Consider the following 113,244-nt stretch of genomic DNA (forward strand, 5'->3'; position numbering starts at 1 on the left):
CTACCCGCCGGCGCGCTACACCGCCGACCAGCCGGAGGTGAGCGCCTGGCTCAAGCGTGGTGACGAGCCGCCCGACTACGACTTCTTCGGCGTCGTGCAGTACCACTACCTGGCCGGCCAGGACGCGACCGGCGGGGACTACGGCCTCTACCGCGTGCAGATCGCCCCGCGCGGCGGCGGACCGGGCCCGCACTTCCACCGCGGCATGTCCGAGGCGTTCTACATCCTCTCGGGCACGGTGTCGCTGTACAACGGCACCGAGTGGACCGACGGCGGGGCGGGGGACTTCCTGTACGTGCCGCCGGGCGGGATCCACGGCTTCCGCAACGAGGCCGACGCGGCCGCGACGATGCTGATGCTCTTCGCTCCCGGCGCGCCGCGCGAGCACTACTTCGAGGGCATGGCCAAGCTCGGTGACATGACCGACGAGGAACGTCGGGAATGGTTCATCAAGAACGACAATTTCTTCATCGAGTGACACACCCGCGACACGCGCAGCAAGATGCGCCCGCGTAATCCCTTGCGTTAGGCTGCAGTCCGATCAGTGAGGAGCTTTGGGTGCGGGCTTATGCAGCGCCCGACACCCAGGCTTTGCGGGGCTGGCAGCGTCGGGCATTGGTGCGGTATCTTGGCGCCAAACCGCGGGATTTCCTAACAGTCGCCACTCCCGGTTCGGGCAAGACGGCGTTTGCCCTGCGTATCGCTGGCGAGCTGTTGGGCGACGGCGTCGTCGAGCGGATCACCGTCGTCGTGCCGACCGAACATCTCAAGATTCAGTGGGCACAGGCCGCAGCGCGCGTCGGGATCGCGCTCGATCCGAAATTCTCGAACTCGTCCGCGCAGACGTCATCGGAGTACCACGGTGTCGTCGTCACCTACGCACAGGTGGCAAGCCACCCGATGCGGCACCGGGTGCGCACCGAGAACTACCGCACGCTCGTCGTGTTCGACGAGATCCACCACGGCGGTGACGCGAAGAGTTGGGGCGAGGCCATCCGCGAGGCGTTCGGCGACGCGACGCGCCGGCTCGCGTTGACGGGCACGCCGTTTCGCAGTGACGACAGCCCCATCCCGTTCGTCACCTACGAGCCCGACGGTGAAGGCATGCTGCGGTCGGTGGCCGACCATGTCTACGGCTACGCCGATGCGCTGGCCGACGGCGTCGTACGCCCGGTGGTCTTTCTGGCCTACTCGGGCGAGGCGCGGTGGCGTGACAGCGCGGGCGAGGAGCATGCGGCACGCCTCGGCGAGCCGCTCAATGCCGAACAGACCGCGAGGGCGTGGCGCACAGCGTTGAATCCGGCAGGCGAGTGGATGCCCGCGGTCATCGCCGCCGCCGACACGCGGCTACGGCAGAAGCGCCAGCATGTGCCCGATGCCGGGGGCATGGTGATCGCATCGGATCAAACCGCGGCTCGCGCGTATGCCGAACTGCTCACCAAGATCACCGGCGAGGCACCGACGGTGGTGCTCTCCGACGATCCGGGTTCGTCGGATCGCATCAGCCAGTTCTCGGCCGGTGACAACCGCTGGCTGGTCGCGGTGCGGATGGTGTCCGAGGGTGTCGACGTGCCCCGGCTGGCGGTCGGGGTGTATGCCACGAGCGCGTCGACGCCGTTGTTCTTCGCCCAGGCGATCGGCCGGTTCGTGCGGTCGCGGCGGCCTGGCGAGACGGCGAGCATCTTCTTGCCGTCGGTGCCTAATCTCCTGCTACTGGCCAGCGAGATGGAGGCGCAGCGCAACCACGTTTTGGGCAAACCGCACAGAGAGTCCCAAGGCGACGACGAATACGTCGAGCGGCGCAAGTCCGAGCCGAGTGAATTGGACAACGGCTTCGAATCGCTGGGGGCCGATGCCGAGCTGGACCAGGTGATCTTCGACGGCTCGTCGTTCGGCACCGCGACACCAGCGGGCAGCGAGGAGGAGGCCGACTACCTCGGCATCCCGGGCCTGCTCGACGCAGCGCAGATGCGAGACCTGTTGCGGCGCAGGCAAGAAGAACAGATGACGAAGCGGACCGCCAACGGCGAGGTGCCGCGGCCGACGACGCACGGCCAGCTGCGCGAATTGCGCCGGGAGCTCAACGCGCTGGTGACGATCGCCCACCACCGCACAGGCAAGCCGCACGGGTGGATCCACAACGAACTGCGGCGGGTGTGCGGTGGGCCGCCAGTGGCGGCGGCGACGACGGATCAACTCAAGGCCCGCATCGAAGCGGTGCGCACGCTACAGGCTTAGGCTTGCGCCTCTGCGAGCTGCGCCAGATTCCTCAACGAGTTGTCCAGATGTGACACGTCGAAGGGCGGGAACCCGATGTGCTCACGGGTTTGCGCAGGCACTCTCGACCAGTCGTAAGTCAGCGTGACCTGGGTGTCGGCGGGGTCGACCGGCTTGAGGTCGTATCGCCAAAACCATCCGCCGAACTCGAGATTGGCGTCGTCGGAACCTTGTCCGGGTTGCCAGGAGATCGCACTCGGGGGGTCGAATACCTCGACACGGTTGGCCATTTCGTAGTCCTTGTTGGGGTGGTTCTCGTGGTACATCGCCACACGGAAAACCTGGCCGACTTCAGTCAGGCGCTTACCGTCCAGTGATTCCCTGACCCAGCCCGTACCGTCGATCGCCGCATGGGTCGACGGGTCGGCGAGCACGTCGAACACTGCTTGGACAGGCGCATTGATCGTCGTCACGACGCTCATGGTTTCTTCAGTCACGCCAATACAGACTGTCATCGGCCGGAAAAGTAATCGCGATAATCCACAATCCCGCCTAATTTGGCCGCATGCCCGCCGACTCCCCAACCATCCTGGCGACCAGCGGAGGCATTCGAGAGGGCCGCCGCACGCGCTGGGAATTCAGCGCGTTGACCGCCTACGCGATCGAACTCTCCGGGGTGACCGGCCGCGAACCGCGTGTGTGCTTTGTGGCGACCGCGCTGGGCGACGACCCCGCGGCGCTGCACCACCTGTACGAAGCGGCACACGTCCGGGGCGTAAAAGCATCGCATCTCGCGCTTTTCCCGATGCCAAACGTCGACGACATCACGGCCCACCTGCTCGCACATGATGTCGTGTGGGTGTTCGGCGGAAGCGTCGCAGGTTTGTTGGCGATGTGGCGGCTGCACGGGGTTGACGCCGCGATGCGCACGGCATGGCAGGCCGGTGTTGTGCTGACCGGTATCTCTGCGGGGTCGATCTGCTGGCATGTCGGCGGTACCACCGACTCGTTCGGGCCAGAGTTGCGTCCGGTGACCAATGGTCTTGCCCTGGTGCCGTTCTCGAACGGTGTGCACTACGACTCGGAGGGGCAGCGTCGCCCGCTGTTTCGACACCTGATTACCGACGGCGTCTTGCCCGCCGGGTACGCGACGGACGACGGCGCCGGTGTCTTCTATCGCGGCACTGAGTTCGTCGAAGCCGTTAGCGAACGCGACGGCGCGGCAGCGTATTTCGTCGAACCCGTCGACGGTGAGGCCGTCGAGGCGCGCTTGGACACCCGTCGGCTATAGCCCGAGCAGCTCGGGCAAGTCCGCCACCGAATCGATGACGTGGTTGGGCTGCATCGCGAATTCGTCGGCGGCCCAACGGTCCAGCGTGTCCTGACGGAACTTACCCGTACGCACCAGCACGCCGACCATTCCGACCACCTGCGCGGCCAGCACGTCGTTGTTGAGGTCGTCGCCGACCATGTACATCTCGTCCGGGTCGACACCGAGACGGCTCGCGGCGGCGAGGAAACCCTCCGGCGCCGGCTTGCCGACGGCGGTCGCCTTGCGCCCCGACGTCTCTTCCATGCCGATCAGGTACATGCCCGTGTCGATGCGCAGCCCGTCGGTGGTCGTCCAGGCGGTACTCCGGTGCATCGCGACCACCGGCACGCCCTGCGCCATCCAGTCGTACACCCAAGACAGCGTCAGGTGGCTGTACTCGGGCCCCGCCCCACCGAGCAGCACCACATCCGGTGCTTCCGGCGTCTCGGGTCCGGTGAACTCGCTGGAGTAGACGATGTCGATGCCCGGCATGTCCTCGGCGATCTGACCGCTGTTGACCAGGAAACACCGCGCGTCCGGGTAACGGCTGCGGACGTACTCCGCAGTCAGCACCGCGGCCGTGATCACCTCGTCGGCGCGCACTTCCATCCCCGCCTCATTGAGCAACTCGGCGATCTGCACGCGTGTGCGTGTCGTGGTGTTCGTCAGATACGAGCACGCGATCTGATGATCCGAGAGCGTTCGCAAGGTCTTTGAGGCACCAGGGATCGGCTTCCATGACGTCACCAAGACGCCATCGATGTCGAAGAGCACCCCGCCGATAGCCATGCTGCCGACAGTAAACGGCATACGTCGCTACGCAACTCGTGGGTCCCTTGGCCGTTGCACAGTAAATTACCGTCGGATCCAACGGAGGTGGCGATGGCCGGGGTAACCGCTCCCGACGGCAGTGCATGGACTGTGCGCCGGCGCTGGTATCCGTGGCGACGCGCGCTTTCCCTCAAGGCGCTCTGGAACAGCACGCCAAGCGACGACAAGGCAGCCGACACCAGCGCCGCGCCAGACGAGTCCCCACAAAACGCCGTCGTGCATGCGATTTTCGTGGTCCTCGCCGCGATCGTTTGGCTTGTCATCCAAGCCGGCAAGGCCGTGCTGATCCTGCTTGCGGTCATCGTCGCGGTGACACTGTCGACGGTCGATCTCGTCCTTCAACTCCTCGTCATGCCGTTCGTACTGCTCGCCCGGGCAGTGAATGTGATGCGCTGGCCCGTGCAGATCGACCATGAAAAGCAGCACTTCCGGACCGAACACGCACGCGGGTTCAGCGCCGCCGCCTCGCTGCGCGACGAACTCGTCGCACAGATTCAACGCGGAACGCTCTAGGCCCGAGCCCACTCGGTCTCGGCCAACCACGGCGATGCCGCCGTGGCGATCGACCACGCCAGCTCTGCGGGAACGTCGAGCACTTGATAGCGCTTCACCCCCGCTGCGGTCGCCGCGACCAGCGTCGCCACCCCGGCCCGCCGTTGTAGCAGCGTCTGGCGCACCGTCCAGCCGATGATGCCTGCGGCGGCGATGCAGTCTCGTCGCCGGTCCAGACTGCCTGCCCGGGCCACCAACCACCCCGAGTCCACTCGATGCCCCAGCGCCCGCGACCGGTCGAAAGCCAGCAGCGCGCAGCACACCGTCAAAACCCCCCACGCCGGCCACACCCAGACCGGCGTCCAGGCGTACAGCGCGCCCAGCACCACCGCCAAGACCGCGGGCAGGGTCATGGCCCGAGTCCACCGCCTCCGGGTCGCGGCGGCGCCGTGTGCGCGCAACATGCCCGTCACGTCGTCGGGCCGGGCGATCAACTCGCTCAACACCGCCTCGGCCGTCGCTCGCGGGCATGGCGGCAGCAGCAGCGACGCCTCCCCCTCGCCGCCGACGCCGGTCATCACCGCGTCCACCCGCGCGCCGCCGAAGAGCCGGACCAGCAGCGGTTCGCGCAGCGTCCCTCCGCGCAAGCGGCGCATGTCGTAGGTGTGCTGTCGCACCCGCAGCAACCCGTGCTCTAGATGCAACACGTCGGCGTCGCGACGCAGCACCAGATTTCCGTACGTCACCAGCGACCGCAGTACCGACAGCAACACCGAGGCGACGAGCACCACCACCGCTGCCACCACCGCACTCGCCAAGACACCGAATCTCTCGGCCGCGTCCAGCCCTGACCGTGCAACACGCGAATTCTCCAGTGCCGCACCGGCTCCAGCTTGATAGGCCAGCCCGACCGCTCCCAGAATCATCGCCAGGCCGGTGAAGCTCAGCGGGCTATAGCGCAGCCATGACGGCTGCCAGCGGGCCAGCACCTGACCCGACGGAGCCGCCTCCTCCGAAACGGCCAGCGAATCCGCCAGCAGTATCGCTCGCAGCCGCGGCACCTGGTCGGCCTCCACCGCGTCGAGTGCGAATGCCGCGTCGCCCCGTGCCTGCTGGCCGGTGCTGACTCGCAGTACAGTCAGGCCGAGCAGCCGGTGCAGCAGCCGCGCATCGGTGGATACCGACCGAATTCTGTTGCGCGGCACCGACAGAACCTTCCGCTGCAGCACGCCGGACCGCAGCTGCACCTCGTCGGGCTCGATGCGATAGGCCGTGGTGAACCACCGCGCGATACCGAATCCGACCGTCAATGCCAGCGCAACGATGGCCCACGCCGGATTCCCCGTCGCCGAACCCAGTACCAGCGAGCCGATCAGGACCGGAATCTGGCGCAGCACCTCGTGCACCGGATGCACAAGCAGCATGCGTGGGCTGAGGCGGCGCCAACCGTCAGCGGTCACGTCGCGTCCTCGGCGCCGATCGCGGCGATGTCGGTGAGCTGCGCGACGACCCGGTCGGCGACGTCGGAGTCCAGCGCGACGATTCGTACCGCGCCTGCCGACGACGCCGTGGTCACCGTGACGTTGGCCAGGCCGAACAGACGGTCCAACGGCCCGCGGTAGGTGTCGACGGTCTGTACCCGGGAGATCGGCGCGATCCGCCTCTCCTGCACCAGCCAGCCGGTCCGCGTGAAGACCGCCTGCGCGCCGATGTCCCAGCGGTGCACGCGATAGCGCCACAGCGGCACGACCACCACAAACACCGCGATGCCCAAAACCGTGACCCCGGCCGCCAACCAGTGCACCCACATCAGTCGGGGGTCGATCGCAAACCAGACCACCTGGCCGATTACCAGAAAGAACCACGGGATCGCGGCTCCGACCGCCCACACCAGCGGCGCCTTTCGGCTGGGCGGATGAGCCGGATCAACGAGATTCATCATTCGAGCATGGCGCATAACACGCTGAGTATGTTGAACCCCATGAGTGCCAAATGGACCGCGGCCGATGTGCCGGATCAATCCGACAAGGTCGCCATCGTCACCGGCGCCAATTCCGGCCTGGGATTCGACACCGCGGCCGTCCTCGCCGACAAGGGCGCACACGTCGTGCTGGCAGTGCGCAATCTCGACAAGGGCGACGAGGCCGCCAACCGCATCAAGGCGAAGAGCCCCAACGCCGTTGTCTCGTTGCAGGAGCTCGACCTGACGTCGTTGGACAGCATCCGCAAGGCCGGAGACGAATTGCGGGCCGCCTACCCACGCATCGACTTGCTGATCAACAACGCGGGCGTGATGTACGTACCGACGCGGGAAACGACCAAAGACGGTTTCGAGATGCAGTTCGGCACCAACCACCTCGGGCACTTCGCGTTGACCGGTCAACTGCTCGACAACCTGCTGCCCGTCGAAGGGTCGCGCGTGGTCACGATCAGCAGCGTGGGCCACCGGCTCATGGCCCGGATCCATTTCGAGGACCTGCAATTGGAACGCAAGTACAACCGGGTCGAGGCCTACGGGCAGTCCAAGCTGGCCAATCTGTTGTTCACCTACGAACTGCAGCGACGGCTCAACGCTAAGGGTTCGCCCACGGTCGCGCTCGCCGCACACCCCGGGTTTTCGGACACCGAGCTCATGCGACACCTGCCCGATTTCATCCCCGATTTCGTCTGGCGGCCATTCACACAGTCCGCCGATATGGGTGCGCTGCCCACCCTTCGCGCGGCCACCGACCCCAGCGCACAAGGCGGCCAGTACTACGGACCCGACGGCATCGGGGAATCGCGGGGCCATCCGAAAGTCGTTGCGTCCAGTGCACAATCGCACAACGAGGACTTACAGCGCCGGCTGTGGTCGGTGTCCGAAGAGCTCACCGGCGTGACGTATCCCGTCTGATGCGTTCCGTCGAGGAGCACCGGCGAGTGGTCGCCGGTCTGATCACCCGCCGCCCGCCGGTCACGTCGCCACTTTCCGACGCGCTAGGGCTGGTGCTGGCCGACGACGTCGTCGCGCCGCTGTCGCTGCCCGGCTTCGACAACTCGGCGATGGACGGGTACGCCGTCGTCGCCGATGACATCGCCGGTGCGACACCCGAGAACCCCGTCCTGTTGCCGGTCGCCGAGGACATCCCGGCGGGGCGTACCGATTCGCTGACGCTGAAACCCGGTACTGCACACCGGATTATGACGGGTGCGCCGGTGCCCGCCGGCGCCACCGCCGTCATTCCGGTGGAAGCCACTGACGCGGCGACCGACACGGTGTCGATCCGCGCAAGCGCCAAAGCCGGCCAGCACATCCGCCGCGCCGGCGAGGACGTGACGGCAGGCACCACGGTGTTGCGCGCCGGGCAGCTCGTCACGCCCGCGGCGCTCGGATTGGTCGCAGCCCTTGGACTCGGCGAGCTGACCGTGGTGCCTCGCCAACGGGTGCTGGTGATGTCGACGGGCTCGGAGTTGGTCGCCCCTGGCACACCACTGCAGCCCGGCCAGATCTACGAATCCAACGCGGTGATGCTGGCCGCCGCGATTCGCGATGCCGGCGCACACGTGGTGGCTTCACAGATGACCAGCGACGACGTCGCGACGTTCCGCGACGCGCTTGCCCGATACGCCGGTGAGGCGGATCTGATCATCACCACCGGCGGCGTCAGCGCAGGCGCCTATGAGGTCGTCAAGGACGCGCTCGGAGCCGGAGGGCCGGCGACATCGGGGGGAAGCGGCGAGGTCGACTTCGTCAAGGTGGCGATGCAGCCCGGCATGCCGCAGGGCACGGGCAGGGTCGATGGCACGCCGATCATCACCCTGCCCGGGAACCCGGTGAGCGCGCTGGTGTCATTCGAGGTGTTCATCCGGGCGCCGCTGCGCAGTGCGATGGGCGTGCCTCAACCCGAACGGGCCCGGCGGACGGCCGTCCTGACCGACGACCTCACCTCCCCGCGCGGCAAGCGGCAGTTCCGTCGTGGCGTGCTCGAGGGCACCACGGTCACCAGTTACGGACCGCCCGCATCGCATCATCTGCGCTGGCTGGCGTCGGCCAACTGCCTGCTGGAGATCGACGAGGACGTCACCGAGCTGACCGCGGGGTCGCCGGTGCAGGTGTGGGACCTGTCTGCGGACTAGCCGCCCGTAGAATCGCTGCACGATGGCCAGACGCCCCGACCTCAAAACAGGCCCCGCGCGACTCGTGGCGCTGGTCCGCTCCGCTGTACCGCCGATGCACCCCGCAGGCCTGCCGTTCGTCGGAGCCAGCCTTACCGTCGCCGCCGTGGGTCGGCGCAACAAGTGGCTTCGGCGCGCGGGGCTGGCGTCGGCCGCGGCCAACGCCGCGTTCTTCCGGCATCCACCGCGCGTTCCACCCACTCGGCCCGGGGTCGTCGTCGCGCCCGCCGACGGGCTCGTCTGTCTGGTGGAAGAGGTAGCGCCGCCGGCCGAACTCGGCCTGCCCGCAACGCCTTTGCCGCGCATCAGCATCTTCTTGTCCGTGCTGGACGCTCATGTGCAGAGGGCACCGATCGGCGGCGAGGTCGTCACCGTTGTGCACCGGCCGGGGTTGTTCGGTTCGGCCGACCTCGAGGCGGCAAGCTCCGACAACGAACGCAATAGCGTCGTGATCCGCACACCCGACGGCGTCGAGGTCATCGCCGTGCAGATCGCGGGTCTGGTGGCGCGGCGAATCGTGTGCAACGTCAAGGTCGGCGACAAACTCACCATCGGAGACACCTACGGCCTGATCCGGTACGGCTCGCGGCTGGACACGTACCTGCCCGCGGGCTCCAACGTGTTGGTGAGCACCGGGCAGCGAGCGCTGGCGGGCGAGACCGTATTGGCCGAGCTGCCATGAAACCGCGCATCAAGGCGCCGGTCGTCAGCCTGCGCATCCTGCCGAGCGCGATGACGGTCGCGGCCATCTGCCTCGGTCTCTCGTCGGTGAAGATGGCGCTCGACAACCGCCCGACCGAGGCGATGGCGTTTCTGGCCGTCGCCGCGATCCTCGACGCGCTGGACGGCCGCATCGCCCGGATTCTGAAGGCGACCTCCCGCATGGGCGAGGAGATCGACTCGCTGGCCGATGCCGTGAATTTCGGTGTGGCACCGGCTTTCATCGTCTACGCGACGCTGCTGTCACACTCGCGCATCGGCTGGATCGTCGTGCTGTTGTACGCGGTCTGCATAGTGCTGCGGCTGGCCCGCTTCAACGCCCTGCTGGACGTGGACCAACCCGCTTACGAGAAGGAGTATTTCGTCGGCATGCCCGCCCCGGCGGGCGCGATCGGTGCCATCGGACCGCTGGCGGCCAAAATGCAGTTCGGCGACGGCTGGTGGACCTCGGAGCCGGCTGTCGTCATCTGGATGGTCGGCGTCTCACTGTTGGTGGTCAGCACCCTCCCGATGCGCAAGATCCACACCTTCTCGGTGTCACCGAACATGGTCGCCCCACTGCTCGCCCTGCTGGCGATAGGCGTCGCGGCGTCAATTCTCTACGGCTACATCGTGATCCTGCTGATCATCGTGGCCTACGCCATCCACATCCCGTTCGCCATTCGCACCCGGCGCTTCCTGGCGGCGCATCCCGAGGTGTGGGACGACAAACCACGACAGCAGCGCGCAGCGCGTCGGGCGATCCGTCGGGCACACCCCCACCGCCGGTCCATGATGAGGCTCGGCTTGCGCAGACCGGGCGCCTGACGTGACGCAGACCGACGTCGAAGAAGATCCACCGCTGAGCCATCTTCGGCTGACCGCGAGGCTGAACACCTCCGCACTGGACTCCCGCCGCGGCGTCGTGCGGCTGCATCCGGAAGCCATTGCGGCTCTTGGTATCCGAGAATGGGATGCGGTGTCGCTGACCGGCTCGCGAACCACGGCCGCCGTGGCAGGGGTGGCGCCCACGGGCACACCGGCGGGTACCGCGCTGCTCGACGACGTGACGTTGTCCAACGCCGGTTTGCGTGAAGACACGACGGTGATCGTCGCACCGGTGACCGTGTACGGCGCACGGTCGGTGACGGTGTCGGGATCCGCTCTCGCTACCCAGTCCATCTCGTCGGCCACGCTGCGCCAGGCCCTGCTGGGCAAGGTGATGACGGTGGGCGACACCGTCTCACTACTTCCGCGCGAGCTGGGTCCCGATATTCCGACATCGGCCGCCACCGCCGCGCTGGCGTCGTCGGTCGGCATCACGTGGACCTCCGAATTGTTGACGGTGACGGGTGTTGACCCGGCAGGACCCGTGAGCGTGCAACCGAATTCGGTTGTCACCTGGGGCGAGGGTGTGGCCGTGACCGCACAGACCGCTGTCGGGCAGCACACCGTCACTACGCCCGCCAAGCCCACGACGACGGTCAACATCGACGACCTCAAGGGCTCGCACGCCCAGGCTGCGCGCCTCACTGAGTGGCTCAAGCTTTCCCTCGACCAACCCGAATTGCTGGAAAAGCTGGGCGCCACACCAAATCTCGGCATCCTCGTCTCAGGTCCGGCGGGTGTCGGGAAGGTCGCGCTGGTGCGCGCGGTTTGCGCTAACAGGCGACTTGTCGAACTGGACGGTCCCGAGGTGGGTGCGTTGCACGCAGAGGATCGGCTGAAGAGCGTGTCGTCCGCAGTGGCCGACGTGCGCGACGGTGGCGGCGTGCTACTGATAACCGACATCGATGCACTGCTGCCATCGACGGCCGACCCAGTGGCGACGCTGATCCTCACCGAACTACGCAACGCGGTCGCAACGCCAGGCGTGGCCTTCATCGCGACGTCGGCGGTTCCCGATGGAGTGGACCCGCGCCTGCGTGCGCCCGACCTGTGCGATCGGGAACTGGGCCTGAGTCTGCCCGACGGCGGCGTCCGCAAGCAGCTGTTGGAAGTGCTGCTGCGCGACGTCCCCACGGAAGGACTCAGCCTCGACGAAGTCGCCGAGCGCACACCGGGTTTCGTCGTCGCTGATCTGGCGGCCCTGGTGCGCGAGGCGGCACTCCGAGCGGCGGCACGCGCCAGCTCCGACGGCAAGCCGCCGGTGTTGACACAAGACGATCTGATCGGGGCGACGACCGTCATTCGCCCGCTGTCGAGGTCGGCGACCGAAGAAGTGTCGGTCGGTTCGGTGACGCTCGACGACGTCGGTGACATGATCGCTACCAAACAAGCGCTCACCGAAGCGGTGCTGTGGCCGCTGCAGCATCCAGACACGTTCCAACGACTCGGCGTCGCACCGCCGCGCGGTGTCCTGCTGTACGGTCCACCGGGCTGCGGCAAGACGTACGTGGTGCGGGCACTTGCGAGCTCGGGCCGGCTATCGGTGCATGCGGTCAAGGGCGCCGAGCTGATGGACAAATGGGTGGGCGCTTCGGAAAAGGCTGTGCGTGAACTGTTTCGACGCGCACGCGACTCGGCTCCGTCGCTGGTGTTTCTCGATGAGATCGATGCGCTGGCGCCCCGGCGTGGGCAGAGCTTCGACTCCGGAGTCACCGACCGCGTCGTCGCGGCGCTGCTCACCGAACTCGACGGCATCGAGCCGCTGCGCGACGTGGTGGTGCTCGGGGCAACGAACCGGCCCGATCTGATCGATCCCGCGCTGCTGCGCCCCGGTCGGCTGGAGAAGCTGGTGTTCGTCGAACCTCCCGACACACAAGCCCGACGCGAAATCCTGCGCACTGCAGGTAAATCCGTCCCCCTCAGCGACGACGTCGACCTCGATGCGCTGGCCGCCGATCTCGAGGGCTACAGCGCGGCCGACTGCGTAGCACTGCTGCGCGAGGCGGCGCTGACCGCGATGCGGCGTTCAATAGACGCGGCCGACGTCACCGCCGCAGACGTCGCAAACGCCCGCGCAACAGTGCGGCCGTCGCTGGACCCGGCCCAGGTGGAGTCGCTAAAGGCGTTCTCGGCCGGCCACTAATCAGCCGCGCTCGGCCAGATCCGCGAGCCTGTCGATCGACGCCTGCAGCTTGTCCGCGGTGGTCGCACGCGCACGCACTAGCCGTTTCTCGTCGGTCAGCTGCGTCCAGTCATAGGTGTGCGTGACGAGGGTGCGCGACTCGTCGACGGGTCGGCGATCAGCTCGAAGATGCGGTCTGGCGGCGCCGCGATCTCGCGGCTCGCGCTCACGACTTTGGAAGTCATGATCTGATTCAACAGCATCTTGACAGTGACAAGTTAATGGCGCATAGTCGAGGTAGAACTAGCCACTGTCAAGATTCCGCACGGGAGGCCACGATGACCACCGCAACCGAACCAGCCATCCGCGCCGGCGACCACGACCGGGAAAAATCCGCGAACCAACTCGGCCAGGCGCTGTCGCAGGGCTATCTCGCGATGGACGAGTACGAGAGCCGGCTGCAGGCCGTATTCGCCGCACACACCACCGCCGAGCTGCGTCAGCTCGTCGGCGACCTGCCGCTCGCCCAACTCCGCCGCGACGACCCACAGCGCCTGGCGGCTCGCCGAAAGGCAGCGCGTCGTGGCGTTCAGATCCACCTCGGCGGTTATCTGGCGATGGTCGTCATCGTGCTCACGGTGTGGCTCGCGGTCGGCCTGACCGCCGGTGCCTGGTACTTCTGGCCGATGTGGCCGATCCTCGGTGCAGGCATCGGCGTGATCGGCCACGCGCTGCCGATCCGGTTCGCGATGCCGCCGCTATGCCACCGGACTCCAGTGGTTGATCGCCGCTGAAATCTGGTTCGCGTCCGGCATCCGCTCGCTCGCCCACGCGACATAGGCGTCGGGACGTACCAGCACCGCGTCGGGCAGCTCGGGATGCGCGTCGACGGCATGCACGATGTCCGGCCGATCCAGCTGCACCGGTGCGGCGGTCACCAGCACAAACTTCCCTGCGCGCAGCAGCTCGTACACGCGCTTCCCGTCGCAGACGATATCCGGCATCCGGCGGCCCACCATCCAATCCTCGTCACGCGAATGGGGATAGGCGATCCCGATACCGCTGAGCCGTTCGGCCACCATCCGCCGCGTGCGCGGAATCCGCAGGACCGTTCCGAGCGCGAAGCTGCGCACCGCCCGTCGCAACGCCGAGCGGTCGAGCACGATCTGGTTGAACGCGTCCGTCATCCTCAGCACGCCGGCGCCAACGGGATGGCGCTCCCTTTCGTAGGTATCCAACAGCCAGTTCGGCGCAGAGCCGCGCACGGCGGCGGCAAGCTTCCAGCCCAGGTTCATCGCGTCGCCGAGGCCGGTGTTCATTCCCTGGCCGCCGAGCGGTGAATGCACGTGCGCAGCGTCGCCGGCCAAAAAAACGCGGCCGCGACGATAGTGGCGGGCTTGCCGTCGTTCACTGAGAAACCGTGAGCTCCAGCTCATTTCGGTCATACCGAAGTCGTCACCCGCTATGCGGCCGAACGCACTGCGAATCTCCTCCAGCGTCACCGGCTCGCTGAGCGGCGCTTGTTCGCGCAGCCGGTCCCACGCGATGGCGCGGAACAAGCCGTCGCCGAAGGGCACGAACAACACGACGCCCTCGGGACTGGCCTTCGCAAACAGACCGTCTTGAGGCGGTGACGCCAGGTGGACGTCCGCCAGCAGGATGTGGGTCTCGTACTGCTTGCCGACGAAGTCGATGCCGAGCAGGGACCGCACGGCGCTGTGCGCGCCGTCGCAGCCCACGACGTAGTCCGCGCGCACCGAGTCACCGCCTGCGCACTCCACCGTCACGGCTTCGTCGTCCTGCGTCAGGCCGACCACCTCGGCCCCACGGACGATCTCGACGCCGAGCTCGTCGGCACGCGTCTGCAGCAGGAGCTCGGTCCCGCTTTGCGGAACCATCAGCACCATCCCGAATCGGCTGTGCAGTTCGGTCAGGTCGAGAGTGGTGCCGCCCGGCGGCGCGACCTGGGGCACGACGAGACCGCGCGGTATCAACTCGTCGGCGAGGCCACGCGCGTCGAGCAGTTCGAGTGTGCGCGCATGGACGGCGAATGCCCTGGTGATGTTGGGCATGTCGGTGCGCTCCTCGAGCAGCCTCACCTTCGTGCCCCCGAGCGCGAGTTCACACGCCAGCATCAGACCGGTCGGACCCGCGCCGACCACCGCAACCTGGGAAGTGCCCACGACGCCGGATGGTAGCTGCATCCGCCCACGTAGACTGGCGTTAAACCAAAGCCATTGACACCGGCTGACACCCCGCTATCTGCTCTTCGCCTGACGGCTCATCGCCGACCCGCACTAGATCCGGAGTGCCATGCTCGCCATCTTGTTCGCGCATGCCGTAGCGACGGCCGTCGCTCCGCTGCTCGTCTACCGGTGGGGCCGGATGGCGTTCTATCCCCTGGCGCTGGTTCCGTTGGGGTCGCTCGTCTGGGTTGTGCTGAACTGGCCGCGGCCGGGCCACACCCCGACCGCCAACGTGACATGGCTACCCGCCTTGTCGATGGACATCTCGCTGCGCTTCGACGCGCTCTCGGCGATCATGAGCGTTCTGGTGCTGGCGATCGGCGCGCTGGTCCTCTTCTATTGCGCCGACTACTTCCACCACCGTGACGGGCACACCGAAAATCGTCTGCCGAGTTTCGCCGCCGAATTGGTCGCCTTCTCCGGTGCAATGTTCGGCCTTGTCGTCAGCGACAACATGCTGGTGCTCTACGTGTTCTGGGAGCTCACCACGGTGCTGTCGTTTCTTCTGGTGGGCCATTACGCCGAACGTGCCACCAGCCGCCGCGCCGCGACACAGGCGCTGATTGTGACCACGTTCGGCGGGCTGGCGATGCTGGTCGGCATCGTGATGCTGGGCAACAAGAGCGGCACGTATCTGCTGTCGGAGTTGATCGCGGCGCCCCCGACCGGCCCGATGGTGTCGATCGCCGTGACGCTGATTCTGGTTGGCGCGCTGGCGAAGTCGGCCATCGTGCCGATGCACTTCTGGCTGCCCGGCGCGATGGCGGCCCCGACACCCGTCAGCGCCTACCTGCACGCCGCGGCGATGGTCAAGGCCGGCGCCTACCTCATCGCGCGGATGACACCCGGCTTTGCCGACGTCCCGCCGTGGCGGCCGACAGTCGTCATCCTCGGCGTGCTGACCACGCTGCTGGCCGGTTGGCGCGCGGTCCGCGAATACGACCTGAAGTTGATCCTGGCGTTCGGCACCGTCAGCCAGCTGGGGCTGATCACCGTGATGGTTGGCACCGGCGGCGGCGACCTGATGCTGGCCGGGCTGGCGATGCTCTGCGCCCACGCGATGTTCAAGGCCTCGCTGTTCATGGTCGTCGGTGTCATCGACCACGCCACTGGCACCCGCGACATCCGCAGGCTGGCCTGGCTGGGTCAGCGCAGCCGACCATTGTTGGTCATCGCCGTCGGCGCGACGGCAAGCATGGCGGCGCTGCCGCCGTTCCTCGGCTTCGTCGCGAAGGAGGCCGACTTCGAAACCGTCGCGCACAGCCCGGCGCTCGGCGCGGCCGCGCCGTACGTGCTCGCAGGCATCGTGTTCGGCTCGGTGTTCACCACGATCTACAGCCTTCGGTTCATCGTTGGAGCGTTCGGCCGCAAGGGATTACCGAAACCCAGCACCCGGGTGGCCGAGATGCACCGTCCGCGTGCAAGCTTCCTGGCCGCCCCGGCGATCCTGGCTGCGGCCGGGCTGCTGTTCGGGCTGTGGCCGAGGCGGCTCGACGACGTGCTCGACAGTTATGCCGACACCGTGCCGGGCGGCGAGGAATACCACCTGGCGCTGTGGCACGGCCTCGGCGCGCCGCTACTTCTGTCGATTCTCGTGCTCGGCCTCGGCGCGGCGGCGTATTTCGTTCGGACTCGGCTGCGGCGGCTGCGCACGGTCCGAGCGCCGCTGGGCAATGCCGACCGCATCTACGACGCCGTGCTACATGGCGCCGACCTGCTGGCGGTGCGGCTCACGGCCTTCACCCAGCGTGGCTCGATCCCGGCGACGCAGTCGGTGATCCTCGCGACCCTGGTGCTGGTGCCCACGCTGGTCTTGGCCTTCGGCGCCCGCGGCCGCCCCGACTTCGCGCTATGGGGCTCGCCGCTGCAAGCCGTCGTCGGGTTGCTGATTCTTGCCGCGGCCCTCGGCGCCACCGTGATGCGCAACCGGCTCGCCGGACTGTTGTTGGTTGGCGTGACCGGCTACGGCTGCGGCACGATCTTCGCGTTCCACGGCGCACCGGATCTCGCACTGACGCAGTTTCTCGTGGAGACACTGACATTGGTGATCTTCGTGCTCGTGCTGCGCACCCTTCCCGCCGAGACAACAAGCAGCGACGTAAAGAGTCACCGCTTTCCGCGTGCGGTGCTCGCGTTGGGCGTCGGCGCAACCGTGACGACGATTGCCGTGTTCGCGATGGCCGTCCGTGCCGGCACGCCCATCGCCGAATTGCTGCCCGACGCGGCGTATTTCCGCGGCCACGGCGCCAACACCGTCAATGTGATCCTGGTTGACATCCGCGCCTGGGACACCTTGGGCGAGATCTCCGTGCTTCTCGTTGCGGCCACAGGCGTAGCGTCAATGGTGTTCCGGCACAGGCGCTTTGGCACCGCTCCGCGGGTCGCCGACGCGGGTCGGCCGGATACCAGCGGGGCCGATGCCAGGAGCCCAGCGGTTGGTGAGATCACTTGGCTTCGCGGAAGCGAATTGCGCGACCCGCGGCACCGGTCGCTCGTGCTCGAGGTGACGACGCGGATCATCTTTCCGCTGATGATGGTGTTGTCGGCATATTTCTTCTTCGCCGGCCACAACACGCCGGGCGGCGGATTCGCAGGTGGTCTGACCGCGGGACTGGCGCTGGTCCTGCGCTACCTCGCAGGCGGGCGATACGAACTCGGCGAGACTCTTCCGCTGGACGCCGGGAAGATCCTGGGCGCAGGCCTCGCACTGTCGGCGGGCACCGCGGTCGCCTCGCTGTTTCTGGGCGCACCGGCATTGTCCTCTGCGCTGATCGAGGTGGACGTGCCGGTGCTGGGCACAGTCAAGTTCGTCACCGCGTTGTTCTTCGACCTCGGCGTGTATCTGATCGTCGTCGGGCTGGTGCTCGACGTCCTGCGCAGCCTGGGCGCCCGGGTGGATGTCGAGATGTCCGAGCAACAGACCGCCGGCCGGGCGGCGGAGGAGGCCAAGCGATGACCGTCCACATCATTCCCCTGGTCATCATCGGCGGCCTCACGAGCGCCGGCGTATACCTGCTGCTGGAACGCAGCATGACCCGAATGTTGTTGGGGCTGTTGTTAATCAGCAACGCGGTCAATCTTCTGATCCTTCTCGCCGGCGGGCCGTCGGGCAACCCGCCGGTTCGGGGCCGCACCAGCAACGGCGAAACCGTCACGGCTGATCCGCTGGCCCAAGCCATGATCCTGACGGCCATCGTCATCACGATGGGTGTCGCGGCGTTCGTGCTCGCACTGATCTATCGCTCCTACCGGTTGACCACTGCGGATGAAATCGATATCGACGCCGAGGACGCCCGGGTGGCACAGCTGGCCGCCGAGGAAACCACCGCCCTCGACGAGGATCGGCCGCAGCCCCAGCCGAGCAGAGACACCGACGCGCCCGATGAGCTCGACGCGCTTCCTGGTTACGAGGGCTCGCGATGACGCCGGCCTTGGCACTGACACCGCTGCCCGTCCTGATACCGCTGGTGGCCGCAGCGCTCACCCTGTTCGCCGGTCGCAGGCCGCGACTGCAACGCGCCATCACGCTGCTGGCGTTGGCAACCGTCGTGGTGGTGTGCGCACTGTTGGTTCACCTGGCCGATCGACACGGAACGCTGGTCATGTATGTCGGCGGCTGGGGCGTGAGCCAAACCGGTGTGGGTCCGCTCGGCATAACGCTTGTAGTGGACCGGCTTTCGGCGATGATGTTGCTCGTCTCGTCGATCGTGTTGGTGGCCGTCGTCTGGTACGCGATCGGGCAGGGCATCCGCGACGGCGACGAACGTCAGCCGGTGTCGATCTTCCTGCCCACCTACCTGGTGCTGGCCGCAGGTGTGTGCATCACGTTCCTGGCCGGAGACCTTTTCAATCTGTTCGTCGGATTCGAGGTGCTGTTGGCAGCGAGCTTCGTGCTGCTGACCATCGGTGCCAGCCGGGAGCGTGTGCGCGCGGGCACTTCGTACGTGATGGTGTCGATGGTGGCGTCGATGATCTTCTTGACCGGCATCGCGCTGGTCTATGCGGCGACGGGCACGCTGAACATGGCGGAGTTGGCGGTGCGGCTCGACGGTGTGCCGTCAGGAATCCGCGGTGCGCTGTTCGCGTTCTTGATCGTCGCATTCGGCATCAAGGCCGCGGTCTTCCCGCTGTCGACATGGTTGCCGGACTCGTACCCCACGGCCCCTGCCCCGGTCACCGCCGTGTTCGCCGGCCTGCTGACGAAAGTCGGTGTGTACGCGATCATCCGGACGCATTCTCTGCTGTTCCCCGGCGGCGGTCTGGATCATGTGCTGTTGGTGGCGGCTCTGTTGACGATGATCGTCGGTATCTTCGGCGCGATCGCGCAGAGCGACATCAAACGCCTGCTGTCATTCACGTTGGTCAGCCACATCGGCTACATGGTGTTCGGCATCGCGTTGTCCAGCCGGCTGGGGATGTCGGGTGCGATTTTCTATGTGGCCCACCACATTCTGGTGCAGACCACGTTGTTCCTGGTGGTCGGGCTGATCGAACGCCAGGCCGGAGCATCGACGCTGCAGCGGCTTGGCGGGTTGGCCGCCGCCAGTCCACTGCTGGCCTTTGCGTTCGTCGTACCCGCGCTGAATCTCGGTGGCATTCCGCCGTTTTCAGGGTTCATCGGCAAGGTGGCGCTGCTCGAGGCCGGTGCGCAGAACGGTTCGATGCTCGCGTGGCTGCTCGTGGGCGGCAGTGTGGTCACGAGTCTGTTGACGCTGTATGTCGTGGCGCGGGTATGGACCAAGGCGTTCTGGCGTGCCCGCGAGGATGCGCCGGAGGGTCATCTCGCCGCCGCCGCCCCGGGGGCGCTGCTCGAGGATCTGGAGGACATCGAGCTCGTCCACCGCGATGACGTCGGCAAGATGCCGGTCGGCATGGTGGCGCCGACGGGAGCGCTTATTGCCGTCGGCCTGACACTGACGGTGCTGGCGGGTCCGATCTTCGCTTACAGCGAGCGTGCGGCCGACCAGATACTTGACCGTGGTGAATACATTTCGGCCGTCGTGGGGCAGCGATGAGCGCTTGCGCGAAGAGCAGAGGGCAGCGATGAGAGGGGTCGCGCTCCGTGTATGGGTGCTGTGCTGGTTGATTCTGGTCTGGATGTTGTTGTGGGGGACGGTATCTGTGGCCAATATCGTCAGCGGCTTGGCGATCGCGTTGATGATCACGCTGCTGCTGCCCCTGCCTGCGGTACCCGTCGAGGGACGCGTGCACCCGCTGTCGCTGCTGCTGCTGATCGTGGTTGTCGCCTACGAACTGGTGGCGTCCTCGCTGCAGGTGGTGTGGCTGGCGATCCGCCCGGGTTCACCGCCACGCAGCGCGGTGCTGCGGGCGCATCTGGACATCAAGTCGGACTTGGTGCTCGCGCTGGCCGTCAACATCCTGACCCTGACGCCCGGTTCGATCGTGCTCGAGATCGACCAGGTACGCCGAATGATCTATGTGCACGTGATCGACGTCGGCTCGGAGAAGGCGGTCAGCCGGTTCTACCGGCAAGTGTCGCGGATCGAACGGCTGTTGGTGAGGACGTTCGAGCGCGCAGGCGAATGGCGGCCTTCTACGGACCAGGAGACAACATGACCACCGTATGGATCATCGCGGCGGCGATGATTTCGGCGGCAGCGACCATCACCATGGTTCGGTTGTTGGCCGGGCCCACCACGCTGGACCGGCTCGTCGCCTTGGACACACTCGTCGCGGTGACGATGTGCGCGATCGGCACGTGGGCGGCATTCAGCTTGGACACCACGGTGACCTACGGGTTGACAGCGCTCGCGCTGATCAGCTTCGTCGGCTCGGTCAGCGTCGCGCGATTCAGGGTTCCCGACACCGACAAACCCCGCCGCACAAAGGATTTACGATGAACGCTCTCGACATCGCCACGGCGGTCTTGGTGCTCAGTGGGTCGACGCTCGCGCTCACCGCGGCGATCGGCGTGGTCAGGTTCCCCGACGCCCTCACGCGGATGCACGCCGCGACCAAGCCGCAAGTCCTCGGGCTGCTGCTGGTACTGGCCGGTGCGGCGATCCGGCTGCGCGGCAACATCGACGTCGGCATGGTGATCCTGACCGGATTGTTCACGTTGATCACGGCGCCGGTGGTGGCCAACCGCGTCGGCCAGTTGGCCTACCGGGAGCAGAACATTCGTGACGACCTGCTGGCCAAGGACGAAATGCTTGAGTTCGCAGAGAACGGGGAATCCGGCGACAATGGCCCGAACTGACGACGACAGCTGGGATATCACCGAAGGCGTAGGCCAGACCGCGCTCGGTGTGGCGTGGTCGCGATCGCAGGAGATGACCGCGGAGTGCCCGCTGTTCACCGATCGGTACGCGCAGCAGTTCATCGATGCGGCCGTGAAGCGGGGATGGCAGCTGCCGCCCGCCTACATGATCGAGCGGATCCGGTCCATCTCCGGCTACGCCGCCTCGCGCACGAAATGGTTCGACGAGTTCTTCATCGCAGCGGGCGCCAACGGAATAGAGCAGTCGGTCATCCTGGCCGCCGGTCTCGATGCCCGGGCCTGGCGGCTTCCGTGGATAGACGGCAGCGTGGTGTACGAGATCGACCAGCCCAAGGTGCTGACGTTCAAAACGGCGACATTGCGCGACGATGAGCCGGCGACTCGCCATGTTGCGGCGCCGGTCGACCTGAGACAGGATTGGCCGAAAGCGTTGCGGGATGCGGGATTCGATCCCACCCAGCCCACCGCGTGGTCTGCCGAGGGGCTGCTGCCGTACCTGCCCGCCGAAGGCCAGGATCTGCTGTTCGAGCGCATCCACGAACACAGTGCGAAATGCAGCCGCATAGCGGTGGAATCCTTCAGCGCCGGCTTCTTCGATCGCGAATATCTGGCCAGCCGCCGCGAACAGATGCGCCGGCTGCGCGAGGAGGCAGGCACGGATGCCGAGGGGCCCGACACTCAGGATCTGTGGTATATCGAGGACCGCGCGGACGTCGGCGATTGGCTGGGCGAGCGCGGTTGGGGAGGTGACGTCCGTCGAGGCCGCCGAGCTGATGACACGGTACGGCCGCTGCAAGCCAGGAGAGGTCATGGAGACCACGCCCCGCACAGTGTTCGTAGAGGGGCACTTGATGGGCTAGTCGCCCGACAACTGGAACTCCACCATCGCCGTAACGGTCTCGACCGCGTCCCGAAGCGCCACCACCCGGGCGGCGACGGTCGGCGCGGCGAGCACGGCGTACCGGTCAGCCTGTCCCATCGGAACCCGGGAAGCCAACGCGTACAACCACATTGCGGCGTCGCCGGATGCATCCGCGCCCAGGACGATGTCACGCGGGTCCACCTGCGCATCGCGCGCCGCGGCGATCCGCTCGAACAGTGCCATCATGCGGTCTTCGACGTCGCGGATCGCCTCGATGCCGACAGCCTCACCGGGCTCGTCGGGCCACAGTTCGATCGCAGCTTGGGGATACGGGTCATCGGGATGCCACTCGAGCACCCGGATCCGCTGTCCCATCACACACTTGAGCCGGTAGCGGCCATCGCCGAAGTCGGCGCACTCGGTGATGTGGGCGAGCGCCCCGACGTCGCTTCGGGTGTCCCCACCGCCCACTTCCCGGCCCGCGGCGATCAGCACCACACCGAACGCCGGGTCCTCGGCAGCCAGACAATGCTGCACCAGTGCGGAATAGCGCGGCTCGAAGATCCGCAGCGGCAATTCCTCGCCGGGCAGCATCGCCACCTCCAGCGGGAACATCGGCACTACCGGCACGGCTAGATGACCAATTCGGCGACCAGCGCGTCGACCACCGCCCGCAGATCGCCATCGTGCTCCTCGGCGACCCTGCGCTGGCGCTGGTATGACGCGCCCGAATGGTAGATGTCGGCCACCCCTGCCAGCTCGTCGGCGCAGTGCAGCGATTTCGCCACTGGCTCTAGCCGGTTCAGCAGCTCGTCGAGATCATCGGTGACCAGACGCTCGTTGCTGTGCTCGTCGAGAATGATCACCGCGTCCAGACCGTATCGAGCCGCGCGCCACTTGTTTTCCTGCACATGCCACGGCGGCATCGTCGGTAGGTGCTCGCCGGCGTCGAGGCGGCGGTCCAGGTCGACGATCAGGCAATGAGTCAGCGCGACCAGCGCGGACAGTTCACGGATGTTGGAGACTCCGTCGAAGATCCGGACCTCGATCGTGCCGAGGTGGGGTGAAGGCCGCACGTCCCAACGGATTTCGTTCATGTGGTCGATGATGCCGGTCTTCTTCTGGTCGTGGACGAAGCCTTCCCACTCCGCCCACGTCTGGAAATGAAACGGCAGCCCGGCGGTCGGCAACTGCTGGAACATCATCGCGCGGTTACTGGCATAGCCCGTGTCCTCGCCATCCCAGAACGGTGAGGAGGCCGACAGCGCCAACAGATGCGGAAAATGGTTGAGCAGCGACGTGACGATCGCCATCACCTTGTGCGCCGACGAAATACCGACGTGCACATGGACACCCCAGATCAGCATCTGGCGGCCCCACCATTGCGTGCGCTTGATCAGCTCTGCGTAGCGTGGTGCGTCGGTCAGCTTCTGGGCTGACCATTTCGCGAACGGGTGCGTTCCGGCGCAGAACAACTCCATGCCGCGATCGCGCACGATCTTGCGCGTGGTCATCAACGTCGAGCGCAGATCGTCCATCGCCTGCGGCGTGGAATCACATACGCCGGTCACGATTTCGACGGTGTTGCGCAGCAACTCCTTGTGCACACGCGGGTTGTTCTCACCGAGTTCCAGGATGACCGCGGCGGCCTCGTTGGACAGGTCACGGGTCTCGGCGTCGACGAGCGCGAACTCCCATTCGACACCAATGGTCGGCCGGGGCGACCCGGCGAAGTCGATGTGGCTGCTAGCCGGTGCCGATAACACCGCACGCCACGCGCTTTCCGGCGTCGCCGGTGGCCAGGGTGGTTTCGTCCGGTGGCGGAGCGCCGTTGACCTGCTGGTAGCGCTCCGGCGGAATGTTGGCGAAGTTGTCCGCCTTTTCATGGATGATGATCGCGGTCTTCGCGCCGCCGAGCAGATCGGCCGCGGTGAAGGCGTCGGTCGTCGTCACCAGCTTCGCGGTGCCGTCTCCACGGACCTGCAACGAGGCCAGGTCGCCGCTTGCGGGATGGCCGGTGTGACCCGCGACCTGGAAATGTCCACCCGCGGAATTGAAGTCGCCCGGCGCACCGCCGGTCGGCGCAACGGAGTTGGCCTCGCACTTGCCGACGGAATGGATGTGCAGGCCGTGAAAGCCCGGTGTCAGCTCGCCCGGCGCAGTGGTCTGCACGGTGACGGTTGCGTAGCCGCCGCTGAACTCGATGTCGGCGGTAGCCACCGTGGTGCCATCGGCGGCCTTCAGCTGAGCGGTGAGCTTGTCACCCTTTGCCTCGTTCTGGCCGGTCGGGCCATGGCCCTCTGTGGGCGATGCCGACGGCGACGGCGCGCCGGTCCAGACCGACGGCGTGGTGCCGGGCTGAGTGGCTACGGGTTCGTTAGGGCTGCATGCGCTCAACGCGACGACGGGAACGGCGAACACGGCGGCAGCGGCGACGGACTTGAGCATGTGCAAGAGCCTAGCCGGTTACTGCTACGACCACGCCCGGCGGTTGCTCGGTCAATTCAGGGAGCCGCGGCTGCACCGGTGCCGACAGCAGCTTGCCCACTTCGTCGGCGGCTTCACGCTCGCCAGGGGCGTCGCTGAAGAACACTGTCGTGGCCGACACTTCCGGCAGACTCAGATTGCCGGTCTCGGTGACATTCCAGCCCGCTTCCCGCAGTCGCTTGGCGGTCCCTTCGGCGGCGCCTTCGGTCGACGAGATGTTGTAGACCCGCACATCGGCCTTGGCCGGTGCCGGCGTCGAAGACGTCGGTGTCGGTGTCGAGGTGATCGTCGACGTGGCAATCGACCCGCCGCTATCGGAATCGCCGCCCGAACCCATGGCCTGGAATCCGACCAACAGGAACACCACGCCCAAAAACAGCAGCACCATCACCATGGCGCGCAGGGGTAGCCCGGAAGAATCTCGCTGGTTCATTACCGCCCACTGTATCGAGCGGGCCGTCTAGGCCCGAATGCTCAAGTGACGTCGAAGCCGAGCCGGCGCGCCGCCCGCGCCTTTTGCCGGCTGGCCCGCATCCGCCGCAACCTCTTGACCAGCATCGGGTCGGCTGCCAGCGCTTCAGGCCGGTCGACCAGCGCGTTCAGCACCTGGTAATAGCGAGTGGCCGACATCGAGAACAGTTCCCTGATCGCGTCTTCTTTGGAGCCCGCGTATTTCCACCACTGGCGCTCGAACGCCAGGATGTCGTGTTCACGGCGGGTCAGCCCATCACTGAGATCAGAGTCGTCCCCGGATTGCTCAGTCCGCGCGATGGCGCCGTCCATATCGCTCCTGGAACCTTCCGACACTCGAAATAACATCCTTGTGCTTTGGCGAACATTCAATCATGGGATTGGAGGCTGAGGCGTGAGTTAACCCCGCGAGTCGGGTGATGAGGATTGCCCACTTAAGCTTCCCCCCGTGGCCGTCGTACCCATCCGCATCGTAGGAGATCCCGTCTTGCACACCGCGACCGAGCCCGTACCGGTCGCGGAGGACGGTTCGCTGCCCGCCGATGTCACTGACTTGATCAAGGACCTCTACGACACCATGGATGCTGCCAACGGAGTTGGGTTGGCCGCAAACCAGATCGGCGTGTCGAAGCGCGTGTTCGTCTACGACTGCGCCGACGAGCGCGGCCACACGATGCGCCGTCGCGGTGTCGTCGTCAACCCGGTACTGGAGACCTCCGAGGTGCCCGAGACCATGCCCGACCCGGATGACGACGACGAGGGCTGCCTGTCAGTGCCCGGGGAGTCGTTCCCGACCGGCCGCGCAACGTGGGCTCGGGTGAAGGGCCTGGACGCCGACGGCACGCCGATCACGCTCGAGGGCACCGACCTGTTCGCTCGAATGCTGCAGCATGAGACCGGCCACTTGGACGGCTTCCTGTATCTGGACCGGCTCATCGGGCGCCATGCGCGCAGCGCGAAGCGGGCGGTGAAGTCACACGGCTGGGGAGCGCCGGGGCTGTCGTGGATGCCCGGCGAGGATCCCGATCCGTTCGGCCACTAGTCGTGGTTGGAGTCGGCAGTCGCGTCGTTGTGCGGTACCGGCTGCCGGCCGGATCGGTGCCTCCGCTGACCGACGTGATCGGTCACGTGGTGGACGTCGGGCCGACGTTGCGGGTGCGCACCAAACGCGGTGACGTCGTGGACATCGCTATGTCGGATGTGGTGACGATCAAGGCCTTGGCCGCCGCGACGGTCCGCACTGCCTCTATCCGCCATCTCGAGCACGCCGCCGCTCTTGCGTGGCCCGGTGTCGAGCAGGAGCGGATCGGGGGCTGGTTGCTGCGCTTCGGTCATGGCAGTACTCGGCGCGCGAATTCAGCCGTACCGCTGGATGTTTCAGGGAGCGCAGATGTGAGCGCGATCGTCGACTGGTATCTGGGGCGCGACGTGGTGCCGCTGGTGGCTGCGCCAGACCGGTTGTTACGCCTGCCGTCCGGCGTTCCGACGGATGCCGAGAACCTCGTCATGACAATCGATCTCCCTTCCGGCGAGTCCGGTGGTGCGGTGACGTTTGGGCCCCGGCCCGACGCGGAGTGGCTGCGGCTGTACCGGCGTGAGGTGCCGATCGACGTGTTGACGGCGGTTATCGACGGCGAAGTGACTTTCGCGAAGATCGCGGACGCTGGGGTCGGACGGGGCGCGGTCACCACGGCTCCCGACGGCACCCGCTGGGTCGGGCTTTCGGCAGTGCATGTCGTCGAGGAAGCACGGGGTCGCGGCGTGGCCCGGACGCTGTGCGCTGCGCTGCTCGCATGGGGTTTCGACCGGGGTGCGACCCGCGCCTACACACAGGTGCTCGCCGACAACACCGCAGCGATCGCGCTGCACGAGTCGATGGGCTTTTCTGTCCACCACCGCTCGCGATACGTCGACGCCCGTAGCCTGTAGCGCATGCGTTTGGCGACGTGGAATGTGAACTCGATCCGCGCTCGGGTCGACCGCGTCACGGACTGGCTGGAACGCGCAGACATCGATGTGCTGGCCATGCAAGAAACCAAGTGCAGCGAGGATCAGTTCCCGACGATGCCGTTTCTCGCGGCCGGCTACGACGTCGTGCACTGCGGCTTCAACCAGTGGAACGGGGTGGCGATCGCATCACGCGTCGGCCTGGACGATGTGCAGGTCGGCTTCGACGGCCAGCCCACGTGGAGCGACAAGCCCGACGTCGAAGCCGCCGCGGAGGCCCGCGCACTGGGCGCGACCTGCGACGGAGTGCGAGTATGGAGCCTGTATGTGCCCAACGGCCGGTTCGTGGGCTCGCCGCATTACTACTACAAGCTGGAATGGCTTGCGGCGCTGAAAGATACGGCGCACAAATGGGTGACGGACGACCCCGCTGCTCAGATAGCACTCGCCGGCGACTGGAACATCGCCCCCACCGACGAGGACGTCTGGAGCCCGGAGTTCTACGCGAACAGCACGCATGTCACACCGCCGGAGCGGGCGGCGTTCAACGCTATCGTCGAAGCCCAATTCTCCGACCTGGTGCGGCCTTTCGCGCCCGGGCCCGCGGTGTACACGTATTGGGACTACACGCAGCTGCGGTTCCCGAAGAACCGGGGCATGCGGATCGACTTCATTCTCGGCTCGCCGGCGCTCGCCGCACGCGCCACCCACGCCGAGATCGTGCGCGAGGAACGCAAGGGCAAGGCGCCGAGCGACCACGCGCCGGTAATGGTGGAGCTGGCTTGAGTGTTCACTCTGCGGCCAGGGTGCGAAAGTGCGAGTGACCTACGCCCTGGACGCAGAGTGAAGTGAAATCGGACCGCGCGCCGTCGTCACGCCGCGTTGTCGGCGCCCGGTTCAGTCCCGTATCGGCCAGGGTTGAACAACGACGCGATCGCGCCGATCAGCATCATCACCGCGGCAGCGATGAACACCACGACCAGCCCGCTGTGGAACGGCTCGGTGATCAAATGCGGGAAGAACGTCTGGCCCGTCAGTACATCGGCGTTGACGCCTGGCTGCTGCAACGCGCCCGACGGCCCCAGCAGCTCACCGATCGGGTTGTAGCCCAGGAATGCCGCGAACAGGCTGCCGACCGGCGGCAGGTTCGCCACCTCATGTGCCACCGACGCGGGCACGCCCTGCTCTTGAAGACCCGAGCTCATCGCGCCGGGAAGCGTGTTGGCCAGGCCGACGATCATCAGCGAGAAGAAGATGCCGATCGACAGCGACGAGCCCGCATTGAAGAACGTCGCCCGCACGCCTGATGCGGCGCCACGCTGAGCGGCAGGCACACTCGACATGATCGCCGCGGTGTTGGGCGCGGTGAAGATGCCGCCGCCAAGTCCGTTGAGGAAGACCAGGACCGCGAACACCCAGTAGTTGAAGTTGACCGGGATCATCACAAGCGCGACGAACGCCCCGGCCATCAGCAACATCCCGCCGACCGTGAATGGCCGCGCGCCGAAACGGTCCGCAAGCGAGCCGGCGATCGGAGCCGCGGCCAAGAAACCGAATGTCGCCGGCAGTAGATAGATGCCCGCCCATAACGGCGTCGATTCAAAGCTGTAGCCGTGCAACGGAAGCCAGATGCCCTGCAACCAGATGATCAGCATGAACTGCAGGCCGCCACGTCCCACCGACGACATCAGCCCGGCGAGGTTGCCCATGCCGAACGACGCCGAACGGAACAACCGGATGTCGACCATCGGCTGCGCAACACGCAGCTCGATCAAGCAGAAGGCGACGAGCAACAGCACACCGACGACGATCGAGCCGAGCACCCAGCGACTCGTCCACCCCGTCGTCGAATCACCGTAGGGCTGAATGCCATAGGTGATCCCGGTCAGCAGCACCGTCAGGCCGATGCCGAAGGTGAGCGTGCCTGCCCAGTCAAGCCGGCCAGGCGTCCGCACGCCCAACTCCTTCAATGACCGGTAGCTCCATATCGTGCCGAGCACACCTATCGGCACACCGACCCAGAAGATCGCCTGCCAGTGGATCTCCGACAGCACGCCACCGATCAGCAGGCCGAGGAACGATCCGGCCACGGCCGCCACCATGTTCACGCCGAGCGCCATTCCCCGTTGATTCGACGGGAACGCGTCGGTGAGGATCGCGGCCGACGACGCCATCAGCATCGCCCCGCCGACACCCTGGATCACGCGCCAGCCGATCAGCCACAGCGCTCCCCCACCGAGCTGGAACGGATCGAAGGACAACGCGATCGCCGCCACGGTGAAAACGGCGAACCCGAGGTTGTAGATGCGGACCCTGCCGAACATGTCGCCCAGCCGTCCGAAGAACACCACCAGCACCGCTGTCACCACGAGGTAACCCATCAGCATCCACAGCAGGTAGCTGACGTTGGCGGGCGCCAGCGGGTTCAGGCCGATGCCGCGGAAGATCGCAGGCAGCGAGATCAGGACGATCGAGGCGTTGATCGAGGCCAACAGCATGCCCAGCGTGGTGTTGGACAGCACGATCCACTTGTAGAACGGGTGGTCGTGGTCCATTCGCTGGCGACGGCGCGCCGTCTCTACCTGGGCGTCGTCTGTGTCGGCTACCAGCGAGGTCTTCGTTCTCTCAATCTCAGTCGTCATCTACTTCTACTTCACTTACGTATCGAGGGCGCAGCAACGGCGCAAAACACATATGTTAGCTATACAAAGCATCCGGGGGCAATTCCTATTCCCGTTGACGCGACCCCTGCGCTACCGTGGCAAGCGTCCGAACGCGGGAGCGCACACCCAGTGCGCTGAGAGGACAGCAGAGTCGAAATCGTCGACTCGACCTGGGGCCAATTGCTTGGCTCCGCCAAGGGGTGCTGTCGACCGTAAGAACCTGACCGGGTAATGCCGGCGTAGGGAGAAAAATGACTGATGTTGTTGTCGATCCTTCTGTGACCACTGGCCCGATCACGGGCAGCACCAAGATCTACGTCGACGGGGTGCCGTTGCGGCGGGTGAACCTGTCCAACGGTGACCACCTCGACGTGTACGACACGTCCGGGCCCTACACGGACCCTGAGGCCGTCATCGACCTGCACAAGGGCCTGCACCCGCGGCCCGGCGTCGTGCGCGACAGAGGTACGCAACTGCTGCGTGCACGCAACGGCGAGATCACCGCAGAGATGGCGTTCATCGCCAAGCGTGAAGGTGTACGGCCAGAACTTGTTCGTGAGGAGACCGCGGCTGGACGTGCTGTTATCCCAGCCAATCACAACCATCCCGAGAGCGAACCGATGATCATCGGCAAAGCGTTCGCGGTGAAAATCAATGCCAACATTGGCAATTCGGCCGTCACCAGCTCGATCGCCGAAGAGGTCGACAAGATGGTGTGGGCCACCCGCTGGGGGGCCGACACCATCATGGACCTGTCCACCGGCCGCAACATCCATGAGACGCGCGAGTGGATTCTGCGCAATTCGCCGGTGCCGGTCGGCACCGTGCCGATCTATCAAGCCCTCGAGAAGGTCAACGGCGATCCCACCCAGCTCAGCTGGGAGGTCTACCGCGACACCGTGATTGAGCAGTGCGAGCAGGGCGTGGACTACATGACCGTGCACGCCGGCGTGCTGCTGCGCTATATCCCGCTCACCATCAAGCGCGTCACCGGCATCGTCAGCCGGGGCGGTTCGATCATGGCGGCCTGGATGCTCGCTCATCACACGGAGTCGTTCCTCTACACGAACTTCGCAGAGCTTTGCGAGATCCTCGCACGCTACGACGTGACGTTCTCGCTCGGCGACGGGCTACGTCCCGGGTCCATCGCCGACGCCAACGACGAGGCCCAGTTCGCCGAGCTGCGTACGCTCGGCGAACTGACCAAGATCGCGAAATCCCATGGCGTGCAGGTGATGATCGAAGGTCCCGGCCACGTTCCGATGCACAAGATCGTCGAGAACGTGCGTTTGGAAGAAGAGCTGTGCGAGGAGGCGCCGTTCTATACACTCGGCCCGCTGGCCACCGACATCGCCCCGGGCTACGACCACATCACCAGTGCGATCGGCGCGGCCATCATCGCCCAGGCCGGCACCGCGATGCTGTGCTACGTCACACCCAAAGAACATCTGGGCCTGCCGGACCGCAAGGATGTCAAGGACGGTGTGATCGCCTACAAGATCGCCGCGCACGCAGCCGATCTCGCGAAGGGGCATCCGCACGCTCAGCAGCGTGACAACGCACTGTCACAGGCCCGGTTTGAATTCCGGTGGCACGACCAGTTCGCGCTATCGCTCGATCCCGACACCGCACGCGAATTCCACGACGAAACCCTTCCGGCCGAACCCGCCAAGACCGCACACTTCTGCTCGATGTGCGGGCCGAAGTTCTGCTCCATGCGCATCACCCAGGACATTCGCGACGCGATGGCCGACAAGTCACGGGAATTCGCCGAGCACGGCAACCAGGTCTACCTACCCTTGGCGCAATGAGCTTTTTGCCACTGACCCCACCAGGCGAGACGCCCCTGCGGGTGCTGACGATCGCCGGCTCCGACTCAGGCGGCGGTGCGGGCATCCAGGCGGATCTGCGTACCTTCGCCATGCTAGGCGTGCATGGCCTGGTCGCCGTTACTGCCGTGACTGTGCAGAACTCGGTCGGCGTCAAGGGCTTTCACGAGATTCCCCCCGACGTGATCGCGGGTCAGATCGAGGCGGTGGCCTCCGATATCGGTGTACAGGCCGCCAAGACCGGCATGCTGGCGTCGTCGGCGATCATCGACACCATCGCCGACACCTGGCGTGCACAGGGCCTGGCCGGCGCCGTGCCATTGGTCGTCGATCCCGTGTGCGCGTCGATGCACGGCGATCCGCTGCTGCACCCAAGCGCTCTGGATTCGCTTAAGGGACAACTCTTTCCGTTGGCCATATTGGTGACACCCAACCTCGACGAGGTCCGTCTGCTCGTCGACATTGACGTCGTCGACGACGAATCCCAGCGTGAGGCCGCCCGCGCCCTGCACGCACTCGGCCCCAAGTGGGCGCTGGTCAAGGGCGGGCACCTGCGGTCGTCGTCGCATAGCCCCGACCTGCTGTTCGACGGCACGGACTTCTACGAGTTCGACGCGACGCGCATCGACACCGGCAACGACCACGGCGCCGGCGACACCCTGGCGGCCGCCGTCGCCAGCGCGCTCGCCCACGGCTACTCGGTGCCCGATGCGGTGGCATTCGCCAAACGTTGGATCACCGAATGTCTGCGCGCCGCATACCCGTTGGGACACGGCCACGGCCCCGTCTCGGCACTGTTCAGTCTGGGGTCATGAACCTCGACCAGATCGCGGGCGTCGCGCACGAACCGGACGACCAGCGCGAAGGCGCCCCAAAAGGTGTAGTCGTACTGACACACGGCGCCGGCGGCAGCCGCGAATCGCCGCTGCTGATCAAGATCTGCGACGAGTGGGCGAGCCGCGGCTGGCTCGCCGTCCGGTACAACCTGCCGTATCGGCGGCGACGGCCCAAGGGTCCGCCATCGGGATCGGCCGCCAAGGATCAGGACGGAATCGTCGAGGCCATCGCAGTTGCCCACACGCTGGCCGACGGACCGGTGATCGCAGGCGGTCACTCCTACGGCGGTCGGATGACGTCGATGGTGATCGCCGACGAGGCAGCCAATGTCGATGTGCTGACGCTCTTCTCGTATCCGCTGCATCCGCCGGGCAAGCCAGAGCGTGCGCGCACCGAGCACCTGCCCCGCATCGCGGTGCCAACGGTGTTTACTCACGGCACGGCGGATCCGTTCGGAACCCTCGACGAATTGCGCCCCGCTGCCGCACTAATCGGCGCCGCGACCGAGATCGTCGAGGTCACCGGCGCGCGCCACGACCTCGGCTCCAAAACCCTCGACGTTCCCGTCCTCGCGGTCGATGCGGCGCTTCGGCTGCTGCCGTGACGCCCCCGCGATACATTTGCTGCCGTGACCATGCCGCCGGGCAATCCCCCGCCATATCCTCCGCCACCGCCGGCGGGCCCGCAGGGCCCTTATTCGCCCGTGCCGCCGCCTCCTCCGATGCCCTATCAGGCGCCACCGCCGGGCTATTACGCGCCGCCACAGAAACAAACGAACTGGTGGGCGATCATCTCGCTGATCTTCGGCGTCATCGGCGGCGTGCTGATCAGCGTGATCTGCGGCATCGTCGGGCTGAACAAGGCCAAACACGGCCAGGGCGGGCGCGGCATGGCGATCGCCGGGCTGGTCCTTTCCGGGCTGTGGGTGCTGGTGGGCGTCGCCGCCGTCATCATCTACTTCACGATCGGCCAGGGCACGGTCACCGCGACGGACGTCAAGGTAGGCGACTGCCTCAAGGAGATACCGAGCAGCACACGCGTATTGACCGTCGACACCGTCGGCTGCGACCAACCGCACGCCGGTGAGGTATTCGCTGTGCTGCAGATGCCCGCCGGAGATTTCCCCGGGCAGTCCGTGATCGAGAACTACCAGAACAAATGCGAACCGGAGCTGTCCTCGTACTCGCCCGACGCGATCACCGACGACTCGGTTCAGCTCTATGTGTTGTATCCGACCGCGGAGACCTGGGCTCAGGGCGATCGTGCGGTGACCTGCATCGCGACCCTGGATCCGCCGCGGACTGGGACCCTCAAGCGTTGAGTCGATCACGGCGATTGCCGGTACCTGAGGTACCGTCTGGGACATGACTTCGGAGCTTTTCGACGCGGTCATCGTGGGGGCCGGGTTCGGTGGAATCGGCGCGGCGATCCAGCTCAAACGGATGGGCTACGAGAATTTCGTGATCCTCGATCGAGAGGATGACCTGGGCGGGACGTGGCACGTCAACCACTACCCCGGCCTGGCCGTCGACGTCCCCACCACGACCTATTCCTACTTCTTCGAGCCGAACCCGAACTGGTCGCGGTTGTTCTCCGCCGGCGCGGAGATCAAGCAATACGCCGACGATGTCGCCGACAAGTACGACGTGCGCCGCCATATGCGGTTCAACACGACAGTCGAAGGCGCGCGCTGGGATGAAGACGCCAATGTTTGGCGGGTCGCGGTGGCCGGCGGCGAGACGCTGAGCACCCGCTACCTCATCACCGCTACCGGCTTCCTGTCTCAGCCGAAGACACCCGACATCCCGGGTGTCACAAACTTCGAGGGCAAGGTCATTCACACCGCGGACTGGGACGACGACTACGACCCGACCGGCCGACGAGTGGCAATCATCGGCACCGGTGCCACCGCGGTACAGCTGATCCCCGAGCTGGCCAAGAAGGCCGACGAGCTCACCGTGTACCAGCGCACCCCGATCTGGGTCGTCCCGAAGCTCGACGTTCGCTTCGGTGAACGATCCCAGAGGCTTTTCGCGCGGATCCCGTTGACGCAGCGCGCAATTCGGTGGCTGACCGATTCGATCTACGAGTTCATGATCAATACCGCGATCATTCATCACCGGTACTTCCGCCGGCTCAACATCGCCGCGGCGGACCTGTCGAAGATCCACCGGTTCGCGTCGATCCGCGACAAAAAGCTGCGCCGCAGACTCACCCCGGACTACGACTTCGGCTGCAAGCGGCCGACATTCTCCAACGGCTACTACCGCGCATTCACCAAACCGAACGTGCGCCTGCAGACCGACGGCATCGCACGCGTCGAGGCCGACGGCATCGTCAACACCGACGGCTCCCAGACCGAGATCGACACCTTGGTACTGGCGACCGGATTCGACCTGTGGGAGGCCAACTTCCCCGCCATCGAGATCATCGGGCGCGAGGGACGCAACCTCGGAAAGTGGTGGCGCGAAACCCGTTTCCAGGCCTACCAAGGTCTGACGATGCCGTACTTCCCCAACTACCTCAGCCTTGCCAGTCCGTTCGCGTTCCTCGGGTTGAACTTCTTCAACACCATGGAATACCAGATGCGGCACATGGATCGGTTGTTCGGTGAACTCAAGCGTCGCAATGCCACCACTTTCGAGGTGACGGAAGAAGCCAACACGAAGTACCGCGATCGGATGACGGAATTGCTCGGCGATTCGTTGTGGACGATCGGCAATTGTGCGACTTCGCGGTCCTATTACTTCAACCCGCAGGGCGAACCGACGTTGCTGCGGCCGATGTCCACTGCCCGGGCAATCAAAGAGGCGGCGGAATATCCGTTGAGCGACTACCAGATCGCGTGATCAGGAAGGGTCAAGCAGTGTGCCGAAAAGGAATTCGCGTGCCGCGAAGTTCGCCGGGCTGGCAGTGGCCGGCTTCGGGCTGGCCCACTTCACCAGCCCGCAATTGTTCGATGACCTCACCAAGCAGGCGTTTCCGCACAATAGCCGTCAGCATCTCTACATCAACGGCGGCATAGAAGCGGGGCTCGGTGTCGGCCTCAGTGTCCGGCAGACTCGGCCACTGGCCGTCGTCGGCACCATCGGCTACCTGGTCTATTTGGCCGGCAACGTCGCGCGCAGTCGGTAGCGGCCCAGCAGCGTCAGATCCACCATCCGCCCGACGGTCACACGCGTCTGTGCCGAATTCACGTAGCGCATCAGCCGGCCGAGGTCGACCACCAGTGACATCGCGGCGTGCACGGCGAACCGGGCCTGGCCCGGCGTCCAGTCCCTCCGGACGGCCACCAACAGATCCACCCACGCCTCCACGTTGGAGCGCTGCAGGCTACGCAGGATCTTCTGGTCTGCCACCGTCATGTTGAGCCGCTCGGCGTAGTAGACGTAGTCCAATTCCGGCTCTTCAAACGACCTGACCACGTACGCATCGATGATTGTGATCAGCGCCTCCTCGGGATCGGCGACGGTCGTCACGATCGCCGACAATTCAGCCGACAGCCAGTCCGCGGCCCGGCGGAACCCGGCGGCAAGGACGTCGGCCTTGCCCGAGAAGTACTTGTAGATGCCCGACGCCGGCATACCCACCGCCGAAGCGATGTCCTCCATGCTGGTGTCGCGGTAACCCTTGAGGTTGAACAGGCGCATCGATTCGTTAAGCAGCGCTTCGGATTTCGGCGTATCAGCCACCGTCGGTCCTGGCGAACGCGCATCCGGGGTCAGGTCGCCAAGGTCGGGCACCTCGGCGGACAGCACCGCGTCGGCCAATTCGGACAGCAACGCCCGCACTTGGATGGCGGGCAGCTTCGCGCGGTGATCGACGATGCTGCCCGTCACCGACAGCACCGCGGTCGACAGTGTCCACCGCTGACGTGATGTCAGCTCCGGCCGAATCACGGTGAGCGGCTTATGAATCCGATGGTGCACACTGCGCAACTGTGCGATCAGGGTGGCCTGGTCATCACCGCGCAGGTAGCGGCCTTCCCAGCGATAGAGGCCGCCGGACTCGCGGTTGACCATCGCGGTGTCGATCAGCGCGGTGATCAGCCGACGCAGCGTGTCCTGCGGGTCGTCGCCTGCGGCATCGTCGGCGAATGCGGTGCAGTCGACCAACTGCTGGCCGAGGGTGAGCACGGCGGCGCGGAACAGTTCATATTTGCTCGAGTAGTGCCGGTACAGCGCGGCCGCGGAAATGCCGACGCGCGACGCGATCGCCTCCATGCTGACGCCGTAGTAACCGAGCGCACTGAACGCCTCGGCCGAAGCGCGGGCGATCTGCAGCTTGCGGTCCTTCGGCCGACGCCGGACGACGTCACCGCTGATCGGACCCGTGCGCGCCATGGCCAACACCATAACGGAACTTATGCACACAGAGCGGTCCACTTCAGTTGGAAAATCAAGGGAAAGCTCCCGCTCAGGCGAGAATGATCATTAACATAATTGCGTGTAGCGCCATCATCGACTGGCCTACACCGGAATCGTCAGCGCCGCGGTGCTGGCGATCAGACACGGGCTACGCCTCCGAGCTGACCCAAGCGACCGCGTCGGCGATCACGTCGGGCCGCGAATCGCTCGTCGGGAATCGCGACACGGCGTGACATAAGATCTGCCGCGTGAGCCAGCCCGACGGCCCTGCACTGCAACGGCGGCTCGGAACTTTCGACGCGGTGACGATCGGGCTCGGCTCGATGATCGGCGCGGGCATCTTCGCAGCGCTGGGCCCGGCGGCCGCAGCGGCTGGTTCGGGACTGCTGATTGGACTGGCCGTGGCGGCCGTCGTCGCCTACTGCAACGCGACGTCCTCTGCCCGGCTGGCCGCGCTGTACCCGCAGTCCGGCGGCACCTATGTGTACGGCCGCGAACGCCTCGGCGACTTCTGGGGTTACACCGCGGGCTGGAGTTTCGTGGTCGGCAAGACCGCATCGTGTGCGGCGATGGCGCTGACGGTCGGGTACTACGTGTGGCCTGCGTGGGCTCATGCGGTCGCGGTCGCCGCCGTGGTGGCGTTGACCGCGGTGAACTATGCAGGCATTCAGAAGTCGGCGCTGCTGACGCGGGTGATCGTCGCGCTGGTGCTGGCGGTTCTGACGGCGGTGGTGGTTGTCGTCCTCGGCTGGGGCGACCTCGACGGGGCGCGGCTCGCGTTCGGCGACGACATCACTGTCCGAGGCGTGCTGCAGGCCGCCGGATTGATGTTCTTCGCGTTCGCGGGTTACGCCCGCATCGCCACTCTCGGTGAGGAGGTGCGCGATCCCGCCCGCACCATTCCGCGCGCGATACCCATCGCGCTCGGTATCGCGCTGGTCGTGTACGCCGTCGTCGCGGTCGCCGTGCTGACCGAATTAGGCAGCGACGCATTGGCTTCAGCGAGTGCACCGCTGGCGGCGGCCGTGCGCGCTGCAGGTTTGCCGGGCTTCGAACCAGTGGTCCGGGTGGGCGCCGCGATCGCGGCGCTCGGTTCGCTTCTGGCGCTGATCCTCGGTGTCTCGCGGACCACGCTCGCGATGGCACGTGACCGGCATCTGCCGCACGCACTGGCCGCCGTGCATCCGCGGTTCGGCAGCCCTCACCGAGCCGAGGTGGTCGTCGGCATCATCGTCGCCGTTTTCGCTGCCGTTGTCGATGTGCGTGGCGCCATTGGCTTTTCGTCGTTCGCGGTGCTCCTGTACTACGCGATTGCCAACGCGGCGGCATGGACGCTGGGCAGCAGGATCATTCCCGGCGTCGGGCTGGCCGGATGCCTGCTGCTCGCGTTCCTGCTGCCCGACGTGTCGGTCGCCGTGGGCGCGGCGGTGGTGGCGGTGGGCGCCGCCGCGTACTGGGTTCGCCGCGCTAGACGGTGACAGCTTCGGCCGCAAGGGAGTCCCCGCCCACCAAAGTCAGGATGAGCCGGAACAGCCAGTCTGGCTCAGATGGTCGACGCAGCGTCCTGCCCGCGATTGTCGCGCATCCTCCCCGGCTGCGCGCCGTGTTTCTGGACTAGCCAGTGCGCTTCCGATACGCCTCGACGGCGGTCGGCAGCGTCGGGAAGATGCGATCTTCGCCGATCTTCTCCACAAGGCCCGCAGCATCGAGCAAGACACGCAGATCCTGTTTGACCCTGGCCATCGCGAAGACGATTCCACGGCTTGCCAATTCGCTGCGCAGTTGGTCGAGGACGTCGAGGGCGGTCAGATCGACTTCGACGTTGGCTTCTGCATTGAGCACGAACCACTTGACGGGATCCGGATTGTCGTCGACGGCGGCCAGTGCCCTTTCGCGAAAGTTCTCCGCGTTGGCGAAGAACAGAGGTGCGTCGTAGCGGTACACCACTAGCCCGGGCACGCGATCAGCTTCCGGATAGTCGTCGACGTCGTGCATGCCTGCCACGCCGGGGACGAAGCCCTGGATGGCGTCGTGCGGACGCGCCACCCGTCGCAGCAGATCGAGAATCGAGAGCGCGATCGCGACGAGCACGCCGTAGAGCACGCCGAGCAGCAGCACCGACGCTGTAGTGGCGACCGCCAAGATCAGCTCGCTGCGCCGAAATCGGGCCAGCCGCTTGAACTCCGGAACGTCGACAAGACGCAAGGCCGCATACACGACCAACGCTCCGAGCGCTGCCAACGGGAAAAGCGCGAGTACGCCACGGCCAACCACCATCACCGCGAGCACCACGAACAGGCTCACGATCGAATAGAACTGCGTGCGGCCGCCCAGCGCGTCTCCCAACGCGGTGCGACTGCCGCTCGAGCTCACCGGAAAACCGTGCAGCATGCCGGTGCCGACATTGCACACGCCAAGCGCCCGCAGTTCAGCGTTGGCGTCGACGCGCTGATCGTGGCGGGCAGCGAAAGTCCGGGCGGTAAGCACATTGTCGGAGAACGCGACAATCGAAATACCTGCGGCCGGAATGAGCAGCGCCACCAGATCGGCCGCCGAAATGGTCGGCACACCCGGCGCCGGGAACCCGCTGGGGATGTCGCCGACGACCTTGACTCCATAGCTGTCCAACGAGAACACCGCGACTGCCGCCGTTGCGATCAGTATCGCGATAAGCGGTCCCGGAAGGCGAGGCACGAACCAGCTGAGCACGAGCAGCAGGATTAGCACAGCGGCTGCCAATACGATTGTCGGCCAGTGCACCGCATCCAGCCCGGCAACGAATGATCTTATCTGGTCGATGAATTCGTCGCCTTCCACCGAGACACCGGTGACCTTGCCCAGCTGGCTGCCGATCATGATCACCGCAACCCCGGTCATGTAACCGACAAGGACCGGCCGCGACAGCAGATCTGCAAGCACACCCAGCCGAACCACACCGCCGACAAAACAGATCACTCCGACCAGCAGTGCCAGCACGGCGGCCAGCGCCGCGTAGCGAGCGGGGTCGCCCACGGCCAGCGGACCGAGCGTGGTCGCAGTCATCAATGCCGTCGTGGATTCCGGACCCACCGAGAGTTGGCGCGAGGAACCCAGCACGGCGTACACCGCCAACGGCGCGAGTGCGGCCCACAGACCGACGACGGGCGGCAGCCCCGCCACCGTCGCATACGCCATCACCTGCGGGACCAGGTAGGCGGCGACGGTGACACCGGCCACGACGTCCCCACGCAACCAGTCCCGCTGATATCCGCGAAATTGCGCAAGCCCCGGCAAGATACTCATGTGATCCCGCTGAAATGGAAACACGTCGAGGCACGCCACGACGCCGACTTCGTCGTCGCACCCGACGAGCGCCTCGGCTGGGGCCGCACCATCGGGCTCGGCGCGCAGCATGTGGTGGCGATGTTCGGCGCCACCTTCTTGGTACCGGTGCTGACCGGCTTCCCGCCGGCCACCACGCTGCTGTTCTCCGGGGTCGGCACGGTGCTGTTCCTGCTGATCACCGGCAACCGGCTGCCCAGCTATCTGGGGTCGAGCTTCTCGGTGATCGCGCCGGTCACCGCCGCGGTCGCCTCGCACGGGAGCGGCAGCGCGTTGGGCGGGCTGATCGCCGTCGGCATCGTGTTGATCCTCATCGGTGTCACCGTGCACTTCGCCGGAACCGGCTGGATCGACCTCGTCCTGCCGCCGGTGGTCACCGGCGCGATCGTCGCGCTGATCGGCTTCAACCTGGCGCCGGCCGCCAAGTCGAACTTCGAAAAGGGCCCGCTCGTCGGCATCGTCACATTGGTGCTGCTGGTCGCGACGCTCGCGTTCTTCCGCGGCATCATCGGCCGGCTGGCGATCTTCCTGGCAGTCGTCGCGGGATACGTTTTGGCGCTGATCCTCGGGGACGTGGACACATCGAAGATCGCGGCGGCGCCGTGGCTTGGGCTCCCCCAATTCCAGACGCCGACCTTCACGTGGTCGGTGCTGCCGATGTTCCTACCCGCGGTCATCGCGCTGGTCGCCGAGAACATCGGGCACGTGAAGTCGGTCGGGCAGATGACGGGCAGGGACTTCGACCCGATGATCGGCCGCGCGCTCGCGGCTGACGGGGTGGCGACGACGCTGGCCGGGTTCGGTGGCGGTTCGGCGACCACAACGTACGCCGAGAACATCGGCGTCATGGCCGCGACGCGTGTGTATTCGACGGCTGCGTACTGGATCGCCGCCGCGGTGGCGATCGCCTTGTCGCTGTGCCCAAAGGTGGGAGCGGCGATTTCAGCGATTCCACCGGGTGTGCTCGGCGGTGCGACGATCGTGTTGTACGGCTTGGTCGGTGTGCTCGGCGTTCGCATCTGGTTGACCAACCACGTCGACTTCTCCAAACCGCTGAACCAGATGACCGCGGCGATTCCGCTGATCATCGGCATTGCCGATTTCACTTGGCAGGCAGGTGATTTGACGTTCACCGGTATCGCATTGGGATCGATCGCCGCGCTGCTGGTGTACCACGGCATGCGGGTGCTCGGCCTCAGGCCGGATCGAGCAACGCAACACGTAGCGCCCCGCCCCTGACCTACAGTTCGAACCGTGCGTCGCACTTGGACCTGGACTTTCGACCTGCCGCCGGATCGGCTCTGGCCGGTGCTGGCGGATACCAACCGGTTCAACGAGGCGATGGGCCTGCCGGCCTACACGCTCGAGCAAACGCCGCAACCAAACGGGACGGTCGTTCGCCGCGGGCGGGGCAAGGCCGCGGGCTTCGCGCTCGAATGGGAGGAGAAGCCGTACGAGTGGATCGCGGGTCGGCACTTCCGCCAGTCGCGCGTGTTCACGAAGGGTCCGTTTCGCCGTTTCGGCCCGGTGTTCGACATCGAGCCGGACGGCAAGGGCGGCTCGCACGTCACCTACGCACTCGAATGGGAGCCGCTGAGCTTGGTCGGCCGCGCATTCGGCGCGCGGCTCGCCGCCCAGGCGGGTGAGGCGGTTGGGAAACGCACCCTCGAGGCCGTCGCCTTTGCGCGTGGCGAGCGGGTGGGCGAGCGCCTCACGCCGTTCGAGTTGCCGCCGCCGCAACTTCCACCCGGCGCGCGGGAGCGGGCAGCGACGCTGGCCCGCGAAATCGACCGCAGCCCTTACGGCAACGGCCTCGGCCCCCGGCTCGCCGACATTGTGCTTGGCAGCATGGCCACCGACGTTGCCCATCTCAAACCGAAGGTGCTTGCTGTCGATCTCGGCGTTCCGCTGCGGGCGACGATCGAGGCTTGCCTCGCAGGCGTGAAGGCGGGTCTGCTCACCATGAAGTGGGGTCTGCTCTGCCCCAACTGCCGCGGCGCAAAGCTCAGCGTCAGCACACTCTCCGACTTGCCGCGCGGCGCGCATTGTTCCTCGTGCAACATCGATTACGACCGCGACTTCGAGAAGAATGTGGAGCTCTACTTCGCCCCGGCGCCTGCCATCCGGCGGGTTGCCGACGGCGGGTTCTGTCTTTCCGGCCCGATGGGAACGCCCCATGTCGCCGTGCAGGTGCTCCTGGATCCGGGCGAACGGCGCAACGTCAGCGTCGATCTGCCGCCCGGCTCGTATCGACTCCGCACCATGCATCCCGGCGTCTTCGTCGACTTCGACCACGACTCAGGGCCGTTCCCCGGCTTACACATCACGGCGTCAGGCGTTGAGGTGCGCAGCGCCACGGATCATCCAGGCGAGGCGGGAAGCGTGGAGTTCGTGAACGATGCGGGCTTCGAACTCGCGGCCCTGATCGAGGACCGCACTTGGGTGCGCGATGCCCTGACCGCACCCGAAGTGATCTCGCTGCAGGCGTTCCGCGATCTGTTCGCCGAGGCGACCCTGAGGCCCGGCGACGATGCGGGCGTCAGCCAGGTCGCACTGCTCTTCACTGACCTACAGGGCTCGACGGCGCTCTATGAACGGGTGGGCGATGCCGCCGCGTACAACCTCGTCCGCAAGCATTTCGCGCTGTTGGCCGCGATCGTGCGCGACCATGACGGCGCGGTGGTCAAGACCATCGGCGATGCGGTGATGGCCGCGTTCAGCGATCCGGCGCAGGCGGTGCGCGCGGCGCTCGCCATGCAGGAGAAGATCGGCTCGTCTGAACACGGAGTCTCCGACCTCGTCCTCAAAGTGGGCGTCCACGCCGGCCCCAGCGTCGTGGTGACCCTGAACGACCGCCTCGACTACTTCGGATCGACCGTCAACATGGCCGCCCGCCTGCAGGGCCAGAGCATTGGCGGCGACATCGTGTTGTCGACCTCCGTCGCCGACGATCCCGAAGTGCGCGAAATGCTAGCCACCGTGCCTGCGCGACGAGAGACAGTCGCGCTCAAGGGTTTTGCCGATCCCGTTGGTTTCATACGCCTACTCACAGGGGCTCAGGCGGGGTCGTCACTTCGTCACCTGGATCGCTAAGGCGTACTCCGGTGCCGCTGATCGCGCGGTGGAACGCCGTTGACACCCTCGACCGACTGCGCGTAGGTGCCGACCGCGAATGCAACGGCCGGCGCCATGACCGACAGCGCGTGGCGGTCGATGTGGTCGACAATGTCGTGTGAAGTCAGGTAGTTCGGGTCGAAGGGAACGCCCGCCTGCCCGCCCCAAAGCCGCGCCTGCACTTCGGTTTTCCGTTGTGACGCGCCGGTCGTCGCACCGCCGATCGGAATTCCGGCAGCGAGGAACGCGCTGTAGCCGACGGTTCTGGAAAGCGGCATGTCAGCGGGGCGCACTCCGGCCAGGTTGAGGTAGCCCGCCAGCGTCCGTTCGATACCGGCCGAGCCACCCGGCACGGTGCTGGCCGGGATGTCCGGATTGGGTTGCCCAGACTGGTCACCGTCGTAGGTGAAGTAGCCGGCGTTCGGCGAGCCGAGCATGTCGAAGTCGAGGTAGAGCGCGATGTCGTCGAGTTGGTCGGTGTTCGATCCAGCCAGATACTTCGTTGGTCCCTCCCCCTCGGACGCCCAGAAGGTGAACCGCACGGCATTGGTGAGCTTCGGTTGCGATCCCAAGGCCGATGCGGTTTCCAGAAGCGCGGCCACCCCGGAGCCGTTGTCGTTGACGCCGGGACTGTGCGGCGAGCTGTCTAGGTGAGCGCCCGCGACGACGACGTTTTTCGTATCGCCGGTCTTGGTCTGTGCGACCACGTTCCGGGCTTTCTTCATCACGGGCTTACCGTCCAGCACCAGCTTCACCGGCGCGCTGGTGCGGCGCACGGCCGCGTCGGCATCGTTGTCGATGACCCCGACCGGGATGGTCAGCCGCTGGTAGTAGCCCGGCGTGAACAGGCCCGGGGGACTGCCGGCGGGTCCAGGCCTGCTGACGACCAGCAGGCCGACGGCGCCCTTGGCCACGGCAGTGTTCTGCTTGTCGACGACCGAACAGCCGGTGTCATCGACGACGGCGATGGCCCCTTTCACCGACACGGTGCCGTAGTCGGCGGGCCCACAGCCACGAGCCGCCGGCGGCCGCAGCGTGATTGCGTTGAGCCCGCCGAGCGCCGTCGTGACGAGCAGTGAGGCCTGGTCGACGTGGTAAGCGCGGCCGCCGACCGTCAGTGTCGGGTTTCCGGTCTGCGTGCTCGCGAGACGGTCGAATTCTGGCGTCTGGACGTCAAATCCCTTGTCCTTCAACGTCTGCACCACGTAGTCAAGGCTGGCGTCATAGCCAGGTGTGCCCTCGGCGCGGCTGCTCTGATTGGCGTCGGCGATCTCCTGCAGCTTGCGAAGTTGGGTATAGATGCCATCGACGGTGACCTTGCCCGCGAGTTCACGGGCCAGATCAGGCGTCGCTGATTTGTCCGACGACGAACACGATGTCAGCGCGGCAACCGCGAGGACTGCGACAGCTGTCGCGCACATCCTCCTCATGACGCGAGCACGTGACGGGTGCGGTCGTCGCGCACCGGGACGCCGTTGCGGCCGCCTTGATCCTGCGCGTAAAGACCAACGGCGTAGGCGATCCCGCCGGCGTTGATCTCCAACGCCGTGCGATCGACGTGGTCAAGCGTGTCGGTCGCCTTGTGGTAGTTGGGATCGAACGGCTCACCCGCTTGGCCGCCCCATTTCTTGGCCTGCTCGTCGGACATCTTTTCTTCGGCCCCGGAGAAGATGCCGCCTGAGGGCACCCCGGACTGCGTGAAGCCGTCGTAGTCCGACCGGCCGTCAAATGAGGTGTCCTCCGGAGGTTTACCGGCACGGTTGAGGAACGCGGCCAGTGTCCGTTCAAGGCCGGCGGAACCTTCGGGCACCCGCGGCACGCCGTCGTCCGGTTTACGTGGGGCGGACTGGTCGCCGTCGTAGGTGAAGTACCCGGGGTTTGGCGAGCCGAGCATGTCGGCGTTCAGATAGAGCGCGATGTCCTTCAGTCCGTCGAGGTCGAGAGACTCGACGTAATTGTTCGACCCCAGCAAGCCGACCTCCTCGGCACCCCAGAACCCGAACCGCACGGCGTTGCGCACCTGTGGTGAATTGCCCAGCTGCAGCGCAGTTTCCAGCAGCGCTGCCACGCCGGAGCCGTTGTCGTTGATGCCGGGTCCGGCAGGCACGCTGTCCAGGTGTGCGCCGACCATCACGACGTCGGCCGTCGAACCGGTCTTCGTCTGCGCGATGACGTTGCGGGTGCGGTCGGTCTTTACGCCGGCGTCGAGCTTGATGGTGGTGTTGCCCGGCTGGGCCCGCAGCCGCTCGCCCGAGGCCTTGGTCACGCTGATGACCGGGATTTTCACGTCGGCCTGTTCACCGAGAGTGCCACCCATTTCGTCGCCGTCCTCGTTGTTGGCGACGATCAGCGCCAGTGCGCCGCGCTGGGCAGCCACCGCTTGCTTCACCGCGAACTGGCACTTGCCGCGATCCACCAGCACGATGGCGCCGGCGACCGGCAGGCCGTCGTAATCCGAGGCCGTACACCCTGGCGAGTCTTCAACGCGTGCTGGCAGCAGCGGCCCCGATACGCCGTCGGGCGGCGTGCCGATCGTGAACTCCAGTGCCTTGGCGGCGACCTTGTTACCCGCCACGGTCAGTGACGGCTCCTTGGCGAACGGCAGACGCACTTCGAACTCCGGTGTCTGCACGTCGAAACCCTTGTCTCGCAACGTATTGGCCACATAGTCCACGCTAGCGTCATAGCCGGATGTGCCGAGGGCGCGAGTACCGTCGTGGGCGTCGGCGATCTCCTGCAACTTATGCAGATGGGTCATCATCGCGTCGGCAGTGACCTGCTTCTGCAAACCCGACGCGAAGTCTGCGGCTGGACCGGACGCGGCGACGGACGAAGTTGACGGTTGTGGCGACGGCTGCGTTCGCGTCGCACGTCCGCATCCGCCCAGCGCCACAGTGGTCACAGCCGCCGTCAGAACAGCCAACATCGCCAGTGATCTGCGCCCCATCGGGACCACGTTAGCCTCCGGCTCAGGCGTCGCGACGATTCACCACCACGACCGCCGCCAGGAAGACCACTCCGACGACCGCGGCGAAGTACACCAGCGAACCCAGCACATCCCACGGCATGGCGTACGCCGGATACAGCCACTGCACGTCGATGAACAGGAACATGTTCGCGAACGGGAGATACGGCCCGATCTCCGAAGCGATGCTCGGCAGGTTGCCGACCACGGGCTCGACCAGCAACGGCCACAACAGCAGCACGGCGACCGCACCGGCCGCATGTCGCAGCAGCGCCGCAACCGCCACTCCGAGCACCGCTGCGAGCACCGCGAACAACGCGATCGCGCCGACCGGACGCCACGCATCCGGCCGCGCCAGCGACAGTTGCGAACCGACCAACGGCGGCGCCGCCAACTTCGCGACCACGAGCGCGCCGATCACCATCACCGCGGCATAGACCGCAGAGAAGACCGCCGTGACAGTCGCTTTCGCGAGCAACACCAGCGTCCGATTGGGCGTGGCCATGAAGGTCGTACGGATCATCCCGCTGCGATACTCACCGGTCACCGTCATCGCCGCCAGGACCATCAGCACCGGCACACCGAACACCGCCGCACCCGTCGCTGCCCTTTCCGGCGGTAGCGGAGCCGCGCCGTATGCAGTCGCTCCCTGCACCGCGGCCAGGCCGAGGCTGAGCACCGCGACGGCGAGCGCCGACCACAACAGTGACCGGGTGGTCGACAACTTGATGCGCTCGGAATTCAGCACAGCAACGGTGCTCATTGGCTCACCGCCCGGTATTCGACGGCCTGATCGGTGAGCTGCATATAGGCCTCCTCGAGGGAGGCCTGCTGAGCACTCAGCTCGTGCAGCGTGATCACGTTGCGGGAGGCCAGGTCGCCGACGACCTCGATGGCCGCGCCGCGCACCTGCAGCGCGGAGCCGTCCGGTTCTGTGTGCGTCTCGAGTCCGGCGTCATCGAGCACTTGCTGGAGCACGTCCAGCTGCGGGCTGCGGACTCGCACGGTGTGGGCGCCCGAGCGGGCGACGAACTCGCTCACCGTCGTCGACGCGATCAACTTGCCTTTGCCGATGACGACCAACCGGTCTGCGGTGTTGGCCATCTCCGCGAGCAGATGGCTGGACACGAACACCGTGCGGCCCTCGCCGGCCAGTGTGCGCATCAGCGTGCGGACCCACCGAATGCCTTCGGGGTCAAGGCCGTTGACCGGCTCGTCGAAGAGCAGCACCGGCGGGTCACCCAGCATTGCGGCCGCGATGCCGAGCCGCTGACTCATGCCCAATGACAGCGTGCCGGCGTTGCGATCGGCAACGGCGGCCAGGCCGACCATGTCGAGCACCTCGTCGACTCTGCCGGCGGGAATGCGGTTGCTCGCGGCGATCCAGCGCAGATGGTCGCGCGCCGACCGGCTGGGATGCGCCTGCCTGGCGTCCAGCAGCGCGCCGACTGTGCGCAACGGGTCGGTCAGCTGACGGTACGTTTTGCCGTCGACGGTGGCGGTGCCCGACGTGGGATGGTCCAGGCCGAGGATCAGCCGCATCGTCGTGGTCTTGCCCGCGCCGTTGGGGCCCAGGAACCCGGTGACCATTCCGGGTTCTATCGAACAGCTCAAGTCGTCGACAGCGCGTGTTCGGCCAAATACTTTGGTCAGGCCCGCCAACTCGATCACGTTCGCGAGAGTACGGATTGTGATGAAAAGCGCGCAAAATTCATCAGAAACCGTACTCTCGGCACGTCCTATACCGCCTGGGCGACGACGAGGTCCGCGACTGCACGCATTCCTGCCGCATTGGGATGCAACGGCGCTGCCCTGCCGGGGATCGGCAACCCGAACTTGGTCGTCCACGGCTCCGCCGACCATGCGTGATGGTCGCGACTGGCTTCGGCGGCCCGCACCAATCCGCATCCCGCGTCGGCGGCCGCTTCGGCGGTCAACCGTTCCAAGGTCTCGGCGACGTGACGCCCCAACGCGGCGTCGGTGTCTGACAGCGGCGGCGCGGGCGTCCCCGCCGGCGGCAGCAGCGTCAGGTAGTCCACGAACAGCACCGTCGCGCGCGGCGACCGTTCGCGCAGTGTGCGGCCGACCTCCTTCAGCGATTCGGCCACATCTGCCAGCGCACGATCGCGCACCGCCGGGTCAAGCCGATCACGAAGCACGCCTGAAAGTATCGGCAGGCGGCGAACAATGCTCGGGAAACCGGCGGTGAACAGGAGCGGCACATATCCGGCGTCGTTGCCGCCGATCGTCACCGTGACCAGATCCTCCGACCCGTCCAGTGCGTCGATCTGCGGCGGTGCTCCGTTTTGGCGCTCGCGAAGCACATGGGCAGTGGTGGCGCCGGAGTACGTCACGTCGACGAGGTCGAGGCTCAGCTTGTCGGCGACGAGATGCGGATAGTTGCGCGCCGAGCGGCCGGCGCGAAGGGGTGCACCGTCGGCGCCCGGGCGGATACCCGGGCCGGCAGCCATCGAACTACCAAGCGCCACATAACGACTCATAACGCGGGGCTCGACGCCTGCGCCCAGAACCTCTTGGGAATACGGCCCGCCTGCCGTGCGAGATACCCGGCGGTGACGGCTGCAGCCATCGCGGCGGCCATGGTCGGCGGGTCGGCGGCGCGGGTCACGGCGGTGGCGAGAAGCACCGCGTCGCAACCCAACTCCATCGCCATCGCCGCATCGCTTGCGGTGCCGATGCCCGCGTCGAGAACCACCGGGACGTTCGCCTGTTCGACGATCATCGCGATGTTGTGCGGGTTCGCGATACCCAGACCCGTTCCGATCGGCGAACCCAGCGGCATCACCGCGGCGCAGCCGGTGTCCTCCAAACGCCGGGCCAGCACCGGGTCGTCATTGGTGTAAGGCAGCACGACGAAGCCGTCGTCGACCAATTGCTCTGCGGCCCTGATTAATTCGACGGCATCAGGCAGCAGCGTGCGTTCGTCGGCAATGACCTCGAGTTTGACCCAGTCGGTGCCCAACGCCTCGCGGGCCAGCTGCGCGGTCAGCACCGCCTCTGCGGCGCCGCGGCATCCGGCGGTATTCGGCAGCGGCGTGATGCCGAGCCGGTTCAGCAGGTCGAGGACGCCGGTGCCGCTTTCGGCGTCGACGCGGCGCATCGCGACGGTGGTCAGCTCAGTGCCCGACGCGATAAGCGCCTGCTCGAGCACGGCGAGATTCGCGGCGCCGCCCGTACCCATGATCAGCCGCGAGCCGAACTCACGGCCCGCGATAGTCAGTTTTGCCGATGAGCCGTTTGCGCGAAGAGAATCAGCAGCGTCAGCCACCCTGCACCGCCGTCACCACTTCCACCCGCGCGCCGTCTTTGAGCGCGGTGTGCCAATCGGATCGCGGCACCACCGCCCAATCCACCGCCACCGCGATGCCCTTTTCCGGGAAACCGAGGGTTTCCAGCAGCGCGGCGACGGTCATCTGATCGTCGACCTCGACCGCTTCATCGTTGACGGTCACCTTCATCGACTTGCTCCCACCGTGACGTTCAATTCGGCCGCGATCCGCTCGGCGGTCCACGGCGCGAGCAGGAATCCGTTGCGGCCGTGCCCCGCAGCGACCAGTGTGCACTCATCGAGCCGCTCGACGATCGGCAACCCGTCCGGCGTCATCGGCCGCAAACCGGCGGCGCATTCGGCGAACTCGTACTCGCCCAGCGCCGGCATCACCGCGCACGCGTCGTCGAGCAACTCGCGCACACCGGTGACGGCGGGCGCCGTGTCGCGGCCGTGCTCGTATTGCGTCGCGCCGACGACCACCCCATCGAACCGCGGCACCAAGTAGACCTGACGGCCGTGCACGCGGGCGCGGATCACCCGCCGCGGCACCGGCATACATCCGCGCCGCCAACGCAGCCGAAGCACCTCGCCCTTGACCGGGCGGATCGGCAGACCCGGCCACAGCGCAGGCGCGTCAATGCCGTTGGCGATCACCACGGCATCGGCCTGTGCTTCCGACAGGTGACCTAGGGGTGGTGCCCACTGCACGCCGAGCCGTTCGCAATGCGAAGCCAACGCCTCGACGACTGCTCGATTGTCGACCGCCAGTTCGGTTTCAGCGACGAAGCCGTGCCGAATGCCTTGCGCCAGAAGCGGTTCGATATCTCGGGCGGCCGACGTCAGGGTCACGGGATGTCCTTGGGCGGCCAGCCACTCGCCGACGGTCTTCAAGTCCGCTGCGTCGGCGCGGTCGACGGCGACCACCAGCGATTCTCGCGCGGTGACGACGTCGTCGGGCAGCCCGTCCAGGAAACCGCCATGCCACATCGCCAACGACTCCAGACCCAGCTGGAGCAGACGCTCCTCGCCGGGCCAGCCCTCACTGTGCGGGGCCAGCATGCCGCCGGCCACCCATGACGCGCCCTTGTCGTCGCCTCTGTGCACGCGCACGGTCCAGCCGTCCAGCGCGGCCCGGCGCGCGACGGACAGTCCGATGACGCCGCCACCGATGACGGCAAGCGATCCCATAGCCGGCGAGCCGGCAATTCGGCCTTTGGTCAATTCCCTCCCTTCGCCGGCATGACCCGGATCAGGTGTGACGGTAAGGGCAGGCCTGCCCACTCTCAGTCTCCGGTTCCCGGGACTCCCGTGTCGGCCCTCCACGGTAGTCGTTACCGTCGCCGTGTGCACAAACCTCGTGAACGCCTGCGCTCGCGTCTCGCTGCTGCGCAGCTGTACCTGTGCACCGACGCCCGCCGGGAGCGCGGGGACCTGGCGGAATTCGCCGACGCAGCGCTGTCCGGCGGGGTCGACATCATCCAGCTTCGGGACAAGGGCTCGTCCGGTGAGCAGAGGTTCGGCCCGCTCGAAGCCCGTCAAGAACTCGAGGCTCTCGAGGTGCTCGCCGACGCGGCGCGACGCCACAATGCGCTGCTCGCCGTCAACGACCGCGCCGACATCGCGCTTGCCGCAGCCGCCGACGTGTTGCACCTCGGTCAGGACGACCTGCCGCTCGACATTGCGCGCGACATCGTCGGGCCGGATCCGGTGATCGGCCGCTCCACGCACGACAACGCGCAGGTCCAAGCCGCGGCGACCGAGAACATCGACTATTTCTGCGTAGGTCCGTGCTGGCCGACGCCGACCAAACCGGGCCGCTCAGCGCCGGGCCTCGAGCTGGTCCGCTTCACGGCTGAACTGGCTTCCGGAGCCGCGGAGTCGGCGACATCCGGTTGGGACAAGCCATGGTTCGCGATCGGCGGCATCGACGACGAGCGACTGGCCCAGGTGCTCGCCGCCGGTGCGCGCCGCGTCGTCGTGGTGCGGGCGATCACCGCCGCCGACGATCCAGCGGCCGCCGCCGGCCGGCTCAAAGCTCGGCTTGCAACAGCGGAATAGTCGCTGCCACCTCGCGCAACCGCTCCCAGCTGGCGGCGAACCCCGGATGCAAGGGCAGCTCGGCGACCTCGTCCACCGCGACCCAGCGCAGTTCCGCACTCTCGCGGTTCGGCACGGTCTCGAGCAGTTCTGCGGCGTCAGCGATCACGGTGGTGTATGTCCAGTAGGCGCCGCCCGTCCCCGAAATTTCAGCGGTGACGACGGTGGCGCGCACCGTCAGCTGGTCGGCGGGCAGCCCGGCTTCCTCGTGCGCCTCGCGCACAGCCGCCTGCTCAGGCGTTTCGTGGCTGTCACGCGCGCCCCCGGGCAGGGCCCATGTCCCGCCCTGATGGCTCCACGGCGCGCGGTGCTGCAGCAGGACCGCCGCCGAACCATCCGGTTGCGGCGCACGCAGCAGCAGGCCGGCCGCGCCGTGTCTGCCCCAATAGGCGGCGCCGGTGTCGGACACCACCCAGCCGTCACCGTCGCCATGCACGGCTTCAGCTTAGGGAACACGCGGAAAAGTCGCGGTCGTCGAATGCCCGCACGTCACCCGTGAAACTCTTAGAATTCTTTTATAGAGTTGGCAGTGGTTCGGGGACGATAGCCGGAGAGCAGCGAAAAGATGAGGTCCGCGCACACGTGACTGTGGAGTTGGCGCACCCCTCGACCGAGCCTCTTGCGTCGCGGTCGCCGACAACGCCAGCGCACCCACGCTGGTGGTTTTTGTGGACCACCCCCGGCCGGATCCTGACCATCGGAGTCGTCCTGTCGGCGCTCGTGGTCGCCAGCGCGTTTGCCACGTCGACGACGATCAACGACCGCCAACAAGCGCTGACCACCGTTCTCAACCACACCGAGCCGTTGTCGTTCGCGGCTGGGCAGCTCTACACCACGCTGTCGGTGGCCGATGCCGCCGCGGCGACCGCGTTCATCGCGGGCGCCGAACCGCGCGACGTCAGGCAGCGCTACGAGCAGGCCATCACCGACGCGGGTGTCGCGGTCACCCGAGCGTCCAGCGGGCTGACCGACGAGCCGATGGTGCAACTCCTCGGCCGGGTCAACGCCCAACTCTCGGTGTACACCGGGCTGATCGAGACCGCCCGCACCAACAACCGGGCCGGCAATCCGGTCGGCTCGTCGTATCTGTCCGAGGCGTCGTCATTGATGCAGACGCAGATCCTGCCCGACGCGCAGCGGCTTTACGAGCAGACCTCGGCGCGGGTGGACGCCGAGACGACCGCGTCGGCGCGAATTCCCGGGCCGGTCATACTCGTGGTGCTGGCGACGTTGTTGTTCGGCGCGTTCGCAAATCGCTGGCTGGCCCGCCGCACCCGCCGCCGGGTGAATATCGGTTTTGTGGCCGGCGGCCTTGCCGTGCTGATTATGTTGATATGGGTGGGCACGGCGCTCGTCATCTCGACTGCAGACAGCCGCAGCGCGAAAGACACTGCGGCTGAGTCCCTCAAGACTGTCACCACCCTTGCGATCACCGCCCAACAGGCGCGAGCCGACGAGACGCTGTCGTTGATCCGCCGCGGCGATGAGAACGTGCGAAAGCAGTCCTACTACCAACGCATCGACATGATGGCCCAGCAACTGTCCGACTACCTGTCCCGCGAGGACGCGATCGACAAGAACGACCTGTCCGACGCCGAGCAGTTGCTCAAGAAATGGCGGGCGGCCGACGACCGGATCAACGCCTACATCGCGGTGGGCAACTACCAGGCAGCCACACAGGTCGCGCTGGGCACCGGTGAAGACGACTCCACTCCCGCATTCGACAAGCTCGACGCGGCACTGAGCAAGGGCATCGAAGAGGGCCGCAGCCAGCTGCGCAACGACATCCTCAACGCCCGCCGGGTGTTGTCGGGCGCGACCGTGGGCGCCGCGGTTCTGTCTGTCGTCGCCGCGGTGGCGGTGGCGCTGGGGTTGTGGCCTCGACTTAGCGAGTACCGATGAAGCCCGACGAACGTTCCTTACCGCTCGACAATTCGCGAAAATATCGAGCGGTAAGGAACGTTCGCGCCAACCGATTGTGTGTCCTGCTCGCCGTGGCGGCGATGCTCAGCGGCTGCGCACAGGGCGCGGCGGTGATGCCGACGCCCGGTGTCACGCTGGCGCCGCCGGCCCCTGCGGGCTTGGAGGAGCTGCCACCACAACCGGCGAAGGCGCCGACGATCGACGACGAATGCAACCGCACCGCGAGCCTGCGGCCCTTCCCCACCAAGGCCGACGCGGACGCCGCGGTCACCAACATCCGCAATCGTGGCCGGCTGATCGTCGGGCTCGACATCGGCAGCAATCTGTTTTCCTTCCGCGACCCGATCACCGGCGAGATCACCGGCTTCGATGTCGACATCGCCGGCGAGATCGCCCGCGACATCTTTGGCACCCCGTCACAAGTGGAGTACCGGATCCTGTCGTCGGCCGATCGCATCGCGGCGCTGCAGAACAACCAGGTCGACGTCGTCGTCAAGACAATGACCATCACCTGCGACCGCAAGAAGCTCGTCAACTTCTCCACCGTCTATCTGAATGCCAACCAGCGCATCCTGGCTGCCCGCGACTCGACAATCTCGCAGCCGTCCGATCTGTCGGGCAAGCGGGTTTGCGTCGCGAAGGGCACGACGTCGCTGCAGCGCATCCAGCAGATCACCCCGCCGCCGATCATCGTCGGGGTGGTGACGTGGGCCGACTGCCTTGTCGCGTTGCAGCAGCGCCAGGTCGACGCGGTCAGCACTGACGACTCGATTCTGGCCGGGCTGGTGGTGCAGGATCCTTATCTGCACATCGTCGGTCCGAGCCTCAACGAGGAGCCCTACGGCATCGGCATCAACCTGCAGAACACCGGGCTGGTGCGGTTCGTGAACGGAACGCTGGAGCGCGTGCGCCGGGACGGCACCTGGAATACGTTGTACCGCAAATGGTTAACTGTGCTCGGCCCGGCCCCGGCACCGCCAGTCGCGAGGTATTCGGACTGATGGCCGAGGCACGAAATTTCGAGGAGGGCCCAGCAACCCAGCCGGCGACTTTCGACGAGCTCGACATGGATTCCGTGGCCACCATGCGACCGATGGCCACCCAGGCGGTGTTCCGGCCACATTTCGACGAGGACACCGACAGCACGTCCGACGGCACCGAGGACACGGAACCGCACGACCATACGACCATGGTGACGAGGGCGCTGTCGCCGACGCGGCGCCTCGGCGGCGGGCTGGTGGAGATTCCACGGGTGCCCGCGAAGGACCCGCTCCAAGCGCTGATGACCAATCCGGTTGTGGCCGAATCGAAGCGGTTCTGCTGGAACTGCGGAAGGCCGGTCGGCAGATCCTCACCCGACGGCCGCGCGCTGTCGGAGGGATGGTGCCCGCACTGCGGCAGCCCGTATTCGTTTCTGCCGCAGTTGAGTCCGGGGGACGTGGTCATCGACCAGTACGAGATCAAGGGCTGTATCGCGCACGGTGGTCTGGGGTGGGTGTACCTCGCCTACGACCAGAACGTCAACGACCGTCCGGTCGTGCTCAAGGGTCTGGTGCATTCCGGGGACGCCGAGGCGCAGGCAATCGCGATGGCCGAGCGCCAGTTCCTCGCCGAGGTAACGCATCCGGGGATCGTCAAGATCTACAACTTCGTCGAGCACAAAGACAAGCACGGTAATCCCGTCGGCTACATCGTCATGGAGTATGTCGGCGGGACGTCGCTCAAACAGGCCAAGGGCGACAATCTGCCGGTTGCCCAGGCGATCGGCTTCATGCTCGAAATCCTTCCCGCCCTTGGTTATCTGCATTCGATCGGTTTGGTCTACAACGATCTCAAGCCCGAGAACATCATGGTGACCGAGGAGCAGCTCAAGCTGATCGACCTCGGCGCGGTATCGCGGATCAATTCGTTCGGATACCTATACGGCACACCGGGTTACCAGGCTCCCGAGATCGTGCGGAGCGGTCCGACCGTCGCGACCGACATCTACACGGTCGGCCGCACGCTGGCCGCGCTGACGCTGAATCTGCGTACGCGCAAAGGGCGTTACGTCGACGGGTTGCCCGAGGACGATCCGGTGCTGGCCGAATACGACTCGTTCGGCCGGCTGCTGCGCCGGGCCATCGACCCGGATCCGCGGCGGCGGTTCGGCAGTGCCGAAGAGATGTCGGGTCAGCTGCTCGGCGTGCTGCGCGAGGCGGTGGCGCAGGACACTGGGGTGGCGCGGCCAGGTTTGTCGACGGTCTTCTCCCCGACGCGGTCCACATTCGGCGTCGATCTGCTGGTGGCGCACACCGACGTGTACCTCGACGGGCAGGTGCATTCGGAGAAGCTGACCGCGCAGGAGATCGTCAAGGCATTGCCGGTGCCATTGGTGGACCCCGCCGACGTCGGGGCGGCCGTGTTGTCTGCAAGTGTGCTGAGCCAACCCGTGCAGACGCTGGACCAGCTGCGGGCTGCGCGTCACGGGGCACTGGACTCGGAGGGTATCGACCTGTCTGAGTCTGTGGAGCTGCCGCTGATGGAAGTCCGCGCGCTGCTGGATCTTGGCGATGTCGCGAAGGCGACTCGAAAGCTCGACGACCTCGCCGACCGTGTCGGCTGGCGTTGGCGGCTGGTGTGGTTCCGTGCTGTGGCGGAGATGTTGTCAGCCGACTACGATTCGGCGACAAAGCATTTCACCGAAGTGCTCGACACGCTTCCCGGCGAACTGGCACCGAAGCTCGCACTGGCCGCGACGGCCGAGCTGTCCGGAAACACCGACGAATGCAAGTTCTACAACACGGTGTGGTGCACCGACAACGGTGTGATCTCGGCGGGGTTCGGGCTGGCGCGTTGGCAGTCGGCGGCGGGCGACCGTGACGCGGCGGTACGCACGCTGGATCAAGTGCCGTCCACCTCAAGGCATTTCACGACGGCGCGGTTGACGAGCGCGGTGACCTTGCTGTCGGGACGGTCGACGAGCGAGATCACCGAGCAACACATTCGCGATGCCGCCCGCCGTGTCGAGGCGCTACCCGACACCGAGCCGCGGGTGTTGCAGATCCGGGCACTGGTGCTGGGCACGGCGATGGACTGGCTGGCCGACAACACCGCGAGCACGAACCACATCCTCGGCTTCCCGTTCACCCAACACGGACTACAGCTCGGTGTCGAGGCGTCGCTGCGTGGCCTGGCCCGTGTCGCGCCGACACAGGCGCACCGCTACGCGCTGGTCGATCTGGCCAACAGCGTGCGGCCTACGTCGACGTTCTAGGCCTCTGCGCGAGCAGACATAAAGTGCTCCAAAACCTCGGCGTGTCGGGGCCTTTTGCGTCTGCTCGCGCTAGATGACCTCCACGCAGGCGCGGGCAATCGCGAGCTCTTCGTTGGTCGGGATGACGAGCACCGTCGTCGGCGAGGTCTCCACCGAGATGCGACGCGCGCCCTTGGCCGGGCTGGCATTGAGGTGCTCGTCAAGCTCGATGCCCAGCGCCGTCATTCCGCTCATCGCGTCGCGACGCACCGCCGCGTCGTTCTCCCCCACCCCGGCCGTGAATGTGATGACGTCAGCGCTGCCCAGCAGTGCCACGTAGGCGCCGATGTACTTGCGCAGGCGATGGATGTAGACGTCGTAAGCCAATTGCGCTGCCTCATCACCGGATTCAATGCGCTGGTGCAGCACCCGAAAGTCGATCTCACCGCAAAGACCGCGGACGCCTGAGCGCTTGTTGAGCATCGTCTCGATGTCCTCGACACTCATGCCGGCCGTGCGCCACAAGTACATGATCACGCCGGGGTCGATGTCGCCGGAGCGAGTGCCCATCACCAGGCCCTCCATCGGCGTCAGGCCCATCGACGTGTCTATCGGCCGACCGCCGACGATCGCCGAGGCCGACGCGCCGTTGCCGAGGTGCAGCACGATCTGGCTCAGCTTGGCGAGCGGCGCGTCGAGAAACGCGGCCGCTTGCTCGCTGACGTACTGATGCGACGTGCCGTGAAACCCGTAGCGGCGGATGTGCCACTGCTGCGCGATATCCCGGTCAATCGCATACGCTGCCGCGGCCGGCGGCAAATCGTGAAAGAACGCCGTGTCGAAGACCGCGACGTGTGGGAGATCGGGCAGCGCCTTGCGTGCCACCCGAATCCCGAGCACTGCAGGCGGATTATGCAGCGGCGCAAGCGAAGACAGCTCTTCGAGCTTGGCGATCAATGCATCGTCGACCAACGTCGGCTGATACAGGTCGGGGCCGCCGTGTACTACCCGGTGGCCCACCGCGACCAGTTCGGAGTCACCCACCTGCGGGCCGATCTCGTCGAACACAATGCGCAACGCCGCCTCGTGGTCTGCGACGACGGACCCTTCCTCACCGATCCGCTCGACGATGCCGTCGACCAGCGATGCACCCGATTCCGGTTCTATCAGCTGGTATTTGACCGACGACGAACCCGAATTGACCACCAGGACGCTGCGCGGCGTCACAAACCCTGCGCCTGGATCGCGGTGATCGCGACGGTGTTGACGATGTCCTCGACCAGCGCACCACGCGACAGGTCGTTCACCGGTTTGTTCAACCCCTGCAACACCGGACCGATCGCGATCGCCCCGGCGCTGCGTTGCACCGCCTTGTACGTGTTGTTGCCGGTGTTGAGGTCGGGAAAGATCAGCACCGTCGCCCTGCCGGCGACCTTCGAGTCCGGCATCTTCGTCGCGGCGACCGACGGCTCCACCGCCGCGTCGTACTGGACGGGTCCCTCGACGAGTAGATCGGGTTCGCGCTTGCGTACCAATTCCGTTGCGGCCCTCACCTTGTCGACGTCGGCACCGGAACCACTGGTTCCTGTCGAATACGACAGCATCGCGACGCGCGGGTCGATGCCGAACTGGGCCGCGGTGCGTGCCGACGAGATCGCGATGTCGGCGAGCTGCTCCGACGTCGGGTCCGGCACGATCGCGCAGTCACCGTAGGCCAGTACCCGGTCTGCCAAACACATCAGGAAGATGCTGGACACTGTAGAAACTTCGCGCGCCGTCCTTATTATCTCGAACGCGGGCCGCACGGTGTGCGCGGTGGTGTGCGTGGCGCCCGACACCATGCCGTCGACCATGTCGTTGTGGACGAGCATCGTGCCGAAATAGGAAACGTCGTGGATGATTTCGCGGGCCTGTTCGACGGTGACGCCCTTGTGCTTGCGCATCTCGGCGTACTGTTCGGCGAACTTGTCACACAGCTCGCTGGTGCGGGGATTGAGCACCACCGCCGCCGACAGATCGACGCCGAGTTCCGCGGCGCGCGACCGAACCTGCGCCGCGTCGCCGAGGATCGTCAGGTCGGCTACCCCGCGCTGCAACAGGCGCCCCGCGGCCTTGAGGATGCGGTCGTCCTCGCCCTCGGGCAACACGATGCGCTTGCGGTCTGACCGTGCCCGGTCCAGCAACTGGTAGGTGAACATCTGCGGGGTGACGACTGACGGAATCGGAATCGCCAGCCGCTCGAGCAGTTCCGCGGTGTCGACGTAGGTGTCCATCAATGCCAGCGCCGTGTCGATCTTGCGTTGTGAACCCGCCGTCACCCTGCCGCGGGCATGCGCAACCCGGCTCGCGGTCTCGAACGTGCCGAAGCTCGTCGCGATGATCGGTAGCCGAAGGCCAAGACCCGCGACCAGAGACGCGATCGACGGATGCAGCTCCAGGCCGCCGTTGAGAATGACACATGATAGTGACGGAAATCCTTCTGCCGCATGCGCACTCACCACAGCCAGGACGACGTCGGACCGGTCGCCCGGGGTGATGACGGCCACACCTTCGCTGAGCCGCTCCAGCACGTGTTCGGCCGTCATGCCGGCGACGAGCACGTCCATCACTTCACGAGTCAGCAGCGCCGGGTCGCCGCGAACGAGCGCGCCTTCGACGGCGGACCCGAGCTCGGCCACCGATGGGGCGACCAGCAGCGGCTCCTCGGGCAGCACATAGCTCGGTGGCCCGAGTTTCCCAAGCGCCTCCTCAACGGCGGTGAGCTGCGACGGGTCGCAGCGGTTGGCGACCACCGCCGCAAGGTGGGCGTGCTGGGCGTCCAACTCGAACAGGCACAGGTCGACGAGCTGGACCACCTGCTCGGGCGTGCGGTCCTTGGCCTTGACCGCGAGCACCACAGGCGCGCCCAGATTCACGGCGATGCGCGCATTCATCGACAGCTCGCTGGGCGTGGCGACATCGGTGTAGTCGCTGCCGACGATCAGCACCGCGTCGCACTGGTCGGCGACCTGGTGATAACGGTCGACAATGTCGGCTATCGCCGCGTCGGGATCCTCGTGCAGCTGCTGGTAACTGACGCCGACGCAGTCCTCATAGCGAAGGCCCGCCGTGGTATGCGCCAGCAGCAGTTCCAGGATGTAGTCGCGCTCCTCCCCCAGTCGGGTGATCGGACGGAACACACCGACTTTGGCGACGATGGCAGCCAGCCGGTGCAGGATGCCGAGTGCGATCGTCGACTTGCCGGTGTCGCCCTCGGGCGAAGCGATATAGATCGCGGATGAGCGCTCGCGCGAAGACAATGAGCCGGTGGGCACGCCTGAAAGCCTGCCGTATCAGCCGAGGCGGCGCAGCCGCGGCTCCAGATCCTTTTGGAACAGTTCGAGGAACCGGCGCTGGTCGTGGCGCGGCGCGTGGAAGACGAGGTGGTTCAGCCCCCACGTCACGTACTGGCCGACCTTCTCGACGGCTTCGTCGGGATCCGATGCGACGATCCAGCGCTTGGCGACCTGTTCGATGGGCAGCGCATCGGCGGCCTTCTCCATCTCGATCGGATCGTCGATGGAATGTTTCTGCTCGGCGGTCAGCGACAGCGGCGCCCAGAACCGGGTGTTCTCCAGCGCCAGGTTCGGATCCGGATCGTAGGAGATCTTGATCTCGATCATCCGGTCGATGTCGTCGGGGTTGCGGCCAGCCGCCTCCGCACCTTCTTTCATCGCGGGGATCAGCTTGTCCTTGTACAGCTCCTCGCCCTTACCGCTGGTGCAGATGAACCCGTCACCCGTGCGGCCGGCGTACTTGGCCACCTGCGGGCCGCCCGCGGCGATGTAGATCGGGATGCCGCCCTCGGGAACGTCGTAGATCGAGGCGCCTTTGGTGCGGTAGTACTCGCCGTCGAAATCCACCCGGTCGCCGAGCCACAGCTCGCGCATCAGCCTGACGGACTCGCGTAGCCGGGCATAGCGCTCCTTGAACTCCGGCCAGGCGCCCTCGTAACCGGTCGCGATCTCGTTGAGCGCCTCGCCGGTGCCCACGCCGAGGAAGATCCGGTCCGGGTACAGGCAGCCCATCGTCGCGAACGCCTGCGCGATCACGGCCGGGTTGTAACGGAACGTCGGGGTCAGCACCGAAGTGCCAAGGATCAGCCGCTTGGTGCGCTCGCCCACGGCCGCCATCCAGGCCAGCGACCACGGGGCGTGGCCGCCTTCGTGGCGCCACGGCTGGAAGTGGTCGCTGACGGTCGCGCTGTCCATGCCGTGCTCTTCGGCCGCAACGGCCAGTTCGACCAGTTCTCGCGGGGCGAACTGCTCCGCCGACGCCTTGTATCCGAGTTTGAGTTCAGCCACGAGTACTTTCTACTCCCCTGCTTACACTCGGCTGATGGCACCGGCTCTGACCGCCATCACCGACACCGTGCACTTCGCGTACACCGACCTGGTGAACTGGACATTGGTCACCGACGGCAGCGGCGTCATGCTGATCGACGCCGGTTATCCGGGCCACCGCGAGGACGTGCTCGACTCGCTGCGGCAGCTCGGGTTCGGCGTCGACGACCTACGCGCGATCCTGTTGACCCACGCGCACATCGACCATTTTGGTTCGGCCATCTGGTTCGCGAAAACCCATGGGACACCGGTGTATTGCCACGCCACAGAGGTCGGGCATTCCAAGCGTGAGTATCTCGAGCAGGCATCGCCGATGGACGTCGCGAAGCACATCTGGCAGCCGCGCTGGCTGAGATGGTCGGTGGACATCAGCCGTAAGGGTGCATTCACCCGCGACGGCATCCCGACCACCCTGGCGCTATCCGAAGATGTCTCCCTACCGGGTCAGCCGATGGCGATTCCCACCCCCGGCCACACCGGCGGGCATTGCTCATATGTGGTCGACGGCGTGCTGGTCGCCGGCGATGCGCTGGTCACTGGCCACCCACTGTTGAAGCACGTCGGACCGCAACTGTTGCCTGAACTGTTCAACCACGACCAAGGCGGCTGCGTACGCAGCCTGGCCGCGCTGGGAATGCTCGACACCGAGGTGCTGCTGCCTGGCCACGGGCCAGTGTGGCGCGGTTCGATCCGCGATGCCGCGGAAACAGCCGCGAAGTATTGAGCGCGACGAGCCAGCCCGACTAGGCGAGGGTTTCGTAGCCGAACAAGAAGATCGCGGTGAGACACAGCCCGCATCCCAGCACGATCGTGGGCATCAGGATCATGCTGTCGAGCTCGTCGTCGTCGAGGACATCGCCTTCAAACCGTCCGAACAGTACGCGCGCCACTCCGGTCCTCCGGAACGTGTGCACGAGGCGCCGCACGGCCTTGGTGTTGCGCCGGCGGCCGATGAACGATCGTGACGCGAATCCCGCCGCAAACGTCAGTACGGCCGCCGCAAGCAGCAGCCACGCCACCGTCGTCTGTGAAATCGACACGACCCACCCCCGGTGTCCACGACACCTGCGGGCCAGCCTATAGCCCGAGGTGTTCGCGCAGGGTATGGCCGATGTATTCGGTGCGGAAGCTGCCGCGCTCCTGCAGCAGCGGCACCACGCGGTCGACGAAGTCGTCGAGCCCGTGCGGGGTGAGGTGCGGCACCAGGATGAAGCCGTCGCAAGCGTCGGACTGCACGTGCAGGTCTATCTCGTCTGCGACTTGCGCGGGTGTGCCGACGAACTGCTGACGGCTGGTGACGGCGATGATCAATTCGCGGATGCTCAGGCTCTCGGCCTCGGCACGTTCCCGCCACGCCGCGGCAATTGCTTTCGGGTCGCCGTGACGAACGCGCCCCTGGGTGACGGTCGGGTCGTCGGCGGGTTCGACGTCGGGCAGCGGACCGTCGGGATCATAGGTGGATAGGTCTCGCTGCCAGACCTGTTCGAGCATGGCGATCGCCGTCTGCGGGCTCACCTGTTGATAGCGGATGTGGCGTGCCTTTTCGGCCGCCTCTTGCGGGGTGTCGCCGAGCACGAACGTCGCTGCGGGAAACACCTTGAGCTGGTTGGGATCTCGACCGTACGACGCCGCGCGACCCTTGACGTCGGCGTAGTACTTCTGCCCCGCCTCCAGCGCGGAGTGCAGCGTGAACATCGCGTCGGCGTGTTTGGCGCCGAAGGCGCGACCGTCGGCGGAGTCACCGGCCTGCAGCAGCACCGGATGCCCCTGCGGCGGGGGCGGCAGCGTCGCGACACCGCGAACGTCGAACTGAGGGCCGTTGTGCTCGACCTGACGAATGTGGCTGGGGTCGGCGTAGATTCCGCTGTCGCGGTCGGCCACAACGGTGTCGCCCGCCCAGTTGTCCCAGAACTCGCGCGCCACGACCAGGAATTCCTCGGCGCGCTTGTAGCGGTCCGAGTGGTCGAGAAACCCGCCGCGACGGAAGTTCTCTCCGGTGAACGCATCCGACGAGGTGACCATGTTCCAGCCGGCGCGGCCATCGGACAAGTGGTCCAGGGTCGCGAATTGCCGTGCCACTTCGAAGGGTTCGTTGAAGGTCGTGTTGATGGTGCCGGTCAGACCGATGTGTTCGGTGATGGCGGCGAGCGCGGCCAGCACGGTGAAGGTATCGGGTCTGCCCACCACGTCGAGGTCGTGGATGTGTCCGCGATGTTCGCGCAGGCGCAACCCCTCGGCGAGGAAGAAGAAGTCGAATAGTCCACGCTCGGCCGTTCGTGCCAGATGCACGAACGAGTCGAACTCGATCTGGCTACCTGAGTCCGGATCCGTCCACACCGTCGTGTTGTTGACGCCGGGAAAATGTGCGGCGAGGTGAATTTGTTTGCGCGGCTTAATCATCCAGATAGCCCCCAGCGCTTGGCGATCAGTTCGTGCGAGCGGAGTCGGTCGGCGTGACGGTGGGTCACCGACGTGATGACGAGCTCGTCGGCGCTCGATACCCGCTGCAGCGTCTCCAGCTTGTCGGCGACCTCGTCGGGATCGCCGACGAATTGGGTTGCGGTGCGGTCCTTTACCACCTCGACTTGTGCATCCGTCAGCGCTGCGACATTGTCGGGATCGGGGTAAGGGACGGCGCCGTCGCCGGCTCTGATGGAGTAGACCCAGTGGCCGTAGCTGGAGGCGAGATGCTGTGCGGTGTCGGTGTCGTCGGCGACCACGACATCGGCTGAAACGACGACGTATGGCTCTGCCAAGGCTTTGGAGGGTTTGAAAGCGGCGCGGTAGGCGTCGATTGCGCCGAGCGCGCTGGCCGGAGTGATGTGGTAGCTCGCGACGAACGGCAGGCCGTGCGCGCCGGCCACCTGGGCGCTTTGCCCCTTGGTGCTGCCGAAGACCCATGGCGTGAGGCCGGCGCGGTCACCGGGAACGGCGTGGGCGTCGACGCCGTCGACCTCGTACGTGCCGGCGAGCAGCGCGACGATGTCGTCGACCTGCTGGGCGAAGTCGGGTGCGACGGCTTCGGGCTGCTGCAGCACCGACATGCGCGCACGCAGCCGCGGATTGCGCATCAGGACGTTGATGTCGAAGGGCGGCGGGATGATGACGCCGTCGACGTTGCGCCACTCGCGCGGCGGCTTGGGCTTGGGCCTGTTGTCGCCTTGTTTGAGCGCCTCTCTGCGGCGCTGACCGGAGCGGCCGACGCCGAGGTCGATGCGGCCGGGGTGGAACGCGTCGAGCATGCCGAAGCTTTCGACGACGGCGATGGCGGTGGTCTGCCCGAGCTGTACGGCGGCGGCGCCGACGCGAATGCGGTTGGTGGCTGCGGCGATCTGGCCGATGAGCACCGCGGGTGACGAGCTGGCGACCGCGACGAAATGGTGTTCGGCTATCCAGTAGCGCTTGAAGCCCCACTGCTCGGCGTATTGGGCAAGGTCGACGGTGTTGTGCAGGGCCGTCGCGGCATCACAGCCTTCGCTGATGGGCGCCAGGTCCAGAATGGAAAGTGGAACGCTCACGATTCCGCCCTCGCGTAGCGATTCTCGGCGACAGGCAGCCCGAGCCGTTCGCGCAGCGTCTCGCCGTCGCGGTAAGCAGTACGGAAGCGACCGGCCTGCTGAAGCAGGGGCACTACTTCGTCGACGATGGCAGGCAGGTCGACGGCGTTGACGGCCGGGCGCAGGCGGACGCCGTCGAGGCCGTGGCCTTGCCAACGCACGAGCAGATCCACCAATTGTCTTGGTGTGCCGTCGAAGACAAGGGCATCCGAGCGCGGATCGGTGTGGCCGGCGAAGGTGACGAAGAGGTCCGCGTAGACCTTGAGGTGCGCACCGCCGGCATCGGCGACCTCGCCGCGGATGATCTGCAGGGAGTCGTCGTCCTGCGGAGTGATGAAGACCAGATCCGCACTGCGGGCGGCGAATTCGTAGATGCGGGGAGCGTGAGCGAGCGCGGCGACGACGGGTTGGCCCTGCGGCGGGCGGGGCGTGATCGACGGCCCCTTGACGGAGAAGTATTTGCCGGCGAAGTCGATGTAGTGCAGTTTGCCGCGGTCGACGAACCGGCCGGTCGCGATGTCACGGATGACGGCGTCGTCCTCCCAGCTGTCCCACAGCCGGCGGACGACTTCGACCGCGTCGGTGGCCTCGTCGAACAGATCGACCTCACGGATGTCTCGCCGGCCGAACAGGTCGGCCTCATGTTGGGTGCCACTGACTCGGGGCTGCCAGCCCGCCCGGCCGTGGGATACGAAGTCAAGCGTGGCAATGGCTTTCGAGATGTGGAACGGCTCGGTGTGGGTAACGGTGGCGACGGGTATGAGCCCGATGTGTTCGGTGACTGGCGCCACTCGCGAGGCGACGAGAACGGCGTCGGGACGGCCTGAGAGCCAACGCGGTTCGATTTCTGGACGACGACGGCGTTGCGGGGCCAGCGAGTCGTCGAACGTCACGAAATCGAGCAGGCCGCGTTCGGCGGTGGTGGCGAGACCGGACCAGTATCGGCCGCTGGTGACGGGCCGCAGGTCTGATGTGTGGCGCCAGGCCTCCGGGTGCCAGCCGTAGCCTTCGAGTGCGACCGCGAGGTGCTGCTGCCCGGTCATCGGAGGGTCTTCAGGAATGCGATGGGATAGACCTCGCCCTCGGCGGGCAGCGGCTCGGCCAGGCGGGCGTATCCCGTCGACAGGTAGAGCGCTTCAGCCTCGGGCTGACGATCGCCGGTCGTGAGGTAGACGCGACGGTAGCCGCGGGCGGCGATGTCGGCCTCGAGTTCGACGAGCAGCGCCTTGGCATGTCCTTGCCGGCGATGGCCACTGTCGGTCCAGATGCGTTTGAGCTCGGCGGTGGAGTCGTCGAAGCGGCGGAACGCGCCGCCTGTGACGGGTTGGCCGTTGACGAGCCCGATGAGCAGACCGCCGGTGGGCAGGGCGAACTCGCCGGCGGGATAGTTGCGCAGCCATTTCGCCACGGCCGCCTCGGTCGCGCCGTACCGGCTTGCGTACTCGACGGCGAGTTCGGCCAGCAGCGGCTCGGCCAGCGGGTCGTCCTGACCGACCGCGACGAACCGGAGTTCGCTCACTGCTGACATGTGCATCACCTCAATGTCTAACGCGGGCCGACACTCTGCATTCCAGAGTCGCTGATTCACTCACCTTGATTCGAACTCGGCCCAGCCCAGCCCTCTTCCAACGCAAACTTGACACGTGTAAAGTTTCGCCGCATGGACAGGATCCTGGGCAAGACCATCGCAATTACCGGTGCCGCGCGTGGCATCGGATACGCCACCGCGAAGGCGCTGCTGGCCCGGGGTGCGCGCGTCGTCATCGGCGACCGCGACGTCGCACTGCAGGAGTCGGCCGTCGCTGACCTGACCAAGCTGGGGCAGGTCTCCGGTTACCCCCTCGATGTCACGACCGCGAATCGTTCGCGACGTTCCTCGACAAGGCGCGCACCGACGGAGGCGGCCACGTCGACGTGCTGATCAACAACGCCGGCGTGATGCCGATCGGCCCGTTCCTCGAGCAGTCCGAGCAGGCGATCCGCTCCGCGATCGAAGTGAACTTGTATGGCGTGCTGACCGGATGCCAGCTTGTGTTGCCGGACATGATCGCCCGCCGCAGCGGCCACATCATCAACATCGCCTCGCTGTCGGGTCTGATCCCGGTCCCGGGCCAGGTCGTGTATGTGGGGGCGAAGTTCGGCGTGGTGGGGCTGTCCGCCGCGTTGGCAGATGAGATGGCGCCGCACGGGGTCGAGGTATCCGTGGTGATGCCGCCGTTCACAAACACCGAGTTGATTTCCGGCACGAAGACCGGCGGCACCATCAAACCTGTCGAGCCCGAGGACATCGCCGCGGCGGTCATCAAGACGCTCGACAAGCCGAAAACCCATGTCTCCGTGCCGACTCCGCTGCGGTTCACCGCACAGGCGGCGCAGATGCTCGGACCGCGCGGACGGCGTTGGCTCAACAAGCGCTTGGGGCTCGACAGCATCTTCCTGGACTTCGACACGACCGCGCGTCGCGGCTACGAGCAGCGCGCCCAGGCCGCGCAGGGTGTGGTCGAGGGGCCCGACAAGGGTTAGCCCCATCCGACGAACGTTCCTTACCGCTCGACATCTCCGCGAATTTTCGAGCGGTAAGGAACGTTCGCGGGCCTGTTAGTTGAAGTCCGGGGGCGGATTTCCGAAGCGATACGTCTCGATGACGTCGATGCATTCGAAGAACTCGTCCGGCGTTAACTCGCTGTTGTCCGCCGTCCCGACGAGCATCAGATGAACGACCTCGGCGTCCTCGTCAGCCGACATCCACACCGTCGTCAGGGGCGCGAGGTCATCGCCCGTGACCTCGGCACCGGATGGCTCGTAGTACCAGAAGACGAAGTCCTCGTCGGACTCTTCCTCGTCAAATTCCCAGCCGCGCTCGGTGATTCGCTGGTCGAACGCTTCCAGATCGGTAGCGATGGCGGCCTGCGTGGAGACGAGTTCGTCCAATACGTTCTCGGGTAGCCACCCCGAAACCTGCGCAGCCTGGCGCTTGCGCCGGCGCGCCTTCTTGCCCTCTGACCGCCGCGACACCCTAGCTCAGAGCCTGGTCGAGATCGGCGATCAAGTCGTCAGTTCCCTCCAGCCCCACCGAGACTCGCACCACCCCGTCGCCCAGTCCGATCGCCGCCCGGCCCTCGGGGCCCATCGCCCGGTGCGTCGTCGTGGCGGGATGCGTGATCAGCGATTTGGAGTCGCCCAGGTTGTTGGAGATATCGATGATCGCCAGCTTGTCGAGCACCTCGAAGGCGCGATCCTTGCTGCCACCCTTGAGCTCGAACGTGATAACCGTTCCGCCACCGGTCATCTGGCGTTTCGCCAAGTCGTACTGCGGATGAGACTCGAGGAACGGATACCGCACCCAGCTCACGGCGGGGTGTTGCTCCAGGAACTCGGCGATCCGATGCGCCGACGCGTTCTGGTGCTCCACCCGCACCGCCAGCGTCTCCAGACCCTTGAGCAGGGTCCACGCGTTGAACGGGCTCAGTGCAGGACCGGTGTGCCGCATCAGTTTCTGCACTGGCTCGTCGATGTATTCCTTGGAGCCGAGGATCGCCCCGCCGAGCACACGGCCCTGCCCGTCGATGTGCTTGGTGCCCGAGTACACCACCACGTCGACGCCCAGCGGGAAGCCCTGCTGCAGAATCGGCGTAGCAAAGACGTTGTCCAGCACCACTTTCGCGCCCGCCGCATGCGCCAGGTCGCAAACGGCCGCGATGTCGACCAGCGACTGCATCGGGTTGGACGGCGTCTCGAAGAACACCGCCTGGGTCGGCTTCGACAACGCCTCTTCCCATTGCGACAAGTCGTCGCCGTCGACGAAAACCGTCTCGATACCCCACCGCGGCAGAATCTCGTTGCACACGACGAAGCACGAGCCGAAGAGGCTGCGCGCCGCCACCAGCCGATCACCCGCCGCCAACAAAGCCCCCAGCGACGTGAACACCGCCGCCATGCCCGTCGCCGTCGCGAAGCACGCCGGCGCGCCCTCGATCAGCCGCAGCCGCTCCTCGAACATCGAGATCGTCGGATTGCCATAGCGCGAGTAGACGTACCGGTCGATCTCGCCGGTGAAAGCCTTCTCCGCCTCCGCCGCGGACGAGTAGACGTACCCCGAGGTCAGGTACATCGCCTCGGCGGTCTCCTCGAAGCCCGACCGCAGCAGCCCGCCTCGCACGCCGATGGTCGCCTGGCTGACCCCGTCGGGCAGCTGGGCCGGCCGACGAACGGAGGGAACCTCGGAACTCATGACTGCCTCCACGGCAGGCCGAGGGCTTTCCAACCGGTACCGCCGCGGTGACCATGCTCGTCCAGATTGCCTTCGAATCCGTCCAGCACGTTGTACGACGGCGCGATGCCGGCGTCGGTTGCGGCCTCGGCGGCGCCGATCGACCGGTTGCCGGAGCGGCACAGGAACACCACGGGCCGGTCGCCGGTCGTGACGCCCGCGGACTTGAGCTCGTCGACGAAGCCGTCGTTGTGCGTACCGTCGGTGCGGTTCCACTCGATGTAGACCACATCGCGCTGCAGCGAGGTCAGATCGGGCACCCCGACGAACCGCCATTCGGCGTCCGTGCGACAGTCGACCAGCACGGCCTCGGGGTGGTCGCTCAGCAGCTTCCAAGCCTCCTCAGGCGTGATGTCTCCGGCATAGCTCAATTTCTCGACTCCCGCTCCCACCGGTCCTCGCTGCGATCCTCTCTCGCGCTCGTCTTCGGTGCTCACGGTCGTGAGTGTCCCATAGTCAGCTGGGGCCGGGTGAACAGACCTTCCATGCTCTGTCCTCGCGCACGAACGTCGTCGAGACGTCCGATTTGGCGTCCGGTGCCTTGCCGAAATGATAAGTCACCGTCGCGGTGGCGCGGTCACCGTCGATCACCACCTTCGTGACATCGTCGACGAACCGCTCGCCGCGCTTGGCCACCGAATCTCGTTGCCGGGCAAGTACTTCAGCCTCGCCGCCTTGCTGGGCCTTGCATGTATAGGTGCGAAAGTCGCCGTAGTGCTGCCGCTGCAGCGCATCGTTTTGACCCACTGCCGCGCGGCCGATTTGCTGGTCCTCGGGCACGTCGTCGCTGTCGAAAACATTGAACAGCGCGATTGTGATCACGACGAGCACAATGATTGCCAACGCGCCCAGGAACGGCGCCATCGTCGGACGGTCGGACTCGGCGGGCTCGGTCACCAGAGTTTGCGCAGCGACGTAGCCACCCGGCGTGCCCGGTCCCGGGCGACGATCGGGTCGGGCGCCGTGGCCAGCGCCACCCCGAGCCGTCTGCGGCCGTCGGTTTCGTCGGGTCGGTCGAACAGCCGGACGTCGCTCTCGGCGACCTCCAGCGCTTCTGCGAGCACCGCGCCCACATCGACTCCGTCCCGTTTGACACCGGTGGATTCTGCTCCGGCGTAGCTGACTTCCGCTGCGGCCGGCGAGATCATGATGGTGTCGACGGGCAGGCCGAGGATCGCGCGGGCGTGCAGCTCGAACTGCGAAAGCCGTTGCGACCGCAACGTCACCAGGCCGCTGTCGTACGGGCGCGGCCGCACGTCGGAGAAGTACACCTCGTCGCCGCGCACCAGCAGTTCGACCCCGAACACACCACGGCCGCCGAGCGAGTTCACGATCCGCGCCGCGATCGACTTACCGGCGTCCAGCGCAGCGGGCGACATCTGCTGCGGCTGCCAGGATTCGAGCACGTCGCCGTCGGCAAGGCGGTGCCCGATCGGCTCGCAGAACCGCACGGCCGGACCCGAGGGACCGGTGGTCCGGACAGTCAACAGCGTGACCTCGAAGTCCACCTCCACGACCGTCTCGGCCATCACTCGGTTGTGCGGAATCCGCCCGGCGGCCACGGCGCGCCGCCAGGCCGGCTCGACGTCCTCGAGACGCAGCAGCACCGATTGGCCCTCACCGGGCGGCGCCGCGATCGGCTTGACCACCAGCGGGAACCCGCCATGCTCAGCCACCGCGGTCAGCTCCTCGGCCGTGCCCGCGAACCAGAACGGCGCGGTCGGCAGGCCCAGCTCGTCGGCCGCCAGCCGGCGCAGACCCTCGCGGTCGACGGACAGCCGCGTGCTGCGCGGCGTCGGGAAGACCTCGACGTTGCCTCCCTCGGCCACCGCGATCAGCGCATCGGCGGCGATGACACCCGCCTCTGCGACGACGTATCGCGGTTTCTCCTTCGCGATCAGCGCCGTCAGCTCCTCGGCGTCGTTCATCTTCACGACGGCTGCTCGATCGGCCACACCGTGCGCAGGCGCGTCGGCGTAGCGGTCGACGGCGATGACGTCTGCGCCGAGCCGCTGGAACGCCAGCGCCAACTCGCGGCTCAATTCGCCGGAGCCCAGCAGCATCACGGTCGATGCCGTCGACTGAGGTGGATCTTGCACGACCGGCTCGGGTCCGGTCTCGCCTTCTGTGGTCTCACTCATCGCGCGTCCAGCCTGCCAGATTCTCAGCCCAGCCGGACGTCGATGTAGCACCACCGCCAGTTCTCCCCTGGCTCGGCGGAACGCATGACGGGATGGCCGGTTTGATGGAAGTGTTCGTTCGCGTGCTGGTGCGGGCTCGAGTCGCAGCATCCGACGTGGCCGCAGGTCAGGCACATGCGCAGGTGCGCCCACGTATCCTCACCGAGCTCATCGCACTCCTGGCATTTGCCGGATGTGCGCGGCTGGGGCTCGGCGATATCGGCCGCTAAGTGCTCACATGTTTCGGAGACCGCCGAGGAATTCGGTTCGCGCTCGCGTGATCTCCTCAGCATGCTGATCAGGATACGGACGGCGACGAAGGGGGTTTGGCGACGTGGGTGCCTCGCTGCTCGCAGTTCTGGTGGTGTCGGTGCTGTTGGCCGCGGTCGCCCGCCGCTACGACGTGTCGGCGCCGCTTGCCCTCGTCGTCGCCGGACTGGCAGGCGGTCTGATACCCGGTTTCAAGCAGATCGAACTCGACCCCGAACTCGTGCTGTACGTGCTGCTGCCACCGCTGCTGTGGTCGGCGGGTCTGGAGAGCAGCTACCACGCGCTGCGGCGCAACGTCCGTCCCATCGGGCTGCTCGCGGTGGGGCTCCCGCTGGCGACGACGTTTGCGGTCGGCTGGGTCGCGTACAAAACCGTCCCGGAGCTGACCGTCGCGGCGGCGCTGACCCTCGGCGCGATCGTCGCGCCTCCGGATGCGGTGTCCGCCACCGCGATCGGACGCCGCCTCGGGCTGCCACGCCGCGTCATGACCTTGCTCGGCGGGGAAAGCCTGCTCAACGACGCCACCGCGCTGACCGCATACAAGGTCTCGCTCGCAGCGGCGATCGGTACGGCGGCTACATGGCGCGCCGGGCTCGCGACGTTCGCGCTGGCCGCGGCGGGCGGCGTCGTCGTCGGCGTGGCGCTGGGCGCGATCATCAGCTGGATCCGGTGGCGGCTCGACGACCCGCTCGTGGAGAGCGCGCTGGGCCTGGTGGCGCCGTTCATCATCTACCTGACCGCCGAGGAGATACATGGCTCCGGCGTGCTCGCGGTCGTCGTCGCCGCGCTGATCCTCGGTCAGAAGTCCACCCGCGCGAGCTACGCGACCAGGCTGCAGGACACCGCGGTGTGGAAGGCCGTGCAGCTGGTGCTGGAGTCGTTCGCGTTCCTGATGATCGGCCTGCAGTTGCCGACGGTGGTCAGCGAACTGGCCGGCATCTCGGCGAAGGTGATCGCGATTTCATCGGCGGCGGTGCTCGCGACGGTGATCATCGTTCGGATCGTGTGGGTCTACGTGTTCGCCTACCTACCGCGGATGCTGTTCACGCACATCCGTGAACGTGAACCTGCGCCGACGCCCGCGGGGGTGTTCGTCGTCGCGTGGGCGGGCATGCGCGGGGTCGTGTCGCTGGCGGCGGCTTTCGGCGTTCCGATGACGACCATGTCCGGTGCGCCGTTTCCGGGGCGTCCGCAGCTGGTGTTCCTGACGTTCGTCGTCGTGATCGGCACGCTGTTGCTGCACGGGCTGACGCTGCCGTGGCTGATCCGGCGACTCGGCGTACAGGGCGACGAGGCGCGCACCGACGCGCTCGCCGCGGCGGCCGCGCAGGACAAGGCGGCGCGAGCGGCGGCAGACCGGCTCGACGAACTGCTCGATGCATCAGAAACCACCGACGTGCACGAGCGGGCCGCAGATGTGTTGCGCGGCTGGAACACTCGTAGGCGCAATTCAGCGTGGGAGCGGCTCGGTCGCGACGACGAAGACATCGGCGAGAGCCCCGCGTCGGCCTTTCGCCGGCTACGGCTGGAGATGCTCGCGGCCGAACGCGAGACGTTCATCGCCGAGCGTGACAGCGGCCGCATCGACGACGAAGTGCTGCGCACCGTGTTGCGTGGGCTCGACCTCGAGGAGGCGACGCTGAACCGTGGCTGAGCTCATCGACACCGTGCAGGGAGCCCTGCCGGTGCGGTGTTCGATCAGGACGACGACGGCATCGTCGTGGTGCTCGTCGACGAGGTGCCCGAGGACGAAGAGGACCACGCCCGTGAGGCCGTAAAGCTTTGTCCCTCACAGGCTTTACGACTCGTCGCGGTGGAGGTCGATGACGCCGGCCCGGGTCAGCAGCAGCACGCTGACCAACAGGACCCATACGGGAAAGGCAAGCACTAGCCACATGGTGATGTCGCTGGAGACTAAAAGCCCTAGCGCCGCAACGTAACTCACAGCCACGAGCCAGCGGGGCATGAGTCCTGTTTTCAGCCAAATAGTGGCCAGGGAGATCATGAACACCGCCGCCATCCGCAGCGCGTATGTCTTTGATACGGCGAGCAACACCATCTGCCCGAAGGCAGCCACCTCCGGAGCCCCGGCTGCGTGACTGCGCTCCAAGCCCGCTCCCACACCGGCCGCGACGAACATCATCGCAAGGAACAACAGTCCGCTGCCGATGAACACCGTCGAAAAGAACTTGTCCTCATACCGTCCGAGGCCGTCGCGGATCACACCCATGAACCACAGGAAGGCAATGCCGGCGAACGGCATGATGGTCGCGGCGACCTTGAGATTCGTACTGCCCGAGACCAGCCACTGCGCTCCGGGCTCGGCGCCCTCCGGCAACGCCGTCCGAATCAGTATGAGGGCCGCGCCAAACAGCAGAGCGAAGAGCACGCCGGCCGCCGCGGCAGCCCGTGGGGTGGACAACCTGCGTTGCTGACTTTCGGCCACGCCGTCATGGTGTCACCCGTGTGCCCGAAACTGCGGTCAGATCGTGAATCGATGCGAAATTGCGCTCTGCCCACAGTCTCGGCGGAGCGGCCACGCCTACGGCTGCCCAGGCAGCAAGCGAATCATCAGCCCGTTGGCCTCGGCCAGCAGGTTCTCCTCAGGGTCGCGCAGTTCGGCGTTGACGAACGCCTTACGGCCCTCGGCCTCACGTACCCATCCCCGCGCGGTCAACGGCGTGTCGATCGGCGTGACCTTGCGGTAGTCGACATGCAGGAACGCGGTCCGGCTGATCGGCCGTCCGGCGGCATGGATCACCATGCCGAACACCGAGTCGAACAGGAGCGGCAGCACACCTCCGTGCACGGCGTAGTTGCCGCCGACGGCGAACCGGGAGAACTGCACGCTCAACTCGACACCGTCGGATTCGAACTTGGTCACCCGGTACGGCGGCATGAGCAGGCTGCCCCCGCCGGGCAGGCTGGGCACACGGTTGGCCGGGCCGACGCCTTCGGGCGCCTCGAACGGGTCGAGCAGCTTCACCAATTCCTCGGCGCGGTCGGCCGCCTGCTCCCAGGTTTCGGTGTCGGGATTGGCCGATACGGCCAGATCCTGCGCCCGCCGCATCGCGGTGAGAAACCGGGTGAACCCCGGACCGGGTTCGGCCGGTTGGAAGTTCGGGAATCCGCCGTGCTTGTCGTAGTCGGGGTCGACGAGTCTGGGATCGTCCGTCATCAGCCGGCCGCCAGGACGTCGCGGCGCACGATCGTCTGCTCCCGGCCGGGCCCGACGCCGATACACGAAACATGCGCTCCGGCAAGCTCTTCGAGCCGCAGCACATAGTCGCGGGCCTTGGCGGGCAGGTCGTCGAACTCGCGGGCGTCGGAGATGTCCTCCCACCAGCCCGGCAGCTCTTCGTAGATCGGCTCGGCACGGGCGATGTCGGACTGGGTCATCGGCATCTCGTCGGTGCGCTTACCGTCCACGGTGTAGCCGACGCAGATCGGCACCGTCTCCAGGCTCGACAGCACATCGAGCTTCGTCAGGAAGTAGTCGGTGATGCCGTTGACGCGGGTGGCGTAGCGCGCGATCACCGCGTCGAACCATCCGCAGCGGCGGCGTCGACCCGTCGTCACGCCGACCTCACCGCCGGTCTTGCTCAAGTACTCGCCGAACTCGTCGAACAGCTCGGTGGGGAATGGACCCGACCCCACCCTGGTGGTGTAGGCCTTGAGGATCCCCAACACGGTGGTGATGCGAGTCGGGCCGATGCCGGAGCCGACGCACGCGCCGCCCGCGGTCGGATTCGACGACGTGACAAAGGGATACGTACCGTGGTCGACGTCGAGCAGTGTGCCCTGCGAGCCCTCGAGCAGAACGGTCTCGCCCTTTTCGAGTGCAGCGTTGAGCAGGTAGCGGGTGTCGGCGATGCGGTGCTTGAACCCTTCGGCCTCCGCCAGCAGCGTGTCGACCACCTCGGCGGGCTCGAGCGCCTTGCGGTTGTAGACCTTGACCAGCACCTGGTTCTTGAGCTCCAGTGCGCCCTCGATCTTTTGGGACAGCACTGACTCGTCGAGCACGTCGGCGACGCGAATGCCGATGCGGGCGATCTTGTCTTGATAACACGGGCCGATGCCGCGTCCGGTGGTGCCGATCTTCTTGCTGCCCGCGTAGCGCTCGACAACCTTGTCGATCGCGACGTGATACGGCATCAACAGATGCGCGTCGGCGGAGATCAGTAGCCGTTCCGTGTCGACGCCGCGGTCCGCAAGCCCCTGCAGCTCGGACAGCAGCACACCGGGATCGACCACCACACCGTTGCCGATGACGTTGGTGACGCCGGGCGTCAGGATGCCCGACGGGATCAGGTGAAGGGCGAAGTTCTCCCCCGTCGGCAGCACGACGGTATGGCCGGCGTTGTTGCCGCCCTGGTAGCGCACGACCCACTGAACGCGGCCACCGAGTAGATCGGTGGCCTTTCCTTTGCCCTCGTCGCCCCACTGGGCGCCGATGAGCACGATTGCCGGCATGGCATTTCTCCCGCTTATTGTGATGCAGCCGGTGAGCTACCTTATCCCAGCTGCCCACGAGGAGCCGTGTTGACCACAGCAGACGTTGTGGCGGTGTTGTTTGGTGGACGCCGGTTGCCGCGGGCATTGCGCGGCCTGCGGGTGGTCGGACTCGACGATGTCACCGACTGGCGCCGCGTCGTTGTGGTCGGTTCGGATGCCGACCTCGCCGCGGTGCTGACGCGGCTGCTGCGTGCGGACCGGCTGAATGTCGAGGTCGGCCACGCGCGTCGAGCGTGGAACGCTCGGCGGGCCCGCACCGGCGAGGCGCTACGAGTGCCGCTGATCCGCGACGAGACAGGCACCGTCATCACCAAAGCCGCCTACTGGCTGCCCGCCGAAGACGAACGCACGATCCACGGCGAGGCCGTCGTCGACGACACCCTGCTGTTCGACGGCGAGGCGACCGCAGTGCGGATCGAGCCGATCGACACCATGCCCGGCCTGCGAGCCAGCGCGCTGTCGAGCCGCATGCGGCCGAAACGCTGGGTCACCGGCCGCGCCGCGCAGCTCGGCACCGACGCTGCGTTGGTGGTGCGCGACGGCGTGCAGGGCCCGCGGCCGGTCAGACGGTCGACGTTCTATCGACATACCGAGGGATGGCTGCGGGTTCGGTAGCGTCGACTCGTGACCATCCGCCCGCTGCACCAGTCGGTGCGGCCCAGCCCGATCTTCCTGGCGATCGTCGCGATCACCGCGGTCGGCGGCGTACTGGCGTGGCTGGCCGCCGACGCCATACGGCCGATGGCCTACGTCGGCGTGTTCATCTTCGTGATCGCGGGCTGGCTGGTGTCGCTGTGCCTGCACGAGTTCGCGCACGCCTTCACGGCGTGGCGGTTCTGCGATCACGACGTCGCGGTGCGCGGCTACCTGACGCTCAATCCGCTGAAGTACTCGCATCCGCTGCTGTCACTGGGACTGCCGGTGCTGTTCATCGCGCTCGGCGGAATCGGTCTGCCCGGCGGCGCGGTGTACGTGCGCACGTCGTGGATGACCAAGCGTCAGAGGACGTTGGTGAACCTGGCGGGGCCGTTCACCAACCTGGTGTTCGCCGTGCTGCTGCTCCTACTCACCCGCCTGCTGTACGACTCCGGACACGCGGTGTTCTGGGCAGCCGTGGCCTTCCTCGGCTTCCTGCAAGTGACCGCGTTCGTGCTCAACATGCTGCCGATCCCGGGTCTCGACGGCTACAGCGCGCTGGAGCCGTACCTGAGCCCGCAGACTCAGCGGGCCGTGGCACCGGCCAAGCAGTGGGGCTTTTTCATCCTGCTGATCCTGCTGGTCACGCCGCAGCTCAACCATTGGTTCTTCTCGGTGGTGTTCTGGTTCTTCGACTTCTCGGGCGTGCCCAGCGCGCTGCCCGCGGTCGGTAGCCAGCTAACGCGGTTCTGGTCTGCGTGGACGTGACGAACGCCTTGCGATATATGCGACTTTGCGCATAGATTGCAGGCATGGGTGCCGGACATGATCACAGCAATGCCGACACCCGTGTCAGCCGGATGGTCATCGCCGCGGCGATACTGACCGCGTTCTTCGCCCTCGAGCTGACGACCGCGCTGCTGATCAATTCCATCGCGCTGCTGGCCGATGCCGGTCACATGCTGACCGACCTTGTCGCGATGTTCATGGGGCTCACCGCGGTGCTGCTCGCACGTCGTGGCAGCTCGTCGCCGGCCCGCACTTACGGCTGGCACCGCGCCGAGGTGTTCACCGCTGTCGCCAACGCAGTTCTGCTGATTGGCGTAGCGGTATTCATCCTCTACGAGGCGTTCGAACGCCTCGGCAACGCGCCCGAGGTACCCGGCGTGCCGATGATCGTGGTGGCGCTCGCCGGGCTGCTCGCCAACGCCGTCGTCGTGTTTCTGCTCCGGTCGCATTCCCAGGAGAGCCTGGCCGTCAAGGGCGCCTACATGGAGGTCGTCGCCGACACCGTCGGCAGCATCGGCGTGCTCATCGCGGGCATCGTCACGGTGACGACGCACTGGCCCTACGCCGACGTCGTGGTCGCGGTGTTCGTCGCGTTGTGGGTGCTCCCCCGCGCCATCGCTTTGGCCCGCGCGGCGCTACGCATCCTGTCCGAGTCGTCGCCCACCCACATCGACGTCGAGGAGCTGCGCACCGCGCTGTGCGCGGTCGACGGCGTGACCGAGGTGCACGACCTACACGTGTGGACACTGGTGCCGGGCAAGGACATGGTCACTGCGCACCTCACCAGCAGCGCGGACTCGGCACGGGTGCTCGATGACGCGCGTGCGGTGCTGACCGCCCGTGGGCTGGACCACGCGACCGTTCAGGTGGAGCCACCCGAGGGCGCCGCCGACTGCAGCTGCGAAGCCGAGTGATCTAGCCAAGCCCGAGTTCGGAACGAGCTGAGGGATCGCAGTCGTCGAGCAGATCCAGGCACCGCTGGTATTCGTCGGTTTCACCGATCGCGTCCGCGGCCCGGGCCAATGCGGCCACGCACCGCAGGAATCCGCGGTTGGGCTCGTGGCTGTACGGCACGGGGCCGAAGCCCTTCCACCCGTTGCGACGCAACTGATCCAGCCCGCGGTGGTAGCCGGTGCGGGCATACGCGTAGGCGGTGATGGGCTTGTCGTCGGCCAGCGCATCCTCGGCCAGCGCGGCCCACGCCACCGACGCCGTCGGGTGTGCCGCGGCAACGATCGCGGGATTCTCGGCGGCAGCCAGTTCGGCCTCTGCCGCACTGTCGCCGGGCAGCAGTACTGGATCCGGTCCGAGGAGATCACCCATCCGCGTCATGGCCCCATTGTGCCGTTACGCTTCGCCGGTAGCGTCGCGAGGGAGGAACCGCAGCAGGGATGTCGAACCCATCAGGACCTGAACAGCCGGACGACCCCACCGAGGTGGCGGCCGACGACGCAGCCACCACGGAACAGGCCGAAGCCCAACCGGACCACGAGCCCGCCACCGAGATCCTGCTGTCACCGGAGGCCCAAGCCGAGCTGGCGCAGCCCGAAGAAGACAAGCCCGCGGAGCGGCGCTTCACCGCACCGTCGGGGTTCGACGCAGGCTCGACGCAGAAGATCGACACGCCCGCAGAGCCAGCCACCGAGGTCATGCCGCCGCTCCCCACCGAAACCGTGGCTCAGCAGAAAATAGTTGCGCCGCAGCATATTCCGGCGCGGGGCGAGGCGCCCAAGCCCGCACGCAGGCGGCGTAGCTGGGGCTGGGTGATCGCGCTGGTGTTGGTGATCGCCGCACTGGCCGCGGTCGCGATCCTCGGCACGGTGCTGCTGACCCGCGGGTCGACGCCGAAGGCGTCCGAGGAGGACAAGGTCCGCTCGACGATCCAGAACTTCGACATCGCCGTGCAGAGGGGCGACCTGGCCACGCTGCGCAGCATCACCTGCGGCACCACGCGCGACAGCTACGTCAACTACGACGATCGCGCCTGGACCGACACCCACGCCCGGGTGGCCGCGGCCAAGCAGTACCCAGTCGTCGCGAGCATCGATCAGGTGGTGGTCAACGGCGGCCACGCCGAGGCCAACGTCACCACGTTCATGGCCTATGCGCCGCAGACCCGCTCGACGCGCAGCTTCGATCTACAGTTCCGCGACGACCAGTGGAAGATCTGCCAGGCTCCCAATAGCTAGGAGCCTGTGCGGGGCACCCGCACCGCAGTCATCGCCAGTAAGCCTGCGGTCAGCACCACGCACAGCCCACCCATCCCGGCCCGGTCCGCGTTGAACAGGTCGATAAAGGTGAAGAACATCCACGGCGCCAGAAACGACACCGCGCGCCCGGTGGTGGTGTAGAGCCCGAAGGCCACCCCTTCCTTTCCCTCCGCGGACATTCGCAGCATCAACGCCCGCGCGGAGGCCAGAGTTGGGCCGACGAACAGGCACAGAAGGAGTCCGCAGATCCAGAACGCCAGCGCCCCGGAGAGCGTCAACAGGACCAGCCCGGTGGCGACCAGTGCAGTGAGCGAGGTGAGGATGACGGGTTTTGAGCCGACTCGGTCGTCGAGCAGACCGCCCGCCACCGCGCCGATCGCGGCGACGATGCTGGCGCACACCCCGAACACCAGGACATCGGCCTGCGATATTCCGTACACCCCGACCCCTAGCACCGCGCCGAACGCGAAGATGCCGGTCAGCCCGTCTCTGAACACCGCGCTGGCCAACAGGTAGTAGACGACGTTGTGGTCACGTCGCCATTCGCCCTTCACCTCGTTCCACAGCGCGCGGTAGGCGCCAAGGAAACCGACAGTCGGGCGCGCCTCCGCTGCGTCGGGGGCGCGCACGGAGACCAGTAGAGGTAGCGCGAACAAAGCGAACCATGCCGCCGCCAGGAGCATCGCCGCACGGATGTGCTGGCCGTCAGCCACCGCGAGGCCCAGCAGGCCGCGGGTGTCGCCGTCGCCCTCGATAAAGCCCAGATACAGGATCAACAGCAACATCACACTGCCGAAATATCCTGCGGCCGAACCAATCCCGGAGATCCGGCCCCAGTTCTGCCCCGCTGAAAGGTGCCTCAGCATGGCGTTGTACGGCACCGTCGCCAGGTCGCTGCACGCCGCGGTGCATGCCAGCAGAACCAGTCCCGGCCACAGATAGTGATAGTCGGCCCGGATGAGGGTCATCGCTGACGTCATCGCGACGACCAAGCCGGTGAGCACCGCGAGTGCGGTGCGGCGACGATTCGGGCCGTCGACCCAGATTCCGGTGGCCGGCGCCAATAACGCGACGCACAGCCCCGCGAGCGTCAGCACCCGGCCCAGCCAGCTTGTCGGTGTGGTGGGGCCGGGCAGACCCGACCCCACCTGCTCGGTGAGGTAGACGGAGAAGACGAACGTGATGACGATGGCGTTCAAACCCGTTGCGCCGCAGTCCCATAACGCCCACGCCACCACCCTGGACCGCGAGGCGGTAGCGGAATCCGCCACGCGGCTGCTCATGGCTGCACGTTACGGCTGCTGCGACAGGCCGATGCAGGTGCCGAGGTGTTGCTGGTTGCACGGGATGCCGTCCACCGTCGCAAACGCGCTTCCCGGAGGTGTGCTCGAAGCGTCGGGCCCGCTAGGCGGAACGATGATCGGAGCCGGAGGCGCGCCTCCCTGACCGGCGCTGCATACCCCGGGGAACCGGGTCGGCAACGTGCCGTAGGGGCACCCGTCGGCCCCGGCCGGTGCGGCGACGGCAAGCGATCCCATGACCGTCGCGAATGTGCAGGCGACCAGAATTGCGCGCTTCACGGGTAAGACCCTAGCCCGCCGAGACTGACCGGCCGGCGCTGTGCAGGTCGTTGCACGCCTCGACGACGCGCTCCGACATCGACGCCTCGGCCTTCTTCATATAGGTGCGCGGGTCGTAGAACTTCTTGTTTCCGACCTCGCCGTCGACCTTGAGCACACCGTCGTAGTTGGTGAACATGTGCCCCGCGACCGGACGGGTGAACGCGTACTGGGTATCGGTGTCGACGTTCATCTTCACCACGCCGTAGCGCAGCGCTTCCTCGATCTCCGACTTGAGCGACCCCGATCCGCCATGGAACACAAAGTCGAAAGGCTTTGCACCGTCGGGCAATCCGAGCTTCTTCGCAGCCACCTTCTGACCGTCGTCAAGAATGTCGGGTCGCAGCTTGACGTTGCCCGGCTTATAGACGCCGTGCACGTTGCCGAACGTCGCGGCCAGCAGGTACTTGCCGTGCTCGCCGGCGCCGAGCGCCTCGATGGTCTGCTCGAAGTCCTCAGGGCTGGTGTAGAGCTTTTCGTTGATCTCGTGGGCGACGCCGTCCTCCTCGCCGCCGACGACCCCGATCTCGATCTCCAGGATGATCTTGGCGGCCGCCGCTTCCTTGAGCAGCTCGCGCGCGATCTCCAGGTTCTCGTCGATCGGCACGGCCGACCCGTCCCACATATGCGACTGGAACAGCGGGTTACGGCCCTCGGCGACCCGCTTCTGCGAGACGGCCAGCAGCGGCTTCACATAGGTATCGAGTTTGTCCTTCGGACAGTGGTCGGTGTGCAGCGCGACGGTGATCGGGTACTTGTCGGCGACGATGTGGGCGAACTCCGCCAGCGCGACGGCACCGGTCACCATTTCCTTGACGCCAAGGCCTGAGCCGAATTCCGCCCCGCCCGTGGAGAATTGAATGATGCCGTCACTGCCCGCGTCGGCGAAGCCCTTGAGCGCGGCGTTGATGGTCTCCGACGATGTGCAGTTGATCGCCGGGAATGCGAACGAATGCTCCTTGGCCCGGCCCAGCATCTCGGCGTAGACCTCGGGCGTTGCAATGGGCATGAAAGTTCCTCTCGGCTGACCTGCGTCGTGAGCGCAAGTATCTCAAGACCTAGACGGTCAGCACCATTCGGTAGCGGGCCCTACCCTCGTCCATGGCCGCATAGGCCTCGGCTGCCTCGGTCAATGGCCGCTCCTCGATCACGGCGCGCACCCCGGACAGCACCGCGAAATGCATCGTCTCTTCGACGTCGCGCGACGTGCCCGACGGGTGACCGGTAACGGACAGCCCGTCGTTGATCAACTGGATCGGCGCGATCGGCAGCGGGTCGGCGGTGACGCCGATGATGACCAGTTCGCCCTCTGGCGCCAACCCGCCGACGGTCTGTGCCATCGCTGCGGAGTTCGCCGCCGTGGCCAGTACCACCGTCGCGCCGCCGAGAGCCTTCAGCGCGCCCGCAACGTCCCCGGCCGTCGAATCGACGTAGTGATGGGCGCCCAGTTCACGCGCGTCGGCCTCCTTGCCTGCGCCTCGGGCGATCGCGATTGTCTCGAAGCCCATCGCCCTGGCCCATTGCACGCCCAGATGACCGAGCCCACCGATGCCGAGCACGGCCACCCGATCGCCCGCGACGGCCCTGGTCCTGCGCAGCGCGTGGTAGGTCGTCACACCGGCACACCCCATCGGGGCGGCCTCGGCGAACGACAGTTCGTCGGGGATGCGTGCCAGTGCGGTGGCCGGCGCAGTCACCGATTCGGCGTAGCCGCCCGGGTAGTGCCAACTGGGGACCTGCATGTTCACGCACTGCATGAATTGACCCTTGCGGCAGGGGATGCAGCGGTTGCAGTTACCGCCGAACCAGCCGACGGCCACTCGGTCGCCGACGGTGAAACCCTCGACCCCGTCGCCGATTTCGGCGATCGTTCCGGCGATTTCATGTCCGAGTGTGAGCGGCCAGGTCATTCCGGGGAAGCCGCCGTTGACGAACCCGTGGTCGGTCCCGCACACACCGCACGCTTTGACGGCGATGCGGACGTGGCCGGGGCCGGGCGGCTCCGTTTCCACGTCGACGAGATTCAGTGGCGCTTGAGCGGACGCAACGTGGACGGCTTTGTGGGTGGCCATGGCCCGACCTTATCGCCGCAGACAGCTCGGCATAGCCCGGTACAGAGGCCTCTCAGGCAGGCGCCGGTATCTTGGGTGGCCATGGACACCACCCCCGCCCTCTCGGCGGCTGCGACCCAGCTGGCGCTCATGCCGGACTTCCTGGATCCGATCAAGCTCATCGGCTATTTCGGCACCTGGGCCCTGGTGGGGTTGCTGGTGGTGATCTTCGTCGAGTCGGGCTTGCTGTTCCCGGTTCTGCCAGGGGATACGCTGCTGTTCGTCGCGGGCATGCTCGCTGCGGGAACAGCCGCCGCAGGACGGGCCGACTTCCAGCTGTGGCAGCTGCTGGTGTTCATCCCCATCGCCGCCGTCCTGGGCGGACAGGTCGGGTACTTCATCGGCCGCTACCTCGGCACCGCGATGTTCAAACCCAACGCTCGCGTGCTCAAACAGCGGTATCTGGACGAGGCCCATGCGTTCTTCGAGGAGCGCGGACCGTTCGCGATCGTGCTCGCCCGCTTCGTGCCGATCGTGCGGACCCTGGCGCCGATCACGGCAGGCGCGGCACGGATGAGCTATGGCGCATTCACGCTGTTCAATGTCATCGGCGCCGTCGTATGGGGCGTCGGCCTGACGCTGCTCGGGTACGGGCTCGGCCAGTTCGAGGTCATCCAGAAGCTGCTCGAGCCGATCTTCATTCTCATCGCGCTGGCTTCCGTCACGCCGATGTTCATCGAGTGGTACAAGCGGCGGCGCTCACGCGGGGTGAAGCCGGAACCAGTCGAGGAGTAGATCGGCGACGGCGCCCGGACGCTCTTCGGGAATCCAATGTGAGACGCCGCTCGACGCGCCGTTGCATCGCATCAACTGCCGCTCAGGTGCAATTCAAGCCTCCAATGCCCGGATCAGGCTGGCGGAGTCCCACGGCCCCTTGTGCCGCCGTCCGTTGACGAAGAACGTCGGCGTCGAGTTCAGGTCCATCAGCTCGGCATCCTGGGCATCGTCCTGCACCCGGTGCAGCACCTTCGTCGGATGCACACGCACGTCTTGGTCGAGCCTTTCGAGGTCAAGCCCGATCGCGTTGGCGTAGCGATAGATATCGGACCACTCCAGATCGTCCTGATTCGCGAACAGCATCCGTCCCATCTCGAAGTACTTGCCCTGCAACCCCGCAGCCTCGGCCGCCCTGGCGGCGTCGAACGCCCGCGGGTGCACCCGCTCCAGCGGAAGATGGCGCCATACGTATCGCAGCTTGTCGCCGAAATGCGCAACCACCTCGTCGATGGACCCGGTGGCCCGGCTGCAGAACGGGCATTCGTAGTCCCCGTACTCCACCAGCGTCAGCGGCGCATTGGGGTTTCCGCGGATATGGTCGCGATCGGGGTCGACCGGTCGAATCAGCTTGAGCCCGACCGGTTCCGGCGGACTCAGCCAGTCGGTGACCCGGAAGATCGCCCATCCGGCGAGGAACGCGATGACCGACGCGAGCAGGACACCGATACGCGCCTGGTCCTGCCGGGTCGGCTCGGTGATGGCGATGTCGACGATGAAAAGCGAAATGGTGAAACCGATTCCGGACAGGGCAGCACCACCGGCGACCCGGCGCAGCCGCCCCCCGGGTGCGAGCTGCCCCAACCCGGTGCGCTGCATGAACCAGGTCGCCCCAGTGATGCCGACGAACTTTCCAACGACCAGACCAGCGACGATTCCCCACGTCAACGTCGACTCAAGCGCGCCCCTCACGCTCTCCGCATCGAGCCGCACCCCGGCATTGACCAATGCGAACAGCGGAAGCACCACGAACGACACGTAGGGGCCGACCGCGATCTGCAGCCGCTCGTTGATCGAAATCGATTCGCGCAGACCACGAGTCGCAGCCCTGGCGTACTGCGAATTGGGCGACTGCCGGAATGCTCGGATCAGGTCGACTGTCTGCTCCACTTGCTGACGCTCGGGTGTGAAGACAGGAATCAGCAACGCGACGACAACTCCGCCCAGCGTCGGGTGCACACCGGCCATGAACAGCGCGACCCACAGCGCAAAGCCCAGCAACGCGTACGCCGGGCCGCGGGCGACGGGCAGGTACCGGACCAACGCGATCGCGAGGATCAGCAGTATGGCGAACGCCAGCGGAACGACGCGGATGCGGTCGGAGTAGAACAGCGCGATCACGCACAGCGCGCCGATGTCATCGACGACGGCCAGCGTGAGCAGGAAGATCCGCAGCCGGGCAGGGAATTTGGGGTTGATGATGGCGAGCGCGCCGATGAGGAACGCGGTATCGGTGGAGATCACCACTCCCCACGCCTGCGCGTTCTCCCCGGATGGGTTGAAGAGCAGGAAGATGACGGCCGGAAGTGTCAGCCCCGCAAGCGCGGCGACGACGGGCACCGCCGCCCTGGCGCGATCGGTGAGCTCGCCGATGGCGAACTCACTTGTGACTTCCAGGCCGACGATGAAGAAGAAGAACGTCATCAGGCCGTCGTTGACCAGATGCTTGACCGTCAGTTCGAACTGCCGATCGTCGAACGTGAACCCCATGTGTGTGTCCAGCAGAGCCGAATATGTCTCGGCCCATGGCGAATTCGCCCACAGAACCGCGGCGACGGTGAATGCCAGCAGTAGCGCGGCGGCGGCGTTCTCTTTAGTACCGGGGGCCTTGGGGTCGCGGCTGAACCGGCTCGGCAGCAAGTGAACGATCCGCGGCAGTGGCCCGACTGTCACGCGTCTGTGCCGGTGTCACCGCTCGCGGCGGTGACTGCGTGGGCAGCTTCCATCAGCATCCAGCCCGACAGCTGCACCGACAGGTCGCGTTCGGGAACCTCTGACGCGTTGACCGCGCCCTCGACGAATTGAGCTTGCCGCCCGCCGCCCGACGGTATCTCGGCAGCGCGTTCCCAGAACGGCCCGAACAGCGGCAGGTCGTCGACGGTCTGGCGGTTGTCCCATGCGGACTGCGCCGACTTGAGCACAAGCGAACGCGCGGTGTCGCGGGCGGTCGCATCCTCAGGGCCGTTCTGCGGCAGCGTGGTGGCGACCAGCGCCAGGTATCGGGCCAGGATCCCGTTGAAGAGGCCACCGTCGCCGCCGCCGGCGCCCTTGATCACCCCGTCGGGGGCCATGTGCTCGTTGACAGCGGCCACAAGGCGGTGCGCCCTCTCGGCGTGGCGGGTGTCGTCGGTGCGCACTGCGAGTTCGGTTTCCAGGCCGATGACCACCCCCTGGCAGTACGTGTACTGCGCCCGCACCAGCGAGCCGGCCTTGATCCCGTCGAACACCAGATGGGTTTCGGGGTCGATCAGCGTCTCGTCGATCCAATCGGCCATCTGCTGGGCGCGCCGCAGCCTGTCGCCATAGCGGGCGAGGAAGATCCCCGCCGGTCCGTTGGCCGGCGCATTGAAGAACTGGTCCTGTTTGCGCCAGGGGATGCCGCCGCCGTCTTCGGGCACCCACGCGTTGAGGAACTGTTCGGAGAGCTTTTTCAGCGCCTTCGGCCGCTCGACGCCGGCCAGCCGTGCAGCCCGCTCCAGCGCGATCGCCAGCCATGCCATGTCGTCGTAATAGTCGTTGACCCAGGATCCGGTGTTGCGCAGCCGATGTGAGCGGATCTGGCGGGTGATCTTCATGGCCCGATCGGGTTGCGGGTCCCGCACCTGCGCGTCGACAAGGCAATCCAGCAGATGCGCTTGCCACCAGTAGTGCCAGGTGCGGAACTCTGCGTCGTGCCGCGTCGGCGGCCATGACACCACACCGAGTTGCGTGCCGGGCAACTTCCAGATCCGTTTTAGGTGCCGCTTGGCAATCGCGGCTTCCGCACTGGCCGCGCGATTGGCCCAAACCTGATCCATATGGTTGATCCTGCCCTACCAGGCCCGCGAAATGTCCCCATGTTGAGTGATCCAGGTGTGCATCGCGATTCCCGCGGCAACGGACGCGTTGATGCTGCGCGTCGAGCCGAACTGCGCGATCGACACGGTGACGGCGGCGCAGGCCTTGGCGTCGTCGGTGATGCCGGGACCCTCCTGGCCGAAGATCAGCAGGCACTCGCGGGGCAAAGCGGTGTCTTCGATGCGCTGCGCGCCGGGCACGTTGTCCACCGCAACCACCGTGAGCCCGGCGTCGGCCGCGAAGGCGAGCAGGTCGGCGGTGGAGTCGTGGTGCTGCAGGCGTTGATAGCGGTCGGTCACCATCGCGCCGCGCCGGTTCCAGCGACGGCGCCCGACGATGTGGACGGTGTGCACGGCGAATGCGTTGGCGGTGCGCACGACGGCGCCGATGTTGGCGTCGTTGCCGAAGTTCTCGATCGCCACATGCAGCGGATGTCTGCGCGTGTCGATATCGGCGATGATCGCGTCACGGGTCCAATACCGGTACGCGTCAACGACGTTGCGGGTATCGCCGTCACGGAGCAGTGCCGGATCGTACCGCGGATCGTCGGGTAAGGGACCCTGCCATGGCCCAACGCCGGGGGTTTCGCCCCATTCGGTGGGTCCGGCTTCAGTCATGAGTCGTCCACAGCGCGGCGTGGGTGGCGGCCATCGACACGGTCGCATAGAGCAGCGCCTGGTTGATCTCGCCCTGTGTGCACACCGACGCGCGCACCTGGACGGCCGCGCGCGATGCCTCGGGCAGCACGAGTATTGACGAGCCGTAGACGTCGCAGGCGTGGCTCAGCCCGGGAGGCGGCAGGGTCGGCGTCGCAAGCACCATCATGGGGCCGCCGCGACGAGCCGAGTCGTCGCGGTATCGCTCTGCAAGACCGTCGATTTCGAGGCCGAGCAGCATGTAGCCGTTGCCCGAGAACGCTGCAGGGTCGCCCAGTGCGGTGGCGTCGAGCTGCGCACCGTCGGCGCGAAATGCGTCCACGCTGGTGGACTTGAGCGCGAGGCCGGTGTCGTTCTCGTTGGTCGCAGGCACACCGACGGGGAATGCGGCGGGATAGCCGACCGTGGTGCCGGGCATGCGATCGCGCGGCGAGTACGCGTAGACGCCGCGCACCTGCGAATGGTCACGCAGCGGGCCCAAACACACCGTGCCCGTGAGCCGGTCGGGCATCGGCGCCGAAAGCGGTTGCACTGCAAGACTCGTCGTATCCTTACAGCCGGTGAGACCGCTGGCCTCGATCGGATGGGCCAGCGCGCCGTAGAGGCCGAATCGCACGTCCTCGGGTTTGGCGTGCCCGCCGCCGTTCTGCGACGGGGAGGCGTCCACGTCGATGAGGACGTAGTCACCGTCGAAGCGAAGGTTCGATACCGACATGTTCCAGCCCAGGATCGACTGCGACTGACCGATCGCCGTGGCCTGGGTGGAATAGGGGCCACCACGGTTGTCGTCACCGGAGCACGCAGACGCGACGACGACGATCGCTGCCAGCGTTGCGGTTAGCGCGCGCACAACTTGAGTGCGGCTTCAGGTTCTTTTTCGGCCATTGCCAACGACTTTCGTCAAGGCGCGCACCAGGTTTCGCGGAATGACACGGCCGCCCGCGGTGAGAGCCTTGTATTGCAGGCCGGGAACGATGACGACCTTGCCTTTGGCGACGTCGGCCATGGTTTCACGGACGACGTCTTCGACCTCGAGCCACAGAAACGACGGTGTGCCGCTCATTTCGATACCGGCACGCGCGTGAAATTCGGTGTGGATGAAGCCCGGACAGAGCGCATGCACCCCGACGCCGGTGCCTTCCATGCCGTTGGCCAGGCCTTCGGAGAACGCGATCACCCAGGCCTTGGACGCCGAGTACGTCGACCCGCGGCCCGGCAGCAGCCCGGCGACGCTGGCGACGTTGATGACGGTGCCCGCATGGGCCGCGAGCATCGGCGGCAGCGCCGCATGGGTCAGCTGCATCACGGCGGTGACGTTGACGTCGAGTTGGGATTGCAGCGCCGCGAAATCGGCGGTCCAGAATTCGCCCGACGTTGCGAAACCCGCGTTGTTCACCAAGACCTGAACACCAGCGGCGAGCCGGTCGGCGACCTTGGCGCGGTCGGCCTCGTCGGCCAGGTCGGCGGCCAGCACTTCCACTTGCGCGCCGACCTCGTCGTGCAGCTCGGCGGCGAGCCGCTCGAGGCGTTCGATGTCGCGGGCGACCAGTACGAGGTCATAGCCGTCGATGGCGTAGCGCCTGGCGAATCCCGTCCCGAGCCCGGACGTCGGTCCGGTGATCAATGCGACGGGGCGTGCCATGTCCTAGAGCGTAGCCAACGGCGCCGAGGCCGCCGAAACTGCGGACAGATCGCGAAAATCGCACAAATGCCGATCTGTCTGGGCCCACGCGAAGCCGGGGACAGGCTCGCGAAGAACTACCGCTGATAGTGCGGTGACTGCCGTCCGTTGCGCGACGGGGGCGGCGGACGTCGAACCGGCTCGGGCCGACCCCCTTCGGGGCGCGGCGCAGCGTAGCGACCGACATCGGCTCGGCTCGGCGGCATGTCGGCGCGTCCGGGAGGTAACTCGGAACGGGCAGGCCCCGGCTTGAGCGGACGACTCGGCGAGCCGCTACGCCGGGCGACGGCCTGGCCGGAGAGGGCCTGCGGGACCGGCGGCAGAACGCGCAGCAAGTCGTTGAACTGCCGCACGGTGCGCAGTCCCTCGTCCCACTGGGCGCGCGTGCTGGTGACCGGCATCGACACCAGCGTCCAGTTCTGCTCGTTCCACATGATCTCGGCGCAGTCGGGTGCCGTGTGGGCGAACGTCACCATCCGCCGGTCGCAGGCGCGACGCGCTGCGTCGAGGTTGGTGGAGTACACCATCCGCGGGCCGATCGCGCCGAGCAGCCAAATGTCGTTCTCCCGCGGCTCTTTGATGCCCTTGAGCCGCAGGTCGACGACGACGTTGGTGCCGACCTTGCGGTGCAGCGCGATGACCGTCGCGACATCCTCGAGGTCGAAGATGAAGACGGCCTCGCCGCGGATCTGCCCGAGCACGACGTTCTTGGCGGTGATATCACCGACGGTCGACATCACGCCGCGCTTCCAGCGCTTGAGAATGTCGGCCGACTCGTGCTCGTAGTCGAAGCCATGCGACTTCGCCCAGGACTTTCGCCGACGGCCCAGCCCACGTCGACGGTCGATGTCGACGTACAGCAGCACCGCCGCGCCCACGAAACAGAGCGCGGACAGCGTGAACCAGAGGGGAACCATCGCGCCTAGCCTACTTGTTGGTGCCCGTTTCACCCGAACTCAAGCGGATCACAAAGCCGTCTCAGCCCAGGACGAGCGAGGAGCCGTCCGGGCTGACGTTGACCGGTACGACATCGCCGTCGTGCACGTCGCCGGCCAGCAGCATCTTGGCGAGCTGGTCGCCGATGGCCTGCTGAATCAGCCGACGCAGCGGGCGGGCGCCGTAGAGCGGGTCGAATCCGCGCTCGGCCAGCCACTTCTTGGCCGGCAGCGATACCTCGAGGGTGAGCCTGCGTTGCGCCAACCGCTTATCCAATTGCCGCAACTGGATGTCGACGATCTGCACCAGCTCCTCGGGATTGAGCGGATCGAAGACGATCACGTCGTCGAGCCGGTTGATGAACTCTGGCTTGAACGCCGAGCGCACCGCCGCCATCACCTGTTCCTCTGTCCCGCCTGCCCCCAAGTTGGACGTCAGGACCAGGATCGTGTTGCGGAAGTCGACCGTGCGGCCCTGACCGTCGGTCAACCGGCCCTCGTCGAGGACGGCCAGCAGCACGTCGAACACGTCCGGGTGGGCTTTCTCGATCTCGTCGAACAGGATCACCGTGTACGGCCGCCGTCGAACCGCCTCGGTCAGCTGACCGCCCTGGTCGTAGCCGATGTAGCCGGGAGGCGCACCGACCAGGCGGGCCACCGAGTGCTTCTCGCCGTACTCGCTCATGTCGATGCGGACCATTGCGCGTTCGTCGTCGAACAGAAACTCCGCCAGCGCCTTGGCCAGCTCGGTCTTACCGACACCGGTCGGGCCGAGGAACATGAACGAACCCGTCGGACGGTTCGGGTCGGCGACCCCGGCCCTGCTGCGGCGCACCGCATCGGACACCGCCTGCACGGCCCTCTTCTGGCCGACGACGCGCTTGCCGAGCTCGTCCTCCATGCGCAGCAGCTTGGCCGTTTCGCCCTCGAGCATCCGGCCTGCCGGAATACCCGTCCATGCCGACACCACGTCGGCGATGTCGTCGGGCCCGACCTCCTCCTTGAGCATGACGCCCTCGCGCGCCTCGGCCTGAGGCACCGCCGCATCGAGCTTCTTCTCGATCTCGGGAATGCGGCCGTAGCGCAGCTCGGCGGTCTTCTCCAGATTGCCATCGCGCTCGGCCCGGTCGGCCTCACCGCGCAGCTCCTCCAGCTGCTCCTTGAGCTCACGGACCACGTCGATGGCGTTTTTCTCGTTCTGCCACCTAAGCGTCAGCTTCGCTAGCTTTTCTTGGAGGTCGGCCAACTCGGCGCGCAGCTTCTCCAGCCTTTCCTTGGAGGCTTCGTCCTCCTCCTTGGACAGCGCCATCTCCTCGATCTCGAGGCGACGGACCAGCCGCTCGACCTCGTCGATCTCGACGGGCCGGGAGTCGATCTCCATCCTCAAGCGGCTGGCTGCCTCGTCGACCAGGTCGATGGCCTTGTCGGGCAGGAACCGCGCGGTGATGTAGCGGTCACTCAATGTGGCCGCCGCGACCAGCGCGGAGTCGGTGATGCGCACGCCGTGGTGCACCTCGTACCGCTCCTTGAGGCCGCGCAGGATGCCGACGGTGTCCTCGACCGACGGCTCACCGACGAACACCTGCTGGAAGCGCCGCTCCAGCGCGGCGTCCTTTTCGATGTACTTGCGGTACTCGTCGAGTGTTGTCGCGCCGACCAGCCGCAGCTCGCCGCGAGCCAGCATCGGCTTGATCATGTTGCCGGCGTCCATCGAGGACTCGCCGGTCGCACCGGCGCCCACGATGGTGTGCAGCTCATCGATGAACGTGATGATCTGGCCCGCGGAGTTCTTGATGTCGTCGAGCACGGCCTTGAGGCGTTCCTCGAACTCGCCGCGGTACTTCGACCCGGCGACCATCGAACCGAGGTCCAGCGAAACGACTGTCTTGTCGCGCAGGCTATCCGGCACGTCACCGGCCACGATGCGCTGAGCCAGGCCCTCTACGATCGCGGTCTTGCCCACGCCGGGCTCGCCGATCAGCACCGGGTTGTTCTTGGTGCGACGGGCGAGCACCTGCACGACGCGACGAATCTCGTTGTCACGCCCGATAACTGGGTCGAGCTTGCCCTCACGGGCGCGTTCGGTCAGGTCGGTGGAGTACTTCTCCAGTGCCTGGTAGGTGGCCTCGGGCTCGGGGCTGGTGACCCGGGCGCTGCCGCGCACCTTGACGAACGCTTCGCGCAGTGCCTGCGGGGAGGCGCCGTGGCCGTTGAGCAGCTTGGCAACGTCGGAGTCGCCGGTGGCCAGGCCGACCATCAGGTGCTCGGTGGAGACGTACTCGTCGTCCATCTCGGTGGCGAGGCTCTGGGCCGTGGTGATCGCGGCCAGCGCTTCACGCGACAGCTGCGGCTGCGAGCTGGCGCCGCTTGCGCTTGGCAGCCGGTCGATGAGCCGTTGCGTCTCGGCGCGAATGGTCGCGGGTTCGACGCCGACGGCCTCCAGCAGGGGGGCGGCAATGCCATCGTTCTGGGTGAGCAGTGCCATCAATAGGTGGGCCGGCACGATCTGCGGGTTGCCGGCGGAGCTTGCCGCCTGCAACGCCGCGGTCAGCGCAGCCTGGGTCTTGGTCGTCGGGTTGAACGAGTCCACGACACCTCCATTCGTCTAGAAAAAGCCTCGTCGCGTTGTTCAACGTCGTCAAGGTTGAGTCTGTTCCGCTCAAGTTTAACTTTTTTGTCCAGTTTTCCCGTAGGGCTGCAAGGCCTGCCACGGGATGCCGAAGGTCCCATTCGGCGCGTCGACCCGGCGCCCGGTCGAACATCCGTAAGGCTTAGTCAATGAGCTTGACCGCTCGCAATGGGCTCCTTATCGCAGGCTGCGCACTCTTTGCCGCCGCGCTGACCATCGTCGCAGTGTTGTTGGCGGCGCCTCGCCCGACACCGGCGGCCACGGACGAAAACCAGGTCCGCGCAGTGCTGGACGGTATGAACAGTTCGTACAACAGGTCCGACTTCGCCGGATTCTCCTCGCATGTGTGTCCGGACATGCTGCGCGCCAACGGCTACGAAGCAGGTTGGTATCAGAGCCGAAAATCGGACGGACCGACGCAGATCACCATTAACTCGGTCGACGTCACCGGCGATGACGCGGTCGCGAACGTCCGGTTCCTGGCGGCCAACCATGAGGACGCGAAGACCCTCGACATCGACTTCCTTCGCCGGGGCGTCGATTGGAAAGCCTGCCGGTATCACGGCGTCCAATCGACGTAGCGACCGCCTGACTACGTACCTGGGGCACGAATTCCGGTCCAACGCAGCGGTATGAGGCGGTCCTCTCTCTCCATTGGGCGGTTCCTACGATGCCTACACTTTCCGCATGCGAGGACTGATTGACCCACACTGGTTGGCAGTCGGTTCTTACGTGCCTACGAATCCCACAACTTGGCTTGTCTTCGTCGCCCTGTTCATCGCGTTGGTGGGATTGAGGTACGGGGTCAGCCAGCTCTCAACCAAGCGGCAGGCCACAAAGCTCGATGGACTGCTCAAAGATTCTGCAGCGTTTTCTGATTCATGGCCGAGAGAGCGGCTGCCATATGCTCCACATGACGACCTGGCCGCAGAAGCCAAAAGATGCGAACGGATCATCTCTTTGATGCGACAACTCCGTGCAGCCAAGAAGAGCGATATGAATTACCTCGACAGGCAGATTCCCGCCGTCGAGGGATGGCTGACAACCGTTCACGCCGCAATGAACACCCCTAAGCCACACGGCCATTGGGACCAAGGACCGCGTTCGCAACAGCCTCCTCGTTAGCCGCGCGTTCCTCGCGGTGGCGACGCCAAATTGGTGCGTGGTGACCCCAGTTGACCTTGTTAGGCTCACACCGGCAAAAGGGGAAAACGTCTAAATGAACCCATTTGACTTGTTGTGGAGCCTTGGCGACATACAGAGCTTCGCCGACCATGTGAAGTCAGCCGACGGAGGCGATCCATGGGGGTTTGCAGGGCTGGGTCCGGACGCCGCGGGTACAGCGCAATCATTTCTGGGTAAGGCTGGCGAGACACCGGTGATCGAGGCCGGCCTGATCGCCATCACGATCATGAACTGGATGTGCGGATTCGGAGATTCCGAGAAAGGCGACAGTTTCGGCGATGGCGGCTCAAAATTCAACGACACCATCGACAAGCTGAAGTCCGCCTCGCCCGACGGCACCTGGACAGGTTCGGGATCCGACGCGTACGCCGCCCAGAACACCAAGCAGCAGAACCGTGCCAGCACGATGGTGGACGCTGATTTCGAAATGAATCAGATCGTTTCGTGCGAGGCGAACCAGCTGAGTGGGACGCGCGACATTCTGGACCATGCCGGAACTGTGTTGGGCTACGCAATCTTGCCCGCACTCGCCGCGATGCGAATTCCCGTCTGGGGCTGGGAGATCTCCATGGGAATCCAGCTGGGTGCCGTCGGCGGGACAGTGCCGGTCTGCCAAGCGGAGATGATTCAGATGGCCGCTCGCGCACTGGAAAACGCGAAGTCGGTACGGAAGGCCATCGACACATACAACTCCGCCAACCCGGACCCGAACACGAGGACACACGAAGTCGGTCTATGGGGTGCACCACGTTCGACAGGCACGGAGCAGCGCACCGACCGCTCGCCAGGTGAGGCGTCGCCGGTTACTTCGCAAGCACCGAACAGTGCGCCAACCAATCCGCCAAGTCCTGCGCCACATGCGCCAGCCGTACCCTCCGGCCCGGCGCCGACCGTCCCGTCAAACCAAGTGCCGACCGTGCCGTCGAGCCCTGCGCCGACCGTGCCTTCGAGGGGCAGCGAAAGCCCCAACGCTAGCTCGCCCCCGCAGCCGTCGACACCGCCGGGCACACCGGTTCCGTCAGTACCGGGTTCCTCGCCAGCCAGCGGGACACCAAGCGGCGGCGCACCGGCGTCAGCCTTCGGCGGAACGATGAGCTCCGGATCGGCGAGCACGCCCCCATCGCCGACGAACCAGTTCGCCACCAAACAGCAACTGCCCCAAGCAGCATCGGGTAGCGCGAACGGTGAGCGCGCACCAGTTCGTGTAGACACTCGGTCCGAAGAAGACAAGAGCGTGCCAGGGGCTTTGAACAGAACAGGGGAAAACGCTGTCCGGTGAGTTGCGCGTTGACACCGCCCGCGTGCGCAAGCTGTCCGCCACACAAGGCGAGGCCGCCAGCCAGATCGGGGCCGCAGCCAACGTCGCCGACGGCGTCAGTGCGTGCATGTGGGTCAACCACGGATTGATCTGCGCACCAACCAACATCGCAGTCGCCGCAGCCGAACTCACGCGCAGAAGTGCGTGCACCTCGATCCAATCGGTGTCTACCGATCTCTCCCAGAAGCTGAACACCGCAGCTGATAAATATGACCAGACTGACGCGCAGGCCAGCGCCAAGATCCACGCCAAGATCCACGGCAAGATGCATCCCCGCTAACAGTGGTTGACGACCTTCTGGGCCACGCGTCAGAAGACGCTGCGCCAGAGTCCGATCTCACCGCCGCGCTCGATTTCTCGCCCATCCACAACGAAGACGAACGGCCAACCGTCGACACACTCGACGAATGCACGCCCGTCGACACGCACGAGGTCGACAATTCGCAGGGCCCGCTCTTCACGGTGGCCAATCCGCCCGGAACCGTCACTGTGACAACCTATTTGAACGGTTGCGTGCATCACGTGGGCCTATCGCAGACCGTGACGAAGATGACTGAAGCTGAACTCGCGCAAGAGATTATGGCTGTGACAGCTGTCGCCGCTACCAAGGCGCGAGCTGCGCTCCACACCTTCGTCGCCGGCCTCTTACGCCTGCAGGGTATGGACAGCGCGTCTGCCAGCGACTTCGCGGAGCGCCGGCTTTCCTTCCCAACGCCTGAACAGGCCGCGGCGACGGAAGCCGCATTCATCGCACGTTACGCCGGCGACCACGAGTAACACCCTCAGCCGGCCCTCGTGCTTGTTACCTTCTGTCAGTGCTGACCGAACTCATTCCGCTGGCGCTGGTCGTCGCGCTGTCGCCGCTGTCCATCATCCCGGCGGTCCTGGTCTTACATACGCCGCGGCCGCGCCCGACGGGCCTGGCGTTTCTGGCCGGCTGGCTTGTTGGCCTTGGCGCACTGACGGCGATTTTCCTCGAGGTGTCCAGCCTGCTCGGCGGTCTCGGCAACAAACCGCCAGGATGGGCGTCGTGGCTGCGCATCGTCGTCGGCGCCGCGCTGATCGTGTTCGGCCTCTACCGATGGCTGACCCGCGAGCGATCCGAGCACATGCCGGGGTGGATGCAGAGCCTCGGCAAGCTCACGCCTCTCCGGGCTGCCGGTGCCGGCCTGGCACTGACTGTCGTCAATCCCAAGGTGTTATTCATCTGCGCCGCAGCGGGTTTAGCGATAGGCACTGCCGGACTCGGAAGCACACATGCGTGGCTGGCGGTTGCTTGGTATGTGGCGGTCGCCGGCTCGACTGTCGCGATTCCCATTCTGGCCTACGCGGTTTCCGGTGACCGGCTCGACGAACCGCTGCGGCGTCTCAAGGACTGGATGGAGCGCCAGCACGCGACGCTCGTCGCGGCCATCCTTGTCGTGATCGGACTTCTGGTGCTGTACAAGGGAATTCACGGGTTATAGCCCCGGCAAGCCCAGCTCCTCGGCATCGGCGGTGAGATACCGCGTCACCGTCGGCGCGACCAGGCGGACCACCTCGTCGCCCGACAGCGTCGCCAACGGCGGAACCATCATGACGTAGCGCAACATAGCCGTACCCACCAGGCTGCTTGCGGCGAGCATCGCACGCAACCGGGCGTGCTCACCTCCGCCGAGTACCCCCGATACCGCGGTCAGTACGTAGTTCTGCATGAACCCGCGAAACGCATCTTGGGCATCGGAGTTCGATGTCGCAGACTGCAGCATCGCCCTCATGCTCGCGGCGGTGTCGGCCGTCTCCCAGATCTGCAGATAGGTGCGGACCATCCGGGTGCCGATGTCGGGTTCGGCACCGTCCGTCAGAGCCGCGACGAGCACGTCGGGATCGAGAATCAGCCGCAGCGACTCCCGGAACAACTCCTGCTTCGACCCGAACAGATACAGCACCATCGACGGGTCGACGTGTGCGTCCTGCGCGATCGCCCGCAACGTCGTCTTCTCATAACCCTCGGCCGCGAAGCGCTGTTTGGCGGCCGCCAGCACGGCGTCACGGGACACAGGTTTGCCCTGGCGTCGACCCCTTCGCCTTGTCGTCTTCGCTGGTGACGGCATACATCGACACTATCATTTCAATCGCTGTTGAAATATATGACCGACGGCGTTACGCTCCCAACAGGCAATTAATTCAACATAGGATGAAAAGGGTTCATCATGACCACGGATTCGCTTGCGAGGAACACGCACCACGCGGCACCCGTCCACGAACCGCCTGCGGCCATCCGGGCCACCGGCATCGTCGTCGTCCTCACGGTCGTGCTGGCGATCCTGGCGATTGCCTTCGCGCTTCCCGCAGCGCGCTCGAAGCCGCACGACGTTCCGATCGGCGCGGCCGGACCGCAGATCGCCAGTGGGCAAGTGGCCGACACGCTCGAACAGCACGCACCCGGCGCCTTCGCGATCACCTACTACCCAGGACAGGCGGCGCTGCGCGAGGCGATCCGCAATCGAGACGTCTACGGCGGCATCTCGTTTGGCCCCGTTTCCGATGTCGCCGGCCAAGCGGCGCCGGAAGACCGCACTCTACTCATTGCAACTGGCGGCAGCCCGATGGTCGCGCAGATGCTGACTCAGGTCGGCAACGGCATCGCGCAGCAGACCGGCGCGCAACTGCGCACCGAGGACCTGGCGCCGCCGACCGCCGACGATCCGCGCGGCGCCGGTCTGGCCGCATCGGCTCTGCCGATCACCCTGGCCGGTCTGCTGCCCGCGGTCGCCCTGGTGCTGCTGCTCAAGCGCGAGGTGTGGACACGGTTCGCGGCCGCCGTGGTGTTCGCCGCCGTGGCGGGCACCACCATCGCCGCGCTGCTGCGCTACGTGTTCGGATCCATCGACCAGAACTTCTGGGGTGTCGCGGCCGGACTCACGCTGGGCGTGCTCGCCGCCGGGTTGTCGATGCTGGGCCTGGCCTCGCTGCTCGGGCGGGTCGGACTGGCGATCGGCGCGCTGCTGGCGCTGCTGCTGGGCAACCCGCTGTCCGGGCTCAACAGCGCGCCCGAGATGCTGCCGAGTGGCTGGGGAACGCTGGGCCAATGGTTGCCACAGGGCGCCAACGCCACCCTGTTGCGGTCCACCGCGTTCTTCGACGGCGCAGGAGCTGCGACAGCGATTCTGGTGCTGACCTGCTGGACGCTGGCCGGTGTGACGCTGATAGCGATCGCTGCCGTCCGTCAGCGCAGGAATTCGCCCGCCTAGACTCGGGCGGCGTGGGACTCGACGACCGTGACGCGCTGCGCATGCTGCGCGACGCGGTCGACCCCGCGTTGGGATCCGATGAACTGATCCGGCTGTTCTACACCAACTGGTTCGCGATCGACATCTCGGTGCGTGACCTGTTCCCTCCTGATATGGATGCGCAACGCAGCGCGTTCGCCGACGCCATGACCTGGCTATTCGGCGAACTGATCGCGCAGCGGGCGGAGGAGCCGGTCGCCTTCCTCGCACAGCTGGGCCGCGACCACCGCAAATACGGTGTGACCCAACGGCATTACGACACCATGCAAGAGGCGCTGCTCACCACGCTGCGCACCCACCTGGTCGAAAGCTGGGACGACAAGCTGGCCGACGCGGCACGCGATGCGGTGGCACTGATCGTCGGGATAATGCGTGGCGCCGCCGACGCCGAGAAGGGCCCGCCGTTCTGCGACGGCACCGTCATCGACCACATCCGCGCAACACGTGACGTGTCGGTGATCCGGATGCAGCTCGACCGGGCGCTGTTCTACCACCCGGGCCAATACGTGACGGTTCAGGTGCCGCAATGGCCGAGGCGCTGGCGCTACCTCAGCCCGGCCATTCCCGCCGACCGCGGCGGCGCCATCGAGTTTCACGTGCGCTCGGTCACCGGCGGCATGGTCAGCACCGCGATCGTCGGCGAAGCCAAGCCCGGCGACCGGTGGCGGCTGTCCAACCCGCACGGGGGTATGCACATTGACCGCGACGGCGGCGACGTGCTGATGGTCGCCGGCAGCACGGGTCTGGCGCCACTGCGGACGCTGATCATGGACCTCACTCGATACGGCGATAATCCGCGGGTGCACCTGTTCTTCGGCGCCCGCTATCCCAGTGAGCTCTACGACCTGCGCACGCTGTGGCAGATCGCTTCGACGAACCCGTGGCTGTCGGTGACGCCGGTATCGGAGTACAACACCGACCCGCCGTGGGCCGCCGAATATCCGGACGTTGCACCGCCCCGCGGTTTGCATGTGCGGCAGACGGGCACGCTGGCCGACGTGGTGACGCGTTACGGCGGGTGGGGGGACCGGCAGATCCTGGTCTGCGGCGGACCGCAGATGGTCGAGGCGACCAAGGCCGCGCTGATCGCCAAGGGCGCGCCCGAAGACCGCATACAACACGATCCGCTCGCAAGTTGATCCATGGCAGGATCATCACCGTGCCTGAGTTTGATTTCGTTACGCTGCGTGACCCGTCGTCATCGCTCACCGCGACGTACGTGCCCAACGCCGGCATGGTCGCCACATCACTGTCTGACGGCGGAGTGGAACTGCTCGGCCAGCGCCGCGGTCTGCAGGCGTATGTATCCACTCACCGCACGATGGGCATCCCGATCCTGTACCCGTGGGCGAACCGGTTGAGCAGCAACGGCTATGGCGTCGACGGCGCCGTCGTCACGTTGACGCCAGGCACCGGCGGCGTGCGCACCGACCAGCACGGCGTGCCGATCCACGGCACGTTGGCTGGCTTTCCCGACTGGCAGGTAACGACGCAGCTCGAGTCGCAGCTGACGGCCGAATTGGATTTCGCCGCACGCCCCGGATTGCTGGCTACGTTCCCGTTCCCCCACCTGCTGACGCTCGACGTCACGCTGGAGAACAGGACGCTGACGGTGAAGACAATCGTCAGCGCGACGACCGGGTCGCGGGTGCCGATGTGCTTCGGGTTCCACCCATACTTGCAGCTGCCCGACGTGCCGCGGGCGCAGTGGCAGATCGAAACGCCGGCGATGCGGTTCCATCCCGTCAATGCGTGGGGCATCCCCACCGGCGCGACGGAACCGCGAGAGGCAACCACAGAAACGTTGGGCGACAAGTCCTTAGACGACGCGTTTGACGAAGTGAAGCCCGGATCGATGTTCGCGCTTTCGGGCGGCAATCGTCGCATCGAGGTGCACTTCGACGAGGGTTACACCGCGGCACAGGTATTCGCGCCCGGCAACGACGACGTGGTGTGCTTCGAACCGATGGCCGCGCCGACGGATTCGCTGCGCCTCGGCGGCTACCGCGAGGTTAAGCCCGGCGAGTCCGCCGTCGCGCAGTTCCGCATCAAGGTCACCTGAGGCTTGTTGTGCGGGCTCGACGAGAGCTCGAATGAGGTTGATGCGCTGCTCGGCACAAGAGCCACATATGTTGACGACTGCGGAATGGATGCCAGATCTGCGGATTCACAAGTGATTTCACCGAAGAACCTCGCAAGCAAGGTCGCATCAGCTGATCGAGCCGTAGGAGTCGGGAATTCAATCCCGAGGTCGACGCTGTCGACCGCTTCGCCGCTGTGGCGTTCTAGCGCTTGTTGCGCGGCTGCCACACCACGACGGCTGTGCTCTTGGGCACCACCGCGATGTCGCGGCGCTGCCTTGCCCGCATTTGCTCGAGCTCGTCGGCGAGTTCGCGCAACCGGGCCTGCAGTGCCTCAACCTGATTCGTCAGCTCGATGATGCGCTTGATGCCGGCAAGGTTCACGCCCTCGTCCTGCGACAGCCGCTGCACCTCTCGCAGCAGATCGACGTCGTGCTGCGAGTAGCGCCTGCCGCCGCCCGAGCTGCGCTCCGGGCTGACCAGGCCGAGCCGGTCGTATGTGCGCAGCGTCTGCGCATGCATGCCGGCCAGCTCGGCGGCCACCGAGATCAGAAACGTACGGGCCTCGTCGTTGGAACGCTTCGCTGCCATCTAGTGCTCCTCGCGTGCGCGGCACATTACGCACCCGCCCATCCGGCACGCGGGTCAAACCCGCTGGCCCGCTCGGCTTTTGCATAGGCCTCCAGCGCCTCTTGCGCTTCGCCTTCCAGGCTCGGCGGCACCGCCACCTTGACGGTGACCAGCAGGTCGCCGTGACCACCGGAGCGCTTCGGCACCCCGCGTCCGCGCACCCGAAGGATGCGGCCGTCGGATGTGCCCTTTGGCACCCGGACACCGACCTTGCCCTCCAGCGTTGGCACTGAAAGCGTTGTGCCCAGAGCCAATTCGTGGAAGGCGACAGGAACGGTGACGGTGAGATCGTCGCCGTCGCGGCCAAACACCTTGTCGGGCTTGACGTGTACCGTCACGTACAGGTCGCCCGACGGTGCGCCACGCAGGCCCGCCTCGCCTTGTCCGGCCAGACGGATGCGCTGGCCGTCTTCGACGCCCGGCGGGATGCGCACGTTGATGGTGCGCGTGCGCGTGGTCACGCCGGTGCCTTTGCACTCAGAGCAGGGGTGCTCGATGATCGAGCCACTGCCGCGGCATTCGGTGCACGGCTCGGAGAATCCGAATGCGCCCTGGTTGCGGCTGACGACACCGGACCCGTTGCAGTTCGGGCATACCTTGGGGCTGGTGCCCGGACGTGCCCCGCTGCCATGGCAATTCGTGCACGGCGCCGGGCTGGTGAGCCGCAGCGGCATCGCCACACCCTTGGTGGCCTCCATGAACGACAGCTCGGTTTCCGTCTCGAGGTCGTTGCCTCGGCGCGGCCGGCTTGGCCGCGGCTGCGCGCCGCGACCGAACAGTCCGCCGAACAGGTCACCGATGTTCGCACCGCCGGTCTGCCCGGCCGCGTCGAACAAGTCGTTCAAATTGAATTCGGCGCCATCGCCGCCGAATCCACCGAAGTCGCCGCCACTGAACCGGCCACGGCCAAAGCCGCCACCGGCGAACAGCCGACGGGTTTCGTCGTACTCCTTGCGCTTGGCCGGATCCGACAGCACGCTGTGCGCCTCTGACACCGCCTTGAATCGATCGGCGGCGGCAGGGTCGGGATTGGTGTCGGGATGAAGATCGCGGGCCAGTTTCCGGTAGGCCCGCTTGATCTCGTCGGCGCTGGCCTCAGAGGAGACGCCGAGCTCCTTGTAGAAGTCCTTTTCGACCCATTCACGCTGGGCCATACCGCGTCACCTCCTTACCTATTCTCCAATTGTCGTTTCATTCTGCGGGTTGATCAGCCGCCTCGTCGCTGTTATCGGGCCCCTCCGATGGCTCGTCAGCGTCGGGCACGGTATCGACCACTCCGACGAGGGCATGGCGGACGACCTGCTCACCGACCCTGTAACCGCGTCGCATCACGGTGCCGACGATCGGGTGAGTGCCTTCGCCCTCATGCTGCACGGCTTCGTGCAGCCCAGGATCGAATTCGTCGCCCTCTTCGCCGAACCCCGAAAGGCCAAGCCCCTCAAGGGCGGTCACCAACTTGTCGGCCACCGACTTCAGCGGACCCGACTCGAGATCGCCGTGCCTGCGGGCACGCTCGAGGTCGTCGAGCACCGGCAGCAGCTGCGCGATGACCGAGGCCTTGGCCCGTTCGGCCGACACCTGCTGATCGCGCAACGACCGCTTGCGGTAGTTGGCGAAGTCGGCCTGCACGCGCTGAAGATCGGCGAGCAACTCGGCGGCCTTGCCTGCCTCTTCTGGCGTTTCACCCGCGAACTCTGCCGAACCCGGCCCGCTAGGGGCCGGGCCGGCAGCGCCCTCACGTATTTCGCCGGTCACCGGATCGATACGCCGTTTGTCGGTGACCGTCACCGGCTCGTGCGAATCGCTCTGGCTCACTTGGTCTCCCTGTCATCGTCGACAACTTCGGCGTCCACGACGTCGTCTTGCGAAGACCCGGCCGAACCGCCGTCGGCACCGCCACCGGCGGCCTGGTCGGCCTGCGCCGACTCGTAGATCGCTTGACCCAAGCCCTGCGCCTCGACGCCGAGCTTCTCCATCGCGGACTTGATCGCGGAGATATCGGTGCCCTCGAGCGCCGTCTTGGCCTCGGCGATTGCCGCGTCGACCTTGTTCAGCGTGTCCTCGGGGACCTTCGAACCGCCGTCGGCGTCGCGTTGGTCCTTGACGATCTTCTCCGTCTGGTACACCAGCGACTCGGCCTGGTTGCGAACGTCGGCTTCCTCGCGACGCTTGCGGTCCTCCTCGGCGTGCGCCTCGGCATCCTTGATCATCCGGTCGATCTCTTCCTTGGACAGGCCTGAGCCCTCCTGGATGCGGATCGTGTTCTCCTTGCCGGTGCCCTTGTCCTTGGCCGTGACGTGCACGATGCCGTTGGCGTCGATGTCGAAGGTCACCTCGATCTGGGGCACACCGCGCGGAGCCGGCGGAATACCGGTCAGCTCGAAGCTGCCGAGCAGCTTGTTGTGCGCGGCGATCTCGCGCTCACCCTGATAGACCTGGATCTGCACCGACGGCTGGTTGTCGTCGGCCGTGGTGAACGTCTCCGACCGCTTGGTCGGGATCGTGGTGTTGCGCTCGATCAGCTTGGTCATCACGCCACCCTTGGTTTCGATACCGAGGGACAGCGGCGTCACATCAAGCAGCAGAACGTCTTTCACCTCGCCCTTGAGGACGCCGGCCTGCAGCGCAGCGCCAACGGCGACAACCTCATCCGGGTTGACGCCCTTATTGGGCTCCTGGCCGCCGGTCATTTCCTTGACGAGCTCGGAGACCGCGGGCATACGCGTCGAACCACCCACCAGCACGACGTGGTCGATCTCGGACACCGAGATGCCGGTGTCGGCGATCACCGACTGGAACGGCTTGCGGGTGCGGTCAAGCAGATCCTGCGTGATGCGCTGGAACTCGGCGCGGGTCAGCTGCTCGTCGAGGAACAGCGGGTTCTTGTCCGCGTCGACCGTGATGTAGGGCAGGTTGATCGACGTGCTCTGTGAACTCGAGAGCTCGATCTTGGCCTTCTCGGCGGCCTCACGCAGCCGCTGCATGGCCATCTTGTCCTTGGTCAGGTCGATGCCCGACGTGCCCTTGAACTTGTCGACCAGCCACTCGACGATGCGGTCGTCCCAGTCGTCGCCGCCCAGGTGGTTGTCACCCGAGGTGGCACGGACCTCGACGACGCCCTCGCCGATCTCCAGCAGCGAGACGTCGAAGGTGCCGCCACCCAGGTCGAACACCAGGATGGTCTGTTCCTTCTCGCCCTTGTCCAGCCCGTAGGCCAGCGCCGCGGCGGTCGGCTCGTTGACGATGCGCAGCACATTCATGCCGGCGATCTGCCCGGCCTCCTTGGTGGCCTGGCGCTGAGCGTCGTTGAAGTAGGCGGGCACGGTGATGACCGCGTCGGTGATGTCCTCACCGAGGTAGCTCTCGGCATCGCGCTTGAGCTTCATCAAGATGCGCGCGCTGATCTCCTGCGCGGTGTACTTCTTGCCGTCGATCTCGACGGACCAGTCGGTGCCCATGTGCCGTTTGACCGAACGGATGGTCCGGTCGACGTTGGTCACCGCTTGGTTCTTGGCGGGCTGACCGACCAGCACCTCCCCGTTGCGCGCGAACGCGACGACGGACGGCGTGGTGCGGGAGCCCTCGGAGTTGGCGACGACGACGGGGTCGCCACCCTCCAATACCGCGACGACGGAGTTGGTGGTCCCGAGGTCGATTCCGACCGCACGAGCCATGGTGTTTCCTCCTGAATAGTCCTTCTATGGGTCTGAGTGCACCGCACTCAAGACTGCTCTGGGCGACATTACCCTGTCAAGCCAGACTTGAGCCTATAGCACTCAACTGTCGATGTGGACAACGGCAGTTGTTCGGAGTTTGTTCCCGGACCCTTCGCCGAGTTCTACACCAGGGCTGCTCACGGGCCGAAAGCACGACCATGGTGCAGAAATCGGCGCACGATGGAGCCTATGGAGACGAAAGTCGACGAAATCGGCACCGACATCTACCGGTTGTCCACCTGGGTTCCCGACGTCACCGAGCACGGCTTCACGTTCAACCAGTTCCTGCTCACGGGCGACGAGCCGTTCCTGTTCCACTGCGGCCATCGGCAGTTGTTCCCGCTGGTGTCGGAGGCCATCAACCGGGTCATACCGCTGGAGAAGCTTCGCTGGATCTCGTTCGGCCACGTCGAGGCCGACGAATGCGGAGCGGTGAACCTGATGCTCGACGCCGCTCCGAACGCCGAAGTCATCCACGGTGCGCTGGCCTGCATGGTGTCGCTGATCGACTTGTGCGACCGCCCACCCGTGGTGGCCCCAGAAGACGACATACACGACATCGGCGGGCACCGGCTGCGCTTCATCCCCACCCCGCACGTGCCGCACAACTGGGAAGCCGCGCTGTGGTTCGACGAGACGACGTCGACGCTGCTTGCCGGCGACATACTCACCCATACCGGAAAATGCCCTGCAATCACCGAATCCGACTGCGTGGCACCGGCATTGGAGGCCGAAGCGCTGTTCCACGCGACCGGTCTGACCACCAACCTCGGCCCGACGCTGCAGCAGCTCGCCGACCTGAACCCCGCTACGCTGGCGATCATGCATGGGTCGTCCTATACCGGCGACGGCGCCGCTCAGTTGCGGACACTCGCCGACGGGTACGCGGCGCTGGCGGGCGCTGAGTGAAACCTCGGCTTCTAGCGGCATGCGTTCTTGCCGTGCTGCTATCGGGCTGCCAGTCCAACATCGAGGGAAACCCGGTGCCTAGCCCGCAATCGCCCACCGAACCCAGCTTTCCGACCAGCCGACCCACCGGGCCGACCGCCGCGCCGCCCCGCACTATCACTCCGACGGGCGCGCCCACACCCGGCGCGGAGGTGCTGCCACCCGAGAACGGCTATGTGTTCATCGAGACGAAGTCGGGCAAAACACGCTGCCAGCTCAGCAGCGACGAGGTCGGCTGCGAGTCTGCGTTCACCAACTCACCAATGATGAATGGCATGCACGCCAACGGTGTGCGACTGAGTGCCAACGGTGAAGTCACCTGGCTGGTCGGCAATTTGGGCGACATCCCGGCGGTCACGCTCGACTACCGCACCTATGCGGCTGTCGGCTGGACCATCGACGCCGGCCAGGACGGCACCCGCTTCACCAACAACCGCACCGGCCACGGCATGGCCGTCGCAGTCGACGGCGTCCAAGCGTTCTGAGGAGTTCTGGAAATGACCGCAGCACAACGTGAACGCGCAGCACTCGTCGAGACGATGCGCTCGGTCGGGCCCGACGCGCCCACGCTGTGCGGCGACTGGACCACCCGCGACCTCGCCGCCCACCTGGTGGTGCGCGAACGTCGGCTGGACGCCACCGCAGGGGTCATGGTGCCGTTTCTCGCCGGCTACACCGAGAAGGTTCAGCGCCAGGTCACCGCCGACAACGATTGGGACGAGCTACTGGGCAAGGTCGCGTCCGGGCCGCCGCTGTATTCGCCGTTCAAGATTCTCGACCCGGTGGCGAACATGGGTGAGATGTTCATCCACCACGAGGACGTCCGCCGCGCCCAATCCGATTGGGAGCCAAGGCCACTCGACGATGAGACGGTGAAGGCGCTGGGCCGCGGACTTTCCATCATGGCCCGTCTTACTTTGGCCAAGGCGCCCGCGAGGGTGTCGCTGCGCACGCCCCAGGGCAAGGAGCTGGCCACCGCCGGCCGTGGAACTGGCCTCACCATCACCGGCGAACCGGCCGAACTGCTGCTGTTCATCTCCGGCCGCGACGCGGTACGCCTGGATTTCGATGGTGAGGCCGCGATCGTCGACGCGGTGCGCGCGGCCCGCCGCGGGCTCTAGCCGCGAGTCGACGGCCGTCGGGGTGCGCAACCACGGCGACGGCCGCACCGTCGCTGACACCTTTTGGCCGCGCCTCTAGGCTGGCGGTCGTGGATTTCCGAGTATTCGTCGAACCGCAGCAGGGCGCCACGTACGCGGATCAACTCGCGGTCGCACGCGCGGCCGAGGCCGCGGGCTATTCCGCCTTCTTCCGATCCGACCACTACCTCGCAATGAGCGGCGACGGCCTGCCCGGGCCGACCGACTCGTGGGTGACGCTGGCCGGTATCGCGCGCGAGACGTCGTCGATCCGGCTCGGCACGATGGTCACCTCGGCCACCTTCCGCCATCCCGGCCCGCTGGCGATCTCCGTCGCGCAAGTCGACGAAATGAGCGGCGGCCGTGTCGAATTGGGCATCGGCGCCGGCTGGTTCGAGGCCGAACACCAGGCCTACGCGATCCCGTTCCCGCCGCTGGGCGAACGATTCGACCGGCTGACCGAGCAACTACACATCATCACCGGGCTCTGGACCACACCCGTCGGCGAGAAGTTCGACTATTCCGGAACGCAGTACACCGTCGTCGAGTCCCCCGCCTTGCCCAAACCCGCGCAATCACCGCATCCGCCGATCGTCATCGGCGGCGGAGGCGCCAAACGCACACCGGCGCTCGCGGCCCGGTTCGCCGCCGAATTCAACATCCCGTTCGCGCCGATCGACGTCCTCAAGACGCAATACGGGCGGGTCGCCTCGGCGCTGGCGGATGCCGGACGATCGCCGGGCTCACTGACGTACTCGGCCGCATTCGTGGTGTGCGCCGGACGCGATGACGCCGAGATCGCGCGGCGGGCAGGCGCGATCGGCAGGGAACTCGACGAGCTGCGCAGCAACTCACCCGTTGTCGGCACGCCCGCCGAGATCGCCGACAAACTCGGCGCGTATATAGAAGCCGGCGTGCAACGGGTCTATCTGCAGCTGCTCGATCTCTCTGACCTCGACCACGTGGAGTTTTTCGCCAGCCAGGTCATCCCGCAGTTCAGCTGAGAAGCACCTGCGCGCGGCCCACGGCTACTATCGGTCGCCATGGCCCGCCAGGACCTCGACGACGACGGCGAAGACAGCACGCCGTCGTCGATACCCTGGCACTACCACACACCGGCCGTCGTCGGTGCCAGCGTCGCCGGCCTCGTGCTGGTCGGCATCCTCATCGCCGCTGTGACCTTCGTGTCACGCCAGTTCAACGAACCGGATCAAGCCCCACTCGACTTCGTCGAGCCGTCGTTCTCGGCTACCGCCACCGGCAGCTCCACGCCGACCACGACCGCGACGATCACCAGCACCAGCCCGCCTGTCACGACCGATATCAACTCGTCGTCCACCACCTCCGCCTCCGACACGTCGAGCAGCACCGACCCGTCGACCCCTACCCGAACCGCATGGACCAGGCCATACACTCCGCCAAGCGGCGACGAGTCGGCGCCCAGCACCACGCGACGCGGGCCGCGCACGAATGTGACGCGCACGCTCTATCCACAGCCCTGACCGCCTAACATCAATGGCCGTGGCGCGCTACGGACCTCCCGACCCCAACGACTATTCAGATCAAGAGCCGACCGCCTACGCGAATTACGGCAATCAGGGCGGCTACGGCGAGCCGCCTGGCCCGCCCGGGCCGCCTCCTGGCGAACCCGTCCCCTGGTACCGCAAGCCGGCTGCGCTGGTCGCGTTCGGTGCCCTCGGCGCGGTGATCATCGCGCTCATCGTGTGGGGCCTGGCCGAACTGCTCACGGGTGGCACGGCCACGCAGACTCCGACCAGCCTGACGCCGCTGACCTCGACGTCGCGGTCGGTCACGCCGACGACGACAACCGCCGCGACGACCGAACCGACCACCACGGAGCCGACCACAACCACGACGACCACCACGACGGAACCGACGACGACGACCACCACCACCACCACGACGGCTGCGACGACGACGACGACGAGCGTCAGTACAAGCGTCAGCACGAGTACGAGCACCAGCACGGTGACACAGACCGTCACGCTGCCACCGCCGCCCACCCCATGACCCGCGCCGTATACGCGCACGACGCTGTCGTCGCCCTCGACCCGGGCGGTGATTCACGCGCCCCCGGCGGTGCGATAACCGTTGCGCTGTGCGGACATTGGGACCATGAGCCGCCGTGCCCGTTGGCTCCCCATCACACCGATGCGACACCCGCAAGCGACGACACGCTTCGGCTACGGGTGTTGTTCGCGACCGAGCCGAACGACGAGCGCCGGGTCCGCGAGTTGATCACACAGGCGCTGTCGTCGGGGCGACTGACGGGACCCGACGGCAAGGTCACCAGGTGGATGGTGGAGTCCAGCGGCGCAAGCAGTGTCCGTCCCCACGAGGCCGACCACGCCGCGAGCCTGCGCTCGGACTAACGGCCCCTTGCGGCGTACTCGGCGACCAACGCTTCCGCGCTGCGCACCGCCGCCCGGCACGCACGTGTGGTGAACGGGTCGTTGAGCGGATGGTCGGCGCGGCGCCGCCAGCGTTGCGCCGCAGCGAAAGCCGCCCGCGGCCCGTCGTAGGGCGCGTCGGGCTGCAGTCCGAGCCTGCTTGCCGCGTCGGTGCCCGACCCGCCGATGATCCGGCGCAGCGAAGCGATCTCGTCGTCGTTCAACGTCGTTGGGCGCGAACGCAATGCGCTCAGCAGCCGAAGCTCCTCGAAGGCGTGCGTGTCGGCGAGCAGGGGGTCGATGTCGGCGATGATGTAGCGCGTCGCGTAAATCGGATTGTTCTGCACGAACTGCCGCAACGACAGCAGCGCGGTATGTGCCTTCAGCAAGTCTGAGCGTTGGGCGAACTGCTGGTCGATCACGTCACGGAGCGCGACCAGCCCGCTGCGCTCCAGCAGTTCGTCGGCAAGCGCCACCGAATCGCTGACACCGGCACGCAAAACCGCGATCGAGATCCTGATGCCGAACATGCCGAACCGGTCCAACAGCGCGGCCCGGGTGGCTGCGTCGACAGGAAGTGAACTGTCCTCGCGTACGAAACGGTCCACGGACAACATGGCCTTGGTGAGCTCGGCCGCGTCCACCCCCGCGAGTTTTTCCAGCGCGACGAACTCGCTTTGCCGCAGGGTGCGGGCGGTCAGCGCGAGCAGTCCGGAGACGGGGACGACGGCCTGGCAGATACCGGTCTTGTCCATTTCGGCCGTGAACCGTTTGGCGACATCCTTGGCTGAGAGCATCGCGTCGATACGGCCCGCGCCGATCTCGTCGGCGCGTGATGCCACCCCGATCACCCCAAGCGCGCCCGCCGACCCGCCGACCAACTCGCCAATCTGCTTGAGCAGCGCGATATCCGCTGCGTTCAGCGTTCGCAGCAGGAACACCACGGCATCGACGCGTGGCACGCCGTCTTCGGGAACCAGCAGCCGCAGGGTGCGCTGAGAGACGTCGCGGTTCAGCGACGACGTACCCGGTGTGTCGATGATCGTGGTGTCGGTCAGCTCTGCGGCAGGCCATTCCACGTCGAGGTCGGCGACGTCTTCGGGATCGAGGCTGGCGAAGTCGAACGTCAGCCCAGCCGAACCGTTCGACCCACGGGCGATCGGGACGTTGGAGCGTCGGCCGCCGCGGTGGTTGGCCGTCACCTTCGGGGTGGGGCCGTGTCGGAACCAGGTGACGATGCGGGTGGCCTCGGTGGCGTCCGTGGGCGCGATGTCCTCGCCCACAAGCGCATTCACCAGGGTGGATTTACCGGCCTTGAGGGTGCCCGCCAGGGCGATGCGGATCGGCTGGTTGAGCCGCCAACCGATGCGCTCGAGTTCGTTGTGCACGTCGGGCCGATGGCGGAAGGCCGGATCGTTGCGGTACGCCTGAATGGTTCCGCCCAGGATCGCGCGCACCTGATCGCTCGTGCTCATGTCGCGCTACCTCGGCTGTCCTCCCACTCAGCGGAAGCTCCAGCTTAAGCGCCCCAGCCTTACTCGATGGCCTTGCCCCAACCCACCGCGCTGATATCTAAGTCGACGGGGCCGTCGTGAAGGGCATGGTCGTGATCTCCCACATGGTCCTCGTCGGGTTCGGGGTAGTGGTCCGCCGGCTCCGCGTGGTCTTCGCCAAGACCCTCGTCGACCTGCGGTGTGAGTGGATCATCCGTGACGTCGCCGAGGCCCTTTTCGATGATGTCGGCGACGGTCCAATGGCCGACGTGGATCGTCTCCGCGTGGTCGTCATCGTCGTCGGGCCGGCATTCGGCGGGGGCGAGCACCTTCTCGATGAATGCGGTTTCGTGGTGGTGTTCATGGGCGCCGGCGGCCAGCTCGTCGAGGTCCAACTGCCGCAGCGCGGCAACGGGATCGAGCGAGTGAACGACGGTCTGCAGCGGATGGTCCGGCGGCATCGACTCGGCCACCACGGGAAGCAGGTCGTGTACCTGCTCGGGGGTCGCGTCGGGCAGTCCCGCGTCGTGCAGGGCCTTGTTCGGATCGTCGACGAACGAGCGCAGATTGGCTGGGTCGCGGAACAGGTCGGTCGTGAAATCGAGGATCGACATTGATGACTCCCCCGGGTGGTGGTTTACGAGGTCCCGACGGGTTGCGGGGCTGATTGGGAGGCGCCAGGCGCCAACTTGACCGCGTGATCGGTCACCTGTTTGAGAATGTTGAGCTGCCGCTCGAGTTCCCGGATGCGGGTGTTGCGCTCGTTCTCCTCGAGCTGGGCCGAGGCGATGGTCTTCTGCAGCGACTCGTTGAGCGATCGAGTGGTCTGGTTCGCGATGCCGCGATAGTGGTCGCGCAGCTGGCGCTGAATTCCCTTGAGCCGGTCGCGTGATTCCTTGTTGACGACGAACGATACGTCGTCGACGAACCGGCGCATGTTCATCTTCGCCTCGCTGCGCACCCGCATCATGCGGTTCTCCATGTCGTCTTTGTAGGTCTTGCGGCCCAACAGAAGACCGGCGCCCAGCGACAGCGGATTGAACATGCCCAGCCCGGCGAACGACGTCAGCATGCCGAACATCAGCACGCCGCCGTAGGAGCCGCGCATACCGGTGACCACCTTGTGGCCGGCCTTGATCGGCTTGGCCTCGAGCCTGGACAGCGACTTGATTTCGCCGAGGCTGGCGCCCATTTCACGAGCGTCGAGCTGCGGCATCTTGACCGCCTCGAGGCCGGCCTCGACGAATGTGCGCGCCACTTCGGCCGCTAGCACCTCGGCGCGCTGATAGGCCCAGACGAAGTTGTCGCCGACGGCGGTGGCGATCGAGTTCTCCAGCTCGGCGCCGATCTCGGCCCAGTGATGTGTCGGGTCGGTGGTGTCGATGACGTGCTCGGTGTGCTGGGTGATGGCCCGGAACCGGCCACGCAGGTCGTGGTCGACATCAGCAGTCAGGTCGGCGATTCCGTCGTTGAGCACCTGCTGCCACAGTGCTGTCTGCTGCAGGGCGTCCTGGGCTTCTTGCTTACGTCGCTCGAGCTCGGACCGCAACCGGTCGCCGGCTTCGGGATCATTGAGCGCCGACAGCTCGGAGTCGGCGGCGAGCGTCAAATGCTCGGCGGCCGAGCGGATCTCGGCGAGCACTTGGTCGCGGACCCGATCGTTTTCGCGGGACAGCACCTTTTCGCTGAGGAACTTCACGATGGCCGGGAAGTTCGATTCCTCGTTGAGTTCCTTGTCGTTGAGCTGGATCGCGTGGCTGCGCAGCAGCGACGATGCGGGGATCATCGGTATCGACAGGGCCGCACGCTGCAGGTGGGCCTGGTTGGCCTCGACGATGGCACGCCAGTGCGGGTAGAGGTCCGTCTTGGTCGCGACAATCGTTGCGACAGGGCATATTTCGAAAGCTTGCCGGATGAACGTCATCTCCGGCTCGGTGAATTCCTGACTGGTGTCGCTGACCATCAGCATGGCGTCCGCGTCCGGCAGCAGGCCGAGCGTGGCCGACAGATGTGGCTGGCCATGGCCGCCGACGCCCGGGGTGTCGACGAATACCAGGCCGCCCTTGAGCAGCGGGCTGTTCGCGGTCACCGCGATCCGCAGTACTCGGCGGCCGCCCGCCGCGGGGTGACGGCGGAGGTCGTTTTTGATGTCGGCGATCGGGATCTC

113 protein-coding genes and 4 pseudogenes (1 of these 117 only partly in view) are annotated in these 113,244 nt (G+C 66.3%); 57 read left to right on the plus strand and 60 right to left on the minus strand.

Annotated features, from left to right (window positions below; genetic code table 11):
- On the plus strand, positions 1-478 hold a 478-nt coding region (locus tag VJV41_RS15695; protein WP_325335262.1), incomplete at its 5' end, for a cupin domain-containing protein.
- Positions 479-558: 80 nt separating this feature from the next.
- A complete protein-coding gene (locus VJV41_RS15700; protein WP_325335264.1) occupies positions 559-2,238 on the plus strand; it encodes a DEAD/DEAH box helicase in 1,680 nt (559 codons plus the stop codon).
- Here VJV41_RS15700 and VJV41_RS15705 read toward each other — a convergent pair.
- Entirely contained in the window at positions 2,235-2,714 is a 480-nt protein-coding gene (locus VJV41_RS15705; protein WP_325335266.1) for an SRPBCC family protein, read from the minus strand. The genes VJV41_RS15700 and VJV41_RS15705 overlap by 4 nt on opposite strands.
- 68 nt (positions 2,715-2,782) lie before the next feature.
- On the opposite strand from VJV41_RS15705, the gene VJV41_RS15710 reads away from it, so the two are divergent.
- Positions 2,783-3,508 carry a peptidase E gene (locus tag VJV41_RS15710; protein WP_325335268.1) on the plus strand — a complete coding sequence of 242 codons (726 nt, stop codon included), beginning with the start codon at positions 2,783-2,785 and terminating at the stop codon, positions 3,506-3,508.
- Here VJV41_RS15710 and VJV41_RS15715 read toward each other — a convergent pair.
- Positions 3,503-4,318: an HAD-IIA family hydrolase gene (locus VJV41_RS15715; protein WP_325335270.1), complete on the minus strand. Its 816-nt coding sequence runs from the start codon at positions 4,316-4,318 to the stop codon at positions 3,503-3,505. The genes VJV41_RS15710 and VJV41_RS15715 overlap by 6 nt on opposite strands.
- 93 nt (positions 4,319-4,411) lie before the next feature.
- Here VJV41_RS15715 and VJV41_RS15720 point away from each other — a divergent pair, with 93 nt between their 5' ends.
- On the plus strand, positions 4,412-4,873 hold the full coding sequence (locus VJV41_RS15720) for a hypothetical protein (RefSeq protein ID WP_325335272.1): 462 nt from the start codon (positions 4,412-4,414) through the stop codon (positions 4,871-4,873).
- Here the strand turns inward: VJV41_RS15720 and VJV41_RS15725 are convergent.
- Both VJV41_RS15725 and VJV41_RS15730 read right to left on the minus strand, forming a co-directional pair.
- Complete coding sequence (locus VJV41_RS15725) at positions 4,870-6,276, minus strand: PH domain-containing protein (RefSeq protein ID WP_325335464.1); 1,407 nt, start codon at positions 6,274-6,276, stop codon at positions 4,870-4,872. The two genes, VJV41_RS15720 and VJV41_RS15725, sit on opposite strands and share 4 nt — an antisense overlap.
- 32 nt (positions 6,277-6,308) lie before the next feature.
- Positions 6,309-6,791 carry a PH domain-containing protein gene (locus VJV41_RS15730; protein ID WP_325335274.1) on the minus strand — a complete coding sequence of 161 codons (483 nt, stop codon included), beginning with the start codon at positions 6,789-6,791 and terminating at the stop codon, positions 6,309-6,311.
- A gap of 42 nt (positions 6,792-6,833) precedes the next feature.
- Here VJV41_RS15730 and VJV41_RS15735 point away from each other — a divergent pair, with 42 nt between their 5' ends.
- Genes VJV41_RS15735 through VJV41_RS15755 form a run of 5 tightly spaced genes read left to right on the plus strand, consistent with a single transcriptional unit; the run spans position 6,834 to position 12,737 of the window.
- Complete coding sequence (locus VJV41_RS15735) at positions 6,834-7,745, plus strand: SDR family NAD(P)-dependent oxidoreductase (protein WP_325335276.1); 912 nt, start codon at positions 6,834-6,836, stop codon at positions 7,743-7,745.
- Positions 7,745-8,968: a gephyrin-like molybdotransferase Glp gene (gene glp / locus VJV41_RS15740; protein ID WP_325335278.1), complete on the plus strand. Its 1,224-nt coding sequence runs from the start codon at positions 7,745-7,747 to the stop codon at positions 8,966-8,968. The genes VJV41_RS15735 and glp overlap by 1 nt, the downstream gene beginning before the upstream one ends.
- A gap of 22 nt (positions 8,969-8,990) precedes the next feature.
- Complete coding sequence (locus VJV41_RS15745) at positions 8,991-9,689, plus strand: phosphatidylserine decarboxylase (RefSeq protein WP_325335280.1); 699 nt, start codon at positions 8,991-8,993, stop codon at positions 9,687-9,689.
- Positions 9,686-10,534, plus strand: coding sequence for a CDP-diacylglycerol--serine O-phosphatidyltransferase (pssA, locus tag VJV41_RS15750; protein ID WP_325335282.1), 849 nt, complete (start codon positions 9,686-9,688; stop codon positions 10,532-10,534). The genes VJV41_RS15745 and pssA overlap by 4 nt, the downstream gene beginning before the upstream one ends.
- Position 10,535: 1 nt before the next feature.
- Complete coding sequence (locus VJV41_RS15755; RefSeq protein ID WP_414684968.1) at positions 10,536-12,737, plus strand: AAA family ATPase; 2,202 nt, start codon at positions 10,536-10,538, stop codon at positions 12,735-12,737.
- On the opposite strand, the pseudogene VJV41_RS15760 reads toward VJV41_RS15755, so the two are convergent.
- Positions 12,738-12,914 (minus strand): annotated as a pseudogene (locus tag VJV41_RS15760) (polyketide cyclase); the annotation flags it as partial.
- 140 nt (positions 12,915-13,054) lie between these two features.
- Here VJV41_RS15760 and VJV41_RS15765 point away from each other — a divergent pair.
- On the plus strand, positions 13,055-13,510 hold the full coding sequence (locus VJV41_RS15765; RefSeq protein ID WP_325335284.1) for a DUF1707 domain-containing protein: 456 nt from the start codon (positions 13,055-13,057) through the stop codon (positions 13,508-13,510).
- Here the strand turns inward: VJV41_RS15765 and VJV41_RS15770 are convergent.
- Positions 13,475-14,899 carry an FAD-dependent monooxygenase gene (locus VJV41_RS15770; RefSeq protein WP_325335286.1) on the minus strand — a complete coding sequence of 475 codons (1,425 nt, stop codon included), beginning with the start codon at positions 14,897-14,899 and terminating at the stop codon, positions 13,475-13,477. The two genes, VJV41_RS15765 and VJV41_RS15770, sit on opposite strands and share 36 nt — an antisense overlap.
- A 130-nt stretch (positions 14,900-15,029) precedes the next feature.
- On the opposite strand from VJV41_RS15770, the gene VJV41_RS15775 reads away from it, so the two are divergent.
- From VJV41_RS15775 to VJV41_RS15805, 7 genes and pseudogenes are all read left to right on the plus strand, one after another.
- Positions 15,030-17,918, plus strand: coding sequence for a Na+/H+ antiporter subunit A (locus VJV41_RS15775; protein ID WP_325335288.1), 2,889 nt, complete (start codon positions 15,030-15,032; stop codon positions 17,916-17,918).
- Entirely contained in the window at positions 17,915-18,385 is a 471-nt protein-coding gene (locus tag VJV41_RS15780; protein WP_325335290.1) for a Na(+)/H(+) antiporter subunit C, read from the plus strand. The genes VJV41_RS15775 and VJV41_RS15780 overlap by 4 nt, the downstream gene beginning before the upstream one ends.
- Positions 18,382-19,977, plus strand: coding sequence for a Na+/H+ antiporter subunit D (locus VJV41_RS15785; RefSeq protein ID WP_325335292.1), 1,596 nt, complete (start codon positions 18,382-18,384; stop codon positions 19,975-19,977). Before VJV41_RS15780 ends, VJV41_RS15785 begins: the two co-directional genes overlap by 4 nt.
- Positions 19,978-20,005: 28 nt before the next feature.
- Entirely contained in the window at positions 20,006-20,539 is a 534-nt protein-coding gene (locus VJV41_RS15790) for a Na+/H+ antiporter subunit E (RefSeq protein ID WP_325335467.1), read from the plus strand.
- Entirely contained in the window at positions 20,536-20,823 is a 288-nt protein-coding gene (locus VJV41_RS15795; RefSeq protein ID WP_325335294.1) for a monovalent cation/H+ antiporter complex subunit F, read from the plus strand. The genes VJV41_RS15790 and VJV41_RS15795 overlap by 4 nt, the downstream gene beginning before the upstream one ends.
- Positions 20,820-21,182, plus strand: a complete 363-nt coding sequence (gene mnhG, locus VJV41_RS15800; protein ID WP_325335296.1) for a monovalent cation/H(+) antiporter subunit G — start codon at positions 20,820-20,822, stop codon at positions 21,180-21,182. Before VJV41_RS15795 ends, mnhG begins: the two co-directional genes overlap by 4 nt.
- Positions 21,169-22,063: pseudogene (locus tag VJV41_RS15805) on the plus strand (SAM-dependent methyltransferase). Before mnhG ends, VJV41_RS15805 begins: the two are co-directional and overlap by 14 nt.
- Here VJV41_RS15805 and VJV41_RS15810 read toward each other — a convergent pair.
- From VJV41_RS15810 to VJV41_RS15830, 5 genes are read right to left on the minus strand one after another with little or no spacing between them, the layout of a single operon-like run.
- Entirely contained in the window at positions 22,060-22,695 is a 636-nt protein-coding gene (locus tag VJV41_RS15810) for an LON peptidase substrate-binding domain-containing protein (protein ID WP_325335298.1), read from the minus strand. The pseudogene VJV41_RS15805 and the gene VJV41_RS15810 sit on opposite strands and share 4 nt — an antisense overlap.
- 2 nt (positions 22,696-22,697) lie before the next feature.
- Positions 22,698-23,831, minus strand: a complete 1,134-nt coding sequence (locus VJV41_RS15815) for a glutamate--cysteine ligase (protein WP_325335300.1) — start codon at positions 23,829-23,831, stop codon at positions 22,698-22,700.
- The gene (sodC, locus tag VJV41_RS15820; RefSeq protein ID WP_325335302.1) at positions 23,812-24,513 is read right to left on the minus strand and encodes a superoxide dismutase[Cu-Zn]; all 702 of its coding nucleotides are present in this window, start codon (positions 24,511-24,513) and stop codon (positions 23,812-23,814) included. Before sodC ends, VJV41_RS15815 begins: the two co-directional genes overlap by 20 nt.
- A 10-nt stretch (positions 24,514-24,523) precedes the next feature.
- Positions 24,524-24,985, minus strand: coding sequence for a LytR C-terminal domain-containing protein (locus tag VJV41_RS15825; RefSeq protein WP_325335304.1), 462 nt, complete (start codon positions 24,983-24,985; stop codon positions 24,524-24,526).
- 41 nt (positions 24,986-25,026) lie between these two features.
- Positions 25,027-25,335 carry a DUF3263 domain-containing protein gene (locus tag VJV41_RS15830; RefSeq protein ID WP_325335306.1) on the minus strand — a complete coding sequence of 103 codons (309 nt, stop codon included), beginning with the start codon at positions 25,333-25,335 and terminating at the stop codon, positions 25,027-25,029.
- Positions 25,336-25,471: 136 nt separating this feature from the next.
- Here VJV41_RS15830 and VJV41_RS15835 point away from each other — a divergent pair, with 136 nt between their 5' ends.
- From VJV41_RS15835 to VJV41_RS15845, 3 genes are read left to right on the plus strand one after another with little or no spacing between them, the layout of a single operon-like run.
- A complete protein-coding gene (locus tag VJV41_RS15835; RefSeq protein ID WP_325335308.1) occupies positions 25,472-26,065 on the plus strand; it encodes a peptide deformylase in 594 nt (197 codons plus the stop codon).
- Between the two features lie 2 nt (positions 26,066-26,067).
- Positions 26,068-26,952 (plus strand): N-acetylglutamate synthase, CG3035 family, encoded by an 885-nt coding sequence (locus tag VJV41_RS15840; RefSeq protein ID WP_422656556.1) that lies wholly within the window; start codon positions 26,068-26,070, stop codon positions 26,950-26,952.
- Between the two features lie 3 nt (positions 26,953-26,955).
- Entirely contained in the window at positions 26,956-27,756 is an 801-nt protein-coding gene (locus tag VJV41_RS15845) for an exodeoxyribonuclease III (RefSeq protein WP_325335312.1), read from the plus strand.
- Positions 27,757-27,842: 86 nt separating this feature from the next.
- Here VJV41_RS15845 and VJV41_RS15850 read toward each other — a convergent pair whose 3' ends face one another.
- Positions 27,843-29,612: an MFS transporter gene (locus VJV41_RS15850; RefSeq protein WP_414684969.1), complete on the minus strand. Its 1,770-nt coding sequence runs from the start codon at positions 29,610-29,612 to the stop codon at positions 27,843-27,845.
- Between the two features lie 272 nt (positions 29,613-29,884).
- Between VJV41_RS15850 and thiC the strand changes: the two genes are divergently transcribed.
- The 6 genes from thiC to VJV41_RS15880 are packed head-to-tail and all read left to right on the plus strand — an operon-like array spanning position 29,885 to position 35,434.
- Complete coding sequence (thiC, locus tag VJV41_RS15855; RefSeq protein WP_325335313.1) at positions 29,885-31,444, plus strand: phosphomethylpyrimidine synthase ThiC; 1,560 nt, start codon at positions 29,885-29,887, stop codon at positions 31,442-31,444.
- Positions 31,441-32,277, plus strand: a complete 837-nt coding sequence (gene thiD / locus VJV41_RS15860) for a bifunctional hydroxymethylpyrimidine kinase/phosphomethylpyrimidine kinase (protein WP_325335315.1) — start codon at positions 31,441-31,443, stop codon at positions 32,275-32,277. Before thiC ends, thiD begins: the two co-directional genes overlap by 4 nt.
- Positions 32,274-32,903 (plus strand): alpha/beta family hydrolase, encoded by a 630-nt coding sequence (locus VJV41_RS15865; protein WP_325335317.1) that lies wholly within the window; start codon positions 32,274-32,276, stop codon positions 32,901-32,903. Before thiD ends, VJV41_RS15865 begins: the two co-directional genes overlap by 4 nt.
- A gap of 24 nt (positions 32,904-32,927) precedes the next feature.
- The gene (locus VJV41_RS15870; RefSeq protein ID WP_325335319.1) at positions 32,928-33,620 is read left to right on the plus strand and encodes a DUF4190 domain-containing protein; all 693 of its coding nucleotides are present in this window, start codon (positions 32,928-32,930) and stop codon (positions 33,618-33,620) included.
- Between the two features lie 43 nt (positions 33,621-33,663).
- Positions 33,664-35,148, plus strand: coding sequence for an NAD(P)/FAD-dependent oxidoreductase (locus tag VJV41_RS15875; RefSeq protein WP_325335321.1), 1,485 nt, complete (start codon positions 33,664-33,666; stop codon positions 35,146-35,148).
- A 19-nt stretch (positions 35,149-35,167) separates the two neighbouring features.
- Positions 35,168-35,434, plus strand: a complete 267-nt coding sequence (locus VJV41_RS15880; RefSeq protein ID WP_325335323.1) for a hypothetical protein — start codon at positions 35,168-35,170, stop codon at positions 35,432-35,434.
- On the opposite strand, the gene VJV41_RS15885 is transcribed toward VJV41_RS15880, so the two are convergent.
- Complete coding sequence (locus VJV41_RS15885) at positions 35,401-36,642, minus strand: TetR/AcrR family transcriptional regulator (protein WP_325335325.1); 1,242 nt, start codon at positions 36,640-36,642, stop codon at positions 35,401-35,403. The genes VJV41_RS15880 and VJV41_RS15885 overlap by 34 nt on opposite strands.
- A gap of 272 nt (positions 36,643-36,914) precedes the next feature.
- Here VJV41_RS15885 and VJV41_RS15890 point away from each other — a divergent pair, with 272 nt between their 5' ends.
- On the plus strand, positions 36,915-38,144 hold the full coding sequence (locus VJV41_RS15890) for an APC family permease (RefSeq protein WP_325335327.1): 1,230 nt from the start codon (positions 36,915-36,917) through the stop codon (positions 38,142-38,144).
- 136 nt (positions 38,145-38,280) lie between these two features.
- Here the strand turns inward: VJV41_RS15890 and VJV41_RS15895 are convergent, their stop codons facing one another.
- Positions 38,281-39,948 carry a SulP family inorganic anion transporter gene (locus tag VJV41_RS15895; protein WP_325335329.1) on the minus strand — a complete coding sequence of 556 codons (1,668 nt, stop codon included), beginning with the start codon at positions 39,946-39,948 and terminating at the stop codon, positions 38,281-38,283.
- On the opposite strand from VJV41_RS15895, the gene VJV41_RS15900 reads away from it, so the two are divergent.
- Together VJV41_RS15900 and VJV41_RS15905 are read left to right on the plus strand one after the other, a co-directional pair.
- On the plus strand, positions 39,949-41,226 hold the full coding sequence (locus VJV41_RS15900) for a uracil-xanthine permease family protein (protein ID WP_325335331.1): 1,278 nt from the start codon (positions 39,949-39,951) through the stop codon (positions 41,224-41,226).
- 15 nt (positions 41,227-41,241) lie between these two features.
- Positions 41,242-43,080 (plus strand): adenylate/guanylate cyclase domain-containing protein, encoded by a 1,839-nt coding sequence (locus VJV41_RS15905; protein WP_325335333.1) that lies wholly within the window; start codon positions 41,242-41,244, stop codon positions 43,078-43,080.
- On the opposite strand, the gene VJV41_RS15910 is transcribed toward VJV41_RS15905, so the two are convergent.
- From VJV41_RS15910 to thiO, 8 genes are all read right to left on the minus strand, one after another.
- The gene (locus VJV41_RS15910) at positions 43,077-44,531 is read right to left on the minus strand and encodes a M28 family peptidase (RefSeq protein ID WP_325335335.1); all 1,455 of its coding nucleotides are present in this window, start codon (positions 44,529-44,531) and stop codon (positions 43,077-43,079) included. The genes VJV41_RS15905 and VJV41_RS15910 overlap by 4 nt on opposite strands.
- Complete coding sequence (locus VJV41_RS15915) at positions 44,528-46,048, minus strand: M28 family metallopeptidase (protein ID WP_325335337.1); 1,521 nt, start codon at positions 46,046-46,048, stop codon at positions 44,528-44,530. The genes VJV41_RS15910 and VJV41_RS15915 overlap by 4 nt, the downstream gene beginning before the upstream one ends.
- A gap of 22 nt (positions 46,049-46,070) precedes the next feature.
- Positions 46,071-46,829 carry an ABC transporter permease gene (locus VJV41_RS15920; protein ID WP_325335338.1) on the minus strand — a complete coding sequence of 253 codons (759 nt, stop codon included), beginning with the start codon at positions 46,827-46,829 and terminating at the stop codon, positions 46,071-46,073.
- Positions 46,826-47,737: an ABC transporter ATP-binding protein gene (locus tag VJV41_RS15925; RefSeq protein WP_325335340.1), complete on the minus strand. Its 912-nt coding sequence runs from the start codon at positions 47,735-47,737 to the stop codon at positions 46,826-46,828. Before VJV41_RS15925 ends, VJV41_RS15920 begins: the two co-directional genes overlap by 4 nt.
- Positions 47,738-47,805: 68 nt before the next feature.
- The gene (locus tag VJV41_RS15930) at positions 47,806-48,567 is read right to left on the minus strand and encodes an SGNH/GDSL hydrolase family protein (RefSeq protein ID WP_325335342.1); all 762 of its coding nucleotides are present in this window, start codon (positions 48,565-48,567) and stop codon (positions 47,806-47,808) included.
- Entirely contained in the window at positions 48,564-49,355 is a 792-nt protein-coding gene (locus VJV41_RS15935; protein WP_414684970.1) for a thiazole synthase, read from the minus strand. The genes VJV41_RS15930 and VJV41_RS15935 overlap by 4 nt, the downstream gene beginning before the upstream one ends.
- Positions 49,348-49,545, minus strand: coding sequence for a sulfur carrier protein ThiS (gene thiS, locus VJV41_RS15940; RefSeq protein WP_325335345.1), 198 nt, complete (start codon positions 49,543-49,545; stop codon positions 49,348-49,350). Before thiS ends, VJV41_RS15935 begins: the two co-directional genes overlap by 8 nt.
- On the minus strand, positions 49,542-50,546 hold the full coding sequence (gene thiO / locus VJV41_RS15945; protein ID WP_325335472.1) for a glycine oxidase ThiO: 1,005 nt from the start codon (positions 50,544-50,546) through the stop codon (positions 49,542-49,544). Before thiO ends, thiS begins: the two co-directional genes overlap by 4 nt.
- Before the next feature lie 156 nt (positions 50,547-50,702).
- Between thiO and thiE the strand changes: the two genes are divergently transcribed.
- Positions 50,703-51,416 (plus strand): thiamine phosphate synthase, encoded by a 714-nt coding sequence (thiE, locus tag VJV41_RS15950; protein ID WP_325335347.1) that lies wholly within the window; start codon positions 50,703-50,705, stop codon positions 51,414-51,416.
- Here thiE and VJV41_RS15955 read toward each other — a convergent pair.
- Positions 51,388-51,891 (minus strand): NUDIX hydrolase, encoded by a 504-nt coding sequence (locus tag VJV41_RS15955; protein ID WP_325335349.1) that lies wholly within the window; start codon positions 51,889-51,891, stop codon positions 51,388-51,390. The genes thiE and VJV41_RS15955 overlap by 29 nt on opposite strands.
- A 146-nt stretch (positions 51,892-52,037) precedes the next feature.
- On the opposite strand from VJV41_RS15955, the gene glnX reads away from it, so the two are divergent.
- The 3 genes from glnX to VJV41_RS15970 all read left to right on the plus strand — a co-directional run bounded on the left by glnX (position 52,038) and on the right by VJV41_RS15970 (position 56,634).
- Positions 52,038-53,357, plus strand: a complete 1,320-nt coding sequence (gene glnX, locus VJV41_RS15960) for a protein kinase G-activating protein GlnX (protein WP_325335351.1) — start codon at positions 52,038-52,040, stop codon at positions 53,355-53,357.
- A 101-nt stretch (positions 53,358-53,458) separates the two neighbouring features.
- Positions 53,459-54,379, plus strand: coding sequence for a glutamate ABC transporter substrate-binding protein (locus tag VJV41_RS15965; RefSeq protein ID WP_325335474.1), 921 nt, complete (start codon positions 53,459-53,461; stop codon positions 54,377-54,379).
- Entirely contained in the window at positions 54,379-56,634 is a 2,256-nt protein-coding gene (locus VJV41_RS15970) for a serine/threonine-protein kinase PknG (protein WP_325335353.1), read from the plus strand. Before VJV41_RS15965 ends, VJV41_RS15970 begins: the two co-directional genes overlap by 1 nt.
- Positions 56,635-56,703: 69 nt before the next feature.
- Here the strand turns inward: VJV41_RS15970 and VJV41_RS15975 are convergent, their stop codons facing one another.
- From VJV41_RS15975 to fgd, 3 genes are read right to left on the minus strand one after another with little or no spacing between them, the layout of a single operon-like run.
- Positions 56,704-57,840 (minus strand): acetate kinase, encoded by a 1,137-nt coding sequence (locus tag VJV41_RS15975; RefSeq protein WP_325335354.1) that lies wholly within the window; start codon positions 57,838-57,840, stop codon positions 56,704-56,706.
- Positions 57,837-59,912: a phosphate acetyltransferase gene (pta, locus tag VJV41_RS15980; protein WP_325335475.1), complete on the minus strand. Its 2,076-nt coding sequence runs from the start codon at positions 59,910-59,912 to the stop codon at positions 57,837-57,839. The genes VJV41_RS15975 and pta overlap by 4 nt, the downstream gene beginning before the upstream one ends.
- Positions 59,913-59,945: 33 nt before the next feature.
- Positions 59,946-60,956: a glucose-6-phosphate dehydrogenase (coenzyme-F420) gene (gene fgd / locus VJV41_RS15985; RefSeq protein ID WP_325335356.1), complete on the minus strand. Its 1,011-nt coding sequence runs from the start codon at positions 60,954-60,956 to the stop codon at positions 59,946-59,948.
- A 34-nt stretch (positions 60,957-60,990) separates the two neighbouring features.
- On the opposite strand from fgd, the gene VJV41_RS15990 reads away from it, so the two are divergent.
- Positions 60,991-61,719, plus strand: a complete 729-nt coding sequence (locus VJV41_RS15990) for an MBL fold metallo-hydrolase (protein WP_325335359.1) — start codon at positions 60,991-60,993, stop codon at positions 61,717-61,719.
- Between the two features lie 19 nt (positions 61,720-61,738).
- On the opposite strand, the gene VJV41_RS15995 is transcribed toward VJV41_RS15990, so the two are convergent.
- From VJV41_RS15995 to VJV41_RS16015, 5 genes are read right to left on the minus strand one after another with little or no spacing between them, the layout of a single operon-like run.
- On the minus strand, positions 61,739-62,035 hold the full coding sequence (locus VJV41_RS15995) for a hypothetical protein (protein WP_325335361.1): 297 nt from the start codon (positions 62,033-62,035) through the stop codon (positions 61,739-61,741).
- Positions 62,036-62,072: 37 nt separating this feature from the next.
- A complete protein-coding gene (locus VJV41_RS16000; protein ID WP_325335363.1) occupies positions 62,073-63,395 on the minus strand; it encodes an NtaA/DmoA family FMN-dependent monooxygenase in 1,323 nt (440 codons plus the stop codon).
- Positions 63,392-64,513, minus strand: a complete 1,122-nt coding sequence (locus VJV41_RS16005; protein ID WP_325335365.1) for an LLM class flavin-dependent oxidoreductase — start codon at positions 64,511-64,513, stop codon at positions 63,392-63,394. The genes VJV41_RS16000 and VJV41_RS16005 overlap by 4 nt, the downstream gene beginning before the upstream one ends.
- A complete protein-coding gene (locus VJV41_RS16010; RefSeq protein ID WP_325335367.1) occupies positions 64,510-65,595 on the minus strand; it encodes an LLM class flavin-dependent oxidoreductase in 1,086 nt (361 codons plus the stop codon). The genes VJV41_RS16005 and VJV41_RS16010 overlap by 4 nt, the downstream gene beginning before the upstream one ends.
- Complete coding sequence (locus tag VJV41_RS16015; protein ID WP_325335369.1) at positions 65,592-66,086, minus strand: GNAT family N-acetyltransferase; 495 nt, start codon at positions 66,084-66,086, stop codon at positions 65,592-65,594. The genes VJV41_RS16010 and VJV41_RS16015 overlap by 4 nt, the downstream gene beginning before the upstream one ends.
- A 126-nt stretch (positions 66,087-66,212) precedes the next feature.
- Here VJV41_RS16015 and VJV41_RS16020 point away from each other — a divergent pair.
- Positions 66,213-67,075 (plus strand): annotated as a pseudogene (locus tag VJV41_RS16020) (SDR family oxidoreductase).
- Between the two features lie 75 nt (positions 67,076-67,150).
- Here VJV41_RS16020 and VJV41_RS16025 read toward each other — a convergent pair.
- The 6 genes from VJV41_RS16025 to VJV41_RS16050 all read right to left on the minus strand — a co-directional run bounded on the left by VJV41_RS16025 (position 67,151) and on the right by VJV41_RS16050 (position 71,295).
- Positions 67,151-67,567: a hypothetical protein gene (locus VJV41_RS16025; protein WP_325335371.1), complete on the minus strand. Its 417-nt coding sequence runs from the start codon at positions 67,565-67,567 to the stop codon at positions 67,151-67,153.
- Position 67,568: 1 nt separating this feature from the next.
- Positions 67,569-68,783: an O-succinylhomoserine sulfhydrylase gene (locus tag VJV41_RS16030; RefSeq protein ID WP_325335373.1), complete on the minus strand. Its 1,215-nt coding sequence runs from the start codon at positions 68,781-68,783 to the stop codon at positions 67,569-67,571.
- A complete protein-coding gene (locus VJV41_RS16035; protein WP_325335476.1) occupies positions 68,780-69,193 on the minus strand; it encodes a rhodanese-like domain-containing protein in 414 nt (137 codons plus the stop codon). Before VJV41_RS16035 ends, VJV41_RS16030 begins: the two co-directional genes overlap by 4 nt.
- Positions 69,194-69,278: 85 nt before the next feature.
- Positions 69,279-69,686: a lumazine-binding protein gene (locus tag VJV41_RS16040; RefSeq protein ID WP_414684972.1), complete on the minus strand. Its 408-nt coding sequence runs from the start codon at positions 69,684-69,686 to the stop codon at positions 69,279-69,281.
- 29 nt (positions 69,687-69,715) lie between these two features.
- Positions 69,716-70,963 (minus strand): formate-dependent phosphoribosylglycinamide formyltransferase, encoded by a 1,248-nt coding sequence (gene purT, locus VJV41_RS16045; RefSeq protein ID WP_325335375.1) that lies wholly within the window; start codon positions 70,961-70,963, stop codon positions 69,716-69,718.
- A gap of 23 nt (positions 70,964-70,986) precedes the next feature.
- Complete coding sequence (locus tag VJV41_RS16050; protein WP_325335377.1) at positions 70,987-71,295, minus strand: UBP-type zinc finger domain-containing protein; 309 nt, start codon at positions 71,293-71,295, stop codon at positions 70,987-70,989.
- Positions 71,296-71,336: 41 nt separating this feature from the next.
- Here VJV41_RS16050 and VJV41_RS16055 point away from each other — a divergent pair, with 41 nt between their 5' ends.
- The gene (locus VJV41_RS16055) at positions 71,337-72,926 is read left to right on the plus strand and encodes a Na+/H+ antiporter (protein ID WP_325335379.1); all 1,590 of its coding nucleotides are present in this window, start codon (positions 71,337-71,339) and stop codon (positions 72,924-72,926) included.
- 27 nt (positions 72,927-72,953) lie between these two features.
- Positions 72,954-73,082, plus strand: a pseudogene (locus tag VJV41_RS16060) (ferredoxin); the annotation flags it as partial.
- On the opposite strand, the gene VJV41_RS16065 reads toward VJV41_RS16060, so the two are convergent.
- The 3 genes from VJV41_RS16065 to VJV41_RS16075 form a co-directional block, all read right to left on the minus strand.
- On the minus strand, positions 73,071-73,718 hold the full coding sequence (locus VJV41_RS16065; RefSeq protein WP_414684971.1) for a hypothetical protein: 648 nt from the start codon (positions 73,716-73,718) through the stop codon (positions 73,071-73,073). The pseudogene VJV41_RS16060 and the gene VJV41_RS16065 sit on opposite strands and share 12 nt — an antisense overlap.
- Before the next feature lie 96 nt (positions 73,719-73,814).
- Positions 73,815-74,450 carry a PaaI family thioesterase gene (locus VJV41_RS16070; protein WP_325335382.1) on the minus strand — a complete coding sequence of 212 codons (636 nt, stop codon included), beginning with the start codon at positions 74,448-74,450 and terminating at the stop codon, positions 73,815-73,817.
- Positions 74,450-75,745, minus strand: a complete 1,296-nt coding sequence (locus tag VJV41_RS16075; RefSeq protein ID WP_325335384.1) for an adenylosuccinate synthase — start codon at positions 75,743-75,745, stop codon at positions 74,450-74,452. Before VJV41_RS16075 ends, VJV41_RS16070 begins: the two co-directional genes overlap by 1 nt.
- A gap of 69 nt (positions 75,746-75,814) precedes the next feature.
- On the opposite strand from VJV41_RS16075, the gene VJV41_RS16080 reads away from it, so the two are divergent.
- From VJV41_RS16080 to VJV41_RS16090, 3 genes are read left to right on the plus strand one after another with little or no spacing between them, the layout of a single operon-like run.
- Positions 75,815-76,402 (plus strand): peptidase M50, encoded by a 588-nt coding sequence (locus tag VJV41_RS16080; RefSeq protein WP_325335385.1) that lies wholly within the window; start codon positions 75,815-75,817, stop codon positions 76,400-76,402.
- Between the two features lie 9 nt (positions 76,403-76,411).
- Complete coding sequence (locus VJV41_RS16085; protein ID WP_325335387.1) at positions 76,412-77,191, plus strand: site-2 protease family protein; 780 nt, start codon at positions 76,412-76,414, stop codon at positions 77,189-77,191.
- Positions 77,192-77,235: 44 nt separating this feature from the next.
- Positions 77,236-78,126 (plus strand): cation diffusion facilitator family transporter, encoded by an 891-nt coding sequence (locus VJV41_RS16090; protein WP_325335389.1) that lies wholly within the window; start codon positions 77,236-77,238, stop codon positions 78,124-78,126.
- 1 nt (position 78,127) lies between these two features.
- Here the strand turns inward: VJV41_RS16090 and VJV41_RS16095 are convergent, their stop codons facing one another.
- The gene (locus tag VJV41_RS16095; protein ID WP_325335391.1) at positions 78,128-78,544 is read right to left on the minus strand and encodes a DUF3151 domain-containing protein; all 417 of its coding nucleotides are present in this window, start codon (positions 78,542-78,544) and stop codon (positions 78,128-78,130) included.
- A gap of 59 nt (positions 78,545-78,603) precedes the next feature.
- Here VJV41_RS16095 and VJV41_RS16100 point away from each other — a divergent pair, with 59 nt between their 5' ends.
- Positions 78,604-79,401 carry a DUF4878 domain-containing protein gene (locus VJV41_RS16100; RefSeq protein WP_325335393.1) on the plus strand — a complete coding sequence of 266 codons (798 nt, stop codon included), beginning with the start codon at positions 78,604-78,606 and terminating at the stop codon, positions 79,399-79,401.
- On the opposite strand, the gene VJV41_RS16105 is transcribed toward VJV41_RS16100, so the two are convergent.
- The 4 genes from VJV41_RS16105 to VJV41_RS16120 are packed head-to-tail and all read right to left on the minus strand — an operon-like array spanning position 79,398 to position 83,113.
- Complete coding sequence (locus VJV41_RS16105; protein WP_325335395.1) at positions 79,398-80,705, minus strand: MFS transporter; 1,308 nt, start codon at positions 80,703-80,705, stop codon at positions 79,398-79,400. The two genes, VJV41_RS16100 and VJV41_RS16105, sit on opposite strands and share 4 nt — an antisense overlap.
- 9 nt (positions 80,706-80,714) lie before the next feature.
- Complete coding sequence (locus VJV41_RS16110) at positions 80,715-81,002, minus strand: hypothetical protein (RefSeq protein WP_325335397.1); 288 nt, start codon at positions 81,000-81,002, stop codon at positions 80,715-80,717.
- Positions 81,003-81,012: 10 nt separating this feature from the next.
- Complete coding sequence (gene fbaA, locus VJV41_RS16115) at positions 81,013-82,050, minus strand: class II fructose-bisphosphate aldolase (protein WP_325335399.1); 1,038 nt, start codon at positions 82,048-82,050, stop codon at positions 81,013-81,015.
- A 49-nt stretch (positions 82,051-82,099) separates the two neighbouring features.
- Positions 82,100-83,113, minus strand: coding sequence for an alcohol dehydrogenase catalytic domain-containing protein (locus tag VJV41_RS16120; protein ID WP_325335401.1), 1,014 nt, complete (start codon positions 83,111-83,113; stop codon positions 82,100-82,102).
- Positions 83,114-83,194: 81 nt separating this feature from the next.
- Between VJV41_RS16120 and VJV41_RS16125 the strand changes: the two genes are divergently transcribed.
- A complete protein-coding gene (locus tag VJV41_RS16125) occupies positions 83,195-83,887 on the plus strand; it encodes a VTT domain-containing protein (protein ID WP_325335403.1) in 693 nt (230 codons plus the stop codon).
- Between the two features lie 93 nt (positions 83,888-83,980).
- On the opposite strand, the gene nhaA is transcribed toward VJV41_RS16125, so the two are convergent.
- The 7 genes from nhaA to clpB form a co-directional block, all read right to left on the minus strand.
- Entirely contained in the window at positions 83,981-85,804 is a 1,824-nt protein-coding gene (nhaA, locus tag VJV41_RS16130) for a Na+/H+ antiporter NhaA (protein ID WP_325335480.1), read from the minus strand.
- 11 nt (positions 85,805-85,815) lie between these two features.
- A complete protein-coding gene (locus VJV41_RS16135) occupies positions 85,816-86,943 on the minus strand; it encodes a glycoside hydrolase family 76 protein (protein ID WP_325335405.1) in 1,128 nt (375 codons plus the stop codon).
- Positions 86,944-86,958: 15 nt separating this feature from the next.
- The gene (locus VJV41_RS16140; protein ID WP_325335407.1) at positions 86,959-87,600 is read right to left on the minus strand and encodes an RNA methyltransferase; all 642 of its coding nucleotides are present in this window, start codon (positions 87,598-87,600) and stop codon (positions 86,959-86,961) included.
- A complete protein-coding gene (locus VJV41_RS16145; RefSeq protein ID WP_325335409.1) occupies positions 87,593-88,489 on the minus strand; it encodes a hypothetical protein in 897 nt (298 codons plus the stop codon). The genes VJV41_RS16140 and VJV41_RS16145 overlap by 8 nt, the downstream gene beginning before the upstream one ends.
- Positions 88,490-88,504: 15 nt before the next feature.
- Positions 88,505-89,281: an SDR family oxidoreductase gene (locus VJV41_RS16150; protein WP_325335411.1), complete on the minus strand. Its 777-nt coding sequence runs from the start codon at positions 89,279-89,281 to the stop codon at positions 88,505-88,507.
- Positions 89,282-89,397: 116 nt separating this feature from the next.
- A complete protein-coding gene (ttfA, locus tag VJV41_RS16155) occupies positions 89,398-90,237 on the minus strand; it encodes a trehalose monomycolate transport factor TtfA (RefSeq protein WP_325335413.1) in 840 nt (279 codons plus the stop codon).
- Positions 90,238-90,298: 61 nt separating this feature from the next.
- Complete coding sequence (gene clpB / locus VJV41_RS16160; protein ID WP_325335415.1) at positions 90,299-92,845, minus strand: ATP-dependent chaperone ClpB; 2,547 nt, start codon at positions 92,843-92,845, stop codon at positions 90,299-90,301.
- 188 nt (positions 92,846-93,033) lie between these two features.
- On the opposite strand from clpB, the gene VJV41_RS16165 reads away from it, so the two are divergent.
- The 5 genes from VJV41_RS16165 to VJV41_RS16185 all read left to right on the plus strand — a co-directional run bounded on the left by VJV41_RS16165 (position 93,034) and on the right by VJV41_RS16185 (position 96,853).
- Positions 93,034-93,465 carry a transcriptional regulator gene (locus VJV41_RS16165; RefSeq protein ID WP_325335417.1) on the plus strand — a complete coding sequence of 144 codons (432 nt, stop codon included), beginning with the start codon at positions 93,034-93,036 and terminating at the stop codon, positions 93,463-93,465.
- A gap of 638 nt (positions 93,466-94,103) precedes the next feature.
- Positions 94,104-95,348 (plus strand): EspA/EspE family type VII secretion system effector, encoded by a 1,245-nt coding sequence (locus VJV41_RS16170; RefSeq protein WP_325335419.1) that lies wholly within the window; start codon positions 94,104-94,106, stop codon positions 95,346-95,348.
- A 22-nt stretch (positions 95,349-95,370) separates the two neighbouring features.
- A complete protein-coding gene (locus tag VJV41_RS16175) occupies positions 95,371-95,667 on the plus strand; it encodes an ESX-1 secretion-associated protein (protein WP_325335421.1) in 297 nt (98 codons plus the stop codon).
- A gap of 2 nt (positions 95,668-95,669) precedes the next feature.
- Positions 95,670-96,164, plus strand: a complete 495-nt coding sequence (locus tag VJV41_RS16180; protein ID WP_325335423.1) for a YbaB/EbfC family DNA-binding protein — start codon at positions 95,670-95,672, stop codon at positions 96,162-96,164.
- A 38-nt stretch (positions 96,165-96,202) separates the two neighbouring features.
- Complete coding sequence (locus tag VJV41_RS16185; protein ID WP_325335425.1) at positions 96,203-96,853, plus strand: GAP family protein; 651 nt, start codon at positions 96,203-96,205, stop codon at positions 96,851-96,853.
- Here the strand turns inward: VJV41_RS16185 and VJV41_RS16190 are convergent.
- Complete coding sequence (locus VJV41_RS16190; RefSeq protein ID WP_325335426.1) at positions 96,848-97,480, minus strand: TetR family transcriptional regulator; 633 nt, start codon at positions 97,478-97,480, stop codon at positions 96,848-96,850. The two genes, VJV41_RS16185 and VJV41_RS16190, sit on opposite strands and share 6 nt — an antisense overlap.
- Positions 97,481-97,579: 99 nt before the next feature.
- Between VJV41_RS16190 and VJV41_RS16195 the strand changes: the two genes are divergently transcribed.
- The 3 genes from VJV41_RS16195 to VJV41_RS16205 are packed head-to-tail and all read left to right on the plus strand — an operon-like array spanning position 97,580 to position 100,721.
- A complete protein-coding gene (locus tag VJV41_RS16195) occupies positions 97,580-98,620 on the plus strand; it encodes an ABC transporter permease (RefSeq protein ID WP_325335428.1) in 1,041 nt (346 codons plus the stop codon).
- Between the two features lie 11 nt (positions 98,621-98,631).
- Entirely contained in the window at positions 98,632-99,798 is a 1,167-nt protein-coding gene (locus VJV41_RS16200; protein ID WP_325335430.1) for an FAD-binding oxidoreductase, read from the plus strand.
- 20 nt (positions 99,799-99,818) lie between these two features.
- Entirely contained in the window at positions 99,819-100,721 is a 903-nt protein-coding gene (locus VJV41_RS16205; RefSeq protein ID WP_325335432.1) for an aldose 1-epimerase, read from the plus strand.
- 223 nt (positions 100,722-100,944) lie between these two features.
- Here VJV41_RS16205 and VJV41_RS16210 read toward each other — a convergent pair whose 3' ends face one another.
- The 4 genes from VJV41_RS16210 to dnaK are packed head-to-tail and all read right to left on the minus strand — an operon-like array spanning position 100,945 to position 105,044.
- Positions 100,945-101,331 (minus strand): heat shock protein transcriptional repressor HspR, encoded by a 387-nt coding sequence (locus VJV41_RS16210; protein ID WP_325335434.1) that lies wholly within the window; start codon positions 101,329-101,331, stop codon positions 100,945-100,947.
- A gap of 26 nt (positions 101,332-101,357) precedes the next feature.
- Entirely contained in the window at positions 101,358-102,524 is a 1,167-nt protein-coding gene (dnaJ, locus tag VJV41_RS16215) for a molecular chaperone DnaJ (RefSeq protein ID WP_325335436.1), read from the minus strand.
- Positions 102,525-102,561: 37 nt separating this feature from the next.
- Entirely contained in the window at positions 102,562-103,185 is a 624-nt protein-coding gene (grpE, locus tag VJV41_RS16220; protein ID WP_325335438.1) for a nucleotide exchange factor GrpE, read from the minus strand.
- Entirely contained in the window at positions 103,182-105,044 is a 1,863-nt protein-coding gene (gene dnaK, locus VJV41_RS16225) for a molecular chaperone DnaK (RefSeq protein ID WP_325335439.1), read from the minus strand. The genes grpE and dnaK overlap by 4 nt, the downstream gene beginning before the upstream one ends.
- Positions 105,045-105,275: 231 nt before the next feature.
- Here dnaK and VJV41_RS16230 point away from each other — a divergent pair, with 231 nt between their 5' ends.
- The 7 genes from VJV41_RS16230 to VJV41_RS16260 all read left to right on the plus strand — a co-directional run bounded on the left by VJV41_RS16230 (position 105,276) and on the right by VJV41_RS16260 (position 109,566).
- Positions 105,276-105,995: an MBL fold metallo-hydrolase gene (locus VJV41_RS16230; RefSeq protein ID WP_325335441.1), complete on the plus strand. Its 720-nt coding sequence runs from the start codon at positions 105,276-105,278 to the stop codon at positions 105,993-105,995.
- Complete coding sequence (locus VJV41_RS16235) at positions 105,992-106,519, plus strand: hypothetical protein (protein WP_325335443.1); 528 nt, start codon at positions 105,992-105,994, stop codon at positions 106,517-106,519. Before VJV41_RS16230 ends, VJV41_RS16235 begins: the two co-directional genes overlap by 4 nt.
- 12 nt (positions 106,520-106,531) lie before the next feature.
- On the plus strand, positions 106,532-107,155 hold the full coding sequence (locus VJV41_RS16240; protein WP_325335445.1) for a TIGR03085 family metal-binding protein: 624 nt from the start codon (positions 106,532-106,534) through the stop codon (positions 107,153-107,155).
- Positions 107,156-107,244: 89 nt separating this feature from the next.
- Positions 107,245-108,177, plus strand: coding sequence for an LLM class F420-dependent oxidoreductase (locus VJV41_RS16245; protein WP_325335447.1), 933 nt, complete (start codon positions 107,245-107,247; stop codon positions 108,175-108,177).
- Between the two features lie 39 nt (positions 108,178-108,216).
- Positions 108,217-108,675 carry a hypothetical protein gene (locus VJV41_RS16250; protein ID WP_325335449.1) on the plus strand — a complete coding sequence of 153 codons (459 nt, stop codon included), beginning with the start codon at positions 108,217-108,219 and terminating at the stop codon, positions 108,673-108,675.
- Between the two features lie 19 nt (positions 108,676-108,694).
- A complete protein-coding gene (locus VJV41_RS16255; protein WP_325335451.1) occupies positions 108,695-109,204 on the plus strand; it encodes a hypothetical protein in 510 nt (169 codons plus the stop codon).
- Positions 109,201-109,566 (plus strand): hypothetical protein, encoded by a 366-nt coding sequence (locus VJV41_RS16260; RefSeq protein WP_325335453.1) that lies wholly within the window; start codon positions 109,201-109,203, stop codon positions 109,564-109,566. The genes VJV41_RS16255 and VJV41_RS16260 overlap by 4 nt, the downstream gene beginning before the upstream one ends.
- On the opposite strand, the gene VJV41_RS16265 is transcribed toward VJV41_RS16260, so the two are convergent.
- The 3 genes in view from VJV41_RS16265 to VJV41_RS16275 are tightly spaced (at most 59 nt apart) and all read right to left on the minus strand, a layout consistent with a single transcriptional unit that may run on beyond the window.
- Complete coding sequence (locus VJV41_RS16265) at positions 109,563-111,059, minus strand: dynamin-like GTPase family protein (RefSeq protein WP_325335455.1); 1,497 nt, start codon at positions 111,057-111,059, stop codon at positions 109,563-109,565. The two genes, VJV41_RS16260 and VJV41_RS16265, sit on opposite strands and share 4 nt — an antisense overlap.
- A 59-nt stretch (positions 111,060-111,118) precedes the next feature.
- Positions 111,119-111,691 (minus strand): IniB N-terminal domain-containing protein, encoded by a 573-nt coding sequence (locus tag VJV41_RS16270; RefSeq protein WP_325335457.1) that lies wholly within the window; start codon positions 111,689-111,691, stop codon positions 111,119-111,121.
- Between the two features lie 23 nt (positions 111,692-111,714).
- On the minus strand, positions 111,715-113,244 hold the 3' portion of the coding sequence (locus VJV41_RS16275) for a dynamin-like GTPase family protein (RefSeq protein WP_325335459.1). It continues 330 nt past the right edge of the window; 1,530 of the gene's 1,860 nt are visible here — the last part of the coding sequence; its start codon lies beyond the right edge, outside the window; its stop codon occupies positions 111,715-111,717.

This window comes from Mycobacterium sp. (assembly GCF_035274705.1).
Lineage (GTDB): Bacteria > Actinomycetota > Actinomycetes > Mycobacteriales > Mycobacteriaceae > Mycobacterium.

What these genes read in the sequence shown, in the direction of transcription:
- VJV41_RS15710 (WP_325335268.1), top strand. Translation starts at nt 2,783, where the DNA reads ATGCCCGCCGACTCCCCAACCATCCTGGCGACCAGCGGAGGCATTCGA.
- VJV41_RS15715 (WP_325335270.1), bottom strand. Translation starts at nt 4,318, where the DNA reads ATGGCTATCGGCGGGGTGCTCTTCGACATCGATGGCGTCTTGGTGACG.
- VJV41_RS15720 (WP_325335272.1), top strand. Translation starts at nt 4,412, where the DNA reads ATGGCCGGGGTAACCGCTCCCGACGGCAGTGCATGGACTGTGCGCCGG.
- VJV41_RS15725 (WP_325335464.1), bottom strand. Translation starts at nt 6,276, where the DNA reads ATGCTGCTTGTGCATCCGGTGCACGAGGTGCTGCGCCAGATTCCGGTC.
- VJV41_RS15730 (WP_325335274.1), bottom strand. Translation starts at nt 6,791, where the DNA reads ATGAATCTCGTTGATCCGGCTCATCCGCCCAGCCGAAAGGCGCCGCTG.
- VJV41_RS15735 (WP_325335276.1), top strand. Translation starts at nt 6,834, where the DNA reads ATGAGTGCCAAATGGACCGCGGCCGATGTGCCGGATCAATCCGACAAG.
- glp (WP_325335278.1), top strand. Translation starts at nt 7,745, where the DNA reads ATGCGTTCCGTCGAGGAGCACCGGCGAGTGGTCGCCGGTCTGATCACC.
- VJV41_RS15745 (WP_325335280.1), top strand. Translation starts at nt 8,991, where the DNA reads ATGGCCAGACGCCCCGACCTCAAAACAGGCCCCGCGCGACTCGTGGCG.
- pssA (WP_325335282.1), top strand. Translation starts at nt 9,686, where the DNA reads ATGAAACCGCGCATCAAGGCGCCGGTCGTCAGCCTGCGCATCCTGCCG.
- VJV41_RS15765 (WP_325335284.1), top strand. Translation starts at nt 13,055, where the DNA reads ATGACCACCGCAACCGAACCAGCCATCCGCGCCGGCGACCACGACCGG.
- VJV41_RS15775 (WP_325335288.1), top strand. Translation starts at nt 15,030, where the DNA reads ATGCTCGCCATCTTGTTCGCGCATGCCGTAGCGACGGCCGTCGCTCCG.
- VJV41_RS15780 (WP_325335290.1), top strand. Translation starts at nt 17,915, where the DNA reads ATGACCGTCCACATCATTCCCCTGGTCATCATCGGCGGCCTCACGAGC.
- VJV41_RS15785 (WP_325335292.1), top strand. Translation starts at nt 18,382, where the DNA reads ATGACGCCGGCCTTGGCACTGACACCGCTGCCCGTCCTGATACCGCTG.
- VJV41_RS15790 (WP_325335467.1), top strand. Translation starts at nt 20,006, where the DNA reads ATGAGAGGGGTCGCGCTCCGTGTATGGGTGCTGTGCTGGTTGATTCTG.
- VJV41_RS15795 (WP_325335294.1), top strand. Translation starts at nt 20,536, where the DNA reads ATGACCACCGTATGGATCATCGCGGCGGCGATGATTTCGGCGGCAGCG.
- mnhG (WP_325335296.1), top strand. Translation starts at nt 20,820, where the DNA reads ATGAACGCTCTCGACATCGCCACGGCGGTCTTGGTGCTCAGTGGGTCG.
- sodC (WP_325335302.1), bottom strand. Translation starts at nt 24,513, where the DNA reads ATGCTCAAGTCCGTCGCCGCTGCCGCCGTGTTCGCCGTTCCCGTCGTC.
- VJV41_RS15825 (WP_325335304.1), bottom strand. Translation starts at nt 24,985, where the DNA reads ATGAACCAGCGAGATTCTTCCGGGCTACCCCTGCGCGCCATGGTGATG.
- VJV41_RS15830 (WP_325335306.1), bottom strand. Translation starts at nt 25,335, where the DNA reads ATGGACGGCGCCATCGCGCGGACTGAGCAATCCGGGGACGACTCTGAT.
- VJV41_RS15845 (WP_325335312.1), top strand. Translation starts at nt 26,956, where the DNA reads ATGCGTTTGGCGACGTGGAATGTGAACTCGATCCGCGCTCGGGTCGAC.
- VJV41_RS15850 (WP_414684969.1), bottom strand. Translation starts at nt 29,612, where the DNA reads ATGACGACTGAGATTGAGAGAACGAAGACCTCGCTGGTAGCCGACACA.
- thiC (WP_325335313.1), top strand. Translation starts at nt 29,885, where the DNA reads ATGACTGATGTTGTTGTCGATCCTTCTGTGACCACTGGCCCGATCACG.
- thiD (WP_325335315.1), top strand. Translation starts at nt 31,441, where the DNA reads ATGAGCTTTTTGCCACTGACCCCACCAGGCGAGACGCCCCTGCGGGTG.
- VJV41_RS15865 (WP_325335317.1), top strand. Translation starts at nt 32,274, where the DNA reads ATGAACCTCGACCAGATCGCGGGCGTCGCGCACGAACCGGACGACCAG.
- VJV41_RS15875 (WP_325335321.1), top strand. Translation starts at nt 33,664, where the DNA reads ATGACTTCGGAGCTTTTCGACGCGGTCATCGTGGGGGCCGGGTTCGGT.
- VJV41_RS15885 (WP_325335325.1), bottom strand. Translation starts at nt 36,642, where the DNA reads ATGGCGCGCACGGGTCCGATCAGCGGTGACGTCGTCCGGCGTCGGCCG.
- VJV41_RS15895 (WP_325335329.1), bottom strand. Translation starts at nt 39,948, where the DNA reads ATGAGTATCTTGCCGGGGCTTGCGCAATTTCGCGGATATCAGCGGGAC.
- VJV41_RS15910 (WP_325335335.1), bottom strand. Translation starts at nt 44,531, where the DNA reads ATGAGGAGGATGTGCGCGACAGCTGTCGCAGTCCTCGCGGTTGCCGCG.
- VJV41_RS15915 (WP_325335337.1), bottom strand. Translation starts at nt 46,048, where the DNA reads ATGGGGCGCAGATCACTGGCGATGTTGGCTGTTCTGACGGCGGCTGTG.
- VJV41_RS15920 (WP_325335338.1), bottom strand. Translation starts at nt 46,829, where the DNA reads ATGAGCACCGTTGCTGTGCTGAATTCCGAGCGCATCAAGTTGTCGACC.
- VJV41_RS15930 (WP_325335342.1), bottom strand. Translation starts at nt 48,567, where the DNA reads ATGAGTCGTTATGTGGCGCTTGGTAGTTCGATGGCTGCCGGCCCGGGT.
- thiS (WP_325335345.1), bottom strand. Translation starts at nt 49,545, where the DNA reads ATGAAGGTGACCGTCAACGATGAAGCGGTCGAGGTCGACGATCAGATG.
- thiO (WP_325335472.1), bottom strand. Translation starts at nt 50,546, where the DNA reads ATGGGATCGCTTGCCGTCATCGGTGGCGGCGTCATCGGACTGTCCGTC.
- VJV41_RS15965 (WP_325335474.1), top strand. Translation starts at nt 53,459, where the DNA reads ATGCTCAGCGGCTGCGCACAGGGCGCGGCGGTGATGCCGACGCCCGGT.
- VJV41_RS15970 (WP_325335353.1), top strand. Translation starts at nt 54,379, where the DNA reads ATGGCCGAGGCACGAAATTTCGAGGAGGGCCCAGCAACCCAGCCGGCG.
- VJV41_RS15990 (WP_325335359.1), top strand. Translation starts at nt 60,991, where the DNA reads ATGGCACCGGCTCTGACCGCCATCACCGACACCGTGCACTTCGCGTAC.
- VJV41_RS16000 (WP_325335363.1), bottom strand. Translation starts at nt 63,395, where the DNA reads ATGATTAAGCCGCGCAAACAAATTCACCTCGCCGCACATTTTCCCGGC.
- VJV41_RS16010 (WP_325335367.1), bottom strand. Translation starts at nt 65,595, where the DNA reads ATGACCGGGCAGCAGCACCTCGCGGTCGCACTCGAAGGCTACGGCTGG.
- VJV41_RS16015 (WP_325335369.1), bottom strand. Translation starts at nt 66,086, where the DNA reads ATGCACATGTCAGCAGTGAGCGAACTCCGGTTCGTCGCGGTCGGTCAG.
- VJV41_RS16030 (WP_325335373.1), bottom strand. Translation starts at nt 68,783, where the DNA reads ATGAGTTCCGAGGTTCCCTCCGTTCGTCGGCCGGCCCAGCTGCCCGAC.
- VJV41_RS16040 (WP_414684972.1), bottom strand. Translation starts at nt 69,686, where the DNA reads ATGGCGCCGTTCCTGGGCGCGTTGGCAATCATTGTGCTCGTCGTGATC.
- purT (WP_325335375.1), bottom strand. Translation starts at nt 70,963, where the DNA reads ATGAGTGAGACCACAGAAGGCGAGACCGGACCCGAGCCGGTCGTGCAA.
- VJV41_RS16050 (WP_325335377.1), bottom strand. Translation starts at nt 71,295, where the DNA reads ATGCTGAGGAGATCACGCGAGCGCGAACCGAATTCCTCGGCGGTCTCC.
- VJV41_RS16070 (WP_325335382.1), bottom strand. Translation starts at nt 74,450, where the DNA reads ATGACGGACGATCCCAGACTCGTCGACCCCGACTACGACAAGCACGGC.
- VJV41_RS16075 (WP_325335384.1), bottom strand. Translation starts at nt 75,745, where the DNA reads ATGCCGGCAATCGTGCTCATCGGCGCCCAGTGGGGCGACGAGGGCAAA.
- VJV41_RS16090 (WP_325335389.1), top strand. Translation starts at nt 77,236, where the DNA reads ATGGGTGCCGGACATGATCACAGCAATGCCGACACCCGTGTCAGCCGG.
- VJV41_RS16095 (WP_325335391.1), bottom strand. Translation starts at nt 78,544, where the DNA reads ATGACGCGGATGGGTGATCTCCTCGGACCGGATCCAGTACTGCTGCCC.
- VJV41_RS16100 (WP_325335393.1), top strand. Translation starts at nt 78,604, where the DNA reads ATGTCGAACCCATCAGGACCTGAACAGCCGGACGACCCCACCGAGGTG.
- VJV41_RS16105 (WP_325335395.1), bottom strand. Translation starts at nt 80,705, where the DNA reads ATGAGCAGCCGCGTGGCGGATTCCGCTACCGCCTCGCGGTCCAGGGTG.
- fbaA (WP_325335399.1), bottom strand. Translation starts at nt 82,050, where the DNA reads ATGCCCATTGCAACGCCCGAGGTCTACGCCGAGATGCTGGGCCGGGCC.
- VJV41_RS16120 (WP_325335401.1), bottom strand. Translation starts at nt 83,113, where the DNA reads ATGGCCACCCACAAAGCCGTCCACGTTGCGTCCGCTCAAGCGCCACTG.
- VJV41_RS16125 (WP_325335403.1), top strand. Translation starts at nt 83,195, where the DNA reads ATGGACACCACCCCCGCCCTCTCGGCGGCTGCGACCCAGCTGGCGCTC.
- VJV41_RS16135 (WP_325335405.1), bottom strand. Translation starts at nt 86,943, where the DNA reads ATGGATCAGGTTTGGGCCAATCGCGCGGCCAGTGCGGAAGCCGCGATT.
- VJV41_RS16140 (WP_325335407.1), bottom strand. Translation starts at nt 87,600, where the DNA reads ATGACTGAAGCCGGACCCACCGAATGGGGCGAAACCCCCGGCGTTGGG.
- VJV41_RS16150 (WP_325335411.1), bottom strand. Translation starts at nt 89,281, where the DNA reads ATGGCACGCCCCGTCGCATTGATCACCGGACCGACGTCCGGGCTCGGG.
- ttfA (WP_325335413.1), bottom strand. Translation starts at nt 90,237, where the DNA reads ATGGTTCCCCTCTGGTTCACGCTGTCCGCGCTCTGTTTCGTGGGCGCG.
- VJV41_RS16165 (WP_325335417.1), top strand. Translation starts at nt 93,034, where the DNA reads ATGAGCTTGACCGCTCGCAATGGGCTCCTTATCGCAGGCTGCGCACTC.
- VJV41_RS16170 (WP_325335419.1), top strand. Translation starts at nt 94,104, where the DNA reads ATGAACCCATTTGACTTGTTGTGGAGCCTTGGCGACATACAGAGCTTC.
- VJV41_RS16190 (WP_325335426.1), bottom strand. Translation starts at nt 97,480, where the DNA reads ATGCCGTCACCAGCGAAGACGACAAGGCGAAGGGGTCGACGCCAGGGC.
- VJV41_RS16195 (WP_325335428.1), top strand. Translation starts at nt 97,580, where the DNA reads ATGACCACGGATTCGCTTGCGAGGAACACGCACCACGCGGCACCCGTC.
- VJV41_RS16210 (WP_325335434.1), bottom strand. Translation starts at nt 101,331, where the DNA reads ATGGCAGCGAAGCGTTCCAACGACGAGGCCCGTACGTTTCTGATCTCG.
- dnaJ (WP_325335436.1), bottom strand. Translation starts at nt 102,524, where the DNA reads ATGGCCCAGCGTGAATGGGTCGAAAAGGACTTCTACAAGGAGCTCGGC.
- dnaK (WP_325335439.1), bottom strand. Translation starts at nt 105,044, where the DNA reads ATGGCTCGTGCGGTCGGAATCGACCTCGGGACCACCAACTCCGTCGTC.
- VJV41_RS16230 (WP_325335441.1), top strand. Translation starts at nt 105,276, where the DNA reads ATGGAGACGAAAGTCGACGAAATCGGCACCGACATCTACCGGTTGTCC.
- VJV41_RS16240 (WP_325335445.1), top strand. Translation starts at nt 106,532, where the DNA reads ATGACCGCAGCACAACGTGAACGCGCAGCACTCGTCGAGACGATGCGC.
- VJV41_RS16250 (WP_325335449.1), top strand. Translation starts at nt 108,217, where the DNA reads ATGGCCCGCCAGGACCTCGACGACGACGGCGAAGACAGCACGCCGTCG.
- VJV41_RS16260 (WP_325335453.1), top strand. Translation starts at nt 109,201, where the DNA reads ATGACCCGCGCCGTATACGCGCACGACGCTGTCGTCGCCCTCGACCCG.
- VJV41_RS16265 (WP_325335455.1), bottom strand. Translation starts at nt 111,059, where the DNA reads ATGAGCACGAGCGATCAGGTGCGCGCGATCCTGGGCGGAACCATTCAG.
- VJV41_RS16270 (WP_325335457.1), bottom strand. Translation starts at nt 111,691, where the DNA reads ATGTCGATCCTCGATTTCACGACCGACCTGTTCCGCGACCCAGCCAAT.